Annotated in this window: 75 protein-coding genes and 1 tRNA gene (1 of these 76 cut by a window edge); 41 read left to right on the top strand and 35 right to left on the bottom strand. The window is 64.5% G+C overall.

The window, feature by feature from the left end; translation table 11 throughout:
- The first annotated feature begins 211 nt into the window (after positions 1-211).
- Entirely contained in the window at positions 212-1,108 is an 897-nt protein-coding gene (locus tag RM190_RS18680) for a LysR family transcriptional regulator (RefSeq protein WP_311760976.1), read from the top strand.
- 3 nt (positions 1,109-1,111) lie between these two features.
- Here the strand turns inward: RM190_RS18680 and RM190_RS18675 are convergent, their stop codons facing one another.
- The 9 genes from RM190_RS18675 to bhcA form a co-directional block, all read right to left on the bottom strand.
- Complete coding sequence (locus RM190_RS18675; RefSeq protein WP_311760975.1) at positions 1,112-1,816, bottom strand: class I SAM-dependent methyltransferase; 705 nt, start codon at positions 1,814-1,816, stop codon at positions 1,112-1,114.
- Positions 1,817-1,877: 61 nt separating this feature from the next.
- Positions 1,878-3,125: a urate hydroxylase PuuD gene (locus RM190_RS18670; RefSeq protein WP_311760974.1), complete on the bottom strand. Its 1,248-nt coding sequence runs from the start codon at positions 3,123-3,125 to the stop codon at positions 1,878-1,880.
- A gap of 236 nt (positions 3,126-3,361) precedes the next feature.
- Positions 3,362-3,712 (bottom strand): hydroxyisourate hydrolase, encoded by a 351-nt coding sequence (uraH, locus tag RM190_RS18665; protein WP_311760973.1) that lies wholly within the window; start codon positions 3,710-3,712, stop codon positions 3,362-3,364.
- A gap of 11 nt (positions 3,713-3,723) precedes the next feature.
- Positions 3,724-5,064, bottom strand: coding sequence for an 8-oxoguanine deaminase (locus tag RM190_RS18660; RefSeq protein ID WP_311760972.1), 1,341 nt, complete (start codon positions 5,062-5,064; stop codon positions 3,724-3,726).
- 11 nt (positions 5,065-5,075) lie between these two features.
- Positions 5,076-6,557 carry a nucleobase:cation symporter-2 family protein gene (locus RM190_RS18655; RefSeq protein WP_311760971.1) on the bottom strand — a complete coding sequence of 494 codons (1,482 nt, stop codon included), beginning with the start codon at positions 6,555-6,557 and terminating at the stop codon, positions 5,076-5,078.
- 34 nt (positions 6,558-6,591) lie between these two features.
- The gene (bhcD, locus tag RM190_RS18650) at positions 6,592-7,554 is read right to left on the bottom strand and encodes an iminosuccinate reductase BhcD (RefSeq protein ID WP_311760970.1); all 963 of its coding nucleotides are present in this window, start codon (positions 7,552-7,554) and stop codon (positions 6,592-6,594) included.
- A complete protein-coding gene (gene bhcC, locus RM190_RS18645; protein WP_311760969.1) occupies positions 7,554-8,729 on the bottom strand; it encodes a 3-hydroxy-D-aspartate aldolase BhcC in 1,176 nt (391 codons plus the stop codon). Before bhcC ends, bhcD begins: the two co-directional genes overlap by 1 nt.
- A gap of 9 nt (positions 8,730-8,738) precedes the next feature.
- Entirely contained in the window at positions 8,739-9,698 is a 960-nt protein-coding gene (gene bhcB / locus RM190_RS18640) for a beta-hydroxyaspartate dehydratase BhcB (protein ID WP_311760968.1), read from the bottom strand.
- A gap of 1 nt (position 9,699) precedes the next feature.
- Positions 9,700-10,890 (bottom strand): L-aspartate--glyoxylate aminotransferase BhcA, encoded by a 1,191-nt coding sequence (gene bhcA, locus RM190_RS18635; RefSeq protein WP_311760967.1) that lies wholly within the window; start codon positions 10,888-10,890, stop codon positions 9,700-9,702.
- A gap of 183 nt (positions 10,891-11,073) precedes the next feature.
- On the opposite strand from bhcA, the gene bhcR reads away from it, so the two are divergent.
- From bhcR to RM190_RS18620, 3 genes are all read left to right on the top strand, one after another.
- Positions 11,074-11,904, top strand: a complete 831-nt coding sequence (gene bhcR / locus RM190_RS18630) for an HTH-type transcriptional regulator BhcR (protein WP_311760966.1) — start codon at positions 11,074-11,076, stop codon at positions 11,902-11,904.
- 169 nt (positions 11,905-12,073) lie between these two features.
- A complete protein-coding gene (locus tag RM190_RS18625; RefSeq protein WP_311760965.1) occupies positions 12,074-13,717 on the top strand; it encodes a DUF6345 domain-containing protein in 1,644 nt (547 codons plus the stop codon).
- 63 nt (positions 13,718-13,780) lie between these two features.
- Positions 13,781-14,482, top strand: a complete 702-nt coding sequence (locus RM190_RS18620; protein ID WP_311760964.1) for a pentapeptide repeat-containing protein — start codon at positions 13,781-13,783, stop codon at positions 14,480-14,482.
- Between the two features lie 5 nt (positions 14,483-14,487).
- Here the strand turns inward: RM190_RS18620 and RM190_RS18615 are convergent, their stop codons facing one another.
- Positions 14,488-16,113 carry an SARP family transcriptional regulator gene (locus tag RM190_RS18615; RefSeq protein ID WP_311760963.1) on the bottom strand — a complete coding sequence of 542 codons (1,626 nt, stop codon included), beginning with the start codon at positions 16,111-16,113 and terminating at the stop codon, positions 14,488-14,490.
- A gap of 101 nt (positions 16,114-16,214) precedes the next feature.
- Here RM190_RS18615 and RM190_RS18610 point away from each other — a divergent pair, with 101 nt between their 5' ends.
- From RM190_RS18610 to purN, 5 genes are all read left to right on the top strand, one after another.
- Positions 16,215-17,303 carry a phosphatase PAP2 family protein gene (locus tag RM190_RS18610; protein WP_311760981.1) on the top strand — a complete coding sequence of 363 codons (1,089 nt, stop codon included), beginning with the start codon at positions 16,215-16,217 and terminating at the stop codon, positions 17,301-17,303.
- Positions 17,294-17,512 (top strand): hypothetical protein, encoded by a 219-nt coding sequence (locus RM190_RS18605; protein ID WP_311760962.1) that lies wholly within the window; start codon positions 17,294-17,296, stop codon positions 17,510-17,512. Before RM190_RS18610 ends, RM190_RS18605 begins: the two co-directional genes overlap by 10 nt.
- Complete coding sequence (locus tag RM190_RS18600; protein ID WP_311760961.1) at positions 17,509-19,239, top strand: hypothetical protein; 1,731 nt, start codon at positions 17,509-17,511, stop codon at positions 19,237-19,239. The genes RM190_RS18605 and RM190_RS18600 overlap by 4 nt, the downstream gene beginning before the upstream one ends.
- 85 nt (positions 19,240-19,324) lie before the next feature.
- Positions 19,325-20,371 (top strand): phosphoribosylformylglycinamidine cyclo-ligase, encoded by a 1,047-nt coding sequence (gene purM, locus RM190_RS18595; RefSeq protein WP_311760960.1) that lies wholly within the window; start codon positions 19,325-19,327, stop codon positions 20,369-20,371.
- Positions 20,368-20,964: a phosphoribosylglycinamide formyltransferase gene (purN, locus tag RM190_RS18590; protein ID WP_311760959.1), complete on the top strand. Its 597-nt coding sequence runs from the start codon at positions 20,368-20,370 to the stop codon at positions 20,962-20,964. Before purM ends, purN begins: the two co-directional genes overlap by 4 nt.
- Before the next feature lie 89 nt (positions 20,965-21,053).
- Here purN and RM190_RS18585 read toward each other — a convergent pair whose 3' ends face one another.
- The 6 genes from RM190_RS18585 to RM190_RS18560 all read right to left on the bottom strand — a co-directional run bounded on the left by RM190_RS18585 (position 21,054) and on the right by RM190_RS18560 (position 27,426).
- The gene (locus RM190_RS18585) at positions 21,054-22,394 is read right to left on the bottom strand and encodes a branched-chain amino acid ABC transporter permease (RefSeq protein WP_311760958.1); all 1,341 of its coding nucleotides are present in this window, start codon (positions 22,392-22,394) and stop codon (positions 21,054-21,056) included.
- A 15-nt stretch (positions 22,395-22,409) separates the two neighbouring features.
- Entirely contained in the window at positions 22,410-23,411 is a 1,002-nt protein-coding gene (locus tag RM190_RS18580; RefSeq protein WP_311760957.1) for a branched-chain amino acid ABC transporter permease, read from the bottom strand.
- Position 23,412: 1 nt separating this feature from the next.
- Positions 23,413-24,123, bottom strand: coding sequence for an ABC transporter ATP-binding protein (locus RM190_RS18575; RefSeq protein WP_311760956.1), 711 nt, complete (start codon positions 24,121-24,123; stop codon positions 23,413-23,415).
- Positions 24,120-25,001 (bottom strand): ABC transporter ATP-binding protein, encoded by an 882-nt coding sequence (locus tag RM190_RS18570; protein ID WP_311760955.1) that lies wholly within the window; start codon positions 24,999-25,001, stop codon positions 24,120-24,122. Before RM190_RS18570 ends, RM190_RS18575 begins: the two co-directional genes overlap by 4 nt.
- A gap of 105 nt (positions 25,002-25,106) precedes the next feature.
- Positions 25,107-26,291, bottom strand: coding sequence for an ABC transporter substrate-binding protein (locus tag RM190_RS18565; RefSeq protein ID WP_311760954.1), 1,185 nt, complete (start codon positions 26,289-26,291; stop codon positions 25,107-25,109).
- A 130-nt stretch (positions 26,292-26,421) separates the two neighbouring features.
- Positions 26,422-27,426, bottom strand: a complete 1,005-nt coding sequence (locus tag RM190_RS18560) for a GlxA family transcriptional regulator (RefSeq protein ID WP_311760953.1) — start codon at positions 27,424-27,426, stop codon at positions 26,422-26,424.
- Positions 27,427-27,544: 118 nt separating this feature from the next.
- Here RM190_RS18560 and RM190_RS18555 point away from each other — a divergent pair, with 118 nt between their 5' ends.
- A complete protein-coding gene (locus tag RM190_RS18555) occupies positions 27,545-28,945 on the top strand; it encodes a class II 3-deoxy-7-phosphoheptulonate synthase (RefSeq protein ID WP_311760952.1) in 1,401 nt (466 codons plus the stop codon).
- A gap of 64 nt (positions 28,946-29,009) precedes the next feature.
- Here RM190_RS18555 and RM190_RS18550 read toward each other — a convergent pair whose 3' ends face one another.
- A complete protein-coding gene (locus tag RM190_RS18550) occupies positions 29,010-29,696 on the bottom strand; it encodes a PAS domain-containing protein (protein WP_311760951.1) in 687 nt (228 codons plus the stop codon).
- A gap of 266 nt (positions 29,697-29,962) precedes the next feature.
- Between RM190_RS18550 and gmk the strand changes: the two genes are divergently transcribed.
- The 3 genes from gmk to RM190_RS18535 are packed head-to-tail and all read left to right on the top strand — an operon-like array spanning position 29,963 to position 32,165.
- Positions 29,963-30,592, top strand: coding sequence for a guanylate kinase (gmk, locus tag RM190_RS18545; protein WP_311760950.1), 630 nt, complete (start codon positions 29,963-29,965; stop codon positions 30,590-30,592).
- Positions 30,589-31,116, top strand: coding sequence for a gamma carbonic anhydrase family protein (locus tag RM190_RS18540; protein ID WP_311760949.1), 528 nt, complete (start codon positions 30,589-30,591; stop codon positions 31,114-31,116). The genes gmk and RM190_RS18540 overlap by 4 nt, the downstream gene beginning before the upstream one ends.
- Complete coding sequence (locus tag RM190_RS18535; RefSeq protein ID WP_311760948.1) at positions 31,113-32,165, top strand: ATP-binding protein; 1,053 nt, start codon at positions 31,113-31,115, stop codon at positions 32,163-32,165. The genes RM190_RS18540 and RM190_RS18535 overlap by 4 nt, the downstream gene beginning before the upstream one ends.
- A gap of 45 nt (positions 32,166-32,210) precedes the next feature.
- Here the strand turns inward: RM190_RS18535 and purF are convergent, their stop codons facing one another.
- From purF to RM190_RS18510, 5 genes are all read right to left on the bottom strand, one after another.
- Entirely contained in the window at positions 32,211-33,704 is a 1,494-nt protein-coding gene (gene purF / locus RM190_RS18530; protein WP_311760980.1) for an amidophosphoribosyltransferase, read from the bottom strand.
- 139 nt (positions 33,705-33,843) lie between these two features.
- A complete protein-coding gene (locus RM190_RS18525; protein ID WP_311760947.1) occupies positions 33,844-34,470 on the bottom strand; it encodes a CvpA family protein in 627 nt (208 codons plus the stop codon).
- Between the two features lie 42 nt (positions 34,471-34,512).
- Positions 34,513-35,877: a DNA repair protein RadA gene (radA, locus tag RM190_RS18520; RefSeq protein WP_311760946.1), complete on the bottom strand. Its 1,365-nt coding sequence runs from the start codon at positions 35,875-35,877 to the stop codon at positions 34,513-34,515.
- A 100-nt stretch (positions 35,878-35,977) separates the two neighbouring features.
- The gene (locus tag RM190_RS18515) at positions 35,978-37,168 is read right to left on the bottom strand and encodes a UbiH/UbiF family hydroxylase (protein ID WP_311760945.1); all 1,191 of its coding nucleotides are present in this window, start codon (positions 37,166-37,168) and stop codon (positions 35,978-35,980) included.
- Positions 37,168-37,890: a pyrimidine 5'-nucleotidase gene (locus RM190_RS18510; protein ID WP_311760944.1), complete on the bottom strand. Its 723-nt coding sequence runs from the start codon at positions 37,888-37,890 to the stop codon at positions 37,168-37,170. Before RM190_RS18510 ends, RM190_RS18515 begins: the two co-directional genes overlap by 1 nt.
- Before the next feature lie 65 nt (positions 37,891-37,955).
- On the opposite strand from RM190_RS18510, the gene RM190_RS18505 reads away from it, so the two are divergent.
- Genes RM190_RS18505 through RM190_RS18495 form a run of 3 tightly spaced genes read left to right on the top strand, consistent with a single transcriptional unit; the run spans position 37,956 to position 39,879 of the window.
- Positions 37,956-38,597 (top strand): GntR family transcriptional regulator, encoded by a 642-nt coding sequence (locus tag RM190_RS18505; RefSeq protein ID WP_311760943.1) that lies wholly within the window; start codon positions 37,956-37,958, stop codon positions 38,595-38,597.
- Positions 38,594-39,220, top strand: coding sequence for a DNA-3-methyladenine glycosylase family protein (locus tag RM190_RS18500; protein WP_311760942.1), 627 nt, complete (start codon positions 38,594-38,596; stop codon positions 39,218-39,220). The genes RM190_RS18505 and RM190_RS18500 overlap by 4 nt, the downstream gene beginning before the upstream one ends.
- Positions 39,217-39,879, top strand: a complete 663-nt coding sequence (locus RM190_RS18495) for an alpha/beta hydrolase (protein WP_311760941.1) — start codon at positions 39,217-39,219, stop codon at positions 39,877-39,879. The genes RM190_RS18500 and RM190_RS18495 overlap by 4 nt, the downstream gene beginning before the upstream one ends.
- Before the next feature lie 211 nt (positions 39,880-40,090).
- Here RM190_RS18495 and RM190_RS18490 read toward each other — a convergent pair whose 3' ends face one another.
- The gene (locus RM190_RS18490) at positions 40,091-40,510 is read right to left on the bottom strand and encodes a VOC family protein (RefSeq protein WP_311760940.1); all 420 of its coding nucleotides are present in this window, start codon (positions 40,508-40,510) and stop codon (positions 40,091-40,093) included.
- 102 nt (positions 40,511-40,612) lie between these two features.
- On the opposite strand from RM190_RS18490, the gene RM190_RS18485 reads away from it, so the two are divergent.
- Together RM190_RS18485 and RM190_RS18480 are read left to right on the top strand one after the other, a co-directional pair.
- Positions 40,613-40,933, top strand: coding sequence for a DMT family transporter (locus tag RM190_RS18485; RefSeq protein WP_311760939.1), 321 nt, complete (start codon positions 40,613-40,615; stop codon positions 40,931-40,933).
- A 142-nt stretch (positions 40,934-41,075) separates the two neighbouring features.
- On the top strand, positions 41,076-41,672 hold the full coding sequence (locus RM190_RS18480; RefSeq protein ID WP_311760938.1) for an HNH endonuclease: 597 nt from the start codon (positions 41,076-41,078) through the stop codon (positions 41,670-41,672).
- Positions 41,673-41,849: 177 nt separating this feature from the next.
- Here RM190_RS18480 and RM190_RS18475 read toward each other — a convergent pair whose 3' ends face one another.
- Positions 41,850-42,011 carry a hypothetical protein gene (locus RM190_RS18475; RefSeq protein ID WP_311760937.1) on the bottom strand — a complete coding sequence of 54 codons (162 nt, stop codon included), beginning with the start codon at positions 42,009-42,011 and terminating at the stop codon, positions 41,850-41,852.
- Positions 42,012-42,153: 142 nt separating this feature from the next.
- Here RM190_RS18475 and RM190_RS18470 point away from each other — a divergent pair, with 142 nt between their 5' ends.
- Positions 42,154-43,236 (top strand): PA0069 family radical SAM protein, encoded by a 1,083-nt coding sequence (locus RM190_RS18470; protein WP_311760936.1) that lies wholly within the window; start codon positions 42,154-42,156, stop codon positions 43,234-43,236.
- On the opposite strand, the gene bmt is transcribed toward RM190_RS18470, so the two are convergent.
- The gene (gene bmt / locus RM190_RS18465; protein WP_311760935.1) at positions 43,233-44,189 is read right to left on the bottom strand and encodes a betaine--homocysteine S-methyltransferase; all 957 of its coding nucleotides are present in this window, start codon (positions 44,187-44,189) and stop codon (positions 43,233-43,235) included. The genes RM190_RS18470 and bmt overlap by 4 nt on opposite strands.
- A 72-nt stretch (positions 44,190-44,261) precedes the next feature.
- On the bottom strand, positions 44,262-45,281 hold the full coding sequence (gene trpS, locus RM190_RS18460) for a tryptophan--tRNA ligase (protein WP_311760934.1): 1,020 nt from the start codon (positions 45,279-45,281) through the stop codon (positions 44,262-44,264).
- An 87-nt stretch (positions 45,282-45,368) separates the two neighbouring features.
- Between trpS and RM190_RS18455 the strand changes: the two genes are divergently transcribed.
- On the top strand, positions 45,369-46,079 hold the full coding sequence (locus RM190_RS18455) for a rhomboid family intramembrane serine protease (protein ID WP_311760933.1): 711 nt from the start codon (positions 45,369-45,371) through the stop codon (positions 46,077-46,079).
- On the opposite strand, the gene murJ is transcribed toward RM190_RS18455, so the two are convergent.
- Genes murJ through RM190_RS18440 form a run of 3 tightly spaced genes read right to left on the bottom strand, consistent with a single transcriptional unit; the run spans position 46,070 to position 51,648 of the window.
- Complete coding sequence (gene murJ, locus RM190_RS18450) at positions 46,070-47,614, bottom strand: murein biosynthesis integral membrane protein MurJ (RefSeq protein ID WP_311760932.1); 1,545 nt, start codon at positions 47,612-47,614, stop codon at positions 46,070-46,072. The genes RM190_RS18455 and murJ overlap by 10 nt on opposite strands.
- Before the next feature lie 18 nt (positions 47,615-47,632).
- The gene (locus RM190_RS18445) at positions 47,633-50,428 is read right to left on the bottom strand and encodes a [protein-PII] uridylyltransferase (protein WP_390908672.1); all 2,796 of its coding nucleotides are present in this window, start codon (positions 50,426-50,428) and stop codon (positions 47,633-47,635) included.
- Positions 50,429-50,445: 17 nt separating this feature from the next.
- A complete protein-coding gene (locus RM190_RS18440; protein WP_311760930.1) occupies positions 50,446-51,648 on the bottom strand; it encodes a penicillin-binding protein activator in 1,203 nt (400 codons plus the stop codon).
- A gap of 113 nt (positions 51,649-51,761) precedes the next feature.
- Between RM190_RS18440 and rsmI the strand changes: the two genes are divergently transcribed.
- The 3 genes from rsmI to gshB all read left to right on the top strand — a co-directional run bounded on the left by rsmI (position 51,762) and on the right by gshB (position 54,093).
- A complete protein-coding gene (rsmI, locus tag RM190_RS18435; protein ID WP_311760929.1) occupies positions 51,762-52,667 on the top strand; it encodes a 16S rRNA (cytidine(1402)-2'-O)-methyltransferase in 906 nt (301 codons plus the stop codon).
- Positions 52,667-53,062: a YraN family protein gene (locus RM190_RS18430; RefSeq protein WP_311760928.1), complete on the top strand. Its 396-nt coding sequence runs from the start codon at positions 52,667-52,669 to the stop codon at positions 53,060-53,062. The genes rsmI and RM190_RS18430 overlap by 1 nt, the downstream gene beginning before the upstream one ends.
- 68 nt (positions 53,063-53,130) lie before the next feature.
- Positions 53,131-54,093, top strand: coding sequence for a glutathione synthase (gene gshB / locus RM190_RS18425; protein WP_311760927.1), 963 nt, complete (start codon positions 53,131-53,133; stop codon positions 54,091-54,093).
- 269 nt (positions 54,094-54,362) lie between these two features.
- Here the strand turns inward: gshB and RM190_RS18420 are convergent, their stop codons facing one another.
- The gene (locus tag RM190_RS18420; RefSeq protein WP_311760926.1) at positions 54,363-55,877 is read right to left on the bottom strand and encodes a YifB family Mg chelatase-like AAA ATPase; all 1,515 of its coding nucleotides are present in this window, start codon (positions 55,875-55,877) and stop codon (positions 54,363-54,365) included.
- 133 nt (positions 55,878-56,010) lie between these two features.
- Between RM190_RS18420 and coaBC the strand changes: the two genes are divergently transcribed.
- The 10 genes from coaBC (at position 56,011) to RM190_RS18370 (ending at position 66,192) form a co-directional block, all read left to right on the top strand.
- A complete protein-coding gene (gene coaBC, locus RM190_RS18415; protein WP_311760925.1) occupies positions 56,011-57,288 on the top strand; it encodes a bifunctional phosphopantothenoylcysteine decarboxylase/phosphopantothenate--cysteine ligase CoaBC in 1,278 nt (425 codons plus the stop codon).
- On the top strand, positions 57,285-58,355 hold the full coding sequence (locus RM190_RS18410) for a cysteine desulfurase family protein (RefSeq protein WP_311760924.1): 1,071 nt from the start codon (positions 57,285-57,287) through the stop codon (positions 58,353-58,355). The genes coaBC and RM190_RS18410 overlap by 4 nt, the downstream gene beginning before the upstream one ends.
- A 1-nt stretch (position 58,356) precedes the next feature.
- Positions 58,357-59,883 carry a Fe-S cluster assembly protein SufB gene (sufB, locus tag RM190_RS18405; RefSeq protein WP_311760923.1) on the top strand — a complete coding sequence of 509 codons (1,527 nt, stop codon included), beginning with the start codon at positions 58,357-58,359 and terminating at the stop codon, positions 59,881-59,883.
- A gap of 132 nt (positions 59,884-60,015) precedes the next feature.
- Entirely contained in the window at positions 60,016-60,771 is a 756-nt protein-coding gene (sufC, locus tag RM190_RS18400) for a Fe-S cluster assembly ATPase SufC (RefSeq protein WP_311760922.1), read from the top strand.
- Positions 60,771-62,105: a SufB/SufD family protein gene (locus RM190_RS18395; protein ID WP_311760921.1), complete on the top strand. Its 1,335-nt coding sequence runs from the start codon at positions 60,771-60,773 to the stop codon at positions 62,103-62,105. The genes sufC and RM190_RS18395 overlap by 1 nt, the downstream gene beginning before the upstream one ends.
- 8 nt (positions 62,106-62,113) lie before the next feature.
- Positions 62,114-62,602, top strand: a complete 489-nt coding sequence (locus RM190_RS18390) for a hypothetical protein (RefSeq protein WP_311760920.1) — start codon at positions 62,114-62,116, stop codon at positions 62,600-62,602.
- Entirely contained in the window at positions 62,599-63,186 is a 588-nt protein-coding gene (locus RM190_RS18385) for a YIP1 family protein (protein ID WP_311760919.1), read from the top strand. Before RM190_RS18390 ends, RM190_RS18385 begins: the two co-directional genes overlap by 4 nt.
- A complete protein-coding gene (locus RM190_RS18380; RefSeq protein ID WP_311760918.1) occupies positions 63,183-64,394 on the top strand; it encodes a cysteine desulfurase in 1,212 nt (403 codons plus the stop codon). Before RM190_RS18385 ends, RM190_RS18380 begins: the two co-directional genes overlap by 4 nt.
- A 46-nt stretch (positions 64,395-64,440) precedes the next feature.
- Positions 64,441-64,517 (top strand) — tRNA-Arg (locus RM190_RS18375).
- A gap of 238 nt (positions 64,518-64,755) precedes the next feature.
- On the top strand, positions 64,756-66,192 hold the full coding sequence (locus RM190_RS18370; protein WP_311760917.1) for a DUF1254 domain-containing protein: 1,437 nt from the start codon (positions 64,756-64,758) through the stop codon (positions 66,190-66,192).
- A gap of 97 nt (positions 66,193-66,289) precedes the next feature.
- On the opposite strand, the gene RM190_RS18365 is transcribed toward RM190_RS18370, so the two are convergent.
- Positions 66,290-67,675 (bottom strand): dipeptidase, encoded by a 1,386-nt coding sequence (locus tag RM190_RS18365; RefSeq protein WP_311760916.1) that lies wholly within the window; start codon positions 67,673-67,675, stop codon positions 66,290-66,292.
- A gap of 167 nt (positions 67,676-67,842) precedes the next feature.
- On the opposite strand from RM190_RS18365, the gene hemA reads away from it, so the two are divergent.
- From hemA to ispG, 3 genes are all read left to right on the top strand, one after another.
- On the top strand, positions 67,843-69,072 hold the full coding sequence (gene hemA, locus RM190_RS18360) for a 5-aminolevulinate synthase (RefSeq protein WP_311760915.1): 1,230 nt from the start codon (positions 67,843-67,845) through the stop codon (positions 69,070-69,072).
- 109 nt (positions 69,073-69,181) lie between these two features.
- Positions 69,182-70,417, top strand: coding sequence for a helix-turn-helix domain-containing protein (locus RM190_RS18355; protein ID WP_311760914.1), 1,236 nt, complete (start codon positions 69,182-69,184; stop codon positions 70,415-70,417).
- 122 nt (positions 70,418-70,539) lie between these two features.
- The gene (gene ispG / locus RM190_RS18350; RefSeq protein ID WP_311760913.1) at positions 70,540-71,664 is read left to right on the top strand and encodes a flavodoxin-dependent (E)-4-hydroxy-3-methylbut-2-enyl-diphosphate synthase; all 1,125 of its coding nucleotides are present in this window, start codon (positions 70,540-70,542) and stop codon (positions 71,662-71,664) included.
- Positions 71,665-71,710: 46 nt separating this feature from the next.
- On the opposite strand, the gene RM190_RS18345 is transcribed toward ispG, so the two are convergent.
- Positions 71,711-72,463, bottom strand: coding sequence for a DsbA family protein (locus tag RM190_RS18345; protein ID WP_311760912.1), 753 nt, complete (start codon positions 72,461-72,463; stop codon positions 71,711-71,713).
- Between the two features lie 181 nt (positions 72,464-72,644).
- Here RM190_RS18345 and RM190_RS18340 point away from each other — a divergent pair, with 181 nt between their 5' ends.
- The 4 genes from RM190_RS18340 to prfB all read left to right on the top strand — a co-directional run bounded on the left by RM190_RS18340 (position 72,645) and on the right by prfB (position 78,840).
- Positions 72,645-73,781 carry a pyridoxal phosphate-dependent aminotransferase gene (locus tag RM190_RS18340; protein ID WP_311760911.1) on the top strand — a complete coding sequence of 379 codons (1,137 nt, stop codon included), beginning with the start codon at positions 72,645-72,647 and terminating at the stop codon, positions 73,779-73,781.
- Entirely contained in the window at positions 73,778-75,007 is a 1,230-nt protein-coding gene (locus tag RM190_RS18335; RefSeq protein ID WP_311760910.1) for an N-acetylmuramoyl-L-alanine amidase, read from the top strand. Before RM190_RS18340 ends, RM190_RS18335 begins: the two co-directional genes overlap by 4 nt.
- A 74-nt stretch (positions 75,008-75,081) precedes the next feature.
- On the top strand, positions 75,082-77,619 hold the full coding sequence (locus RM190_RS18330) for a penicillin-binding protein 1A (RefSeq protein ID WP_311760979.1): 2,538 nt from the start codon (positions 75,082-75,084) through the stop codon (positions 77,617-77,619).
- 93 nt (positions 77,620-77,712) lie between these two features.
- Complete coding sequence (gene prfB / locus RM190_RS18325; RefSeq protein WP_311760909.1) at positions 77,713-78,840, top strand: peptide chain release factor 2; 1,128 nt, start codon at positions 77,713-77,715, stop codon at positions 78,838-78,840.
- 67 nt (positions 78,841-78,907) lie between these two features.
- Here the strand turns inward: prfB and RM190_RS18320 are convergent, their stop codons facing one another.
- Positions 78,908-79,540, bottom strand: coding sequence for a LysE family translocator (locus RM190_RS18320; protein ID WP_311760908.1), 633 nt, complete (start codon positions 79,538-79,540; stop codon positions 78,908-78,910).
- 115 nt (positions 79,541-79,655) lie between these two features.
- Here RM190_RS18320 and RM190_RS18315 point away from each other — a divergent pair, with 115 nt between their 5' ends.
- Complete coding sequence (locus RM190_RS18315) at positions 79,656-80,705, top strand: patatin-like phospholipase family protein (RefSeq protein ID WP_311760907.1); 1,050 nt, start codon at positions 79,656-79,658, stop codon at positions 80,703-80,705.
- Here RM190_RS18315 and RM190_RS18310 read toward each other — a convergent pair.
- Both RM190_RS18310 and RM190_RS18305 read right to left on the bottom strand, forming a co-directional pair.
- Positions 80,702-81,613 carry a pseudouridine-5'-phosphate glycosidase gene (locus RM190_RS18310; RefSeq protein WP_311760906.1) on the bottom strand — a complete coding sequence of 304 codons (912 nt, stop codon included), beginning with the start codon at positions 81,611-81,613 and terminating at the stop codon, positions 80,702-80,704. The two genes, RM190_RS18315 and RM190_RS18310, sit on opposite strands and share 4 nt — an antisense overlap.
- A protein-coding gene (locus tag RM190_RS18305; RefSeq protein ID WP_311760905.1) for a PfkB family carbohydrate kinase crosses the window boundary here: on the bottom strand, positions 81,610-82,090 show its 3' portion. It continues 431 nt past the right edge of the window; only the last 481 of its 912 coding nucleotides appear in the window; its start codon lies off the right edge, out of view; it ends in the stop codon at positions 81,610-81,612. The genes RM190_RS18310 and RM190_RS18305 overlap by 4 nt, the downstream gene beginning before the upstream one ends.

Below are 82,090 nucleotides of genomic sequence, written 5' to 3'. Positions count from 1 at the left end.
GCTCAGGCGAAGATAGTCAAGTAACGTATCCCGAGATCCCGCCGCGCTCAGGCTGATCTCGGTCCCGTTGAGTAAAAAACGAAGGTCGCTGCCCATCAAGTCCTCGCTCGGGTCGCTGTTGAGACCAAGCGTAGTGCCGATTTGACCTTTGCGAAACGATCGATTGAGCATAAGACTTTCAGCCGTTCTTTGAAAGAGGCTGGGGCCAACCGTGCCATATCTTGAAAGTCTTCGGGTGTTTGTCAGAGTTGTCGAACTCGGTTCGATCACGGCCGGCGGACGCGACATGCGCATGTCCCCGGCAGTCGCCTCGAACCGTATCAAGGACCTGGAGACGCGTTTCGGGGTCCGGCTGCTGAACCGCACCACGCGCAAGCTGGTCCCGACCGAGGTTGGCCGCGCCTTCTATGAAAGCGCGCGACGCGTGATCGAGACGCTGGACGAGGCCGAGGCGGTCGTATCCGGGTTTTCGGGAATGCCGCATGGCGCATTGCGCGTCACGGCGCCACTGGGGTTGGGGCGCAGGCTGATCTCACCCCTCGTGCCGAAATTCTGCGAGGAATATCCGGGGGTCGAGATCCGGCTGCGTCTGTCCGACCGCAATGTCGACATCATCGCGGACGGAATCGACCTGGCTTTCTTCCTGGGCGAGCCGCAGGACTCTGCGCTGAAGTGGCGGCGGATCGCGGAATGCCGCCGGGTGCTGGTGGCAACGCCGGGCTATCTGGAAAAACACGGGATGCCGGAAAAGCCCGATGATCTTGTCAAGCACAACTGCCTGCTGCTGCGCTATCCGCGCAGCCCGGAATATTACTGGGTGCTGAAGACGGCGGAAGGCCCGCAGAAACTGCTGGTGAACGGGCATTTCGACGCCGATGACGGCGACGTGCTGACCGACTGGGCGCTGGAAGGCTGCGGCATCGCCAACCGCCCGCATTACGAGGTGGCAGAGCATCTTGAGGCGGGGCGGCTGAAGCTGATCCTGCCCGAAGCGCCGCCGTTGCCAGCGCAGTTTGGCGTCCTGACCCCGCATCGGCGGCTTCAGGATCCGAAGGTGCGCCTGTTCGCCGATTTCATCGCGCGCGAGACCAAGCGGCATTTCTCCTGATCGTCAGGACTTTACCCATTCCATCAGGTGAAGGTAGGGCGCGCGGTCATATCGGGCGCGGCGCTTGGCCTCGCCCCCGGTGGCGTGGGGTTCGTCGAAATGCGCAAGCCGCAGCCCCTGGGCCAGAAGCGGGCGCATATAGGCGTGGAACGGGCGATGCCAGTTGCGGATCAGGATGCCCCGCCAGCTGACCCATTCGGCGCGCGGTTCAAGGTAGTTGTCGATCAGGAAGCCGCGACTGCTGTCGCCTTCGCCCTGCCATTTTCCGGCGGTGCTGAACGAGTTCAGGTTGGCGACAAGCAGCGTTCCACCTGGCCGCAGGACGCGCGCCATCTCGGCGATGGCGGTGTCGATGTCGTCGATGTCGATCAGGGTCAGATAGCTGACGACCAGATCGAAGCTTTCGGGCGCAAGGGGCAGGGCCTCGGCGCGGGCCTCGATATACTCGCCCTGGGGGTCGCGTTCGCGGGCGGTCTGGATCAGGCGGGCCGTGGGGTCGATGCCGGTTGCGGCAATACCCAGCGGTGACATCAGGCGGCAGAAACGACCCTCGCCGCAGCCGACGTCCAGGGCGTTCCGAAAACCGCGGCCCCGGATGCGGTCCAGCATTGGGGCGTCAAGCACATGCAGGCGCGAGAAATCGCCGGTCTCGCCCATATCGGCGATCCATGCCTCGGCCGAGGCGTCCCATCCATTGCCGCTATCCATGCCAACCCCTGCTGAAACGAGAGGTTGCCTTAGCGCAAGTTGAAACGCCGGGCAAATCCGTTCACTTCGCGGCAAGAGCCTTGGGCAGGCCGCGATACCATTCAACGATGGCCTTCCGCTCGGCAGGTTCCATGAAGCTGACGTTGGCGGGGGGCATGGCGTCGGTCAGGCCCGCCTGGACATAGATCTGGCGCGCGGCGCGGGTGATGTCGTCCGGTGTTTCCAGCAGGACACCCCGGGGGGCGGTGTGGATGCCCTCATACGAGGGCTCCCTTGAATGGCACATCGAGCAGCGGCCCATGACCGCGCCATAGGCGTCGTCCCAGCCGGGCGCGTCGACCATGGCCTGCTGGGTCGGGGTCAGGACGCGCGCCTCGGCTTCCTCGAGCGTCTGGCGGAACATAGGCGCGGTCGACAGCCACATCACCAGGATGAACAGGATCGCGGTCACGGCCCAGGTCCACCACAGCATGCCCTTGCGTGCGTGCATGGTGTTGAAGAAGTGCCGGATCGTCACGCCCATCAGGAAGATCAGCCCCGCGATCAGCCAGTTGTAATGCGATGCGAAAGCCAGCGGATAGTGGTTCGACAGCATCAGGAAGACAACCGGAAGCGTCAGGTAGTTGTTGTGCGTCGAGCGCAGCTTAGCGATCTTGCCGTATTTCGGATCGGCAGGGCGCCCGGCCTTCAAATCCGCCACCACGATGCGCTGGTTCGGCATGATGATCAGGAAAACGTTCGCGGTCATGATCGTCGCGGTAAATGCGCCCAGATGCAGCATGGTCGCGCGGCCGGTGAAGATCTGGTTGTAGCCCCAGCCCATGACCAGCAGCATCCCGAACAGCAGCAGCATCAGAAGCGTGGGCGTGTCGCCCAGCTTGGATTTGCAGAGCGTGTCATAGACCAGCCAGCCGATCGACAGCGACGCGGCCGAAATCAGGATCGCCTGCCAGGGAGCCAGCTCCATCTTGGCGGGATCGATCAGGAACAGCTCGGACCCGACCCAATAGGTCACCATCAGCAGCGCAGCGCCCGACAGCCAGGTCGCGTAGCTTTCCCATTTGAACCAGGTCAGGTGGTCGGGCATCCGTTCGGGTGCGACCAGGTATTTCTGGATGTGGTAGAAACCACCGCCATGGACCTGCCATTCCTCGCCATGCGCGCCTTTCGGCAGGCCGGGGACTTTCTGAAGGCCCAGGTCGAGGGCGACGAAGTAAAAGGACGAACCGATCCAGGCGATCGCGGTGACGACATGCGTCCAGCGGATTGCGAAGGCCAGCCAGTCCCAGATCACGGCGAAATCGGACATGCAGTGCTCCTGTCTTGCTGAGCCGGACCCTATCCCAATCCGGGGCTTGCAGAAAATCGGCACGAGTGCCGTGGCTGTCTTAAGGCTGCGTTGAAAATCCTATCGCCATTCCTGCGGTTGAAATGAAAAAAAGGGGGCACTCGCCCCCTTTTCAGGCCCATTCCGTGGCTGCACGGCAATAATGGGCATCGGATTACCCGCCTGTTCCCGCGTCGGGACATGGGCTGCCCCGACTGTCAGCTGCCGCGATAGGTCGAGTAGCCATAGGGCGAGATCAGCAGCGGGACGTGGTAATGGTCCTGTTCTGACATGCCGAAGCGCAACGGGATCACGTCAAGGAAGCGCGGCTGCGCGGCCTTGTGGCCCTGTGCGTCCAGCCAATCGCCGACGTGGAACACAAGCTCGTACTCCCCCGTCTCGAATTCGCTTTCCGGCAGGATCTGGCTGTCGGTGCGCCCGTCATGGTTGGTGACGGTTTCCTTGATCAGGCGGCGGCCGGAATCAAGGCGGAACAGTTCGATCCGCATGCCTTGCGCAGGTGCGCCATTGGCGGTGTCGAGAACATGGGTGGTCAGAAAGCCGGCCATCGGGGGTCCTTTCAGTTGGCGAGGCGGATGGTGGCCGTGCGGGCCTGTTCGTTCAGCTTGCGGGTGTCGGCGGTCAGCAACTGGTGGTCGCGGACGACCGCGCGGCCTTCGACATAGACCCCCTTCGCTCGCATCGGCGCGCAGAAGACCAGTGCAGCGACCGGATCCCATTGGCCCGCCGCCGCGAGTTCGGTCACGTCCCAAAGGACAAGGTCGGCGCGCTTGCCGGGTTGCAGGCTGCCAAGATCGCTGCGACCCAGGACGCGTGCACCGCCAAGCGTGGCGATTTCCAGTGCCTCGCGCGCGCCAAGGGCGGCCGGGCCATTCTTCAGCCGTGCCATCAGCATGGCCTGACGCGCCTCAAGACCCAGATGCGAGCAGTCGTTCGAGGCCGAGCCGTCGACACCAAGCCCGACCGGGACGCCCGCGTCCCGCATCTGCCGGACCGGCGCGATTCCCGAGGCCAGCCGCGCGTTCGAACAGGGGCAATGCGCGACGCCCGTGCCGGTGCGCGCGAACAGGTCGATTTCCTTGTCCGACAACTTCACGCAATGGGCGTGCCAGACGTCGTCGCCGGTCCAGCCAAGGCTTTCGGCGTAATCTCCGGGCAACATCCCGAAGTTCTCCAGCGAATAGGCGATGTCCTCGTCATTCTCGGCCAGGTGGGTGTGCAGGCGCACGCCCTTCTCGCGGGCAAGGATCGCCGCATCGCGCATCAGCTCGCGGCTGACCGAGAAGGGCGAGCAGGGGGCCAGCCCCACCTGCACCATCGCGCCGGGATTCGGGTCGTGGAAGGCCGCGACCAGACGTTCGCTGTCCTTCAGGATCGCGGCCTCGTCCTCGACCAGGGAATCCGGGGGCAGGCCGCCCTTGCTTTCGCCGATGGACATGGCGCCGCGGGTGGCGTGGAAACGGATGCCGATTTCGGTCGCGGCCTCGATGCTGTCGTCAAGGCGCGCGCCGTTCGGGAAAAGATACAGGTGATCGGACGAGCAGGTGCAGCCCGAAAGCGCCAGCTCGGCCAGGCCCACCTTGGCCGACAGGCGGATGTCACCGGGCGTCATGCGCGCCCAGATCGGATAAAGCGTCCTGAGCCAGCCGAACAGCGCCGCGTCCTGTGCGGCAGGCACGGCGCGGGTCAGGGTCTGGAACAGGTGGTGGTGGGTATTGATCAGGCCCGGAGTGACGACGCAGCCTTTGGCTTCGACGATCTCGGCGCCTTCCGAGGGTAGGTTCGTGCCGATGGCGAGGATAACCCCGCCATCGATCAGAACGTCTCCGCCCGCGATCTCGCGCCGGGTTCCGTCCATTGTGACGACCACCTCGGCCTTGCGGATCAGGGTTCGGGTCATGTGAGTTCCTTTCAGTGGGCTTCGGCAGCTCGGCCGGCGGCGCACAGTTCTTCTTCGGTCGCATTGGGTGCGCCATTGAAGTACCAGTTCAGCGCCACCGCCGAAAGAGTTGCCAGCAGGATGCCGGAATGGATCAGCGGGTTCAGCGACCGCGGCATCCACTGGTTGAAATCGGGCGCGACCATCGGGATCATCGCCATGCCAAGCGAGATCGCGACCACGAACAGATTGTGGCGATTGCCCGCGAAATCGACATTGGCAAGGATACGGATGCCGGTCGCGGCGACCATGCCGAACATCACCAGGCCAGCGCCGCCCAGGACGGTTGTCGGCAGCGATTCCACCAGCGCGCCCATCTTGGGGATCAGTCCCAGCACGATCATGATGACCCCGCCCGCCACGCAGACAAAGCGCGAGCGGATGCCGGTCACGCCGACAAGCCCGACGTTCTGGCTGAACGAGGTATAGGGGAAGGTGTTGAACAGACCGCCAAGCGCGGTGCCCAGACCATCGACCCGCAGGCCGGCGGACAGGCTTTTCGGCGTCACCTTGCGGCCGCAGATCTCTCCCAGGGCCAGGAACATGCCGGTCGATTCCACCATGGTCACGAACATGACAAGCAGCATGGTCGCAATCATCACGGGGTCAAAGATCGGCATGCCGAAGTGGAACGGCCGGATCGGTGCGAACCAGGCGGCCTCGGCCACCGGTGCGAAGTGCATCATGCCCATGACCGCGGCCAGGATGCCGCCGCCGATGATGCCCAGAAGTACCGCGATGTTCGACACGAAGCCGCGGCCAAAGCGCGACAGCAGCAGGATCGCGCCCAGAACGACAAGGCCGATGATGATGTTCTCGGCCGAGGCATAGGCCGGGTTCGGCACGGTCGGCAGCAGCTTCACGCCTTCGGGGACGCCTCCGGTTGCGATCGCGGCGTTCAGCCAGTCCTGCTGTGCAGGATCGACGATCTTGGGCGCGGTCGGACCGACCGGCAGGCCGAATATCCAGTTGATCCCGATGGGCATCAGGCTGACGCCGATGGCAAGAATGACGGTCCCCGTCACCACGCTGGGAAAGAAGCGCAACAGCCGGCCCACGAAGGGGGCCAGGAAGATCGAGATGATGCCCGCCGCGATGATCGAGCCGAACAGCATCCGCGCCCCCTCCATGCCGGGGTTGGAGCTGGCGATCGACACCATCGGGCCGACGGCTGCGAAGGTCACGCCCATCATCACCGGCAGGCGGATGCCAAACCACTGGGTCGCACCCAGCGACTGGATGATCGAGACCAGACCGCAGACGAACAGGTCGGCCGAAATCAGAAAGGCCACGTCCTGCGGCGAAAGCTGCAGGGCGCGGCCCACGATCAATGGAACGGCGATGGCCCCGGCATACATGACCAGCACATGCTGGAAGCCGAGTGTAAAGAGCCGGGGTGCCGGCAGGATTTCCTCGACCGGGTCTATGACCCGGTCGTTGGTTTCTTGCGTCATGTTTTCCTCCCTTAGTCCTGTTGATTAGGCCCGGTCAGATCTCGACCTTCTGAGCGAGGCCTTTTCTTTCTGCCAGTTCGACGACCTTGGCAGCGACCGCGAGGTCCTGCAGGCCGACGCCCGTTCCGTCGAAGATGGTGACTTCGGCACCATCGCGTCCGGGATGGGTTCCATTCACCACCGCACCGATCTGGGTGATCGCCTCCTCTGCGATCAGCCCCGCGGCGATGGCGTGCTGGAATTCTCCGATGCTGACCGATTGCGCGATCTCGTCGGTGTAAAGCCGGGCGCGGGCAACCAGCGCCGGGTCAAGTTCCTGCTTGCCCTTGGTGTCGGTGCCCATTGCCGCGATATGCGTCGGGCCGGTGACGTGGGCGTCAAGCAGCATTGGCGAAAATGCCGAGGTGATCGAGATGATGACATCGGCCTCGGCCCCAAGGCGGGGCAGGTCGACGGCCTCGAAAGGCAGGTCCAGCTCGGCCGCGGTATCGGCCAGGCGCGACAGCATCTCGGGATGGGGGTTCCAGCCGATCACCTTGTCAAAGCGGTGGATGCGAGCCGCGGCGCGCATCTGGAATGCCGATTGATGACCCGCTCCGATCATGCCCAGCACCTTCGCGCCCTTCGGCGCGAGATGCTTGATCGAAACGGCCGAGGCTGCCGCGGTCCGCAATGCGGTCAGCAGGTTGCCCCCGACAGCCGCGGCGACGCGGCCGGTATCGGCGTCGAACAGGAAGATCGTCGACTGGTGGTTGATCAGCCCATGCTTCTGGTTGTTCGGCCAATAGCCACCGGCCTTCAGGCCCAGCGTCAGCGCCGCGCCGTCAAAACCGCCCTTGAAACCGTAAAGCGCATCCTCGTGCCCGATCGCTTCACGCACGACGGGAAAGTTGTAGGCCTTGTCCGAGGCCATCGCGGCGAAGACCTGCTCGATGGCGTCGAAGGCGGCCTCGGGGGTCATCAGACCCCCGATTTCCTTTTCAGCGACGACGAGCATCAATAGCCCTTCCCGCGGGCCGAAACCGGCCAGACGCTTTCGACCTTGCCGTTCCGAACACCGACATACCAGTCATGGACGTTGCAGGTCGGGTCGCAATGGCCCGGAACCAGGCGCAGCTTCTCGTTCACCTTCAGCACGCCCTTGGGATCCGAGATGACGCCGTGCTCGTCCGAGCATTTGACGTATTCGACATCGTCGCGGCCATAAACGAAGGGCAGGCCGCTATCGACCGACTGCGCTTTCAGTCCCGCGTCGCAGATCGCCTTGTCGGCTTTCGCATGGCTCATGACCGAGGTCAGGATGAACAGCGCGTTTTCCCACTCGCCCTTGTCGATGCGATGCCCGCCTTCGTCCTTGATGCGGCCATAGTCGGCATCCATGAAGGCATAGGAACCGCATTGCAGTTCGTTATACACGCCGGAATTCGACTCGAAGTAATAGCTGCCGGTGCCGCCGCCCGAAACCAGCTCGGGCGAAAGACCCGCTTCCTCCAGCGCTGCCACGGCTTCTTTCACCTGCGCGATGGCGGCGTCGAGCTTGGTCTTGCGGTCAACGAAGCTGTCCATGTGCTGCATCGCGCCCTGATAGGCCTGGATGCCGGTAAATTTCAGGCCCGGCGCGGCATCGACGGCCTTGGCGATCTCGACAACGGCGTTGGCAGTGGTCACGCCGCAGCGGCCGGCGCCACAGTCGATCTCGATGAAGACCTCAAGCTGGGTGCCGTGGCGCACGGCTGCGGCCGACAGGTCGGCGACATTCGCCAGATCGTCGACGCAGACGATGATGCGCGCGCCGAATTTCGGCAGCCGTGCCAGTCGGTCGATCTTGGCGGCGTCGCGCACCTGGTTCGACACGAGGATGTCCTTGATCCCGCCGCGGGCAAAGACCTCGGCCTCGGACACTTTCTGGCAGCAGACGCCGATGGCGCCGCCCAGCTCCTGTTGCAGCTTCTGCACGTCCACGGATTTGTGCATCTTGCCGTGGCTGCGGTGGCGCATGCCGTGGGCCTTGGCATAGTCGCCCATCTTCTTGATGTTGCGCTCCAGCGCGTCCAGGTCGAGCACCAGGCAGGGCGTCTGGATGTCCGCCTCGTCCATGCCGGGCAGGGCGGGGATGTCATAGCCGACGTCGAAGCCAGCAAAATCCGAAGCGATCGTTCTCGGGGCGTTCATGACGGGTCCTCAGTTCCAGGGCAGCTTGTCGAGATCGACATTGCCGCCGGTGATGATGATGCCGACGCGCTGGCCGGCGAAAATGTCGCGGTTCTTGATGATGGTGGCCAGCGGCACGGCACTGGACGGCTCCATCACGATCTTCATGCGCTTCCAGATCAGCTTCATCGCGTCCACGATCTCGTCCTCGGTCGCGGTCAGGATGTCGGTGACGTGGTTCCTGACGAAATGCCAGGTCAGTTCCTTCAGCGGCACCTTCAACCCGTCGGCGACGGTTTCGGGGGCGTCATCGGCGATGATGTGGCCGGCGCGGAAGCTGCGCGCGGCGTCGTCTGCGTTCAGCGGCTCGGCGGCGAAGACTTTGACCGAGGGCGCAAGGTTCGAAAGCGTCAGGCAGGTGCCCGACACCATGCCGCCGCCGCCGATGGGCGCGACCACGGCATTCAGTCCTTGGACCTGCTCGATCAGTTCGGCCGAGCAGGTGGCCTGACCCGCGATGACGCGCCAGTCGTTATAGGGGTGGACGAACTCGGCCCCGGTTTCGGCGACGACCTCGGCAAAGACCGCCTCGCGCGAGCTGGTCGAGGGTTCGCATTCCACCACACGTCCGCCATAGCCACGCACGGCGTCCTTCTTGGCTTGGGGCGCGGTCCGCGGCATGACCACGGTGCAGGGAATGCCCCGGCGACCGGCGGCATAGGAAAGGCAGGTGCCGTGATTGCCGCTGGAATGGGTTGCGACGCCCTTGGCAGCCTGCGCATCCGAAAGCCCGAAGACCGCGTTGCTGGCACCGCGCGCCTTGAACGCGCCCGCCTTCTGCAGGTTCTCGCATTTGAAGAACAGCTCCGCGCCGACCAGCTCGTTGATGAAGCTGGAGGTCAGGACCGGCGTGCGGTGAATGTGGGGCGCGATGCGTTCGCGCGCCTCCACCATATCCGAAAGGGTCGGAATGTAATCCGTATCAAGCATCTCAGGCAGCTTTCTTGAGAGCGGTCGCGGTCGAGGCGCGGTAATGCTGCTGCGCGGCGGCGACGCCCGAGCCAAGGGTGATCGGCAGGCCCAGATCGGCCATGACCATTTCGGCGACCGCAAGCCCCGACAGTGCCATCGCGTCGGTCAGGCTGCCCAGGTGGCCGATGCGGAAGACCTTGCCCGCGACTTCGCCAAGGCCGGTGCCAAAGGCCATGTCATAGGTGTCCAGCGCATGGCTGACGATCAGGTTCGCGTCGAAGCCTTCCGGCACGCGGATGGCGCTGACGCTGTCCGAGTAAAGCTCGGGGCGGGCGGCGCAAAGCTTCAGGCCCCAGGCTTCGACCGCGGCGCGAACGCCTCCGGCGATGCGGTGATGACGGGCGAAGACGTTCTCCAGCCCCTCGGTCAGGATGCGTTCACAGGCTGCGTTCAGCCCGTTGATCAGGCCGACCGGCGGGGTATAGGGATAGCCGTTGCGGGCATAACCGGTCGCCATGTCGCGGATGTCGAAGAAGGTGCGCGGCAGCAGCGCCGTTTCGACCGCTTCCATCGCCTTGGGCGAGAAGCCGACGATGGCAAGGCCCGGCGGCAGCATGAACCCCTTCTGGCTGCCGGTGACGGCAATGTCGACGCCCCATTCGTCCATGCGGAAGTCCATCGAGCCGATGGAGCTGACGCCGTCGACGAACAGCAGCGCCGGGTGGCGGGCGGCATCCAGTGCGCGGCGGACGGCGGCGATGTCGGATTTCACACCGGTTGCGGTCTCGTTATGCGTGGCCAGGACGACCTTGATCTCGTGGCCCTTGTCGGCGGTCAGGATTTCCTCGAACCGCGCGGCGGGAATGCCTTCGCCCCAGGGCGTCTCGACCTTGGTGACGTCCAGGCGATGGCGCTGGCACATGTCGATCCAGCGATGGCTGAACATGCCGTTGCGCGCGGCCAGAACTTTGTCGCCCGGCGACAGCGTATTGGTGATCGCGGTTTCCCAACCGCCCGTTCCCGTCGAAGGGAACAGGAAGACCTGGGCCTGCGTGGTCTTCAGCACCTTCTTCACGCCCTCCAGGGCGGGATGCAGCATCCGACCGAACACCGGCGAGCGGTGGTCGATGGTGGGCATGTCTACGGCCTTGCGCAATTCCTCGGGGATATTGGTGGGGCCGGGGATGAAGATCGGGTTTTGACTGGTCATGGTGCTTCCTCCTGCACTTGTGACCAGCCTATGCCCGGCTGTCCATTCCGGCAATTTTTCTGAAAAATATTTCGCAATCGCGGAAAAATACGTTATTCCTGTTCTGGATCAGATGTTTGGGCTTTTTCATGAATGGATTTGTATTTTTTACGAATCCGCGTATCAGTCGAAAGGATTCTTTGAATGTCGGCCGAACCACGGAAAAGGGGGCGTCCGCGAGGGCGCAGCGGATCGGATGACAGCGGCGGCGTCCGGGCGCTGGACCGGGCGCTCGACATTCTGGATGCGATTGCGCAGGCGAACGGGCTGACGCTCAGCGAGATTGCGCAGCGGCTGGATCTTGCCCCTTCGACTGTCCACCGGGTGCTGGTGACGCTGGCCGGGCGCGGCGTTGTCGAAAGCGATCCGCAAACCCAAGCCTGGCATGTCGGGCCGACGGCCTTCCGTCACGGTTCGGCATTCATGCGCCGTTCTGGCCTGGTCGAACGCGCACGCCCTGTGCTGCGGCGATTGATGGAGGTTACGGGCGAGACGGCGAACCTTGGCATCCTGAATGGTGACGCCGTTCTGTTTCTCAGCCAGGCCGAGACGCATGAGACGATCCGTGCCTTTTTCCCGCCGGGGACTCGCTCGGCGCTGCATGCCTCGGGGATCGGCAAGGCGCTTCTGGCCCATGCCCGCCCCAACGAGTTGCGGCGCATGATCCAGGGACTGAAGCTGGAGCGGTTCACCTCGACCACCCTGTGCGAGGCCGATGTGCTGGTCGCGGACCTGCTGCGCATCCGCGACAGGGGCTATTCTCTGGACAACGAAGAGCGCACGCCCGGCATGCGCTGCATCGCCGCCCCGATCTTCGACCTGTCGGGAGAGGCAGCGGCCGGGATCTCGGTTTCGGGGCCACTGCACCGGATGAGCGATGACCGCCTGGAGGAAATTGCCCGTGCCGTGATCCGCGCGGGACGCGAACTTTCCTTCGGCATGGGGCCGGGTCAGGGCGACGAATCGACCCCATAGGGGGCGATGATGCCGGGGTAACGGCAAGCCGTTGATTTATCATCGGCAAGGGGTGTTGTGCCCTGTCCCGGAACGCCTCGATTCGGTGATTCACGGGGCTTTCACGGCGTTCGTCCTAGCCTCATGGCGACCGCATGACGGTCATGAGGGAAAGTGACAGGAGCCGTGGATGCAAAGCCCCAGCCGCGATCTGGCCGTGACACCCGCAGGGCAGAACGATCTGCCTTCGCCATCCATGGTGTTCAGGCAGACGTCACAGGATCCGGCCGAGGATGAAGGGGGTTTATCCAGCTGCATTTATGGGGCCTGTTCTGCCGAAACCTATCGCGCGGCAGGCTCGCTTCATGCCGCGCATCGCGATGCGGGCGGCTTTCTGGATGGTGTCGACCGTTTCTCCACGCCGGAATTCTGGCGGCGTGATGACGCGGTGAAATCCTGGATCTATCGCGGACCCGATCCTCAGGCGGCGGTGCCCCTGTGCATGGACGGGGTCCGGGTCTTCTATCATTCGGGTCACGGGGGCACGGATGATGACGGTCAGTTCCGCCTGCCGATGGGCGCGATGTGGAACGGCACCGACGCCAGCATCGGATCGCAAGACATGCAACTTGGCGCGGATCGCCTGCGCTATCTGTTCTGGTCGGCCAGTGAATCCCTGCGGCTGCGTGACGGCCACGCCCCGACCCGCGCCTGGGCGGGGGCGAATGCCGGGCTGCGCATGATGCTCGGGTTCGATTCCGTCTGCTGGGACAGTGACCGTCAGGGAGCGGAGTTCTGGCGGCACTGGGAAATGGGAAAAAGCCTTTCGCAATCCTGGCTGGATGCAAGTGCCGAGGTTTCGACCGACCAGATCGCCTCGGTCTGTGCCATGGCCGAAACGGCTGAGGGGGCGGTCTCCCGACTGTTCGACGAGCGCCGCTTTTCCCCCGAGAGGGGAGCGCCCACATGGTGGGCCTGGCGTTGGACCCAGTCTCTGGCCGAGCAGCATCATGGCGCCGTGACCGCGGTCCCCGGCGTCCCCCGCTGCTTGCGGCTGCTTCATCCGCAGGACGACCTTGCGATGGCCAGGACAGTGCTGCGACATGTCGGGATCGAACCCGGCACCGTTCCGCTGGACCGGGTCGAGGGTGTTCGGCTGACCCATGACGGGCTGCGCTTCCTGCGCGATGCGCGCGGCGATCTGCTTCTGGAATACGCGGCGCCCGCGCGTGGTACCCGGGGCGTGGTGTCATTGCATCGCCGCGCATTGATCGCGCGGGCGCGGGCCGCGCTGCGCCAGCATGGCGTGCTGGCGGGCGGGGTCGATCTTGCTTTCGACCGCATCCTGATCTCGATGTCCGCAGGCGTCGGCCTTGGCGCCCGGCGTGAGGTGCTGCCCCAGGTCGTTGACGATCTGATCGTCCAGTTCCGACAATGTTTCCACGGGATTTCCGTCCTGTCGCCGGATAGCGGCTGGGTCCGGGTGGTGATGCGCAGCGACGGCAGCCTGATGCGGATCGAAACGCGCCTGCGGAGTCTGGCGCATGATGCTCAGTCTGCATCCGGGCCGGCGGCGCGCGACCCCAATCCCCATTCCTCTTCGGACAAGCCGGATGTCTCCCATCTGCTCGCGCGCCAATCGGCCCTGCTTCTGCGCGATCTGGCCGCGCGCGGGGCGGCACCCCTGACGCCGCGCATCCTGCCCGGCCTGACCGAGATCGGCTATGCGATCCGCAGCAATACCGCCCGGCTTGTCGCAAGGCAGGGGGTCGAGATCACCTGCGTGCGCGGCTTTCGAAAGCGTTACTGGATCCAGTCAGACCTGGGAGACTGAATCCAGTGGCCCGGGGGCGTAGGCAGACTCCCCCGGGCACCCTATCCAACAGGAGGCAGCAGAATGACGGAACACAGCCGTGACGAGATCGTCCGCCGCATTGCCGTCTCGGGCACACTCAGGATGCCGGGCGCTGATCTGGCCGGGCTGGACCTGTCGGGCCTGACGCTGGTGGGGGCGGACCTCAGCTATGCCGACCTGACCGGGGCCGACCTGTCGACGGCGCAGCTTTCGGGGGCAAGCCTCTGGTCCTCGCAGGCCAGCCAGGCGGTATTCCGGGGCGCGAACATGAGCGGGGCGAGCCTGGGACTGGCCGTTCTGGTCGGGGCCGATCTGCGGGACTGCGTGCTGGACCATGCCGACCTGACCGGCGCGCAACTGACCGGCGCCGACCTGACTGGCGCGCAGATGGGCGGCACCTGGCTTGAACCGATCCAGCGCGCGTTGGCGATCGGGGCGCCGCCGCTGCACTATCCCGGTGCCGCCCGTCCGCCGCGCGTCCTGTCCGAGGATGGGGCGATTGCGCCGGTGATCATGCGACGCGGCGACCGGATGGAGCTTCGGCTGAACCAGCCCGCCCGAAAGGTCCATATCGACCAGATGGGCGCGAATGGCGCCGCCGTGCTGACCGGCCCCGAGGAAGAGGCAGTGGCCGATGGTCGCGTCCTGCATTTCCGCGCTGGCGCCCCCGGGACGGCGCGGCTTGTCATCAGTCGGGATGAGGGGAAAACGGACCTTGAGCTGGATGTCAGGGTATCTGGATGACCGCGTTAAAGCCCGGATGCGGTGATCCCCATCAGTCCAGCCATTCGCAGGGTAGAAGCCGGATAATCGGGATCGGCCATCAGTTCCAGGCTGAAATCCGGTTCGATCAGGCGCAGGCGACGCAGGGCATCGGCTGCGCCGGCCTCGTCCCCGCGGTGATAGCGCAAGGCGGCAAGAAAGCGCAGCGAGGGCCGGTTGTCGGCAGCAAAGGCATAGGCGGCGGCGGCGCTGTTCTCGGCATCGCCGAAGCGCCCCAGCCGGATCTGCACCACCGAACGGCGCATCAGCCAGCAGGCGGGTCCAAGCTCGGCCAGCGCGCCCCGCGCGCCGCGGTCGGCTGCCTCAAGCGCCTCGGCGTCGCGGCCGACATCAGTCAGCGCCTGGGACAACGCGTGGCAGGCCATCTCGTTGTCGGGATCGGCCCTGCAGGCGGCGCGCGCAAGTTCCAGCGCGCCGATCGCATCGCGGCGCCACGATGCCGACAGCGAGGCAACGGCCAGCACGACCGGGTTGTTCGGCGCCAGTTCGCGCGCCTGCGAGGCGAAGGCATCGGCCTCGTCCGAGCAGCGGGCGGGATCGTCGGTCAGCCGCTCGATGATCAGCGTGTTGCGCAAATAGGATCGCAGCGCCAGGCTGACCGCGTTTTCACGCTCGGGCGGCAGCGAGGCAAGCACCCTGTCCGCGGCCTCCAGCCGGTCGCGGGAATAGCTGAAGACATCCCAGATCGGAAAGGTCATCCAGTTGGGAGAGGCGGTGCGCCTTGCGCGGTCCAGAAGTGCCACGGTGATCTGGGCCACGGCATGGCGCATGGTCGCGGTTTCATCCGCCGCGCGGATGGCAAAGCGGCGGGTCCATCCGCGCGCCCCGGTCGAGATGTCGCGCATCACCACCATCAGCGTGCAGTCCGCCCCGCTGCCATAGCACATTGCGCCGATCCGCGTGCCGGCTTGCGGGGTGCTGTCGTCGACCTCGTCCGCAAGTGTCGCTGGGATCATCTCGCAGGCGCGCGATGCCGCCTCGTTGATGACCATCTCTCCCATCACGTGGGCGCGGGTGTCATTGCTTTCGACAGGGTCCAGCGCCACCAGATAAAGCGGCTGCTCGCGGGGGGCCGCGACATCGTGGCCATTCATCAGCGCCTGGCGGATCGAGCTTGCGGGTCGCCCGCCCGGAGGCTCGGGTGGGGCGCGCTCAAGGGCGGTCGGACCCTGCGTCTCGGGTGTCAGGCGCAGACGCATGTCGCGCAGCCAGCATTCGAATTCCGGGTCGGGAATGTCGATATCCGCCGCGAATTCGATCGGATTTCCACCCGCATCATAGACCGGGGTCAGGTCGATGCGCAGCCGTTCGGGATCAAGCCCGATCCAGCCGACGCCCGACAGCATGATGTCACGCTCGTCGCTGAACGTGCTGCGCAATTCCCGCAGCATCTGTCGCAGGCTGTCCGAACCCTGCTGCTTGTTGCGGTCGCTCCACAACAGATCCTGCAGCCGTGCGCGGTTCATCCGCAAGTCGGGCGCGGTCCCCAGAAGCGCAAGGGCACCGCGCGCTTTCTGGCTGCGCGGGGTCAGATCTTTTCCGGCGGATCCGCGCAGGCGGACCGAACCCATGAGACTCAGTACGGTGGTCATGTCGATTCGCGAAAAATGGATCGGACCTGAGGCATATTAACCGAATTAGCCGGAGCGAATCGAATAGTTGCTGAACAGGAGGGTGACGGGCCGTGGCACTGATGAATGCTCATAACGCACACAATGCGCATAATGCACATAACGCGCACAACGCGCATTCGGGGGGCGACGCGTCCTTTGCCGCCGAAAGCTTGTCGCTGGCGCTGATCATCGCGCGCGAGGGGATCGGTCTGGCCGAACCTCCTGCGCCAGCCGTACCCCAGCCCGAACCCCTTGCCCCGATCCGCCGCCTGCGCCGGATCGAGGAGGAATTCGCCCACGCAATCCTGATGTTCGAGATGCTCGAGACGCTGACGGTCACGCCACCCCCGGCGGATATGGCTGAAGCCAAGATCAAGCTGGTGGGACGCGGAGCGTCGGGGGACAAGACGCTGCTGACACTGGGGCTGCCCACCGCGGCGAATTTCGAAACCGAAGTGGCGCTGGTTCTGGGCTATGCCGATCTGCGCAGCGAGCGTTTGCCCGAAATCACCGTGCAGACTGCGGATCTCGTGTCCTTTTTCCTGTCGATCCTGCCCCTGCGCGGCGCGCGCGCGCCGATGACGCAGCGGCTGCTGGCGCTGGTGATGGATGTCGCAACCTCGGCCGTGCAGCGCATCAAGCTGGGCTTTGCGACGCCCCGGGCCGAGATGTTCAGCGACCAGGTCCAGCCGATGATCGCGACGCCCCTGCATGGCAGTTTCCCCAGCGGACATGCCACCCAGGCCTTCGCGCTGGCCACCCTGCTGTCGATCCTGACCCGGCAGGACAGCGCGAAGGCCGCCCCCATCCATTCTGACAGCCAGCTTTTCCGCATGGCTGCGAGGATCGCGACGAACCGAACCGTGGCAGGGGTGCATTTTCCCAGCGACAGCGCCGCAGGCGCCATCCTTGGGATCACGCTGGCGCGTTGGCTGGCCGGACGCGCCGGCATCACGTCCGAGCCTTGCCCCAGCATGAACTTCAAGGGCAAGCGATGGGGACAGACCGCCCCGAACCACAGCCGAGACTTCTATATCGCCCGGCTTTGCGAGGTGTTGCAGGGCGATCCTTGCCTGGTGATCGGTTCTCCGGTCGTGGCCCCGGTCTCGGACCTGATCGCCGCTCTTTGGGCCGAGGCCGAGGCGGAATGGGGGCTGAGATGGAGCTGACCGTGCCTATCGGGGCCACGCCCACCTTTGATCTTGCCCCGTCGGCGGAAAACGACGCGCTTTCGCCCGACGGGTCGGCGATCGTCGATTATATGCTGAATCCTCCGGCCAGCGGACCGCGCGCAAGAGAGGGGTTGCAGGCAAGGACCGTCGCCGATCCCCGCGAAACAGCGCTGCGGGCGTTGATCCAGTCGGCTTTCGCGCCATGATCGCGCAAGAGACGTTCTTTTCCGATCCCGAGCTGCTTCGGGACCTGTGGCAGAAGCTGCCGCGCATGACGCCACAGGATCGGACCTGCAGCACGCAGATGCACCGCTCGCACGACCTTCTTTCGCCCCAAGCGCTGCCCAAGGATCCGGACAGCGCGGTCATTGTCGCCGTCATCGATCATGCCATCCCCTTTGCCCATCGCCTGCTGACGGTCGGTCCGGGGCATTACAGCCGTGCGGCCAGCACCTGGGTCATGGACGCGCCGCAAGTCCTGCCGCGCGAGGACATCCCCTTTGGTCAGGAATATCGCGGGGCCGAACTGGACGTGCTGCGCGGCGCGGGTGGACCGCATCCTCTGGACGACGACGCGATCTATCGCAAGCTGTGCCTGCTTGATCCCGCGCGCCCGACCCGCTGGCTGATGCGCGCGGCCAGTCACGGCGCGGGGGTGGCCGGAACCGCGGGCGGGCACGATCCGCTGGACCCAAAGGGCAGGGCGCGTCCGCTGCTGGCGGTCGGCCTGCCCGATTGGGCGCTGGCCGACACGACCGGCGCGGCCATGCCCATGCTGATGCAGGCGGCGGTGATCTTCATCATCAGCCGTGCCCGGATGCTGGCCCGCCAGATCTCGCATGCGGCTGGACAGCAGATCCGCCCGCCCCTGGTCGTCAATATCTCGCTGGGCTTGACCGCCGGATCGCGCGACGGGCATTCGCTGATCGAGCGGATGCAGGACGCGCTGTCCGATGGGCCGGTGCCCGAACTGGGGCAGGTCCATTTCGTCCTTGCCAGCGGGAACAGCCGCCAGCAGCAACTGCATGCCGTGCTGACGCCCGGCCAGCAGATTGGCTGGCAGCTTCTGCCCGATGACCGCACGCCAAGCGAGTTGCAGGTCTGGAGCGCACCGTTGCCTGTCGGTTCCGCTGCGATAGGATTGGGCGTTGCGATGCCGGGGCGCGGTATCGTACGGACCACCTTCACCGCGCCACAGGGGCCCGGAACTCAGGTTGCGCGACTGCGCGACGGGCAGGGCCGCGAACTGGCGCGACTGACACTGCAGGCGATGGAGCGGGGGCAGAAGCTGCGCCAGTGTCTCAGCCTGATCGCGCCCGCCACCGTCACCGAAGAGGCGGGCAAGGTCGTCGCTCCGCCCGGAACCTGGCGCATTGAGCTTCTCCCCATGTCGCCTGGTCCTTGCGAACTTGTGATCGAGCGCGACGATCGCCTGATCGGCTTTCCGCGCGCCGGGCGCCAGTCCCGGCTGATCGAACGCGGCTACAGCCCGCGCGATGCCTCGGGGCAGTGGAAGGGGCGCGATCCCGATCCGCCGGAGTTCATGATCCGCCGGGATGGGACGCTGAATTCTTATGCCTGGGGCGGCTGGCAGATCCGCTGCGGCGGCGTCTTTGCGGGCGATCTTGGCGATCCTGGCTATGGCAGCCTTTTGGGCGGGGGCGAGGCGGGGGACGCGGTCACGCCGTCGGACCGGGGGCCCGCGCTGGCGGGAATGACCGTTCCCGGCAATCGCGGGATCGCCATGCAGGAGATGGGCGGCACCAGCATCGCGGCCCCCCGGCTGACGCGTTGGCTGGCCGATCGCATGGCGATGGCCGATCCCCCGCGCACAAGGGCCGAGGTCATCGCCGCCATCCGCGCGGCCGCGCGTACGGCCCGTCCTGTTCCCTATCTCGACCCACGCCTGCCATGGGAGCGCCGCGATTCATGAGCCGTAAAATCCGCCCCCGGTTCAGGCAGTCATTGCCTGCCGGGCCGGGCTGCGCTATCGGGGCGAAAAGGAAAGGGACCCTCACATGACCGAGCGCAAGAATGGCCTGTCCTATGCCGAAGCCGGGGTGGATATCGACGCGGGCAACGCGTTGGTCGAGCGTATCAAGCCCGCCGCAGCCGCGACCCGCCGCCCGGGCGTGATGGAGGGGTTGGGCGGCTTTGGTGCGCTGTTCGACCCACGCGCCGCGGGCTATCAGGACCCGGTCCTGGTGGCAGCGACCGACGGCGTCGGCACCAAGCTGCGCATCGGCATCGACACCGGCGAACTTGACGGGCTGGGTATCGATCTGGTCGCAATGTGCGTGAACGACCTTGTCTGCCAGGGTGCCGAGCCGCTGTTTTTCCTTGATTATTTCGCGACCGGCAAACTTTCGGTCGACGAGGCGACCCGTGTCATCAATGGTATCGCCGAAGGCTGCCGCCGTTCGGGTGCTGCGCTGATCGGGGGTGAAACCGCCGAGATGCCCGGCATGTACGGCAAGGGCGATTTCGACCTTGCGGGATTCGCCGTCGGCGCGATGGAGCGGGGCCAGGCGCTGCCCGCGGGCGTTACCGACGGTGACGTGCTGCTGGGCCTTGCTTCTGACGGCGTCCATTCGAACGGCTTCTCGCTGGTGCGCAAGGTTGCGGAGCATGCAGGCCTCGATTGGGATTCGCCCTCGCCCTTCGGGACGGGGACACTTGGGCAGGCGCTGCTGGTTCCGACCCGCCTTTACGTCAAGCCGGTGCTGGCCGCGATCCGCGCGGGCGGCGTCCACGCGGCCGCCCATATCACCGGCGGCGGCATCACCGAAAACCTGCCCCGTGTCCTGCCCAAGGGCCTTGGGGCGGAAATCGACCTCGACAGCTTCTCGCTTCCGGCGGTTTTCGACTGGCTGGCACAGGCGGGCGGCATTGCCGAGGCCGAGATGCTCAAGACCTTCAATACCGGCATCGGCATGATCCTTGCGGTTGCCGCAGATCGCGCCGAAGACATCGAGGCATTGCTGAAGGCCGAGGGCGAGACGGTGCATCGTCTGGGCAAGGTCACGCCGGGCGAAGGCGTGCGCTACAGCGGCCGCCTACGGTGAAACGCGTCGCCCTTTTGATCTCGGGCGGCGGTTCCAACATGGTGAAGCTGGTCCAGTCGATGACCGGCGATCATCCGGCGCGTGCGGTCGTGGTGGGTTCGAACGACCCGGAAGCGGGCGGCCTTGCGCGGGCCGCCGAACTGGGCGTTCCGACCTTTGCCATCGATCACCGCATCTACAAGGGCGACCGCGCGGCCTTCGAGGCGGCGCTGCTTCAGCCCCTGCTCGACGCGCGGCCCGACATCCTGTGTCTTGCCGGCTTCATGCGGATCCTGACCCCGGATTTCGTGCAGCGTTTCCAGGGACGGATGCTGAATATCCACCCGTCACTGCTTCCGAAATATCCGGGCCTTCACACCCATCGCCGCGCGATCGAGGCAGGGGATGCCGAAGCCGGGGCCAGCGTCCACCTGGTCACACCCGAACTCGACGCGGGCCCGATCTTGGGGCAGGCGCGAGTTCCGGTCCTGCCGGGAGACACCGCCGACAGTCTGGCCGCCCGCGTCCTGCAACAGGAACACCGCCTCTACCCTGCGGTGCTACGGCGCTTCGCCTCTGGCGACCAGACCATGCTGAGCCTCACGGCCGCATAGGAAAAGGGGCCATGCGGCCCCTTCATCGTTTCCAAAATACCCCGGGGGCAAGGCCCGCAGGGCCAAGGGGGCAGCGCCCCCTTTTTGCCCTACTTCTCGGGCACCAGTCCGCGCGGCGCGAAACGCAGCACCAGAAGCAGCACGAGACCCATGGCGATGAAGCGCATATGCGGTGCCGAATCCAGCAGGTGCTGGCGAAGGGCGCCGTCGGGCAGGGGCAGCGTGACCAGGTTCATCAGCTCTGGACCCCAGACCTCGGCCTTGATCCACAGGAACCAGATCAACAGGCCGCCCAGCACCGAGCCCCAGTTGTTCCCCGAGCCGCCGACGATGACCATGACCCAGACAAGGAAGGTATAGCGCAGCGGGTTGAAGCTGCCGGGCGATAGCAACCCGTCCAGCGTCACCATCATCGCTCCGGCAAGTCCGATCACAGCCGAGCCGATGACGAAGATCTGCAGATGGCGTCCCTTGATGTTCTTGCCCATGGCGCTTGCCGCGGTCTCATTGTCGCGGATCGCGCGCATCATCCGGCCCCAGGGCGATTTCAGCGCCAACTCTGCCAGCAGGACCAGACCCAGCAGGACCACAGCGAAGATGCCGGCATACATCAGCTTCACCCAGATGCCGGACGCAGTCGACACGTCCATGCCCCAGCTTGCTGCCTTGGCGACAAAGCCCGGATCATTCTGCAGATCCAGCTCATACGGGACCGGGCGTGGGATGCCGGACATGTTCTTGACCCCGCGCGCCAGCCATTCCTCGTTGCGCAGGACCGCGACGATGATTTCGCCGATGCCCAGTGTCGCGATGGCGAGATAGTCCGAGCGTAGCCCCAGCGCGACCTTGCCCACGCCCCAGGCGGCGGCGGCGGCAAAGGCAGCGCCCACCGGCCAGGACAGCAGGACCGGCCAGCCGAGTCCACCAATGTTCCCGGCCGAGGCCGAGTTGTTCGCCTCGATCGCCATGACGGCCGGATCGAACAGGAAGCGGTACAGGACGAAGCCCAGCACCAGGATCGCAATCATGGCGATGGCGCGCAATCGTTGCGGCGCGCGCTGCCAGACCTGGGCGGCCAGGATCAGCGTGGCCAGCCCGACGACCAGCGCCAACAGGACGCGCGGCCCGCCGGCGGACCAGGCGCCCTCGACCGGACGGGTCGCGACCAGCACCGGACCCAGTGCGCCCAAGGCCAGAAAGCCCACGACGCCGGCATTGAAAAGCCCCGCATAACCCCATTGCATGTTCACCCCAAGCGCCATCACGGCCGAGATGAGACCCATGTTCAGGATGGCCAGGGCAGAGTTCCAGCTGCCGGAAAACAGCGCGTTCCGCGTCGTGCCCTCAAGCACGAAGAGCGCGGCGATCACCAGGAAGATCAGCGGTGCGCGCCAAGGGCTGGAGGCGGTGGCCTGACGAGTGTTCGACATGTCTCAGCCCTCCCCTCAATAGGCCTTGCCGCGGAACAGGCCGGTTGGCCGGAACAGCAACACGATGATCAGGATAACGAAGCTGACCGAGAACTTGTATTCGGTCGACAGCAATTGCAGCAGTCCCTCGGGTTGGAAGCCCAGATAGGTCGCGATCTTCTTCCAGGGATAGGTCACCGCGACTTCTGAAAAGGCGACGATGAAGCCCCCGGCGACCGCGCCCAGCGGGCTGCCAAGGCCGCCCACGATGGCTGCGGCAAAGATCGGCAGCAGGATCTGGAAATAGTTGAAGGCCTTGAAGGTCTTGTCGAGGCCGTAAAGCGTGCCTGCGGTCACGGCCAACGCAGTCGCGATGATCCAGGTCAGACGCACCACGCGTTCGGGATCGATCCCCGAGAGCAGCGCCAGATCCTCGTTATCGGCATAGGCTCGCATGGCCTTGCCCGCGCGCGAGCGGTTCAGGAACCTGAACAGCGCCCAGCAGGCCAGCGCCGTGACCACCAGCGTCAACGCCTGGCTTGCGCGCAGGGACAGGCCCTCGGTCAGGCCGGTCCATTTTTTGAAATCCTGCACGCTGATCAGGAACCGCGCGCCGTCGTCGAAGCGGATCTCGTTCACGCCGATGACAACGCGGGTCAGGCCGTTCATGATGAACATGACCCCGACCGAGGCCATGACCATGATGATCGGCTCGGATTTCTTGGCGCGGTAGAAGCGATAGACGACGCGATCCGTGCCCAGCACCAGGGCCGAACAGAGCGCGATCCCGATCGGCAGCGCCAGCAGGGCGGTGGGCAACGGGCCAAGGCTGATGCCAATGGCCTGCAGGCCCCAGGTCACCAGGATCACCAGCGCGGTGCCAAAGGCCATGGTGTCGCCATGCGCAAAATTCGAAAAGCGCAGGATGCCATAGATCAGCGTCACCCCCAGCGCGCCAAGCGCAAGTTGCGCGCCATAGGCTGCGGCGGGGATCACCACGAAGTTCAGGATGGCCACAAGGGCGTTCAGAATGTCCATGTCAGCCCCCAAGGAACGTGCGTCGGACCTCGGGATCGGCCAGCAGGGCACGACCAGAGTCGGTATAGCGATTGCCGCCTTGCACCAGCACATAGCCGATATCGGCGATCTCCAGCGCCTGACGCGCGTTCTGTTCGACCATCAGGATCGAGATGCCGGTGCGCGCCACCTCGATAATGCGGTCGAAAAGCTCGTCCATGACGATGGGGCTGACACCTGCGGTCGGTTCGTCCAGCATCAGCAGGCGGGGCTTCGTCATCAACGCGCGCCCGACGGCGACCTGCTGGCGCTGGCCGCCCGAAAGCTCGCCCGCGTTCTGCTTGCGCTTGTCGGCCACGGCGGGAAACAGGTGATAGACCTGCTCCATCGTCTCGCGATAATCGTCGCCCCGGATGAACGCCCCCATCTCAAGGTTTTCCTCGACGGTCATGGTCGGGAAAATGTTATGGGTCTGCGGGACGAAGCCCATGCCCTTGCGGACGCGTTCCTGCGGGGTCAGGCGCGAGATATCCTCGCCACCCAGCGTCACTTCACCCTCGCGCAGGTCCAGCATCCCGAAGACTGCCTTCATGGCGGTGGATTTTCCGGCGCCATTCGGGCCGACGATGACGGCAATCTGGCCCTGATCCACGGCCAACGTACAGCCGTTCAGAATGTCGGCCTTGCCATAGCCGCCGCGCATGACACTGGCGGAAAGATAGGGCTGGCTCATCGGATATCCCCCGCGGGCTTGCCGTCGCCGCCCTGACCGGCCTCGGCCCCCAATCCGGGCTGTGCGCCGTGGCTTTCGCCGAAACCGGTTTCCTCGGCAATCTCGGCTGCGACCTTGTTCTTCAGGCCGGTGCCCAGATACGCCTCGATCACGGCTTCGTTCTGCATGATGCTGGAGGCGTTGCCTTGCGCCAGCACCTTGCCTTGCGCCATGACGATCACGGGGTCGCACAGGCGACCGATGAAATCCATGTCATGCTCGATCACGCAGAACGTATAGCCGCGTTCTTTGTTGAGGCGGGTAATTGCGTCGCCGATGGTGCCCAGCAGCGTGCGGTTCACGCCGGCGCCGACTTCGTCCAGAAAGACGATCTTGGCATCGACCATCATTGTGCGACCCAGTTCCAGCAGCTTCTTCTGACCGCCGGACAGGTTCCCCGCCTTTTCGTCGGCGACATGGGAAATGGTCAGGAATTCAAGGACCTCGTCCGCTTTCTTGCGCAAGGCGCGCTCTTCCTCGCGGATGCGGCCACGGTGCAGCCAGGCATTGACCAGGGTTTCGCCTGTCTGCGCGCCCGGAACCATCATCAGGTTCTCGCGGACCGTCATAGACGAAAATTCGTGCGCAAGCTGGAAGGTGCGCAACAGCCCCTTGTGGAACAACTGATGCGGGGCCAACCCGGTAATGTCTTCCCCGTCCATGACCACCCGGCCGGACGTGGGTGGAAGAACTCCCGCGATGACGTTGAAAAGCGTTGATTTTCCCGCACCGTTCGGGCCGATCAGCCCGGTGATGGAGCCGGTCTCGATCGTCAGGCTCGCGCCATCGACGGCCCGGAAGCCGCCGAAATGTCGGTGCAGGTCATGGACCTGAATCATAGTACTCCCCACTTCGCATTTTTGCGAAGAATTCCCCACAAGGGGTTCTTGTTGTTATCGAAAGGGCCCGGATAAACCGGGCCCCCGAAGCATCTTGCCGATCGCTCAGCGGAAGCCCACGACGTTCAGCTTACCGCCCTTGAAATCGACTTCGCGATAGACGCCGGCACTTTCGCCCGGCTCGACCAGCTCGACCGAGGTCGCGCCGACATAATCGACATCTTGCCCTGCGGCAATCAGCTCCAGCGCCTTGCCCAGTTCACCCGGATAGATCTTTTCGCCGGGCGCGTTGGCAACGTCCATCACCTTGTCCTTGTAGACCTTGGGATCCGAGGACTTGGCCGCCTGCATTGCCAGCATGATCAGCGCCGCCGAGTCATAGGACTCGCCCGCATAGGCCGAGGTGCCATCGAAACCAGCCGCCTTGGCAAGCTCGGCGAATTTCTCATGACCTTCGCCTTCGGCCGAGGGGTTCTGGCCGAACGAGGTTTCAAGCTGGTCGCCGAATTTCTCGGCCAGGACGTTGTTGACCATGCCGTCGGGCAGCACGAAGGTCGAGAAGGCGCCGGTATCCAGCGAACCCTGGATGATGCCCGAGCCGCCCTGGTCGGCATAGCCTGCGACGACCAGCGCATCACCACCAGCGGCGGCGAGCGCGGCGACTTCGGCGGAGTAGTCGGCCTTGCCGTCGTCATGCGCGGCCAGGATGGTCACGGTGCCGCCCTTGGCTTTGTAGGCATTGGCAAAACTGTCGGCCAGGCCCTTGCCATAGTCGTTGTTCGTATAGGTCACGGCCACCGACTTGATGCCGCGCTCCAGCACGATATCGGTCATCACTTCGCCCTGGCGCGCGTCGCTGGGCGAGGTGCGGAAGAAGAAGCCCTTGTCGTCGATGGTCGACAGCGCCGGCGAGGTCGCCGAGGGCGAGATCATGACGATGCCGTTCGGCACGCCCACTTTTTCCAGCGAGGCGATGGTCTCGCCCGAGCACATGCCTCCCATGATGCCCTTGACGCCTTCCGCGGTCACCAGACGTTCGACCGCCGCGACCGAGGCGGCTGCGTCGACGCAGGTGTTGTCGGCAACCACGGGGATGATCTTCGAACCGTCCAGCAGTTTGCCGCTGTCCGACACTTCCTTCATGGCAAGCTCGGCACCCTTCTGCATGGGCGGGGCGATGGATTCCAGCGGGCCGGTCAGGCCCAGCGAGAGACCCAGCTTGATATCTTCGGCTCCTGCGGCCCCGGCAAACATGGCACCGGCGACGCTGGCCAGAAGAAGTTTTTTCATATTCAATCTCCCTGAGTGGAACAATGTCCTGTTCGGCACGCTATCGCCCCATGGATGAAAAGAAAAGCGCGCCGATTTCGCAAACCGCATTCCGGAATTGTCTAAAAGAGCAGGTTTTGGCATTCCGCGCTTAGACGGGCGGAGCACCAGTCCCGCGCTGGCGATAGGGCGTGCTGCCAAAGGTTGTGCGGTAGCATTTGGAGAAATGCGAGGCCGAGGTGAAACCGCAGGCCAGCGCGATCTCCATCACGCTCATGTCGGTCTGCATCAGCAGGTTGCGGCCACGTTCCAGACGCAACTCCATGTAGTAGCGCTTGGGAGAGCGGCTCAGGTATCTTGCGAACAGCCGTTCAAGCTGGCGGGGCGACATGTCGGCGTCCAGTGCCAGCCGGGCGGGGCTGATCGGATCCTCGATATTCGCCTCCATCCGGGCGATGACCTGCGCCAGTCGCGGATTTCGCGCGCCGATCCGGGTCGGGATCGACAGGCGCTGGTGGTCATCCTCAGACCGGATCGAGGTGTGGATCATCTGGTCGGCGACGCGGTTTGCCAATTCGTTGCCGTGGTCACGCGCGATCTGGCGCAGCATCATGTCGATGGCCGCCGTTCCCCCCGCGGCCGTCAGGCGCGAGCCATCTTCGACAAATACGGTCCTGATCAGGGTGACATCCGGAAATTCCTCGGCAAAGCCGTCCTGATTTTCCCAATGGATGGTCGCGCGCCGCCCGTCCAGAAGCCCGGCCTGCGCCAGCACCCACGCACCGGTGCAAAGCGCGCCCATGCGCGCCCCGCGCCGGGCCTCGCGCCGCAGCCAGCCCTGGATCGTCCGGGTCGAGGATTGGGCCACGTCGATGCCGCCGCAGACCAGAATCGTGTCGTCGCGCTGGGTCTCGCCCAGGCCGCCATCCAGCATGATGCGGGTGCCGTTCGAACATGCGGCAAAGACGCCACCTTCGCCCACGACACGCCATTCATAAAGCGGCTTCCCGGAGATCCGGTTTGCCAGCCGCAACGGTTCGATCGCGGCGGCGAAGGAAACCAGCGTAAATCTTTCGAGCAGAAGGAAAAAGTACCTCCGGGGGCGGGGTGCGCCGGGGGCAGGGCTGGCAGAAGGGGCTGGAACGGATTCTGGCATGGGCGCGCACGTGGTAGAATTCCGCGAAGCACATCAGCACTGCGCCTTGTGCGCAAGGCTTTTCCTCGGTTCAGCAAACCTCTATATCCGTCTGACCGTTTCTCAGGAGGACAGGCCAATGGCACATCATAAAACCAGTTCCGCGACCCAGTCATGGGACAAGCGTGGCTGGCGCGCCTATCCGCGCATCCAGATGCCTGATTATCCTGACGCGGCGGCGCTGGATGCGGTCGAGAAGCAGCTTTCCAAGTTTCCCCCGCTGGTCTTTGCGGGCGAGGCGCGGCGGCTGAAATCCTCGCTGGCCGAGGTCGCGGCGGGTCGTGCCTTCCTGTTGCAGGGCGGCGATTGCGCCGAAAGCTTCTCGGAATTCTCGGCGGACAATATCCGCGACACGTTCAAGGTCATGCTGCAGATGGCCATCGTGCTGACCTGGGGCGCCCAGCTTCCGGTCGTCAAGGTGGGCCGCATGGCGGGCCAGTTCGCGAAGCCCCGTTCGACCGGAACCGAAACTGTCGCCGGGGTCGAGCTGCCCAGCTATCGCGGCGACATCATCAACGGCTTCGATTTCACCGCCGAGGCGCGCATTCCCGATCCCCAGCGGATGTTGTCGGCCTATACCCAGGCCGCGGCGTCGCTGAACCTGCTGCGCGCCTTCTCGACCGGTGGCTATGCCGACATGCATCGCGTGCAAAGCTGGATCAGCGACTTCACCGGGGGCGAGGAAGCCGCGCGTTACCGCGATATCGCCGACCGGATCAGCGACGCCATGGCCTTCATGGCGGCAGCGGGTGTTACCGCCGAGACGGCGCATGGTCTGGGTTCGGTCGATTTCTATACCAGCCATGAAGCGCTGCTGCTGGAGTATGAAGAGGCTCTGGCCCGCATCGACTCGACCACCGGCCTGCCGGTTGCGGGCTCGGGCCACATGATCTGGATCGGGGACCGCACCCGTCAGCTTGACGGCGCGCATGTCGAATTTGCGCGTGGCGTCCAGAACCCGATCGGGCTGAAATGCGGCCCGTCGATCCCGGACAGCGACCTGAAGAGCCTGATCTGGAAGCTGAACCCGGAAAACGAACCCGGCCGCCTGACCCTGATCGCGCGCTTCGGCGCAGGCTCGGTCGGCGATCACCTGCCGCGGCTGATCAAGGTCGTGGAGTCCGAGGGCGCAAATGTGGTCTGGTCCTGCGATCCGATGCACGGAAATACCATCAAGTCGGCCTCGGGCTACAAGACGCGGCCCTTCGACTCGGTCCTGCGCGAAGTGCGCGAGTTCTTCGCGGTCCATCGTGCCGAGGGCACGATCCCCGGTGGCGTGCATTTCGAGATGACCGGCAAGGATGTCACGGAATGCACCGGCGGTGTTCGGGCCGTCACGGACGAGGATCTGTCCAGCCGTTACCACACGGCCTGCGATCCGCGTCTGAATGCCAGCCAATCGCTGGAACTGGCCTTCCTTGTCGCCGAAGAACTGCGCAATCGTCGCGTTGACGGCACAAGGCACGCCAAGGCCAGCTGAGGCGGTCAAGATCCTGAATTGGGGCGGCAGCGCAGATTGCCGCCCTTTTCATTTCAAGTCGGCCCTAACGGGGATTGTCTGAGATAATTCGGAATGCGGCGCGGCGCTGTTCTGGCGTGGCGCCGGGCAAGGGGGTGGGCGCGGGGCTTTCCGTGCGGGGTGTGGTCGCCCGCCAGCGCCCCGAGATTTCCCCGACAGGGACCAGTGAGGCGGAAGGGGCCATTACCTTCGCCCCTGCCTGCACCGGAACCAGTTTTTCCGAGGTCAGGTCGAAGCGGCGGGGAGCTTGCCCGATCTCTCCCTCGACCACGAAGCAGCCGAGCGCGCGGGTGACGTCGCCCAGATCCGAACGCAGCGGCAGCAGCAGAAGCTGTCCTGCCATCGCCGGGCGACCATAGCTTGCGGGCGAGTTCAGGCCGAGTTCCGCGATCTGCGGCGCGCAGAAGACGCTTTCCAGCACGTCCGAAAAGCGCCCGCGCGAGCCCGTATGCAGAAGCGAACAGATGGGCATCCCTCGGACCTCCATCCCCATCGTCTCGATCAGGTGGCTGCCGGCCAGTCGAAAGCGGGCGGTGCCGGGGGCGATCCGTTCCAGGATGAAGGCGTGGTTCAGGGCGCCACGAATACCACGCGGCTCGACATCCGCCCGTGCCGGGATGGTGCCGTCCTTGCGCAGCCCTTCCCAGTAATCACGCATCTGGCGCAGGATCCGGCCGGGCTGGCTGGTTTCGAAATCGGCGATATGCAGCAACCGGCCCCTGTCTTCGGGAGAAAGGGATAGTGCATCGTCCCGATCATCATCGGGGCCGTGATCTTGTGACATATCAACCAACCTAACCAGAACAGAAACTCGTCATATGGCAGAAATCTAACCCGGATATCGGGCATCTCCGAGAAGTTTCTTGTCCGTTGGTTAAAACCGCCGGATCGGCGGCAGGGGCTTGACCATGCGGCCCCGGCTGCGCCATTCAGGCGCCTCGAACAGACATGCGGATGAAGCCAAGGAGAACGCAGGACATGGAGCGCAGCGGACTTCTGATCATCCTGTCCTCGCCCTCGGGGGCTGGGAAATCGACACTCGCACGGCGGCTGATGGAATGGGATCCGACATTGCGGTTCTCGGTCTCGGCCACGACACGGAAGCCGCGTCCCGGCGAGGTCGAAGCGGAGCATTACTATTTCCGCGAACGCGCGGAATTCCAGTCGATGGTCGCCGCCGGCGACATGCTGGAACATGCCGAGGTCTTCGGCAATCTTTACGGCACCCCGCGCGCGCCCGTCGAAGAGGCGATGCGGGCAGGGCGCGACACGCTTTTCGACGTCGACTGGCAGGGTGGCCAGCAGATCCGTGCCTCGGCACTGGGGGCGCATGTCATCTCGATCTTCGTGCTGCCGCCCAGCCTGGCCGAGCTTGAGCGGAGGCTGATCGCGCGCCAGCAGGACGCCCCCGAGGTCATCGCGGCAAGGATGCAGAAAAGTCGCGATGAAATCAGCCATTGGGCCGAATATGACTATGTCATCGTGAACGAGGAAATCGAACGTAGCGAGGCCGAGTTGAAGACCATTCTGGCCGCCGAGCGCCTGCGCCGCGAACGCCAGACCGGACTTGGCCGATTTGTCCGCAGCCTGATGGAGGAAGGCCGATGATCTGGGAACTGGAGGGGATCGCCCCTGAATTGGCCGCGGACGCCTGGGTCGCGCCGGATGCGCAGCTGATCGGGCGGATCGTCATGGAGCCGGGCGCAAGCGTCTGGTTCGGTGCTGTCTTGCGCGGCGACAATGAGGAAATCCGGGTCGGTCGAAACTCGAACGTGCAGGAGCTGACGGCCTGCCATACCGACATGGGTTATCCTCTGACCATTGGGGCGAATTGCACGATCGGGCATCGCGCCATGCTGCACGGCTGCACGATCGAGGATGGCTGTTTGATCGGCATGGGCGCGATCATCCTGAATGGTGCGCGCATCGGTGCTGGCTCGCTGATCGGCGCGGGCGCGCTGATCACCGAGGGCAAGGTCATCCCGCCCGGATCGCTGGTCATGGGCGCGCCGGGCAAGGTCGTGCGCGAGCTGGATGAAGAGGGGCGGGCCCGCCTGCTGAAATCGGCCGAGTCCTATCGCCGGAATGCTGCGCGGTTCCGCGCCGGCCTGCGGGCGGTGGCATCGGAATGACCCCGGCCGAGACGGCCGACCTGCTGGCGACGGTCCCTGTGCCGATGCTGGTCGTCGATGCTCGCGCGCGCGTGGTTGCTGGCAACGACGCGGCCGAGGCGCTGCTGGGGCCGGTTCCCCCGGCGCGGCCCTTCGTCACCGTGCTGCGCCACCCCGAGGTCAACGCCGCGCTGGATTCGGTTCTGGCCGGTGGGGAAAAGGCCCTGCTGAACGCAACGATCAAAACCCGCCAGGGCGGCGTCCTGTGCGCCGTCACCGTGACGCCCCTGCGGCTGGACGGAGACCGCGGCGCCTCACTGGCGATCGAGGATCGTTCCCGCGACGAGGAAACCGGTCAGATGCGGCGGGATTTCGTAGCCAATGTCAGCCACGAGCTTCGCACGCCCCTGACCGCGTTGATGGGGTTCATCGAAACCCTGCGGGGTCCGGCCCGAAACGATCCGAATGCCCGCGATCGTTTCCTTGACATCATGGAGCGCGAGGCGGGCCGGATGAACCGGCTGATCGGCGATCTGCTATCGCTTAGCCGGGTCGAACAGGATGAACGCCGCCGCCCCGGCGACAGGGTCGATCTTGCGGCACTGCTAAGCTCGGTTGTGGTGACCCTCGCGCCCTCGGCGGATGGCGCTGGCGTCAGGATTGAGCTGTTGGGTGTCGAAGGCCCGGCGCTATTGCCCGGCGACGCGGATCAGTTGGTCCAGGTCTTTCACAACCTGATTGAAAACGCGGTCAAGTATGGCGGCACCGGGGGACTTGTGACCGTCACGCTGGAGCATCTTGACCATGAGCCGGTGCTGCGCGGTCCCGCCTGGATGATCACGGTGGCCGATCATGGCGAAGGGATCGACGCCCGCCACCTGCCACGCCTGACCGAACGCTTCTATCGCGTAGACAGCCACCGTTCGCGCGAGCAGGGGGGGACCGGTCTGGGGCTGGCGATCGTCAAGCATATCGTCAACCGGCACCGTGGGCGGCTGCGGATCGAAAGCGAACGCGGACAGGGCAGCAGGTTCTTTGTCATCCTGCCCGAAGGCGTCGGGATGACCTGACGACCGGGGCGCGCGAAGGGTTCCGCGCGCCCGGCCATTCTGGGCTCACTCGGCCGCGTGGCCGGTGATCGCGTCCTGAGAATGGGGCTTCATGCGGAAGCCACGCTCAAGCTGGTCGAAGGGTGCCACCGGATATTCACCCGAGAAGCAGGCATCGCAATATTGCGGGGAGGACTTGTTCCGCCCCTTGGCCTCGCCCACTGCGCGATAAAGTCCGTCCAGCGTGACAAATGCCAAGCTGTCAACGCCGATCCATTCGCGCATTTCTTCCACCGACATCTGTGCGGCCAGAAGCTTTTCGCGGTCCGGCGTGTCGACGCCATAGAAGCAAGGCCAGGCGGTCGGCGGAGAAGCGATGCGGAAGTGAACTTCGGCCGCGCCTGCGTCCAGGATCATGTCCTTGATCTTGCGCGAGGTCGTGCCGCGCACCACCGAGTCGTCGACCAGAACCACGCGCTTGCCTTTGACCAGGGCGCGGTTGACGTTCAGCTTCAGCCTAACGCCCATGTTGCGGATCTGTTCGGTGGGCTCGATGAAGGTCCGGCCCATATACTGGTTGCGGATGATCCCCATGCCGAAGGGAATGCCGCTTTCATGTGCGAAGCCGATGGCGGCGGGGGTGCCGCTGTCGGGGACGCCACAGACCAGATCAGCCTCGACCGGGGCTTCGCGGGCCAGTTCGACGCCGATCTGGCGGCGGGTCTCATAGACCGAACGTCCGCCGATGATCGAATCCGGGCGCGAGAAATAGACATGTTCGAAGATGCAGAAACGCCCGGTCGACGGTCCGAATGGACGCGAGCTTTCGACCTCTCCCTGAGAGATGACGACCATTTCGCCCGGCTCGATCTCGCGCAGGAACTCGGCGCCGATGATGTCGAGTGCGCAGGTTTCCGAAGCGAGGACGAAGCCGTCGTCACCGATCTTGCCCAAGACCAGCGGGCGCACGCCCAGCGGGTCGCGCACGCCGATCAGCTTGGTGCGGGTCATGGCGATGACGCTGAAGGCGCCTTCGACGCGACGCAGGGCGTCCTTCATCCGCTCGGGGATGTTGCGCTGGATCGACCGCGCCATCAGGTGAATGATGCATTCGCTGTCCGAACTGGACTGGAAGATCGATCCACGCTCGATCAGTTCGCGGCGCAGCGCCATCGCGTTGGTGATGTTGCCATTATGCGCGATGGCACAACCGCCCATGGCGAATTCGCCGAAGAAGGGCTGCACGTCGCGGATCGCGGTCGCGGCCTTGGTGCCGGCCGTCGAATAGCGCACATGGCCGATCGCCAGTGAACCCGGCAGCGTCTCCATCAGGCTTTGCTTGGTGAAGTTGTCGCGGACATAGCCAAAGCGATGCGCGCTGTTGAAGCCCTGTTCGGCATCATGGGACACGATGCCGCCGGCTTCCTGTCCGCGATGCTGAAGGGCATGCAGCCCAAGGGCGACGAAATTCGCCGCATCCGCGACGCCGATCACACCGAATACGCCGCATTCTTCGTGCAGACGGTCGTGATCGAAGGGATGGGCAAGAAATGGCTGCATCATCACCGACTCATGTGGCTAGGGGGAGGGCTGTTCTGTGGCGCTTGTGCCGCCAACATAGGGACTCAGCCGGGTGAAGTCACGCCCCGCCGGTCCGCGGGGCGCAATTTATGTCATGGAAGGGTCACGTTCCCGTGGGTCAGTTCGCCGGTGCGGGCGCGGTCGCAGGTGCGGCCGGGGCCGGGGTCGCGGTGCTGGGGGTGACGGTCGATTCCGACATGCAGCCACCGACCAGCTGTTCATAGCGCGACACGACCCAGCCGGGCGCGTCCTGCGGGATCTGTTCGTCCATGCGGTCGGTCATGCGCTGGAAGACCTGGGCAGAGCGCGAATTATCCACGACGGCGACCGGTTGCGTCGACATCACGCGGTCATAGACGATGAAGGCCACCGCCACCAGCAGCACGCCGCGCGCGACACCGAACAGGAAGCCCATGCCCTGATCTACTCCGCCAAGCGCCGACCGCTGCACGACCGACGAGAAAAGCGGGGTGATGATCGAGAACAGCACCAGCGCCAGTGCGAAGACCGCGGCGAAGGCCGCGATGGTCGAAAGTTCGCAACTGTCAGCCAGAAACTTGTTCAGTCCCGGCACCTGCGCAACCATCGGCCGCACCGTGGGGGCAAAGATGAAGGCCAGAACGGCCGCACCGATCCAACCCAGGATCGCCAGCGATTCGCGCACGAATCCCCGGGCATAGGCCAGGATCGCCGAGAGGATGATCACGACCGCAACGATGCCGTCGATGATGGTGAAACCGTCCATTGTCACGCCCTTTCGCGGCCATTTCCGCGTTTGGAGGCAAGTTCATCCGGCACCGAATGTCTCGCCCACGAAGCCCGTCAGATCCGAAACGCGGTTCACCCGCATTCCTCCCACACCCTCGACCTTGGTGGCCGCGGGCAGGATTGCCCGTGAAAAACCAAGTTTCTGCGCCTCTTTCAACCTGTTTTCGGCCTGAGCGACCGGTCGCAGCGCGCCGGACAGGCTGATTTCTCCGAAAAGGACGGCCTCGGCGGGCAGCGGCTTGTCCTCGCGCGCGCTGAGCAGGGCGGCCGCAATGGCAAGGTCGGCGGCGGGTTCGTTGACACGCAGCCCGCCGGCAACGTTCAGGAAAACGTCGAGCCCGGCAAAGGGTATGGCACAACGCGATTCCAAGACCGCAAGGATGGTCGAGACCCGGCCGGAATCCAGTCCGACCACGGTGCGGCGCGGGCTTGCCAGCGTCGATGGGGCGATCAGCGCCTGGATCTCGGTCAGGACGGGACGCGTGCCCTCGATCCCGGCGAAAACGGCCGAGCCTGCCGCGGGCTGGCCGCGCTCGGACAAAAACAGCGCCGAGGGGTTTGCGACCTCGGCCAGCCCGCCGCCGGTCATTTCAAAAACGCCGATTTCATCCGCCGGACCGAAGCGGTTCTTGTGGGCGCGCAGGATGCGGAATTGGTGCCCACGCTCGCCCTCGAAATACAGGACCGTATCGACCATGTGTTCGACGACGCGCGGACCGGCAATCTGGCCTTCCTTGGTGACATGGCCGACAAGGATGACCGAGGTGCCGCGGCGCTTGGCGAAGGTCACGAGTTCATGCGCACTGGCGCGGACCTGCGCGACCGAGCCGGGGGCGGCCTCGATCCGGTCGGACCAGAGCGTCTGGATCGAGTCGATGATGGCGACATCCGGCCGTTCGGCGTCCAGGGTCGTCAGGATATCGCGCAGCGCGGTTTCCGCGCCGAGGCGCACGGGCGCATCGCCAAGGCCCAGGCGCTGTGCGCGCAGCCGGACCTGGGCGCTGGCTTCCTCGCCCGAGATATAGATCGCCTGCTGGTCTGACCGGGCGAACGCTGCCGCCGCCTGCAGAAGAAGGGTAGATTTCCCGATGCCCGGATCGCCGCCGACAAGGATGGCCGAGCCCGGAACCAGCCCGCCGCCCAGCACCCGGTCAAGCTCGGCAATGCCGGAGCAGGCTCGAGTCGGGGGCGCTTCCTGCGTCGCAAGACCGGAAAGCGGAATCGGCTTGCCCTTGAGCGTCCCAAGACCCCTGCCGGGACCCTGCGACAGGGGCGTCTCCTCGATGATGCTGTTCCACTCTCCGCAGGATTCGCAGCGGCCCGACCATTTCCGGTGGCTGGCGCCGCAAGCGGTGCAGGTGAAGGCGGTGACGGGTTTGGCCATGTCGTCTATCTGCCTGTTGGCCCTGTCCCGCACCGCGGCAGGGCTTGCCGCGGTTCGAGGCGTCGCATGGGTATTTGGGAAAAGGTGAAGCCGGGCAAACCTAGCGGATCCCCAGCCCGGCGCGCATCAGGACGCGCCTGACCGGACCCGCCGCGTAAAGCGAGCCAAGCGCCGCCGCCCGCAGATCGCGAAGCGGAGGGGCCGCAATCATGCTGGCGCGGTTCAGGGCATCGATCCCCATCAGTCGGGCCAGTGCTTCGGGGCGGCGACGGCGTTCGTAACTGTCGAGCGAGGCGCGGCTGCCCGGATCGCCGGCCGAAAGCTCGACGAGATTGGCGAGGTCGGCAAGGCTCATGTTCAGCCCTTGTGCCCCGATCGGGGGGACGACGTGGGCGGCCTCGGCGATCAATGCGGCGCGGGGGCCGGTGAAGCGGTCGGCGATCTGGCTGATGATCGGCCATTCGGTCAGTCGCGTGACCTGGGTCAATTCTCCCAGGATACCAGCCGAGCGAAGGTTCAACTCGCGCGAGAACTCCTGGACGGGCAGGGCGCGCAGGCGTGCGACCTCGGGACCACGCTCCATCCAGACGACCGCCGATGAGGGCTTTCCGTCGCGATCGGGCAGGGGAACCAGCGTAAAGGGACCGCCCGAGCGGTGGATCTCGGTCGAGACATTGTCATGCGGGCGATCATGCGTCACCGCGAAGGCCAGTGCCTTCTGGCCATAGCGCAGCGTGCGCGTGCCGATGCCAAGCGCGCGGCGAACCATCGAGTTCCGGCCATCCGCGCCGATGACCATCCGCGCACGGTGCTGGCTGCCATCGCTAAGGGTGACCAGCGCCTCGGCATCGCGGGCAAGAAGGGCGGTGGTCCCGGTGCCGGGCAGAAACCGGACATTTCCCAGTTCGGCCAGACGGGCCGAGATTTCCCGTTTCAGCAGCCAGTTCGGAAGGTTCCAGCCGAAGGGTTGCTCGGAGATCTCGGAGGCGTCGAAATCCCGCGTCAGCCGCGCCTGCGGAAGCTTTCCGCCCGCATCAATGATGCGCATGACCTGCAGCGGAGTGGCATGGGGCGCAAGCCGTTCCCACAGGCCTGCGGCTTTCAACACAGGGATCGAAGGTTGCAGAAAGGCGGTGCTGCGCAGGTCCGAGCCTTCGGCCGATTCCTCGGTCACGGGCGGGGCGGGGTCGACGCAGGTCACGCGATGCCCGGCGCTGCCAAAGGCCGCGGCCGCGACAAGGCCCGCGATACCGCCACCCGAGACGAGAATGTCGCAGTCCTGCATTGTCATCATCCCGATTTTCGCGCGTTGCCGCGGAGGACTTCCCCGGGAACATCGACCGATCGCCCGGCCGCAAGCTCGCGCAGGAAGGCGGTAAGATCCATCGTGCGATGCTGGACATGCGCACCGTGATCGTGATCTGCGGCAAGCTCGTCCGGACCGTGGCGCCCGGTTCCGACCAGCACCGTGCGCATCCCCAGTTCATGCGGAACCAGAAGATTCCTCGGGTCGTCCTCGAACATCGCAGCGGCGGCGGGATCGAAGCCCGTGGCCCCGATCACCGCCGCGTAAGACGCCGGATCGGGCTTCGGCAGAAAGCCAGTCGTGTCGATGCCGTGGATCTCGTCAAAGACCGCAAGTCCGCGATGGTCAAGCACCTTGGCTGCATATTCGATATCGGCGTTGGTGTGGATGATCTTGCGCCCGGGCAGGTCCGAAATCAGCCTAGCCAGATCGGGGTCGGGCACGAGATGTGAGAAGTCGATGTCATGGACTTCACGCAGATAGGGCAGCGGATCGATCGCGTGTTCCACCATCAGCCCGGCCAGCGTGGTGCCGTGCTGGCGCCAGTAATGATCGCGCAGGTGGCTGGCCCGCGCCTCTGACACGCGCAATTCGCGCATCACATAAGCGGTCATGCGCTTTTCGATCTGATCGAAGAGCCGCATCTCGGGCGCATAAAGGGTGTTGTCGAGATCGAACACCCAGGTCGTTACATGATGAAAATCCATGTTCTCTGCCTAAGCCTGTGGCAGGGCGCTTGCAATCCCGTCTGGGACAACGGATCGTGCGGCGCATGAAAGACGCCTATTCCCTGATCCTCAGCGCCATCGACAGCGGCACCTATCGTCCCGGCGATCGTTTGGTGGAATCTGAACTGGCCGAGCGCTTCGGCGTGTCCCGGACCCCGGTGCGCGAAGCCTTGCAGCGGCTTGAAACCCAGTCGATGCTGAAGCGCGACGGGCGCAGCCTGATCGTCGCCACGCTGGACCACAACCAGCTGGCCGAGCTTTATACCGTCCGGGCCGAGCTTGAGGCGCTGGCCGCGCGCCTTGCCGCGCGCCATGCCACGCCCGAAGAGGTTCGGGTTCTGGCCGGGATGGTCGAGGACGATCACAAGATCCTTGGCGATCCACAGGCGCTGTCGCGGGCGAATCGACGGTTCCACCACCAGATCCATCTCGCGTCCCACAATCGCTATCTTGTGCAGCAGCTGGACCTTGTCCATCGCAGCATGGCGCTGATGGCCCATACCACGCTGGCCGCAAAGGGTCGGGACACGGTCACGCTGGACGAGCATCAGGAAATCGTCGACGCGATCGCCGCGCGTGACGGCGACCGTGCCGAGGCGGCATTGCGCCGCCATATCTCGATGGCCTTCGAGACCCGCCTGAAGGAAGAGGCGCGGTTGACCGGCGACATGGGCCTGATCGAATGACGCGCACGATCCGGTCGACCTCGGATCTCGAGGAAGGGGCGGATCACCTGATGCGAGTATGCCCGGTCTGGGCGCGCACGCTGCCCACGCTTGGCCCGCTACCGCTGCGCCGGTGGGAAGAGGGCTTCGTTTCGATCCGCGACGCCATCGTTTCGCAACAGATCTCGACGCAGGCGGCGAATGCGATCCTTGACCGGATGATCCGGGCCGGGTTGGCTGATGAAGATGGCATTGCGGGGGCCGAAGATGATGTCCTGCGCGCGGCTGGCCTGTCGCGACCCAAGATCCGCTATCTTCGGGGGATCGCTGCGGCCCGGCTGGACTGGCCGGGTCTGCGAGACCTTCCGGATGAGGACGCGATTGCTGCGCTGACCGCGCTGCCGGGGATCGGGCGCTGGACGGCCGAGATCTACCTGAAATTCGCGCTTGGCCGCGCAGATGTCTTCGCGGCCGGGGATCTGGCACTGGCCGAGGCGGCGCGGCTGCTTTACGACCTGCCCGAACGACCCGGTCCCGCAGCGCTGACTGCCCTGGCCGAACCCTGGCGACCCTGGCGCGCGGTTGCGGCGCGGGCGCTCTGGGCCTATTACCGGGTGGCGAAAGAGCGCGAGGGGATCAGATGACACGCCAGTTGAAATCGCAAAGGAAAGGCCCGCAAAAGCCTGAATCGGTTGTTGTTTTCCTGCATGGTTATGGTGCCGACGGTGCCGACCTGCTGGGACTGGCCGATCCTCTGTCGCCTCATCTGCCCGGAACAGCCTTCTATGCGCCGGATGCACCCGAACCCTGCCGGAACAATCCCATGGGCTATCAGTGGTTTCCCATTCCCTGGATGGATGGGTCCAGTGTCGAACAGGCGCGCGCTTCGGTCGAGCAGTCCTTCCATGACATCAATGCCTTTCTCGACAAGGTGCTGACGGACGAAGGGATCAAGGCTTCGCGGCTGGCGCTGGTCGGATTTTCGCAGGGCACGATGATGTCGCTGGAGGTTGCGCCGCGCCGCGACAAGGAACTCGCGGGCGTGGTCGGCTTTTCGGGTCGGCTGATCGATCCCGACGGGCTGGAAAAAGGCATCCGCACGCATCCGCCGATCCTGCTGCTTCACGGCGATCAGGATCCCGTCGTTCCCTTCGACAGCATGGCCGTCGCTGCGGCTGCGCTGGAAAAGGCAAACTTCGACGTCGAGACCTATGTCATGAAGAACACCCCGCACGGGATCTCGCCCGACGGCTTGTCGCGCGCATTGAATTTTCTGCGGCAGCGACTTGGCGTCAGAACCTGACGTCAGCCGTCAGATTGCACTTGAAACCGCTGAAGCAGGGTCTAACTTCAGATCAGAAGAAGAGGAGTCTTGCGATGGATCTGATCTGGATGGCCCTGCTTGTACTGGTTCCCGCCAGTGTGCTCGTCCTCAAATCGGTCCAGGCGAAGCCACAGCGCGTGCCCGTCCGGGCGCGGCGCTGACAATTCGCCTTTGCTGGCGCTGATCTGTTTCAGCGCCAGATTACGGGATCGGCAATTTCGATCGAATTCCCGGCAGGATCGCGGAAATAGATTGACCGCCCGCCCTGGGGCCAGGTGAAATCAGCCTCGATCTTTATCCCCTTGCTCTCAAGATGATCGCGCCACAGCGGGATCTGCTCTGCGCTGGCCGACAGGCAGAAATGGCCGGGACCGTCCGCACCATGCGGCGGCACGGGCAATCTTGCATCCGGGCGCGGCGGAATCCGCGTCGCCGCTGCGCAGAAAACCAGCAGCACCTGATCCCCACAGTGGAAGAAGGCATGGCGTCCCGGCTGACGGGCGATCTCGGTCAGGCCGATCACCTCGGACCAGAAACGTGCGGCCCTGTCCAGGTCATCGGCGTAAAGCGCCGTTTCCAGGGGTCCGTTCAGGCGGGGCGGTGCGGTCATGACACCATCCTGTCACGGCCGCCGATACTTTGCCAAGCCCGGCCTTGACCACATGCTGCGCGTCGGACAGAACCGAAGGCAGCAGTTGGAAAAGGACATGACATGGCCTGGATCTATCTGGGAATTGCCGGAATTCTCGAGGTCGTCTGGGCCTTTGCAATGAAGCTTTCGGATGGGTTCACCAAGCCCGTTGCCTCGGTCGTGACCATCGTCGGGTCGATCATCAGCTTCTGGTTCCTGTCGCTGGCGATGAAAAGCCTGCCGCTGGGCACGGCTTATGTGATCTGGACCGGGATTGGTGCGGTCGGTTCCTTTATCCTTGGGATTCTGGTGCTGGGCGAGGGGGCCGATCCCCTGCGCGTTCTGGCCGCCGCCCTGATCATCGCGGGACTGCTGCTGCTGAAATTCGCGACACCGCACTGACCCGGCCTGTCACGCCCGTGTCACGCATCGCGGGTAATCCGTGGTCAGGGCATATATTCAGGGGCTTGTCAGGGCGCGGTCGCGATATATAGTCGGCCTCACGACGTTCCGACAAGTTTCTGGCAGGCGAGGCAAAGGGCCGATGCTGGACGACCATGGCGACTTTCGAAGCCAATTCGTGCGCGAGCCATCGAACTTGCGCCACCACCCCGCATTGGTGCTGAACGCGGATTTCCGTCCCCTCAGCTACTACCCCTTGTCCCTGTGGCCGTGGCAAGAGGCGATCAAGGCGGTGTTTCTGGACCGGGTGCAGATCATCGCCGAATATGACGAGGTAGTCCGAAGCCAGCGGGAGGCGATACGCATCCCGTCGGTCGTCGTGCTGAAAGATTTCATCAAACCCCAGAAGCGCGTGGCATTCACGCGCTTCAATCTTTTTCTGAGGGACGAATTCTGCTGCCAGTATTGCGGGGCCAAGGGCGAGTTGACCTTTGACCATGTCGTGCCCCGGTCGCGGGGCGGCGTGACAAGTTGGGAAAACGTGGTTGCCGCCTGTTCACCCTGCAACCTGAAAAAGGCAAACAAGTCGCTACGAAATTCGGGGATGCGGTTGCGCCGCAATCCTGCACGTCCCACGCCCGAGGAAATGCACGCCTCGGGACGGCGCTTTCCGCCGAATTATCTGCACGAAAGCTGGATGGATTATCTTTACTGGGACACCGAGCTGATCGCCGGGTAATCGCCCGGACGGGAAACTATCGGGCCGTTTCTTCTGGACATCTCCAATGCAATCCGCGCGCCGGCGGGCATATCAACCGATTTTGGCTGTGCTGGAACGGTTATCTGGTTCAGCTGGTTTCGGGCGGTTGCGTTCCGCCGTGGTGTGCAAGGGACCGCACGAGATCCTGCGTTTGAACTAGTGATGCTCGCGCATCGCCAGATGAGCAACCGCCGCAGCCATCAGGGCCACAAGGCCAAGGGCAAGCATCGGGACGCCGACCGCGCTGGCCGCCCAAATGGTCAGGCCAGCGGCAAGGATCACGGCAAGGACTAGGATCAGGAAATGCGGCAACGGCATGTCGTCCTCCAATGCCTTTAATATGTGCGCTGGGGGTGGAAACCGGAAGCCCCCTTCGTTCCCAACCCGATCACAAGGCGTAGGGTTTCCGCATTTCGGCGATGTTCTTGTATTGTTCCTGCTGACGGGTTAGTATCCGGGCATGACCCTGCCACCCAGACATCCCGAGGAAAGGCTGCGCGCCCGTGGGGCGGATACAAGGCCGGACGCAAGGTTCGAGCCATATCAGCGGATCCGCGAAAGCGACGGCTGGGATTATCCCGAAGACCCAGTGCTGTTGCGGACCGAGGTAACGATCGAACAGGCGCGCTCGATCATTGCGCGCAATACCTCGCCCGACATCACCTTCGACCGCTCGGTCAATCCCTATCGCGGGTGCGAGCATGGCTGCATTTATTGCTTCGCGCGGCCAAGCCACGCCTATCTTGGGCTGTCGCCGGGGCTGGATTTCGAAACCCGGATCACCGCCAAGCCCAATGCGCCGGACCTGCTTGCGGTCGAGATCGGAAGGCGGGGTTATGCCGTGGCGCCGATTGCCTTCGGGACCAACACGGATCCCTATCAACCGGCCGAGGCAAGGCTTGGCATCATGCGGGCCTGCATCGGTGTGCTGTCCGACTGGAACCACCCGATGACGCTGGTGACGCGGGGCGCGACGGTGATGCGCGATGTCGATCTTCTGGGGGACATGGCAGGACGGCGGCTGGTCACGGCTGGGGTGTCGCTGACAACGCTGGACGCGCAACTGTCCCGTGATCTTGAGCCACGCGCGCCTAGTCCGACCACGCGGCTGAAGATGATCGAATGCCTGGCAAGGGCAGGTGTGCCGGTTCGCGTCATGGCCGCGCCGATGATCCCGGTGCTGAATGAGCACGAACTGGAGCGGATCCTGACTGCCGCGCGGGATGCGGGGGCCAGCACCGCCGCGATGATCCCGGTCCGCCTGCCGCTGGAGGTCGCGCCCCTGTTTCGCGACTGGCTGGACCGTCACCGGCCGGGCATGGCGGCCCATGTCATGTCGCGCATCCAGACGATGCGGGGCGGGCGAGACAACGACCCGCGTTTCGGCGCGCGGATGCGGGGCGAGGGGGGCGAGGCGGAACTGCTGCACAAGCGTTTCAAGCTGGCGAAAAAGCGGTTGGGGCTGGACGGGCAAAGCCCGGTCCTGGATTGCAACCTGTTTGCGCCTCCGCCCCGGTCCGGGGACCAGTTGTCGCTGTTCTAGCGGTCCGGCATCAGCCCGCCGATGCGCGCCGAGATCGCATCGCTGCTGGGGCGTTGCCCGGCGGGGCGCTGGACCAGCGCATCATGCATCGCCGCCAGATGTGCCGGTGTCGTGCCGCAGCAGCCCCCGATGATGCGCACCCCAAGGTCACGGGCAAGAACGGCAAATTCTGCCATCACCTCGGGCGTGCCGTCATAAATCAGGCCGCCATCCTGATAGCGCGGCACACCGGCATTGGGTTTCGCGATCAGGGGACGCTCGGACCCGGTCGCCGAAAAGCCCGAGATCGCCAGCAACAGCTCGGCCGGGCCGGTCCCGCAATTCGCACCGTATGCGACGGGGGGATGGGGAAGGCGTTCGACCAGGGTGGCCAATTGGGGCGGGCTGACGCCCATCATGCTGCGACCGCCGGGTTCAAAGCTCATCATACCGCACCAGGGCAGGCCCACCGCCTGCGCCGCACGGGCCGCGGCGCGCATTTCCTCGACCGCGCTGACCGTCTCGATCCACAGGATATCGACGCCGCCTTCCTTCAACGCCTGCGCCTGCTCGGTGAAAAGGCGCGCGGCCTCGGCCTCGGTCAGGCGGCCGACGGGGGCCATGATCTCTCCGGTTGGGCCGATCGAACCGGCGACGATGACCGGGCGGCCGCCTTCTGCGACCGCTTCGCGGGCAAGGCGCGCCGCGGCGATGTTGAGGGACACCACCCGGTCCGCGGCACCGGCCAGTCGCAACCGGCTGGCATTGGCACCGAAGCTGTTCGTCAGGATCAGGTCCGCGCCCGCCGCGATCATCTGCCGATGCAGGTCTCGCACCCTGTCGGGTTGGGTTTCGCACCACAGATCGGGGGCGTCGCCGGGGGCCAGCCCCATATTGTAAAGATTGGTCCCGGTCGCGCCGTCGGCCAGAAGCCAGGGACGCGCGCCGAGCAATCGGGACAAGAGGTCCGTCATTGTCCTACCCGTTCTCGCACGGGATGGAGGTTATCACATCCCGCGTGGAAATACCTGATTTTCCTTGCCCGTTCAGCGGGACCGGATCATTCCCATGATCTCTTTGGTGCGCTCGACGATGGGCTGGGCGATTGCCGCGGCCTGATCAGCGCCTCGACCAAGGATGCGATCAATTTCTGCGGGATCTGCCATGAACTGGCTCATCCGGGTCGTGATCGGGGCCAGGGTTTCGACGGCGACTTCGGCCAGCGCCGGCTTGAAGGCGCCGAAGCCCTGTCCCTCGAAGCGCGCCAGCACCTGGTCGCCCGTCTCACCGGTCAGGGCGGCGAAGATGTTGACGAGGTTGCGGGCCTCGGGGCGGTCCTTCAGCCCGTCCATCGAACCGGGCAGGGGTTCGGCATCGGTGCGCGCTTTGCGGATTTTCTGCGCGATGGCGTCGCCGTCGTCGGTCAGGTTGATGCGTGCGGCATCCGAGGGATCGGATTTCGACATCTTCTTGGACCCGTCGCGCAGGCTCATGACGCGGGTGGCGGTGCCTTCGATCAACGGCTCGGTGATCGGGAAGAAGTCGAGGCCGTAGTCGTGGTTGAACTTGGCCGCGATGTCGCGGGTCAGCTCCAGATGCTGCTTCTGATCCTCGCCCACCGGCACGGCGGTCGCGTGATAGGCCAGGATGTCGGCTGCCATCAGCGAGGGATATGCCAGCAGACCCAGCGAAGAGTTCTCGGAGTTCTTGCCAGCCTTGTCCTTGAACTGGGTCATCCGGTACATCCAGCCCACGCGCGCGACCGTGTTGAAAAGCCACGCAAGCTCGGCGTGCTGGGAAACCTGGCTCTGGTTGAACAGGATCGAGACTTCGGGATCGACCCCAGACGCCAGAAAGGCCGCCGCGACCTCGCGTGTGTTGTGGCGCAGCTTCTCGGGGTCTTGCCAGACGGTGATCGCGTGCAGGTCGACGACGCAATAGATCGTCTCGGCCCCCTTGCCCTGATATTCGGCGAAGCGTTTCAGCGCACCCAGATAGTTCCCCAGCGTCAGCCCGCCCGAAGGTTGGATGCCGGAGAAGATGCGCTTGGCGAAGCTCGTGGTCATGGCACTACCTGCTTGGAAAAATCCGTAGGCTGGCTTACCCCTTGGCCGTCCCGGGCGCAACAGCCCGGACCAAGGAAGAGGAAGACGATGCGACCCGGTTACGACGAATCCCCGCTGAATCCCGTTCCCGCCGTGGTTTGGGCGTTGGTCCTGCCCATGATCGCCAGCGAGGCCGTCTTTGGTCTTGCGCAGATGGGCCTGACCGGGGGCGGGCCGGGCGCAGGCATGGCGATGCGCCAGGTCGCGGTCGAACGCACCGCCTATATCCCCGACCTGATCCTGCAACTGTGGCAGATGCGGGTGATCCTGCTGGACCAGAGCTGGCGGATCCTGACCTATCCCTTTGTGCACCTGTCGCTGATGCATGGCGTCTTCGTCGTCGTCTTCTGCCTTGCGCTGGGGAACCTTGTCGCCAGCCAGTTCCGGGCCTGGGCGGTCGTCGCGCTGTTCTTCGGGTCGTCCATTGGCGGGGCGCTGATCTATACCCTGTTCGCGGGCCTCTTTCCGCAGTTCCGCTTTCAGCCGCTGATCGGCGGCTATCCTGCGGTCTATGGCCTGGTCGGGGCCTTCACCTTCCTGCTTTGGACGCGGCTTGGGCAGGAAAACGCGAACCGGATGCGGGCCTTCACCCTGATCGGGATGCTGCTGGCCTTCCAACTGGTGTTCGGGATCCTTTTCCAGTCCGGGAATACGACGTGGATCGCCGAGGTGGCCGGGTTTGCCGTCGGGTTCCTGATGTCCTTCGTCCTGATCCCGGGCGGTGTCGCCCGGGTCATGCGTCAGATCCGTCAGCGCTGACGCCGGAATCCGGCGCGCAGGTCCGACGGGCGGAATGCCCCCAGCAATGTCGCGGCCACGCCATAGGTCGCGACCCCGCTGGCGACCAGCGCCAGCAACGCAAGATAGCGGGTGCCGGGCTGGTAAAGCGTATCGCCCAGCATGACCATCACGCCCCAGATCACCAGTCCCATGACTGCCGATGCCGCGACGATGCGGGGCAGCCGGTGGAGCAGGCGGTCGTCAAGTTCGGCCGCTTCGCCAAAGGCGCGGGTGCCGCGCCACAGTTGCAGCGCCATCGTCCAGCCCGCGATGGTCGTGCCCAAGGCTGCGGCCGAGAACCCGATCACCGGCGCAAGCCCAAGGGCCGCGACCGCGTTGACCACCATCGACCAGACCGCGAAGCGGAACGGGCTGCGCGTATCCTCGCGAGCGAAATACAGCGGCTGCAGCACCTTCTGCAAGACAAAGGCGGGCAGGCCCGCGCCATAGATCGCCAGTGCCAGCGCGGTCGGGCCGACATCCGCCTCAAGGAAAGCGCCGCGCCGGAACAGTACCGAGATCAGCGGGTAGCTGGCGATCACCAGCGCCACGGCGGCGGGCACGGTCAGGAACAACGCGAATTCGGTGGCACGGTTATAGGCGTGGCGTCCCCCGTCGGTATCCCCCGCCTTCAGCCGGCGTGAAATGTCGGGCAGCAGCACGATGCCGATGGCGATGCCGACCACGCCCAGCGGCAGCTGATACAAACGGTCCGCGTTGGTCAGCCAGGCAATTGCGCCGTCGTAGAAAGAGCCGACCTGCCGGCCGACCAGCAGGTTGATCTGCACCACTCCCCCCGCCAGCACCGCGGGCGCTGCCACCGCCAGAAGGCGGCGCATGTCCGGGGTCAGGCGCGGGCGGCGCAACCGCAGCGGAAAGCCCATGCGCTTCGCCGCCCACCAGACGCAGAACAGCTGCGCGACGCCGGAAACAGGGGTCGACCAGGCCATCGCCATGCCCATGTCCCAGCCGTTCCGGTCCGCCAGCAGCATCGCGACGATCAGGATGAAGTTCATCAGCACCGGCGCTGCGGCAGCGGCGATGAAGCGGCCGCCCGCATTCAGCAGTCCCGACAGCAGCGCGGTCAGCGAGATGAACAGGATATAGGGAAAGCAGATCCGGCCATAGATCACCGCAAGGTCGAAACGCTCGTCGCCCCTGAACCCCGCGGCCATCGCGAGCACAAGCCAGGGCATGATGAGATGGGCAATCGCCGAAACCACCAGCACGACCGAGAACAGGCCCGAAAACGCCTCTTCGGCAAAACCACGGGGATCGTCGTCGGCTTCGAGCCGCTTGGCGAACATCGGCACGAAGGCGGTGTTGAACGCGCCCTCGGCAAAGAAGCGGCGGAACATGTTCGGCAGGGTGAAGGCCACCAGATAGGCCTGTGCGACGGGTCCGGTCCCCAGATAAGCCGCGATCATCACGTCGCGGATGAAGCCGACAAGGCGGCTCGCCAGGGTCCAGGCCCCGACCGAGAGGAAGCCCCGGATTAGTCTGATCGGTTGCATTGAAGTCTTTCCGTGATCTCAGAACGGGCCGCCAAGCCTTCGCTCGGCCTTTTCGGCCCGCTCGGCGCCGTCCTTGATCGCTTGTTGCAGTTTCTTGCTCAGCGCCTCGCGTCGGTGCTGTTGGTGCAGTTTCAGCCCGAACATGTCCTTGACATAGAAGGTGTCGACGACCTGCGCCCCGAAGGTCGCAATCACCGCGCTGGAAATCTGGATATGGTTTTCGGCCAGGGTCCGGGTCAGGTCGTAAAGCAGGCCCGGCCGGTCACGCGTATCGACCTCGATCACGGTATAGACGTCCGATGCCTCGTTGTCGAACGTGACATGGGTCGGAAAGCGGAAGGCGCTGTCGCGTTTCCTGGGCTTGTCGCGGCCTGCAAGCGCCTCTCGGGGGACGATCTCTCCGCGCAGGGTGCGCTCGATCATCTTGCGCAGGCGCGGCAGGCGTTCATCGGCATAGGGGTGGCCGTCGCCATCCTGCATCCAGAACACTGCGGTCGCGAAGCCGTCCTTGGTCGTATAGGTGCGGGCATCGACGATATTGGCCCCGACCAACGCGATCGCCCCCGCCAGCCGCGAGAAGATGCCCGGATGGTCGGCCAGCACGAAAGCCGCGCGGGTCGCGTCGCGGTCTACATCAGGATGCAGGTCGATCCTGATTTCGTCATCGGTCAGCTCGCGCAGCAGATCGGCAAAGACGAATTGCGTTTCCGTGGGCAGGCTGGGCCAGTAGCTTTCATAATGGCGCCCAAGCTCTCCCTTGATCGCCTTCGGCTCCCAGCCCTTGGCGGTCAGAAGGTGGCGCAGTGAACGCTTGGCCTCTCCCGTGCGGCGGTCGCGGTTCAGCTCTTCCAGGCCGTTCTTCAGTGCATGTTCGGTCTCGCTGTGCAGCCGCCGCAGCAGGACGGCCTTCCAGTTGTTCCAGGTGCCCGGCCCGACGCCGCGGATATCGCAGACGGTCAGGACGGTCAGCAGGTCCAGCCGCTTCACGGTCTTCACCACCTTGGCGAAATCGCGCAGTGTCCGCGGATCCGAGATGTCCCGCTTTTGTGCGACGTCCGACATCAGCAGATGGTTGCGGATCAGCCATTCGATGGTCTCGATCTCATCGGGGTCAAGACCGAAGCGGGTGCAGACCCGGCGTGCCAGCCTTGCGCCAAGGATCGAGTGGTCTTCGGCCCGGCCCTTGCCGATATCGTGCAGCAGTACCGCCAGATAGATGACGCGACGATTCAGCTTGCCCTTCATGATCCGGCTGACCGTGGGAAGGTCCGCGATCTCCTCTCCGCGCTCGATGGCGGACAGGGCGGCGACGCATTGGATCAGATGCTCGTCCACCGTGTAGTGGTGATAGACGTTGAACTGCATCATCGCGACGACCGGCGCGAATTCGGGGATGAAGGCGGCGAGAACACCAAGTTCGTTCATCCGCCGGAGCGAGCGCTCCGGATTGCCGTGCTTCAGCAGCAGGTCAAGGAAGATCCTGACCGCCACCGGGTCCTGACGGACGCGGTCGTCGATCAGGTCCAGATTCGCCGCGACCGAACGCATGGCGTCGGGATGCAGCAGGATCCCGGTCCTCAGCGCCTCTTCGAACAGCCACAGGATGTTCAGGGGATCGGACAGGAATTGCGCCTCGTCAGCATAGTTCAGGCGCCCGCGATCAACCTTGAAGCCGGCGCGCACGCGCTTGCGGCGGCTGAAGAACCCGTTGAGGATCGGAGCCTTGTAAAGGTGCCTCGCCTCAAGCGCGACCAAGAAGACCCGCGTCAATTCACCCACGCGGGTCGCCTGGGTGAAATATTCCTGCATGAATATCTCGACCGCGCGGCGTCCGCCCTGATCGCGATAGCCCATGGCACGGGCAACTTCGACCTGCATGTCGAAAGTCAGCTGGTCACTGGGACGGCCCGCGATCAGATGCAGATGACAGCGCACGGCCCACAGGAAATCCTCGGCCTGCCAGAAGGTCAGGTGCTCTTCCTTGGTGAAGAAACCCAGGTCGACCAGTTCGACCGCGCGGTCGACGCGGTGGATGTATTTCGCGATCCAGTAAAGCGTCTGCAGATCGCGCAACCCGCCCTTGCCCTCCTTGACGTTCGGCTCAAGGACATAGCGTTGGCCGCCCTGGCGACGGTGACGCTCGGCCCGTTCGACCAGTTTCGCCTCGATGAATTCGGGGACGGAGTTGTCGAAAAGTTCGCCCCACAGGCGGTCGCGCAGTGTTTCGGCGGTGTCGGCAAAGCCGCAGATCAGTCGATGCTCAAGCAGGCTGGTGCGGATGGTGATGTCGCCCGCGCCAAGCCGCAGGCAGTCATCGATCGTTCGCGTCGACTGACCGACCTTCAGCTTCAGATCCCACAGCATGTAAAGCATGGATTCGACCACGCTTTCGGCCCAGCCGCTGACTTTCCAGGGGGTCAGGAACAGCAGATCCACATCGGATTGCGGCGCCATCTCGGCCCGGCCATATCCGCCAATTGCCAGCACCGCCAACCGCTCGGCATCGGTCGGATTGGTCTGGGGATGCAGCACAGTAACGGCGACGTGGTGGATGGCCCTGACGGTCGCATCCGTCAGGCTTGCAATGGCGCGGACCGTTTCCCGAGCGGCACGCGGATGGGACTGGAAACCCGTAACGATGTCGGCCAGCGCCTCAGCCCGGGCGCGGGTCAGGATGGCGACAGTCCGGCTGCGGATCTCGCGCGCGCCCTCGGCGCCTTCAAGCGCGGCGACGAGATGCGGCAGAAAGGTCTCGGGCGAGAACAACGAATGTGCCCCGGGCAATGCCGGGGCGCTTTGAGGCAAAGGTTGCACGGGAATGCCGGTCAAGGTCAGAACCCTGCGCCGCCAAAGCTTTGCGGCGCGGGATCCAGAATTTGGACCTGTCCGTTGCGGATCGTCGCGACCGAAAGCGCGCGTTCGTTGGTGCCGTCACGACGCAGGCGGAAAGCGCCGGTGATGCCCTGGAAGCCCGAGTTTTGCGTCAACCCGGCCGTGGTCAGGGCATTGCGCTTTCCGGCGCGGACCAGCGCGGCGATCGCGGCGACGCCGTCATAACCAAGCGAGCCAAGCTCATGCGGAGCCTCGCCAAAGGCCGCGCGGTAACGCTGGTCGAATTGGCCTTTCATCCGAGTGTCGGGCAGCGCGAACCAACCGCCCTGCACACCGCGCAGTCCCATCCGCGACGCGGGCTGGTCCCAACGTGTCAGGCCCATCATCTGCACGGTGGCCGAGGTAACGCCCGCATCGGCCAGTTTGTCGGTCAGATAGGGTAGGACCGCGCCGTGGTTGGCGGTCAGGAAGACAGCATCGACATTGCCCGACAGCGCGGCCTGACTGACATTCGGGATCACCCCGTCGATGCCCTGCTGCGAGACGGGATGCGTGGCCAACCCGGCAAGGGTCGCGCGGTTGCGCTGGATCGCCTTCTGGATCGCTTGCGAACCGACCTGGCCCGCCACGTCATCCTCGGCCACGACCAGGATGCGGCGCTTGCCGTTGCGGACCGAATAGCGCACCAGCCGGTCGGCGACGTTGCCAAAGGTGTTGCCCAGAACGAACAGGTTCCCGCCCGCAATGTCGGCATTGTTTGAAAAGGACAGCACGTTGATCCCGCGCGGTGCCATCGCGACGCCCACGGCATTGGCGGAATCCGCGAATAGCGGGCCCAGGATGATCTTTGCCCCCTCATCGGCCGCCTGGTTGGCCTTGGCCACTGCGACCGCCGGGTCCGAGCCCGCCTCATAGACGCGCAGATCGATCGTCGCGCCCTGCGCATCGCGCGCTGCCATCGTCGCCGAATTCTTCAGTGAACGGGCAAGCCAGTCCATGTCCGCGCTGCCGGTGCCCGCAGGAACCAGAAGGGCGACGGGTACTGGTTGAGATGGGTCGATGGTCTGTCCGGTCGAGGGGCCCGACATGCCGGTCTGGATCGGCTGACATGCGGCGAGCACCAGTGCCGATGCGAATGCGGCGATCCGGGCCAAGGGGCGACGCAAGCCGAAGCTGCCGCGGCGCGTGGACGTGACGGTCATGGCATGATTCCCTGTTGCTGCGGGCTGAGGACTTAACGAAGGCAGGTTATTGTCATATCCGGGGGTTGGCAACTTCAGCGGCCCCGCCGCGGCACCAAGGAAAGGGAATGGCGATGAGCGAGAACGAACAGGCAGCACGGGCGGCACCGCGCACCCTTTCGCTGACCATCTCGAACCAGCCGCCGGAATCTGCGCTGTACCTGGTGGCGACGCCCATCGGCAGCGCGCGCGACATCACGCTGCGCGCGCTGGACGTCCTGAATACCGCTGACATCCTCGCGGCCGAGGATACCCGCAATCTGCGCCATCTTCTGGACATTCACGGCATCGCGGTCCGGGGACGTCGCATGATCGCCTATCACGATCACAATGCCGACCGCGCCCGTCCGGCGATCCTGCAGGCGCTCGAAGAGGGGTTGTCGGTGGCTTACAGTTCGGATGCCGGCACACCGCTTGTCGCAGATCCCGGCTATCGTCTGGCGCGCGACGTGGCCGAGGCCGGGTTCAAGGTGCGTGCGCTGCCGGGGCCTTCGGCAGCGCTGGCCGCGCTCAGCGTCTCGGGCCTGCCAAGCGATCGATTCCTGTTCGTCGGCTTTCCTCCGTCGGCGGCCGGTGCTCGGCGCAGGTGGATCGAAAGCTGGGCCGAGACACAGGCGACGGTCATCGCCTTCGAAAGCCCGAGGCGCGTTAAGCAATTGTTGGAAAACCTCTGCGAAATTGACGCGAACCGACCTACGGTGATTTGCCGGGAGCTGACGAAGAAATTCGAAGAGGTGATGCGCGGTTCGGCGGGCGAACTGGCGGGAGCAATCCCGGACGAAGGCCTGCGCGGAGAGATCGTCGTGCTTTTCGGACACCCCGAAGAAAAGCCCGTCGATGAGGCTGATCTGCGCGAAGTGCTGTCCGAGTTGCTGGGCAGGATGTCGGTCAAGGATGCCGCAACCGAGGCGGCGGCACGATTTGGAATGCCGCGACGAGAGGCCTATGCCCTTGCCGTGGCGATGCAGAAGGAGGCGTGATGACCAAGATCGCCGGGCAGGGCCGCAATCCCCGAAGTGCACGCGGCAGCACAGCGTTTGCTTCGGGCCGGATGGGCGAGGACTCGGTCTGCCGCAACTATCTTGAACGCGGTTACGCGCTGGTCGCGTCGCGCTGGCGCGGCAAGGCCGGCGAAATCGACCTGATCCTGCGCAAGGGCGAGGAATTCGTTTTTGTCGAGGTGAAAACCGCGTCGCAGCATGACCGCGCCGCAGAACGGATCAACGGGCGCCAGATCGATCGGATTTGCCATGCCGCGCTGGAGTTTTGCGGCGGACTTGCGACCGGGTTGCTGACGTTGATGCGCTTTGACGCGGCCTTGGTCGATGAAATCGGTCGGGTCGAGATCATCGAGAACGCCTTCGGGGGCGCTTGATCCGTAAGGCTTGCAATGCACCACTGGGCGCGCCAAAACTCCGCCCGAACAAGGCCGGAGTTGCACGCATGAGTCTTTACGTCGCCCTTCAGATGGATCCGATCGAGCACGTCTCGATTTCCGGGGACAGCACGTTCCGACTGGGGCTTGAAGCCGAGGTGCGCGGACACCGCCTGTTTCAGTATACCCCAGACAAGCTGAGCTATGTCGAGGGCAAGGTGCTTGCCAAGGGGCGCCCCGTCACGCTGCGGCGCGAACAGGGAAACCACGTGACCTTCGGGGATTGGGCCGAAGTGGACCTGGCCGAATTCGATGTGATCTGGCTGCGCCAGGACCCGCCCTTCGACATGGGCTATATCACCAACACCCACCTGCTTGACCGCGTCCATCCGAAAAGCCTTGTCGTGAACGACCCTTTCTGGGTCCGCAATTGCCCCGAAAAGCTTCTCGTTCTGGATTTTCCGGACCTTACCCCGCCCACGCTGATCACCCGCGACATTGCCCAGATCCGTGCTTTCCGCGAGCGGCATGGGGATATCATCGTGAAACCGCTTTACGGCAATGGCGGGGCAGGGATCTTCCATCTTCACCCGAAGGATCCGAATCTGTCCTCGCTGGTCGAGACATTTTCAGGAATCAACAGGGAGCCGATCATCGCGCAGAAGTATCTGCCCGCGGTGGTCAAGGGCGACAAGCGGATCATATTGGTCGACGGTGAGCCGGTGGGGGCGATCAACCGCGTTCCGGCGGCGGGTGAGGCGCGCTCGAACATGCATGTGGGGGGAAGGCCGGAAAAGATCGGCCTGACAGACCGGGAACGCGAGATCTGTGCGATCATTGCGCCTGTCCTGCGTGAAAAGGGCCTGCTGTTCACCGGGATCGATGTGATCGACGGCTGGCTGACCGAGATCAATGTCACCTCGCCGACCGGCATTCAGGAGCTGGAGCGTTTCGACGGCACCAATGCCGCCGCGCTGATCTGGGACGCGGTGGAACGTCGGCTGGCAGAACGCGACAGAAAGACGCTCTGAGCGGCAGCATCGGCTCCTTGGCGAGGTTCGCACCACAATTGTCAAAGCGCGGTGGCTCCGTTTCGGTGCGCTGACCTTGCTGCGCCGAGCCGGGTCAACACGTTGGACGCCGGGGTTCGCGGGTAGGGCGAGGATGTGAACGTGACAGCGTTCCGAACTTCCTGGCCAGAATTCGGGTGCTCGCCGGTGAAGCTGGCTTGAAACCGGGGGCGATCCGGAGCAACCCAGTTGCAGATTTTGCCAGCCAGAAAGCTGCCCGCCACTGTCGGTCAATCGGACCGCGTGAAGGTCAGTCGGAAGGACAAGGCCTCGGCAAGATGCGGTGCGCGGATCTGGGATGAGGCATCAAGATCGGCGATGGTGCGGGCCGCGCGCAGGATGCGGTGGTATCCGCGTGGGGTCATGCCGAAATGCTGTGCCGCGCGGTTCAGAAGCTCGCGCCCCTCAGCATCAAGTGGTGCGATTTCGTCCAGCAGGCGTCCCGAGGCATCGGCATTGACCCGTGCCTGAGGGTGTTTCGCAAAACGTTGCGCCTGAACCTCGCGCGCTGCTGCCACCCGGTTCCGAACCGTGGCCGAGGATTCGCCGCCCCCCGGCAGTTGCATGTCTTCAAGGGAGATCTGCGGAACCTCCATCCGCATGTCGAAGCGGTCCATCATCGGACCCGAGACCCGGCTCATGTAGTCGGCTCCGCAGCCGGGCGCGCGCGAACAGGACTGTCCGGCATCCGCAAGGTTGCCGCAGCGACAGGGGTTCGCGGCCGCGATCAGCAGGAAGCGGGCGGGATAGCGGATATGTGCATTGGCGCGGGCGACATGGACCTCTCCGGTTTCGATCGGTTCGCGCAGGGCGTCGATGACGCGCCGCTCGAATTCCGGCAATTCGTCCATGAACAGTACGCCGTTGTGAGCAAGGCTGACCTGGCCCGGACCAGCATTTCGCCCACCCCCCACGATTGCCGCCATCGAGGCGGTGTGATGGGGCTGGCAGAATGGTGCGTCGCGCGAAATACCGCCATTCTTCAGCAGGCCGGCAACCGAGTGAATGGTGGAGGTCTCAAGTGCTTCCGCCGGAGTCAGGGGCGGCAGGATGCCGGGGATGCGCCTGGCCAGCATCGTCTTGGTCGCGCCGGGCGGGCCCACCATCAACAGGTGATGACGACCGGCAGCGGCGATCTCGATGGCGCGCCGCGCACGCTCCTGTCCCTTCACCTCGTCAAGGTCTTCCAGAATGTCGCGGCCCTGCGCCTCACCCGGCTGAGCTGGTGTCAGGGGCGCGCGGTCGCCAAGGTGGTCGATGGCGTCGCGCAAGGTTCGGGGGCCAAAGACCGAGGCTGCGCCGACCCATGCCCCTTCGGCTGCGCAAGCGGCGGGAACCAGAAGGTCGAACCCCTGTTCGGCCGCGGCCATCGCTGCGGGAAGCGCGCCCGCCACCGGCGACAATCGCCCATCCAGCGCCAGCTCCCCCAGTGAAAGCACCTGTGCCAGGGCTTCGGCCGGCAGGATTTCCAGCGCGGCCAGAACCGACAGGGCGATCGGCAGATCGAAATGGGATCCTTCCTTGGGCAGATCGGCGGGGGACATGTTCACGGTGATACGGCGCGAGGGCAGGGCGATCGACAGCGCTGCAAAGGCCGCGCGCACCCTTTCGCGCGCTTCGCTGACGGATTTGTCGGGCAGTCCCACGATGCCGAAACCCGGCAATCCCGGCGAGATCGAGCATTGCACCTCGACCAGCCGCGCCTCGACCCCCTCGAACGCAACGGTATGCGCAATTGCAACCATGTCCCATCCCCGCCGCCCACCTTCGGGCAAGCGGTAGCGGAAGGGCCTTAATGCAAGGTTAACGGTCCAGATTCCTTGCCGCTGGACGCGATCAGGCCTATGTGCAGGGCAGCATCGAAACCGGAGGGCAACCATGCTGGGCAGCCGCGTCTTGCTGATCGTCGGAGGAGGCATCGCCGCCTTCAAGATACCGGAGCTGATCCGGGTGATGCGGCGCGACGGCATCAGCGTGGTCCCGGTCCTGACCGCGGCGGGGGCCGAGTTCGTGACCCCCTTGACGCTTTCTGCGCTGGCCGAGGAAGCCTGTCATACCGAATTGTTTGACCTGACCCGGGAATCCGAAATGGGTCATATCCAGTTGTCGCGGAATGCCGACCTTGTCGTGGTGGCCCCGGCAACTGCCGATCTGATGGCGCGGATGGCGGCAGGGCTTGCGAACGACCTCGCCTCCACCCTGCTGCTGGCGACCGACAAGCCGGTGCTTATCGCGCCCGCGATGAATGTGCGCATGTGGCAGCACCCGGCGACCCAGCGCAACCGCGACCTGTTGGAAGAGGATGGTATCCGTTTTGTCGGTCCGGCCGAAGGCGACATGGCCTGCGGCGAATACGGCCCCGGACGCATGTCCGAACCGGCCGAGATCCTGACGGCGATCCAGGGGATGCTGGGCCGCGACAGGCCCCTGCGTCTGCCGTTGGAAGCCGTGGTTCCGCGGGCGCAGGAGCTGCCGCTGGCAGGCAGGCATGTCATCGTGACTTCGGGGCCGACGCATGAGCCCATCGATCCGGTGCGTTATATCGCGAACCGTTCCAGCGGGGCGCAGGGCACGGCAATCGCCGCCGCACTGCGCGATCTTGGCGCGCGGGTCAGCTTTGTGACCGGTCCCGCCGAGGCGCCGCCACCCTCCGGGGTCGAGGTGATCCGCGTTCAGACGGCGCGCGAGATGCGCGAAGCGGTCGAGGCTGCCTTGCCCGCCGATGCCGCCGTCATGGCCGCTGCGGTCGCCGACTGGCAGGTGGTGAACGCGCGCGACAGCAAGATCAAGAAGGACGGTTCGGGTCGCCTGCCGGTGCTGGAATTCGCGGAGAATCCGGACATCCTGCGCTGGATCGGCGGACTGGACGAGGGGCGCCCCGATCTTGTCGTGGGTTTCGCGGCCGAGACCGATGACGTCGTCGCCCATGCCACCGCCAAGCGCCTGAAAAAGGGTGCCGACTGGATTGTCGCCAATGACGTCCGCCCCGAAACCGGCATCATGGGCGGGGCCGAGAATGCCGTGACCCTGATCACTGGCGCGGGGGCCGAGGAATGGCCGCGGATGGATAAATCCGAGGTCGCGCGGCTGTTGGCCTCGCGGATCGCGGATACGCTTGCCGAATTTTTGCCGTCTGAAACCGAGGTGGGAGCATGACGCAAAGGGTCTATCTGGATTGGAATGCGACGGCGCCGATGCGACCCGAGGCGCGCCAGGCGATGCTGGCAGCGACCGAGATCGTCGGTAACCCTTCCTCGGTCCATGCCGAGGGCCGGGCGGCGAAATCGGCGCTGGAACGCGCGCGCGAAGACGTGGCCACGGCGCTTGGCGCGGAAGGCGCGGATGTGATTTTTACCTCGGGTGCGACGGAATCCGCGGCGCTTGTCCTGCAGGGACGCGACCTGGCCTGCGCCGAGGTCGAACATGCGGCGGTCGTGGCCTGGTGCCGGCCCTCGCTTGGCGTGCACCGCAATGGCCGCGTCGACGTAGCCGATCCCCGGCAATCGACGCTGCAACTTGCCAATCCCGAGACTGGCGTGATCCAGGATCTGCCCGAAGGGTTGGCCGTCACCGACCTGACCCAGGCTTTCGGAAAGATCCCCTTCGCGTTCAACTGGCTGGGGGTCGAGGCCGGGTTCGTCAGCGCGCACAAGCTGGGCGGCCCGCGCGGGATTGGCGCGCTGGTGGTCAAGCGCGGCACCGAAGTCGAGGCGCGCCTGAAAGGCGGCGGGCAGGAGCAGGGACGCCGCGCGGGAACCGAGAACCTGATCGGCATCATGGGATTCGCGGCGGCGGCCAAGGCGGCCCAGAATGATCTGGATCAAGGTATCGCAGAAAAAGTCTCGGATACCCGCGATTCGCTGATGGCCGCTCTGGAATCCGGCGCGGAAATGGTTACATTCCCGGGACGCGAATCCCGCCGCTTGCCGAATACATTGTCGATCCTGACGCCTGGTTGGCGCGGAGAGACGCAAGTGATGCAGATGGACCTGGCAGGCTTTGCCGTTTCGGCGGGCTCGGCCTGCTCCTCGGGCAAGGTGCGGCCCAGTTCGGTGCTGACGGCCATGGGGATTGCGACGGAATGGGCGGGCGATGCAATCCGCGTCTCGATTGGTCCGACGACGGATCATCGGGACGTCATGCGTTTTGCAGAGGCCTGGCTGGCGGCCTATGCGCGCTGGCGGCAACGGAATGAATCGCGGGCGACCGCAGGAAGGGTTTGAGATGGCTGTTGAGATCAGCGAGGCGATCGAGGTGCGCGAAGGCGTGGACCGCGAAACCGTCGAGACCGTCCAGAACATGGGGTCCTACAAATACGGCTGGGACACCGAGATCGAGATGGAATACGCGCCGAAAGGCGTGAACGAGGATATTGTCCGCCTGATCTCGAAGAAGAACGAAGAACCGGAATGGATGACGGAATGGCGGTTGCAGGCGTTCCGCCGCTGGCAGACCATGACGGAACCCAAATGGGCGATGCTGAACTATCCTGAAATTGATTATCAGGATCAGTATTACTATGCGCGCCCCAAAAGCATGGAAGTGAAGCCGAAGTCGCTGGACGAGGTCGACCCCAAGCTTCTGGCCACCTATGAAAAGCTGGGCATTCCGCTGAAGGAACAGATGATCCTTGCCGGGATCGAAGGCGCGGGCGAGACCCCGGCCGAGGCCCGCAAGGTTGCTGTGGACGCGGTCTTCGACTCGGTTTCGGTCGGCACCACGTTCAAGGATGAACTGGCCAAGGCCGGCGTCATCTTCTGCTCGATCTCGGAAGCCATCCGCGAGCATCCGGAACTGGTGAAGAAGTACCTAGGCTCGGTCGTGCCGCAGTCGGACAACTATTTCGCCACGCTGAACTCGGCGGTCTTCTCGGACGGCTCCTTCGTCTACATTCCGCCGGGCACCCGCTGCCCGATGGAGCTGTCGACCTATTTCCGCATCAACGCGGAAAACACCGGCCAGTTCGAGCGCACGCTGATCATCGCCGACAAGGGTTCCTATGTCAGCTATCTTGAAGGCTGCACCGCGCCCAAGCGCGACGTGGCCCAGCTGCACGCCGCCGTCGTCGAGATCGTCATTCTGGAAGACGCCGAGGTGAAATACTCGACCGTCCAGAACTGGTTCCCCGGCGACGAGGAAGGCAAGGGCGGCATCTACAACTTCGTCACCAAGCGCGCGGATTGCCGCGAGGCGCGGGCGAAGGTCATGTGGACGCAGGTCGAGACCGGCTCGGCGATCACCTGGAAATACCCCTCGTGCATCCTGCGTGGAAATGAAAGCCAGGGCGAGTTCTACTCGATCGCCATCGCGAACAACATGCAGCAGGCCGATACCGGGACCAAGATGATCCATCTTGGCAAAAACACCCGTTCGCGCATTGTTTCCAAAGGGATTTCCGCAGGTAAAGCGCAGAACACCTATCGCGGCCTTGTGACCATGCACCCCAAGGCCACGAACAGCCGCAACTATACCCAATGCGACAGCCTGCTGATCGGGGACAAATGCGGAGCCCATACCGTGCCCTATATCGAGGTGAAGAACACCTCGTCGCGGGTCGAGCACGAAGCCACCACCAGCAAGGTCGATGACGACCAGCTGTTCTATTGCCGCGCCCGCGGCATGGACGAGGAGGAGGCCGTGGCGCTGGTCGTGAACGGCTTCTGCCGTGAGGTCCTGCAGGCGCTTCCGATGGAATTCGCCATGGAGGCGCAATCGCTGGTCGCGATCTCGCTGGAAGGGTCGGTCGGATGATCCCCGCCGCGTCCCGGGCCGATCGGGCCAGCGGGCGCGGCCGCCGTTTCGCAAGGTGGCATGTCCGCCGTGAAATCCACTCTGATGGTGTCGGCCCCCGACACCGCCACACCATCGACTGAGGTAAGAATAATGCTGAACATCAAGAACCTGCACGTCAAACTTGAGGACGAGGACAAACAGATCCTCAAGGGCGTGGATTTGACCATCCCGGCGGGCGAGGTCCACGCGATCATGGGTCCGAACGGCTCGGGCAAGTCGACCCTGTCCTATGTCATGTCCGGCCGCGACGGTTACGAAGTCACCGATGGCGATGCCAGCCTTGACGAACACGACCTTCTGGACATGGAACCGGAAGAGCGCGCCGCGGCGGGCCTGTTCCTTGCGTTCCAGTATCCGGTCGAGATCCCCGGTGTCGGCAACCTGACCTTCCTGCGCACTGCCGTGAATGCACAGCGCAAGGCGCGCGGCGAGGAGGAGCTTTCCTCGGGCGAGTTCCTGAAGATCGTGCGCGAAAAGGCCAAGGCGCTGCAGATCGACAGCGAGATGCTGAAGCGCCCGGTGAATGTCGGCTTCTCGGGTGGCGAGAAGAAGCGCAACGAGATCCTGCAGATGGCCATGCTTGAGCCGCGGATGTGCATCCTGGACGAAACGGATTCGGGTCTGGATGTGGATGCGATGCGGCTGGTGGCCGAAGGCGTGAACGCGCTGCGTTCGCCCGAGCGCAGTTTCCTGGTCATCACCCACTACCAGCGACTGCTGGACCATATCAAACCGGACGTTGTCCACATCATGTCGAACGGCCGCATCATCAAGACTGGTGGACCGGAACTGGCGCTGGAAGTCGAGAAGAACGGCTATGGCGATCTTCTGGCGGAGGTCGGCTGATGGCGGATACGGCTGTTCTTGCCAGCACGGCGCCCGCGGTCGGGGGCAAGTCCCGGCCCGGCGACGCGGCGCTGGTCGCGCGCCTGGACGCGCTGGATCTGCCCCGGGGTGGTTTCAGCGCTGCCGCCCGCGCCGACGCTGTGGCCCGGCTTGAGGCAATGGGCCTGCCTGGCGCGCGGGACGAATACTGGCGTTATACGGACCCGGCACCCTTCAATGCACCGGTTCCCGAGGCTTTGGCCTATACTGCGCGCGAATCCTCGCTTTTCGGGGAAATCGACCGGTTGAAGCTGGTCTTCGTCGACGGGCGTTTTGACGCGGCAGCCTCGGATGAGCTGGCGGGTGAAGGGATCGAGATCCAGACGCTTGCCGCCGCGGATGCCGCAGGCGATCACTGGGCAGCGGATCTTTACGGCAAGCTGGAAGCTGCCGGTCAAAAGCCCGTGAAGCGGCCTTTTGCCGTGCTGAACACGTTGGCGGCTACTGATGGTGCGCTGATCCGTGTGACCGGCAAGGTCTCGCGGCCCGTGCACATCCTTTACCGTCGCGATGCGCAGGATGCGGATGTGACCGTTCACCACGTCGTCCGGCTGGAGGAAGGCGCTGAGCTGACCCTGCTGGAGACCGGCGGAATCGGTGCGCGCTCGAACGTCGCGATGGAAGTCGAGGTCGGCCGCGAGGCCCGGTTCCACCACATCGCCAGCAAGCGTGCGGATGACGCCAAGGTCGGCATTGGCCATGTCTTTGCCCGCGTGGGCGAAGGCGCGCTGTTCAAATCCTTCACGCTTGCTGTCAACGGCAGCATGATGCGCAACGAAGGCGTGATCGAGATCGCTGGCAATGACGCCGTGGCCCATATCGCCGCGGCCGTGCTGGGCGATGGCAGCGAAGGCCGTTTCCACCATGACGACACCGTTTTCATCACCCATGCCGCCGAGCGTTGCGAAAGCCGCCAGGTGTACAAGAAAGTGCTGAAGAACGGCGCTCATGGCATCTTCCAGGGCAAGATCCTGGTGAAGCCCGGCGCGCAGAAGACGGACGGTTACCAGATCAGCCAAGGCCTGCTTCTGGACGAGGGCAGCCAGTTTCTGGCCAAGCCCGAGCTGGAAATCTATGCCGATGACGTGAAATGTTCGCATGGATCGACCACCGGCGCGCTGGATGAGACCGCGATGTTCTACCTGCGCTCGCGCGGGGTACCGAAGGAACAGGCGGTCGTGCTGCTTGTCCTGTCCTTCCTGGCCGACGCGCTGGAAGAGATCGAGGATGACCGCCTGCGTGGCGACATTCTGGGCCGCCTGGATGAGTGGCTGACCAGCCGCGCGGCGGCCTGAGAACGACGATGACCCGCGCCGGAATCGTCCCGCGGATCATCGTAAGCTGGTGGGCGCCGGGCAGGGTGGTCGACACCCTGCGCGGGCTGCCTGACCGGGCGCTGATCGTGATCCTGATGTCGGCCATGCTGATGTATCTGGTTGCGCAGGCGCCCGAACATGCGCGCGCGGCCGAGCTTGACCCCTCGATCCCATTGCAGGCCCGCATGGGTGGCGCGCTGCTGGGGGTCATGTTCATCATGCCGCTTCTGGCCTATGCGCTGGCGGCGCTGGTTTCGGCCCTGTCCCGTGCAACGTCGCGTCCCATCGGAGCGGTGGAATCGCGGCTTGCTCTGTTCTGGGCATTGCTGGCCGCATCGCCTGCCGTCCTGTTGGCGGGGCTGGTCGCGGGACTGATCGGACCCGGCCCGGCCCTGACGCTGACACGGGCGCTGGCAGGTCTGGGCTTTGTCATGATATGGGCCGCCGGATTGCGGACCTTGACGAGGAAGAGATGAATATCAGCGATCTGGGCGATCTTGTTGTGCTGACCCTGCGAAAACCGGCCCAGGCCGTGCAGGTGCTGCGTGGCCTGGATCTGGCGCCGGGAGAGCGCTGGATGATCGTGATCCTGGCGGTGTCGCTGTCGACCGTGCTGGCTGGCATCGCCCGCTTGATGTTCTCCGCGCCCACCAACGATCCGATCTCGGCGCTGCTTGCCAACCCGATGGCGCTGGCCGGGTTGCAGTTGGGTGCGATGGTGATTTCGGCGGCTGCGGTAACTGTGATCGGGCGCGCCTTTCGTGGCACGGGCGTCTTTGCGGACGCCCTGCTGCTTGTCGCCTGGATCGAGCTGATCCTGGTCGGGTTGCAGGCGCTTCAGCTTGTCCTGATGGTGGTGTTTCCCCAGACGGGGACGCTGACCTCGTTGATCGCATTTGGCGTCTCGATCTATCTGACGATCGCCATGACGAAGGAACTGCACGGCTTTGCCAGCACGCCCAAGGTCGCCCTTGGTTTCATCGGAGGCGTGTTTCTGGTGGCAACGATGCTGTCGATCCTTGCCGCCGCATTTGGAATTCTACCGGAGGTCTCGCCATGAGCTTCGATGTCGAAAAGGTCCGCGCCGATTTCCCGATCCTGTCGCGGCAGGTGAACGGGCGGCCGCTTGTCTATCTGGACAGCGGTGCAAGCGCGCAGAAGCCGCGCCAGGTGGTCGAGGCAGTCACCCGCGCCTATGAGGCGGAATATGCGAACGTCCATCGCGGGCTGCATTTCCTGTCCAACCTGGCTACCGAAAATTATGAACGGGTCCGCAGCATCATTGCCCGTTTCCTGAATGCCCCGCATGAGGATGAGGTTATCTTCACCTCCGGCTCGACCGAGGGGATCAACCTCGTCTCCTATGGCTGGGCCGCGCCCCGCCTGCAGGCGGGGGACGAGATCGTGCTGTCTGTGCTGGAGCATCACGCCAATATCGTGCCCTGGCATTTCCTGCGTGAACGTCAGGGTGTCGTCCTGAAATGGGTCGAGCCAGAGGCGGACGGCTCATTGCCGCCTGAGAAGGTGCTGGCCGCCATCGGGCCGCGGACGCGGCTGGTTGCAGTGACGCAGATGTCGAACGTGACGGGCACCGTCGTCGATGTCGCGGCGATCGCGCGTGGGACGGACGTTCCGGTTCTGGTCGACGGCAGCCAGGCCTCGGTCCATATGCCAGTCGATGTCGCCGCGCTTGGCGTCGATTTCTACTGCATCACCGGGCACAAGCTTTACGGCCCCTCGGGTTCGGGCGCGATCTGGATCAAGCGTGAACGCCAGGCCGAGATGCGCCCCTTCATGGGCGGCGGCGACATGATCCGCACCGTGACGCGGGAGGGGATCGACTATGCCGACCCACCCCTGCGGTTCGAGGCGGGCACCCCCGGAATCGTCAACCAGATCGGTCTGGGCGCTGCGCTGGAATACCTGATGGAACTTGGGATGGAGAATGTCGCCGCGCATGAACGCGAGCTGCGTGACTATGCGCGCGAACGCCTGCGCAGCCTGAACTGGCTGAACGTGCAGGGCGATGCCGCCGACAAGGGTGCCATCTTCTCGATGACGATGGAGGGCGCGCATGCCCATGACATCTCGACCATCCTGGACAAGCGCGGCATCGCAGTCCGGGCCGGGACGCATTGCGCCATGCCCCTGATGGAGTTCTACGGCCTCACTGCCTCGGCCCGCGCCAGCTTTGCGATGTACAATACCCGCGCTGAGGTCGACGCGCTGGTCGACGGCCTGTCCTTCTGCCGCGAGCTTTTCGCCTGAACCCCATTGCAGAGCCGCACGAATGCGGCTAAGCAGCGATGGCGCTGCACCCGTAGCTCAGCTGGATAGAGCGCTGCCCTCCGAAGGCAGAGGCCACACGTTCGAATCGTGTCGGGTGCACCATTTTCCTCAATAGGTTACTGGTTCTGTGGCTGTTTCTGGCAGTGCCTTGGCACGCGCCGATATCAGCTTCCGGGCCAACCGGCCCGCCGTGCATGACGCGACACTTGCCCGCGCATCGGACCTGCGCTTGACTGTCGGTGCGGCCGCCCCGACCGATTTCAGAATCACCTTTCTTGCAGACCCAGGGCGGCCAGGCTTGAGCGATTCCAGACTTGTTCCCGAAAAATGAGGAAGCCTGATGCTGAGGTTGATTACAGTTGCTGCCATTGCCTTGTCCGCGGGGCAGGGGCTTGCCCAAACGGCCACGCCCTATCCGTTCACTGCCGGCTACCCGACGCCGGAGGCCAGCGCAAAGGCGCGAGATGATGCGGATTTCCAGCGCGCGATGGTGGCCTATCGCTTCTGGTATCCCACGGTGTCGATGGAGGGCATCTTCCAGGGCAACCGCAATGCCGGGATCGAGGACGGCAAGGCCTGGGGGATCGCGGCCACCGGGCCGAAGCAGGTCGGTCTGACACTGAACTCGGATACGCCCTATGGATCGGCGACGCTGGACCTGTCGAACGGGCCGATGGTGATCGATCTGCCCCCGGGGGCGTTCATTGGCCTGGTGGACGATCATCATCAAGGCTGGGTGCAGGATATGGGCCTGCCCGGCCCCGACGCTGGCAAGGGGGGCAAGCACCTGGTCCTGCCGCCCGGTTATACGGGCGAAGTGCCCGAAGGCTATCACGTCGGGCGTTCGACCACGATGAAGAACCTTCTCGCCATTCGCGCATTGCCGCAGGGTGGCGACCTGCAAAAGGCGCTGGACGCGCTGCGCAGCGTAAAGATCCACCCTCTTGGTGACGACGCGAAACTGCTGGAGGCGGTCGACACCAGTGACAAGGCGCTGGACAGCTCGTCCCTGCGGTGGGAGGACAATTTCGGCTTCTGGGAGCAACTGGCGGCGGTGATCGAGGCCGAGCCGCTCAATCCGAATTTCCTGCCGATGTATGGCCTTCTGGCCGAGCTTGGGATCGAGAAGGGCCAGCCCTTTGCGCCAGATGCCCGGATGCATGCCATCCTTGAACGCGCCGCAAAGGAAGGACGCGACCAGATGCTGGTTTCGGCCTTCGACAGTGACCGGGCCGATCGCACCGCCTGGCCGGACCGGAAATGGGAATGGGTCGGGCTTGTTCCCGGCAGCGCGCAGTTCGAGACCCCCTATGGCGTCGATCTGGAGGCGCGGGACCGCTGGTTTGCCCAGGCCATCGTGACCTCTCCGGCCATGTTCCGGCGCGATGCGGGCGCGGGATCGCTTTACTGGCTGGGGTCGCGGGATGCGGCGGGCGCGTGGCTTGACGGCGGCAAGACCTACAAGCTGACCGTTCCGATGCCCGTGCCCGACAAGCTGTTCTGGTCGGTCACCCTTTATGACGCGCAGACGCGCAGCCAGGTTCAGACCGATCAGGATAAGGCCGCGCTGCGATCCATGTTCGAGTTGAAGGATCTGGGGGATCAGACCTCGGTCGACCTGTTCTTTGGTCCCGAGCAACCCGAAGGGGCCGAGAGCCGCTGGATCAAGACCACGCCGGGCCGGGGCTGGTTCGCCTATTTCCGGATCTATGGCCCAGAGACCCCGGCTTTTGACGGCAGCTGGAAGCCCGGGGACTTCGAGGAGGTGAAACCCTGATGCGTGGCATGCGGGGCCGCCACAGCGCGGCCCCGTCTCAATCCCAGTTCGCGTCAGGGTGGGACGCTGTGATCGCGTCCCGCCTGATATTTACGGCTCAGGCCAAAGCCGCAAGGATGCGCGCCCAGCTGCGCGCGCCACGGGCAAAGCTTTCCAGATCGTATTTCTCGTTCGGAGAATGGATCCGGTCGTCATCGCGGCCAAAGCCGATCAGCATCGAATCCATGCCAAGGATCTCTTTGAAATCCCCGGCAATGGGGATCGAGCCGCCAGCGCCGATATAGGCTGCCTCGCGGTTCCATTCCTCGGACAGTGCGGTCTTGGCCGCGGCGAAGGCAGGGTCCGAGATGTCCATCCGGCTGCCGGGGCTGCCGCCGTGGGGATGGAACTCGACGCTGCAATCCTCGGGCAGTGCGTCGCGCACATGGGCGCGGAACGCGTCGCGGATCGCATCGGGATCCTGCGTGCCGGTCAGGCGGAAGCTGACCTTGGCGCGCGCCTCGGCCGGCAGGACAGTCTTGAAACCCTCGCCGGTATAGCCGCCGCTGATGCCGTTGATCTCGAATGTCGGGCGGTTCCAGACCATTTCCAGCCCGGTGCGGCCCTTTTCCCCGATCGGGTGCTTCAGCCCCACACGGGACAGGAAATCGCCGGCATCGAACCCCAGATCTTCCCAGTCCGAGCGCAGCTCGTTCGACAGTTCCTCGACCCCGTCATAAAATCCGGGCAGGGTGATCCGGCCATCCGCATCCTTGACGGTCGACAGCGCGTTCACCAGCACCTGGATCGGGTTCGCGGCCAGGCCACCGAAACTGCCCGAATGCAGGTCGCGATCCGCGGCGCGCAGGATGATTTCCTCGCCATAAAGGCCACGAAGCTGCGTGGTGATCGCGGGACGCCCGTCCGAATACATGCTGGTGTCGCAGATCATTGCGATGCCGGCGCGCAGCTCATCGGCATTGTCGCGCAGGAAGGGACGCAGGCTGGGCGAGCCGGATTCCTCCTCTCCCTCAAACAGCAGGACCAGATCGGTCGGCAATTCTCCGTGAACGGTCTTCCACGCGCGGAAGGCCTCGACAAAGGTCATGAGCTGGCCCTTGTCATCGGCCGCGCCGCGGCCGCGGATGACCTTGCCTTCGGGCAGATCCTGGATCTCGGGCTCAAAGGGTGGACGTTGCCACAGGTTCAGCGGATCGACCGGTTGCACGTCATAATGGCCATAGAACAGCAGGGGCCGCCGCGTTCCCTTGGGCGAATGCGCCACCACCATCGGATGACCGGGCGTATCGCGAACCGAGGCGTCAAATCCCATCGCCGTCAGTTCGGCAGTCAGCCATTCCGCGGCCTGCCGAACATCATCCTTGTGCGCCGGATCGGTCGAGACCGAGGGGATGCGAAGAAACTCCATCAACCGGTCCAGTGCCTGCGGCAGGTCCTTGTCCAGCGTTGAAAGTATTTCGCCGATTTTCGATTTGTCCTGCATCTTGCACCTTTCATGATCGAATTTCTCGGGGACTTGCGATGGTCCCATTGTCGTAATGCGACATTTTGTCCCTATATTTCTGCTAACTTGACACGTATCAAGTTGGGACCCACGGGATCGAGCTAAGGATCCTCCAAGCGATCAAGTAAGCAAGGCAAGGGACTTAGATGGACTACTCCGCCGCCCTCGATCAGGCCATTGGTAAATTGCATGAAGAAGGCCGCTACAGGACCTTCATCGATATCGAGCGGCGCAACGGTGCCTTCCCTCGCGCGGTCTGGACCCGGCCCGACGGCAGCGAGTCCGAGATCGTCGTCTGGTGCGGTAACGACTATCTTGGCATGGGCCAGCATCCGGTCGTACTTGACGCGATGCACGAGGCGCTGGACGCCACCGGAGCAGGATCGGGCGGGACGCGCAACATTTCGGGGACCACGGTCTATCACCGCCGCCTGGAAGCCGAGATCGCTGATCTGCACGGCAAGGAAGCGGCACTGGTCTTTTCCAGCGCCTATATTGCCAACGACGCGACGCTTTCGACGCTGCGCAAGCTGTTTCCCGGCCTCATCATCTATTCCGACGCGCTGAACCATGCCTCGATGATCGAGGGGATCAAGCGCTTCGACGGCGCAAAACGCATCTTCCGCCACAATGACGTGGCGCATCTGCGCGAACTGCTGGCTGCCGACGATCCGGACGCACCAAAGCTGATCGCCTTTGAATCGATCTATTCGATGGACGGTGATTTCGGCCCGATCGAGGCCATCTGCGATCTTGCGCAGGAATTCAACGCCCTGACCTATCTGGATGAGGTCCATGCCGTCGGCATGTATGGCCGCCGCGGTGGCGGCGTGGCCGAGCGTGACGGGTTGGCGGGCCGCATCGACATCTTCAATGGCACGCTGGGCAAGGCCTATGGCGTGTTCGGCGGTTATATCGCCGCCTCGGCCAAGATGGTGGACGCGATCCGGTCCTATGCGCCGGGCTTCATCTTCACGACCTCGATCCCGCCGGCGATTGCCGCAGGTGCCGCAGCGTCAATCGCCTTCCTCAAGACGCCCGAGGGGCAGGAACTGCGGGACAAGCAGCAGCTGCATGCGCGCATCCTGAAGATGCGCTTGCGCGGCCTGGGAATGCCGATCATGGACCACGGCAGCCATATCGTTCCGGTTCATGTCGGTCATCCTGTCCACTGCAAGGCGCTTTCGGACATGCTGCTGGCGCAATTCGGAATCTATGTGCAGCCGATCAATTTTCCGACCGTCCCCCGCGGAACCGAGCGGCTGCGTTTCACCCCGTCACCCGTTCACGAGCCCAAGGATATCGATGCGCTGGTTCGCGCGATGGACGCCCTGTGGTCACAGTGCAAGCTCAACCGCTCGGCGAATGTCGCGTGAGCGGGGGGGCTGTTATGCTCTCGCGTCCGTGATAACCTTGCAGTAATGAAGCTGTGGCACCTTTCCGATTCGGAGAGGGCGGAACAGACAAGAATGGGGCAGGGTTTCAATGATCGGGCTGAGGGGGAATTCCCCAATGCAGCATGATGAGCAGGCGGTTCATCCGCCGGGATTGGAGGATCCGGATACTCGCCTCGGTGACCTGATGAGGGGTGAACGCGCCACATTGGGCAAATCGCTGCTGGACGTGCAGCGTGAATTGAGAATCCGCGCCTCCTATGTTGCCGCAATCGAGAATTGCGATATCTCTGCGTTCGACACGCCGAGCTTTATCGCCGGGTATGTGCGTTCCTATGCACGCTACTTGGGGATGGATTCCGACTGGACCTTCCGCCGCTTCTGCCAGGAATCCGGGTTCCAGCCCACGCATGGCATGGCGCCCGCCGCTTCGGGCCCGAAACCGCAGCGCCGCCCCTCGGACCCTGCCGAGGCGCTGGCCAACCCCCATCCGATTTTCCTGCCCAAGCCCGAAAGCATGTGGTCCTCGATCGAGCCTCGGGCGATCGGCTCGGTCCTCGTCATGGCGTTTCTGGCTTGCGGGCTGGGCTATGGTGCGTGGTCGGTCCTGCAAGAGGTACAGAAGGTCAACCTGACGCCGGGCGACCAGGCGCCGGGGATCATCGCCTCGCTTGACCCGGTCCAGGCTGCCTCGACGCCCGAGACCGTGGATTCCGCGCAGGTGAACCTGCCCCATCCCGAAGGTATCGATCGCACCTATCGCCCGCAGGCGCTGGAGGTGCCGGTCCTTGTCGCGCGCGATGGGCCGATCTCGGCGATTGATCCCGCGTTGAACGCGCCGGGCATCCAGCCCGAAATCGCGCTTGCCCAGGGCACTGCCGCTGCCGTCGCCGATCCGGCGCGCCCGGTCCAGGCCGCGCAGTCTTACGGGCCGGAAATGCCCGCGCAGATCGCTGCCGTTCGCACCATCGCACCCGATGCCTCGGTCGTCGAGATCCTTGCCGCACGTCCGGCCTGGGTGCGCGTGACCTCGGCCGATGGCACGGTTCTGCTGGAAAAGACGATGGACGCGGGCGAACGCTTTGCGCTGCCCAAGCTTGAGGCGCCGCCGATCCTGCGCACCGGCAATTCGGGCGCGATCTATTTCGCGGTCAGCGGCCAGACCTATGGCCCTGTCGCTCCCGGTCCGAAGGTCGTCAAGAATGTCGAGCTTTCGCCCGAGGCGTTGACGGCGAAGTTCGCCTTTGCCGATCTGGCCAAGGATCCCGAACTGGCCTCGATGGTGGCGCTGGCTTCGGCCGCGCCGACGGCTTCGTCCCAGGAATAGGGGCGGGGCACCCGCTCACAGCTGCGACATCCCGTTTCCGTGCATGCGGGGACGGGTTGCCGGTTTCGGCCCATCGGCCTATTTCTGTCGCATCACGTTTCGCGCCGCAAAAGGTCCCTGACATGTCGCTGAATCCGATCCGCCCCTGGCGCAACATCGAACGCCGCAAGTCGCGCCAGATCATGGTCGGGCGCGTGCCGGTCGGCGGCGATGCCCCGATCAGCGTCCAGACCATGACCAATACCGACAGCAGCGACGTGCGCGCGACGCTGGACCAGATCTTGCGCGCCGCCGATGCCGGGGCAGATATCGTCCGGGTTTCGACCCCGGATGAATCGTCGACCCGTGCCCTGCGCGAGATCTGCCGCGAAAGCCCGGTGCCGATCGTCGCGGACATCCATTTCCACTATAAGCGCGCGATCGAGGCGGCCGAGGCGGGCGCCGCTTGCCTGCGCATCAACCCCGGCAATATCGGCGATGCCGCCCGCGTGCGCGAGGTTATCAAGGCCGCGAAGGACCACGGCTGTTCGATCCGCATCGGCGTGAACGCGGGCAGCCTGGAAAAGCACCTGCTGGAGAAATATGGCGAGCCTTGCCCCGACGCGATGGTGGAATCCGGCCTGGATCACATCAAGATCCTGCAGGACAACGATTTCCACGAATTCAAGATCAGCGTGAAGGCTTCGGATGTGTTTCTGGCGGCAGCGGCCTATCAGCAACTGGCCGATGCCACCGACGCGCCCATTCACCTTGGCATCACCGAGGCGGGGGGGCTGACCTCGGGCACGGTGAAATCGGCCATCGGGCTGGGCAACCTGCTGTGGATGGGGATCGGCGACACGATCCGCGTCAGCCTGTCCGCCGATCCGGTGGAAGAGGTCAAGGTCGGGTTCGAGATCCTCAAGTCGCTGGGCCTGCGCACCCGCGGCGTCCAGATCATCTCCTGTCCCAGTTGCGCGCGTCAGGGCTTTGACGTGATCCGCACTGTCGAGGTGCTGGAAAAGCGGCTTGAGCACATCAAGACCCCGATGAGCCTGTCGATTATCGGATGCGTCGTGAATGGTCCGGGCGAGGCGCTGATGACCGATATCGGCTTTACCGGCGGCGGTGCAGGCGCGGGCATGGTCTATCTGGCGGGCAAGCAGGACCACAAGATGACCAATGCCCAGATGGTCGACCATATCGTCGAACTGGTCGAAAAGCGCGCCGCTGAACTTGAGGCCGCCGAGGCGCAGGCCGCGGAATGAAAAAAGGGGCGCTTCGGCGCCCCTTCGCAATTCTTCCGGTCGGGCCTCAGCCCTCTTTCTTTTCGGTCCTCAGGCGCTCGATCACGCCTTCCAGCCCTTCGGCGGGGACGCCGCGCAGCATCTCGCCCTCGATGATGAAGGTGGGTGTGCCCATGATCCGCATCTGTTCGGCCAACTGGTGGTTCTGACGCAGCACGGTCGAGACTTCCTCGGTGTTCATGCGGTTCAGGACCTTGGTGCTGTCCGCGCCCAGTTCGGTCGCCAGCTTGCTCAGCGTGTCAAGGTTGACGGGGCCGCGCGATTCCATCAACGCGTCATGCGCCTTTTTATAGGCGTCGGGGCCGGCTTCCTGCTGGACCGCGACGGTAAAGCGGGCGGCCATGTCGCTTTCCTGCGTCAGGATCGGGAATTCCTTGAGGATCCAGCGGATATTGCCATCGGCTGAAATCATCTTCTCAAGATCGGGATGGACGCGCTTGCAGACGCTGCACCGATAGTCGACGAACTCGACAAGGGTGATGTCTCCCTTGGGATTGCCGCCGATCCAGCTGTAGCCGTCGTTGAAGATCGCGTCCTTGTTGTTCGCGACCAGCAGTTTGTCGTTCTTGGCCTCGTCTGCGACACGCCGCTCTTCCAGCACGTTGATCGACTCGACCAGCACATCGGGATTGGCCATCAGATAGTCGCGGATGGCATCGCCGAAGGCGGCCTTTTCGTCTGCGCTCATGTTGGCCGGGTCGAATGCCAGGGCTGGCATGGCGCTTACCGCAAGCACCGCGGCGGTCAAAATGGCTTTCATTTTTGGTCCTTTCCTGTTGCGGCAAAGATTGACCCCTGCCGGTGCCGCTTGCAAGCGGCGAGGTGTGCGCATGGTCGGGGTTCACGCGGGCTTGACCGCCGTGCATGTCCGCCCGGCGCTTGACCACGCAGGCGCAAGTTGTGATACCCGCGAAAAGCATCGCAAAAACATCGGGTCACAGATGAAACAGTCGCGTCGTGGGCAGGTCGATCCCTTCATCGTCATGGATGTCATGGAAGCGGCGCGACAGGCCGAGGCTGCGGGGCGCCACATCATTCACATGGAGGTTGGCCAGCCCTCGACCCCGGCGCCTGCGGGCGCGCGCCGCGCGCTGACCGCGGAACTGGAAAGTCCGCTGGGATATACAGTCGCGCTTGGCCTGCCGGAATTGCGACGCGGCATCGCGCAGCTTTACAAGCGCTGGTACGGGCTTGATCTGGACCCCGCGCGGATCGTGGTGACACCGGGGTCCAGCGGCGCTTTCATCCTTGCGTTTTCGGCCCTGTTCGATGCCGGCGACCGCGTCGCGCTGGGTGAGCCGGGCTATCCCAGCTATCGCCAGATCCTCCGCGCCATGTCGCTTGAGCCGGTGGGGATCCAGACCCGGCCTGAGGATCGCTATCAGCCGCGCCCGCAGGATCTGCCCGCGGACGTGCAGGGGCTTATACTTGCCTCGCCCGGCAACCCATCGGGGACGGTCCTGCGGCGGGACGAACTTCATGGCCTGACCGCGCGCGCGTCGGAACTTGGCATCTCGGTCATATCGGACGAGATCTATCACGGGCTTGATTACGGCGCGGGCTTCCATTCGGCGCTTGAGGTGACGGACGACGTCATCGTCATCAACAGCTTCTCGAAGTATTTCAGCATGACCGGCTGGCGCGTCGGCTGGATGGTGGTCCCCGAGGATCTGGTCCGGACCGTCGAGCGTATTGCGCAGAACATGTTTATCTGCCCGCCCCATGCCAGTCAGGTCGCCGCGCTTGCGGCGCTGGACTGCATCGACGAAGCCGAGGCCAACCTGCGCGTTTACGCGGAGAACCGGCGCCTGATGCTGGAGCGGCTGCCGCAGATCGGCTTCACCCGCATCGCCCCGCCCGAAGGGGCCTTCTATATCTATGCCGACGTCTCGGATCTGACCACGGACAGCCTGGGCTTCGCGGCCGAGATCCTGCAGAAGGCGGGCGTTGCCGTGACGCCGGGTCTTGATTTCGATCCGCGTCGCGGGGCGCAGACCCTGCGTTTCAGCTATGCCCGCTCGGCCGCCGAGATTGCCGAGGGGCTGGATCGGCTGGCGGCCTTCATGGCCAGCCGATGAAATGGCTTTGGGCGCTGTTACTGGTCATCCTGGCGGCACCGCTTGCCGCGCAGGATCGTTCTGCGCTTGCCCGGATAGACCTGGCCCAGTCCTCGCTTCGGGCCGAGGGCAAGGATAGGGGCAAGCCCCGTCCGCTTGAGTTGGAACTGGTGCTGAGCCAGCCGGTGCCCTATCGCGTCTATTTTCTGGACGGACCGCCCCGGCTGGTGGTCGATTTCCGCGAAATCGACTTTTCCGGCACGGATCCCGCCGCGCTGCCCGGACGGGGCCTCGTGCCCGGTCTGCGCTGGGGCAAGGCGGTTCCCGGATGGTCGCGGCTGGTGATGGACCTGCCCGGACCCTATGCGCTGCGCCAGGCGGTGCAGAAGCCGGCGTTGTCGGGGGCCGGGGGAGCGCTGGTCTCGCTGCAGCTGGAACCTGTCGACCCCGAGGATTTCTTGACCCGTGGCAATGCCCTTTCGGCACTGCGCGACCTGCCGCAGCCGTCGCTGGTCGTTGATCCCAAAGCTGCGGTCCGGGGGGACAGGCCCCTGCGCATCGCGATCGATCCGGGGCATGGCGGTCACGATCCCGGCGCGCAGGTCGGCGCGATCAGCGAGGCGGCGGTGCTGCTGGGCTTTGCACGCGAACTGACCGACGTGCTGACCCGTCAGGGTTTCGAAGTCGTCCCGACCCGCACCGATGACAGCTTCATTCCGCTTGAAGGGCGCATGACTTTGGCGCGAGAGGCGCGGGCGGACCTGTTCATCTCGCTTCACGCCGACGCCCTGATCGCCGGCGAGGCGGCTGGTCTGTCGATCTATGTCTGGAACCCGGATTCCGACGACCGCGCGACACGCGAGCTTGCGATGCGCCACGACCGTGCGGATCTGGTTTCCGGGCTGGACCTTCAGGGCACGGATGATCAGGTGGCGCGCGCCCTGATGGACCTTGCCCGGATGGAGACCCAGCCCCGTTCCGAAGCCTTCGCCAAGTTCCTTGTGTCCGAACTGAACCGCAGCCATGTCGCGATGCATCGGCGTCCCGTGCAGGGGGCGGGGTTCTCGGTCCTGAAGTCGCCGGACATCCCCTCGGTCCTGATCGAACTGGGATTTCTGACCGATGCCGGGGACCGCGCGAACCTGTTCAATCCCGAATGGCGGCGCAGCACCTCGCAGGCGATTGCGGGGGCGGTCGCGGCCTGGGCGCAGGACGATGCAATCCGGGCCGGTCTTTCGCGCAAGTGACGGGCAAGGTTGCTTTGACGCAAGCCCCCCTGCGGACTATAGATACGCAGGAAATCCCCTGAGGCATGTCCACATTGCTACGCTTCGTCCTTTCGTTCCTCGGAGCGATCTTTGCCTGGATCGTGACCGGAATTTTCTTTGTCGCGCTGACGCTTGGCGCGGTGCTGTGGATGTATTCGCGCGACTTGCCCAGCCATGAGCAGCTGGCCCAGTATTCGCCCAAGACCATCAGCCGGGTCTATTCCGGCGAGGGGCGCCTGATCGATGAGTTCGCGCAGGAACGCCGCATCTTCGTCCCGATCGACGAAATTCCGCCTTTGGTGAAGGAAGCCTTCATCAGCGCCGAGGACAAGAACTTCTATTATCACCACGGCTTCGACCCGCGGGGGATGATTGGCGCGATGGTGCAGGCGGTGGCGTCGCGCGGGGAAAGCGTGCGCGGGGCGTCGACCATCACCCAGCAGGTGATGAAGAATTTCCTTTTGTCCTCGGACCGCAGCATCGAGCGCAAGATCAAGGAACTGATCCTGGCGACCCGGCTGGAGCAATCCCTGACCAAGGACCAGATTCTTGAACTTTACCTGAACGAGATCTTCCTGGGTCAGAACAGCTTCGGGGTGGCCGCCGCCTCGCAGACCTACTTCAATAAGCCCCTGACCGATCTTGCCCCGCACGAGGCGGCGACCCTGGCCGCCATGCCGCAGGCCCCCGGTCGCTATCACCCCGTCCGCGCCAAGGCGCGCGTGACCGAGCGGCGCAACTATGTCCTGCGCGAGATGTGGCAGAACGGCTATATCGACCAGCCGACCTATGAAGCTGAATCGAAGCTGCCGCTGCGCTCGGTCCAGAATGGCGACTTCCCGGCGTTCCAGAAGCAGTTGCCGCCGCGCGACTATTTCACCGACGAGATCCGCCGCCAGCTGTCCGCTGAATTCGGCGAGGATGAGTTCTTCGGCGGTGGCCTTGCGATCCGCGCGACGATCGAGCCGGATTTGCAGCAGATCGCGGCGACCGCCCTTCAGCGTGCGCTTGAGAAATTCGACCGCAGCCGTGGCATCTGGCGCGGCACCCGCGTCAGCATCCCCGCGGAAAAGCTGGCCACGGAACAGGAATGGCGCGCCGCGTTGGACGCCGCGCAGGTGCCGCGCGACATCCACGACTGGTATCCGGCGGTGGTGCTGTCACTTGGCGAAACCGACGCCACGATCGGGATCGAGGAGGAAGAGGGCACCGCGACCATTCCCGCCAAGGACGTGCAATGGGCGCGCAAGCGCCTTGCGACCGGCAAGCTTGGTCCCAGGGCCAAGGTCGCATCGGACCTGCTGGACGTCGGCGATGTCGTGCTGGTGCGGCGCATGACCGACGACGCCAGCGGCGCCTTTGTCCGCTGGACCCTGCGACAGGTGCCCGAGATCGAGGGCGGTTTCATGGCGATGGACGTGAATACCGGCCGCGTCATGGCGATGCAGGGCGGGTTCTCGTATCAAAGCTCGGTCTTCAACCGTGCGACGCAGGCGCAGCGGCAGCCCGGCTCCAGCTTCAAGCCCTTTGTCTATGCCGCCGCGCTGGACAGCGGCTTTACCCCCGCCACCATCGTGGTTGACGAGCCCATCGTCGTGAACACGCCCGAGGGTCTGTGGACGCCCAAGAACAGCACGGGCAAGTATTATGGTCCGACGCCCATGCGCACCGGGATCGAACAGTCCCGGAACCTGATGACGATCCGTATCGCGCAGGATATCGGCATGGATACCGTGGCCCAGTATGCCGAGAAGTTCGGGGTCTATGACCATCTCTCGCACTACCTGGCCAACAGCCTTGGCTCGCAGGAAACGACGCTGTTCAAGATGGTCGCCGCCTATGCGATGTTCGCCAATGGCGGCGAACGGGTGGAACCCACGCTGGTCGACCGCGTGCAGGACCGTCGCGGGCGCACCATCTATCGCCATGACCAGCGGACCTGTCTGAACTGCGGGCAAGCCACGCTGCCGATGGGCGCTGCACCCTCGGTCGAGACGAACCGGGAAAGGGTGATGGACGCCATCACCGCCTATCAGTTGACCTCGATGATGGAAGGCGTGGTAAAGCGCGGTTCGGGCAGGGGCGTGAACCTGCCGGTGCCGGTCGCGGGCAAGACCGGGACGACCAACGATGCCAAGGACGTGTGGTTCATCGGCTTTACCTCGGACATCGTGGCGGGCTGCTATCTGGGTTACGACCAGCCGCGCACCATGGGCGAGGATGCCTATGGCGGGACGCTGTGCGTGCCGGTCTTCAACGAGTTCATGAAGGAAGCGATCAAGGAATATGGCGGGACCCAGTTCCGCGTTCCGCCGGGCGGCCATTTCGTCAACATCGACCGCTTCAGTGGCGCCATCCTGGGTCCGGACGCCAAGGGTGACAATGTCATCGCCGAATATTTCCGCGATGGTCAGGACCTGAGCGGGCTGGGTCTTGTCGATGGCGGCTTCGAACGGGTCGATCCCGCGGTTCTGCCGCTTTACAGCCAAGGTGGCGATCAGGGCAGCGCGGTCACCACTTCGACCGGTCGCAAGAAGGTCATTCCGAAAAAGGCGGACTTCGGGACACTGTCCTCGGGCGGACTTTACTGAGCGCAGCTTTTCCGGCGGGGCGCTTGCGAGCGGCCCGCCCCCGCGCTATTTGTCTTGCCCTGATCCGCAATCCGTTGCCCGAAAGAGAAACCCATGCGTGCCGAGACTCAAGCCACCATCGAAGCGATCCGCAAATCGCTGAAACTGCTCGGTCAGCGCATGGACTGGGAGACCGCGCCGCATCGGCTGGAAGAGCTGAACGCAATGATCGAAGTCGGGGACATCTGGTCCGATCCCGCCCGCGCCCAGAAGCTGATGCGCGATCGCCAGATGCTGAGCGACGCGGTCGAGACCTATCGCCGCATCGAAACCGAGCTGTCCGACAATGCCGACCTGATCGAGCTGGGAGAGGCCGAGGGCGATGCCGAGATCGTTGCGGATGCCGAAGCATCCTTGAAGTCCCTGGCCGAGACGGCCGCCCAGAAAGAGCTGGAGGCGCTGCTGAACGGCGAGGCCGACGGCAACGACACCTTCCTTGAGATCAATGCGGGTGCTGGCGGCACGGAAAGCGCCGACTGGGCGTCGATGCTGGCACGCATGTATGTCCGCTGGGCCGAGAAGAAGGGCTATAACGTCGAGCTGCAGTCAGAAACACCGGGCGAAGAGGCCGGGATCCGTTCTGCGGCCTACAAGATCTCGGGGCCCAATGCCTATGGTTGGCTGAAATCGGAATCGGGCGTGCACCGGCTGGTGCGCATCTCGCCTTATGATTCGGCGGCGCGGCGGCATACGTCGTTCTCGTCCGTGTGGGTCTATCCGGTGGTCGACGACAATATCGAGATCGACATCCCCGACAAGGACATCCGCATCGACACCTATCGTTCGTCCGGTGCGGGCGGTCAGCACGTCAACACCACCGATTCGGCCGTGCGGATCACCCACCTTCCGTCGGGGATCGTCGTGACCTCGTCCGAGAAGTCGCAGCACCAGAACCGGGCCAACGCAATGGCCGCGCTGAAATCGCGCCTGTATCAGATGGAACTGGACAAGCGTAACGCCGCGATCAACGCCCAGCACGAGGCAAAGGGCGATGCCGGCTGGGGCAACCAGATCCGGTCGTATGTGCTGCATCCCTACCAGATGGTGAAGGATCTGCGGACCTCGCACGAAACCTCGGACACGCAGGGCGTGCTGGACGGCGATCTGGACGCCTTCATGGCGGCGACGCTGGCGCTGGACGTGGCCGGCAAGTCGCGCGCCGAGGCTCAGGCCGAGGACTGAGCCCCGCGGGCGCGGTGACTGCGCCGTCGCAGGGGTATTTGAAAAACGGCGAAAACCGCGGCAGAATCTATCTGCGGACCTGTCGGGCAAGGTGGATCGCCAGCCCGGCCAGCACCGTTCCCATCAGCAAGCGCTGCGCCCTTGCCCAGCCGGGCCGGCGCGCAAGAAACAAGGCGACTTGTCCAGCGCCCAGCACGATCAGCGCATTGACCGACAGGCTGATGACGATCTGGGTGAAGCCCAGCGTCAGCGCCTGCGCCAGAACACCGCCCTGAGCGGGGTTGATGAATTGCGGCAGCAGCGAAAGATACAGCACCGCCGCCTTGGGGTTCAAAAGGTTGGTGAACAGGCCCATCAGGAACAGCTTCCGCGGGCTGTCCGGCGGCAGGTCGCGGACCTGAAAGGCCGAGCGTCCGCCGGGCTTCAGCGCCTGCCATGCCAGCCAGCCCAGATAGATCGCGCCCGCGATCCGCAGCGCGTCATATGCATAGGGCACGGCCATTACGATGGCGGTGATGCCGAAGGCCGCGCAAAGCATGTAGAAGACGAAACCCAGCGCCACCCCCGAAAGCGACATCAGCCCCGCGCGGCTGCCCTGGCAGATCGAGCGCGAGACCAGGTAGATCATGTTCGGCCCCGGCGTCAGCACCATGCCAAGTGCCAGTGCCGCAAAGCCAGCCATCGCGGTCAATTCGGGCATCTTCGTCCTTTTGTCCCAATTCGCGACATCATTATCGCGCGAGCGATTTCCGGCAAGGGTGTTGTGCTGCATCGCGGCAATGTATGCTGCAAGTGCACAATGGATCGAGGCTAGCATGGCTGTGAAACGCATCAACCTGGCCCTTCAGGGTGGCGGGGCACATGGAGCCTTCGCCTGGGGCGCGATCGAACGGCTTCTGCAGGACGACGAGATCGAGATCGCGGGTATCAGCGGCGCCTCGGCCGGGGCACTGAATGGCGCGGCCTTGGCGGCCGGACTGGCTTGCGGACCGGGCCGCCGGGGCAGGGACGCCGCATTGGAGAACCTGGACTATATCTGGTCGCAGGTCAGTCAGATCAGCGACAACCGCGTGGTGCGCTGGATCCACTCGATGTTCCCGGTGCCGCGCGGCTTGCAGCGCCTGACCGAGTTGATGTCACCGATCGCCTGGATGGAGGGGTTGACCCGGATCTTCAGCCCCTATGATTCAGGCCCCTTCTATACCAATCCGCTGGGCGCGATCCTGCGCGAGATGCCCCATCCGCTGACCGGGCAGGACCGGGGGCCACGGCTTTTCGTCTCGGCCACAAATGTGCGCACCGGGCGCATCCGGGTTTTTGGCGGGGCCGAGGTCACGGTTGATGCGGTGATGGCATCTGCCTGCCTTCCGGCGCTGTTCCGTGCGGTCGAGATCGACGATCCTTCGACCGGGCGGCGGGAAGCCTATTGGGATGGCGGTTATTCGGGGAATCCGGCGCTGTTTCCGCTGTTCACTCCGGATCTGCCGCGCGACGTGGTGATCGTGAACATCAACCCGATGCTGCGCGATACCGTCCCGCACACACCCGGAGAAATCCAGGACCGGGTGAACGAGATCAGCTTCAACGCATCGCTGCTGCGGGAATTGCGCGCAATCAATTTCGTGAAGACGCTGCACCGGGAAAACCGGCTCACCGGGCGACCGATGAAGAACGTGCTGATCCACATGATCATGGACGATTTCACCATGACCTCACTTGGCGCGGGGACCAAGATTGTGCCTGCGCCGGGACTTCTTGACGAATTGCGAGAGGCCGGTGCCGCGGCGGCCGACAGGTTCATGCAGTATCACGCGGCCAATCTGGGCGAGCGCGATTCAGTGAACCTGTCGGCGCTGTTTTCCTAGACCATCGCGGCAGCGATGCTGGCGGCCACACGCGCATTGTTCAGAACCAGTGCGATATTGGCGTCGAGCGAGCGGCCCTCGGTCAGTTCGAAGATGCGCTGCAGCAGGAAGGGGGTCACGGATTTCGCGGCGATGCCTTGTGCAGCGGCTTCGGCCAGCGCCTGTTCCACCACCGGGATCATGACCGAACGCGGGATCTCGGCTGCTTCGGGAATCGGGTTCACGACCAGCTGGCCGCCGATCAGACCCAGCGCGGCGCGCGTTTTCGCGGCAGCGGCGATCTGGGCGGGATCATCCATGCGCAGCGGCGCGGCAAGACCCGATTCGCGCGACCAGAAGGCCGGAAGCTGATCCTGGCCCACCGCAATGACCGGGACGCCCAGAGTCTCTAGCACTTCCAGGGTTTTCGGCAGATCAAGGATCGCCTTGGCACCGGCCGCGACGACCGTGACCGGCGTCCGTGCCAGTTCCTGCAAGTCGGCCGAGACATCGAAGCTGGATTCCGCGCCACGGTGGACGCCGCCGATGCCACCGGTGGCAAAGACATGGATACCGGCCAGATTCGCGCAGATCATGGTCGCAGCAACCGTGGTCGCGCCGGTGCGGCCAAGGGCAAGGCAGGCGGCGAGGTCAGCGCGCGACAGCTTCATCACTTCGGTTCCCGGCGTCGAGGCCAGCGCCTCAAGCGTTGCGTCGTCCAGGCCGATATGGATCAGGCCCTTGATGATGGCGATGGTGGCGGGCACGGCACCCGCCTCGCGCACCGTCGCTTCGACCTTGCGGGCGACTTCAAGGTTCTGCGGATAAGGCATCCCGTGGGTGATGATGGTCGATTCAAGCGCGACAATGGGGCGCTTTGCCGCCAGGGCGTCTTTGACTTCGGGGGCAAAGACCAGCAGGTCCTTCATGCGATATCCTTTCCTGGAACGGGACTGGCCGTTATGTGGCTTGCTGCGGCACGGATCGCCTGATCCAGCGCCTGCGCGGGCAGAGCGCCCGAAAGTTCGGCCGCAAGATGCGCGGCAAGGAAGCTGTCGCCCGCACCGGTCACGTGCCGGGCGGCGACGGTGGGTGGGGTCTGGCAGATGGTGGCGGCATTGCGCGCCGCTTCGGCGGCAGGGCGGGGACCATCGGTCACGATGACACGGGCGGCGCCCATCGCGCGAATGGCCTCGGCCGCCTCGATCGAATCGGCAAGTGCGCGCCCGGCCAGTGCCTCGGCTTCGGCACGGTTGATGTGGAAGATGGCGTTGTCATGACCCAGCAGCGGGGCCAGCCGTTCCGCCTTGTCCGGGCTGGCCGGAACGATGCGCAGCGAAGCGCGGGCAAAGCAGGGATCACGGGCGATCAGGGCCAGTGTCTCAAGCGTCAGGTTTCCATCGACG

This window comes from Paracoccus broussonetiae (genome assembly GCF_031854425.1).
GTDB classification, from domain to species: domain Bacteria; phylum Pseudomonadota; class Alphaproteobacteria; order Rhodobacterales; family Rhodobacteraceae; genus Paracoccus; species Paracoccus broussonetiae.
Note: the sequence above shows the minus strand (reverse complement) of the source record. Positions and strands in the feature narration are given on the sequence as shown.

Coding starts and splice junctions, on each gene's coding strand:
- RM190_RS18580 (WP_311760957.1), bottom strand. CDS start 23,411: ATGGACATTCTGAACGCCCTTGTGGCCATCCTGAACTTCGTGGTGATC.
- RM190_RS18495 (WP_311760941.1), top strand. CDS start 39,217: ATGACACGCCAGTTGAAATCGCAAAGGAAAGGCCCGCAAAAGCCTGAA.
- purM (WP_311760960.1), top strand. CDS start 19,325: ATGACCGAGCGCAAGAATGGCCTGTCCTATGCCGAAGCCGGGGTGGAT.
- RM190_RS18500 (WP_311760942.1), top strand. CDS start 38,594: ATGACGCGCACGATCCGGTCGACCTCGGATCTCGAGGAAGGGGCGGAT.
- RM190_RS18540 (WP_311760949.1), top strand. CDS start 30,589: ATGATCTGGGAACTGGAGGGGATCGCCCCTGAATTGGCCGCGGACGCC.
- RM190_RS18380 (WP_311760918.1), top strand. CDS start 63,183: ATGAGCTTCGATGTCGAAAAGGTCCGCGCCGATTTCCCGATCCTGTCG.
- coaBC (WP_311760925.1), top strand. CDS start 56,011: ATGCTGGGCAGCCGCGTCTTGCTGATCGTCGGAGGAGGCATCGCCGCC.
- RM190_RS18455 (WP_311760933.1), top strand. CDS start 45,369: ATGCGACCCGGTTACGACGAATCCCCGCTGAATCCCGTTCCCGCCGTG.
- RM190_RS18345 (WP_311760912.1), bottom strand. CDS start 72,463: ATGAAAGCCATTTTGACCGCCGCGGTGCTTGCGGTAAGCGCCATGCCA.
- RM190_RS18490 (WP_311760940.1), bottom strand. CDS start 40,510: ATGACCGCACCGCCCCGCCTGAACGGACCCCTGGAAACGGCGCTTTAC.
- purF (WP_311760980.1), bottom strand. CDS start 33,704: ATGCAGCCATTTCTTGCCCATCCCTTCGATCACGACCGTCTGCACGAA.
- RM190_RS18555 (WP_311760952.1), top strand. CDS start 27,545: ATGGCACATCATAAAACCAGTTCCGCGACCCAGTCATGGGACAAGCGT.
- RM190_RS18605 (WP_311760962.1), top strand. CDS start 17,294: ATGGAGCTGACCGTGCCTATCGGGGCCACGCCCACCTTTGATCTTGCC.
- bhcB (WP_311760968.1), bottom strand. CDS start 9,698: ATGCTTGATACGGATTACATTCCGACCCTTTCGGATATGGTGGAGGCG.
- RM190_RS18475 (WP_311760937.1), bottom strand. CDS start 42,011: ATGCCGTTGCCGCATTTCCTGATCCTAGTCCTTGCCGTGATCCTTGCC.
- RM190_RS18480 (WP_311760938.1), top strand. CDS start 41,076: ATGCTGGACGACCATGGCGACTTTCGAAGCCAATTCGTGCGCGAGCCA.
- RM190_RS18615 (WP_311760963.1), bottom strand. CDS start 16,113: ATGACCACCGTACTGAGTCTCATGGGTTCGGTCCGCCTGCGCGGATCC.
- bhcC (WP_311760969.1), bottom strand. CDS start 8,729: ATGAACGCCCCGAGAACGATCGCTTCGGATTTTGCTGGCTTCGACGTC.
- RM190_RS18430 (WP_311760928.1), top strand. CDS start 52,667: ATGACCAAGATCGCCGGGCAGGGCCGCAATCCCCGAAGTGCACGCGGC.
- RM190_RS18620 (WP_311760964.1), top strand. CDS start 13,781: ATGACGGAACACAGCCGTGACGAGATCGTCCGCCGCATTGCCGTCTCG.
- bhcA (WP_311760967.1), bottom strand. CDS start 10,890: ATGACCAGTCAAAACCCGATCTTCATCCCCGGCCCCACCAATATCCCC.
- RM190_RS18340 (WP_311760911.1), top strand. CDS start 72,645: ATGAAACAGTCGCGTCGTGGGCAGGTCGATCCCTTCATCGTCATGGAT.
- RM190_RS18385 (WP_311760919.1), top strand. CDS start 62,599: ATGAATATCAGCGATCTGGGCGATCTTGTTGTGCTGACCCTGCGAAAA.
- RM190_RS18395 (WP_311760921.1), top strand. CDS start 60,771: ATGGCGGATACGGCTGTTCTTGCCAGCACGGCGCCCGCGGTCGGGGGC.
- RM190_RS18515 (WP_311760945.1), bottom strand. CDS start 37,168: ATGACAATGCAGGACTGCGACATTCTCGTCTCGGGTGGCGGTATCGCG.
- sufC (WP_311760922.1), top strand. CDS start 60,016: ATGCTGAACATCAAGAACCTGCACGTCAAACTTGAGGACGAGGACAAA.
- RM190_RS18585 (WP_311760958.1), bottom strand. CDS start 22,394: ATGTCGAACACTCGTCAGGCCACCGCCTCCAGCCCTTGGCGCGCACCG.
- RM190_RS18310 (WP_311760906.1), bottom strand. CDS start 81,613: ATGAAGGACCTGCTGGTCTTTGCCCCCGAAGTCAAAGACGCCCTGGCG.
- radA (WP_311760946.1), bottom strand. CDS start 35,877: ATGGCCAAACCCGTCACCGCCTTCACCTGCACCGCTTGCGGCGCCAGC.
- trpS (WP_311760934.1), bottom strand. CDS start 45,281: ATGACCACGAGCTTCGCCAAGCGCATCTTCTCCGGCATCCAACCTTCG.
- RM190_RS18410 (WP_311760924.1), top strand. CDS start 57,285: ATGACGCAAAGGGTCTATCTGGATTGGAATGCGACGGCGCCGATGCGA.
- RM190_RS18390 (WP_311760920.1), top strand. CDS start 62,114: ATGACCCGCGCCGGAATCGTCCCGCGGATCATCGTAAGCTGGTGGGCG.
- RM190_RS18565 (WP_311760954.1), bottom strand. CDS start 26,291: ATGAAAAAACTTCTTCTGGCCAGCGTCGCCGGTGCCATGTTTGCCGGG.
- RM190_RS18525 (WP_311760947.1), bottom strand. CDS start 34,470: ATGGACGGTTTCACCATCATCGACGGCATCGTTGCGGTCGTGATCATC.
- RM190_RS18610 (WP_311760981.1), top strand. CDS start 16,215: ATGAATGCTCATAACGCACACAATGCGCATAATGCACATAACGCGCAC.
- RM190_RS18575 (WP_311760956.1), bottom strand. CDS start 24,123: ATGAGCCAGCCCTATCTTTCCGCCAGTGTCATGCGCGGCGGCTATGGC.
- RM190_RS18510 (WP_311760944.1), bottom strand. CDS start 37,890: ATGGATTTTCATCATGTAACGACCTGGGTGTTCGATCTCGACAACACC.
- RM190_RS18675 (WP_311760975.1), bottom strand. CDS start 1,816: ATGGATAGCGGCAATGGATGGGACGCCTCGGCCGAGGCATGGATCGCC.
- murJ (WP_311760932.1), bottom strand. CDS start 47,614: ATGCAACCGATCAGACTAATCCGGGGCTTCCTCTCGGTCGGGGCCTGG.
- RM190_RS18560 (WP_311760953.1), bottom strand. CDS start 27,426: ATGCCAGAATCCGTTCCAGCCCCTTCTGCCAGCCCTGCCCCCGGCGCA.
- hemA (WP_311760915.1), top strand. CDS start 67,843: ATGGACTACTCCGCCGCCCTCGATCAGGCCATTGGTAAATTGCATGAA.
- RM190_RS18505 (WP_311760943.1), top strand. CDS start 37,956: ATGAAAGACGCCTATTCCCTGATCCTCAGCGCCATCGACAGCGGCACC.
- RM190_RS18625 (WP_311760965.1), top strand. CDS start 12,074: ATGCAAAGCCCCAGCCGCGATCTGGCCGTGACACCCGCAGGGCAGAAC.
- prfB (WP_311760909.1), top strand. CDS start 77,713: ATGCGTGCCGAGACTCAAGCCACCATCGAAGCGATCCGCAAATCGCTG.
- bhcD (WP_311760970.1), bottom strand. CDS start 7,554: ATGCTCGTCGTCGCTGAAAAGGAAATCGGGGGTCTGATGACCCCCGAG.
- rsmI (WP_311760929.1), top strand. CDS start 51,762: ATGAGCGAGAACGAACAGGCAGCACGGGCGGCACCGCGCACCCTTTCG.
- RM190_RS18670 (WP_311760974.1), bottom strand. CDS start 3,125: ATGTCCGATTTCGCCGTGATCTGGGACTGGCTGGCCTTCGCAATCCGC.
- RM190_RS18335 (WP_311760910.1), top strand. CDS start 73,778: ATGAAATGGCTTTGGGCGCTGTTACTGGTCATCCTGGCGGCACCGCTT.
- RM190_RS18320 (WP_311760908.1), bottom strand. CDS start 79,540: ATGCCCGAATTGACCGCGATGGCTGGCTTTGCGGCACTGGCACTTGGC.
- RM190_RS18470 (WP_311760936.1), top strand. CDS start 42,154: ATGACCCTGCCACCCAGACATCCCGAGGAAAGGCTGCGCGCCCGTGGG.
- RM190_RS18660 (WP_311760972.1), bottom strand. CDS start 5,064: ATGACCCGAACCCTGATCCGCAAGGCCGAGGTGGTCGTCACAATGGAC.
- uraH (WP_311760973.1), bottom strand. CDS start 3,712: ATGGCCGGCTTTCTGACCACCCATGTTCTCGACACCGCCAATGGCGCA.
- RM190_RS18535 (WP_311760948.1), top strand. CDS start 31,113: ATGACCCCGGCCGAGACGGCCGACCTGCTGGCGACGGTCCCTGTGCCG.
- RM190_RS18600 (WP_311760961.1), top strand. CDS start 17,509: ATGATCGCGCAAGAGACGTTCTTTTCCGATCCCGAGCTGCTTCGGGAC.
- bhcR (WP_311760966.1), top strand. CDS start 11,074: ATGTCGGCCGAACCACGGAAAAGGGGGCGTCCGCGAGGGCGCAGCGGA.
- RM190_RS18420 (WP_311760926.1), bottom strand. CDS start 55,877: ATGGTTGCAATTGCGCATACCGTTGCGTTCGAGGGGGTCGAGGCGCGG.
- bmt (WP_311760935.1), bottom strand. CDS start 44,189: ATGACGGACCTCTTGTCCCGATTGCTCGGCGCGCGTCCCTGGCTTCTG.
- RM190_RS18570 (WP_311760955.1), bottom strand. CDS start 25,001: ATGATTCAGGTCCATGACCTGCACCGACATTTCGGCGGCTTCCGGGCC.
- RM190_RS18355 (WP_311760914.1), top strand. CDS start 69,182: ATGATCGGGCTGAGGGGGAATTCCCCAATGCAGCATGATGAGCAGGCG.
- sufB (WP_311760923.1), top strand. CDS start 58,357: ATGGCTGTTGAGATCAGCGAGGCGATCGAGGTGCGCGAAGGCGTGGAC.
- gmk (WP_311760950.1), top strand. CDS start 29,963: ATGGAGCGCAGCGGACTTCTGATCATCCTGTCCTCGCCCTCGGGGGCT.
- RM190_RS18365 (WP_311760916.1), bottom strand. CDS start 67,675: ATGCAGGACAAATCGAAAATCGGCGAAATACTTTCAACGCTGGACAAG.
- RM190_RS18370 (WP_311760917.1), top strand. CDS start 64,756: ATGCTGAGGTTGATTACAGTTGCTGCCATTGCCTTGTCCGCGGGGCAG.
- RM190_RS18485 (WP_311760939.1), top strand. CDS start 40,613: ATGGCCTGGATCTATCTGGGAATTGCCGGAATTCTCGAGGTCGTCTGG.
- gshB (WP_311760927.1), top strand. CDS start 53,131: ATGAGTCTTTACGTCGCCCTTCAGATGGATCCGATCGAGCACGTCTCG.
- ispG (WP_311760913.1), top strand. CDS start 70,540: ATGTCGCTGAATCCGATCCGCCCCTGGCGCAACATCGAACGCCGCAAG.
- RM190_RS18440 (WP_311760930.1), bottom strand. CDS start 51,648: ATGACCGTCACGTCCACGCGCCGCGGCAGCTTCGGCTTGCGTCGCCCC.
- RM190_RS18655 (WP_311760971.1), bottom strand. CDS start 6,557: ATGACGCAAGAAACCAACGACCGGGTCATAGACCCGGTCGAGGAAATC.
- RM190_RS18315 (WP_311760907.1), top strand. CDS start 79,656: ATGGCTGTGAAACGCATCAACCTGGCCCTTCAGGGTGGCGGGGCACAT.